The sequence below is a fragment of the Pseudorhizobium halotolerans genome, assembly GCF_902153235.2.
Lineage (GTDB): Bacteria > Pseudomonadota > Alphaproteobacteria > Rhizobiales > Rhizobiaceae > Neorhizobium > Neorhizobium flavum.
Genome location: NZ_CABFWE030000005.1, coordinates 1,111,443 through 1,224,437, shown reverse-complemented (window position 1 = coordinate 1,224,437; position 112,995 = coordinate 1,111,443). Strand labels below are relative to the sequence as shown.

Here is a 112,995-nt window from a genome sequence, read left to right as displayed (position 1 = left end):
GAAAACTGGATCGTCATGATCGGTTCCTGTACCCATCTCGGTTGCGTTCCGCTCGGTCAGGCCGGCGATTTCGGCGGTTGGTTCTGTCCCTGCCACGGTTCGCACTATGACACCGCAGGTCGTATCCGTAAGGGTCCGGCGCCGACCAACCTGCCGGTGCCGACTTTCACGTTTACGTCCGACACAGTGATCCAGATCGGGTGAGGGGTTCTAGATAATGAGCGGTCATTCCACATACCAGCCGGCCTCCGGCATCGAGAAATGGATCGACTCGCGGCTTCCATTGCCGCGCATGATCCATGACAGCTTCGTCTCCTACCCCGTTCCCCGCAACCTGAACTATGCCTACACCTTCGGCGCGATGCTGTCGGTCATGCTGATCGTCCAGATCCTGTCGGGCGTTGTTCTGGCCATGCATTACGCGGCCGAAACGACGGTTGCCTTTAACTCCGTCGAGAAGATCATGCGCGACGTAAACCACGGTTGGCTGCTGCGCTACATGCACGCCAACGGCGCGTCGTTCTTCTTCATCGCCGTTTACCTGCACATCGCCCGCGGTCTCTACTACGGCTCCTACAAGGCGCCCCGCGAAATCCTCTGGATCCTCGGCGTTGTGATCTATCTCCTGATGATGGCGACCGGCTTCATGGGCTACGTTCTGCCCTGGGGTCAGATGTCCTTCTGGGGCGCGACCGTCATCACCGGCTTCTTCTCCGCCTTCCCGCTGGTCGGCGAGTGGATCCAGCAGTTCCTGCTCGGTGGCTTCGCCGTCGACCAACCGACGCTGAACCGCTTCTTCTCGCTGCACTACCTGCTGCCGTTCATGATCGCAGGCGTCGTCGTCCTGCACGTCTGGGCGCTGCACGTAACCGGCCAGACGAACCCGACCGGTGTCGAGGTGAAGACCAAGACGGACACCGTTGCCTTCACGCCCTATGCGACGCTGAAGGATGCGCTCGGCGTGTCGGTCTTCCTGCTCGTCTTCGCCTGGTTCATCTTCTACATGCCGAACTATCTCGGCCACCCGGACAACTACATTCCGGCGGATGCCTTGAAGACCCCGGCTCACATCGTTCCGGAATGGTACTACCTGCCGTTCTACGCGATGCTGCGCGCCATCACCTTCAATGTCGGCCCGATCGACTCCAAGCTCGGTGGCGTGCTCGTGATGTTCGGCTCGATCATCGTGCTGTTCTTCCTGCCCTGGCTCGACACCTCGAAGGTCCGCTCGGCCGTCTACCGTCCGTGGTACAAGCTGTTCTTCTGGATCTTCGTTGCCGACTGCATTCTCCTCGGCTGGCTCGGCGCCATGCCTGCGGAAGGCGTCTACGTCATCCTGTCGCAGCTCGGCACGCTCTACTACTTCGGCTTCTTCCTGGTGATCATGCCGCTGCTCGGCCTGTTCGAGACGCCGCGCCGCATACCGAACTCGATCACCGAGGCGGTTCTCGCGAAGCAGAACAAGTCCGACATGGAAAAGCTTCCGCCTGCCGAAGCCAGCGTCCGATAGCCGAGACCGAGAGGGAATGAGAGTTATGAAAAAGCTTGTTACAAGCATCCTTTCGCTGGCCGTCGTGGCGGGCCTCGGCCTCGGTACCGCGCTCGCTCAGGACGAGCATGCAGCCGACGGCGAAGCCCATGCAGAGGGCGCAACACCGCACTATCCCATCAACAAGCCGCGGGAAGTCGACTGGAGCTTTGCCGGTCCCTTCGGCCACTACGACAAGGGCCAGCTGCAGCGGGGACTAAAGGTCTACACGGAAGTCTGTGCCGCCTGTCACTCCATGACTCTGGTCTCGTTCCGTACGCTCGAGGACCTTGGTTACTCGGAAGAGCAGGTGAAGGCTTTCGCCGCCAACTACCAGGTGACCGACGGCCCGAACGACGACGGTGACATGTTCGACCGCGCGGCGGTACCTTCCGACTACTTCCCGCCGCCGTTCCCCAACGCACAGGCCGCAGCCGCTTCCAACAATGGTGCTGCGCCGCCGGACTTCTCCCTGATCGCCAAGGCGCGCGGTGTCACCCGCGGCTTCCCGCAGTTCGTGTTCGACATCTTCACGCAATATCAGGAAGGTGGCCCGGACTACATCTACTCGCTGCTGACGGGCTACCAGGAGCCGCCGGAAGGCGTCGAGGTTCCGGAAGGCACCTACTACAACCCGTACTTCATCGCCTCGGCTTCGCTCGCCATGGCCCCGCCGCTCTCGGATGGCCAAGTCACCTATGACGATGGCGCTCCGGAAACGCTCGACCAGTACTCCAAGGACGTCTCCGCGTTCCTGATGTGGGCTGCAGAGCCGCATCTGGAGGATCGCAAGCGCACCGGCTTCATGGTCATGGTCTTCCTGCTGATCTTCACCGGGCTCATCTACCTGACGAAGAAGTCAGTCTACGCCAACAAGGAACACTGAGGCAAACCCTCGGCTACGACAAAAAAGGCGATCTCCGGGTCGCCTTTTTTTGTTGGGGGACCTCGGATAAATCGCTAGGTTTCCTGCGCCCGTTCCTTACGTTCCAGCAATTCGGACTTCCCATGACCAAGCCCATCGACCTCGCTGCCTCCGTCCGCTCGATCGTGGACTACCCGAAGCCCGGGATCATCTTCCGTGACATCACGACCTTGCTAGGCGACGCGGTGGTCTTCCGCCAGGCGGTGGACGAGCTTGTGCGGCCCTATACGGGGTTGGGGGTCGACAAGATCGCCGGCATCGAGGCGCGCGGCTTCATCCTCGGAGGGGCGTTGGCGCACCAACTCTCGGCCGGTTTCGTGCCGATCCGCAAGAAGGGCAAGCTGCCGCACGAGACCGTGCGTATCGCCTACAGCCTCGAATATGGCGTCGACGAGATGGAGATGCATGTGGATGCCGTGAAGCCCGGCGAAAAGGTCATCCTCACCGACGACCTGATCGCCACCGGTGGCACTGCGGAAGGCGCTGTAAAGCTATTGCGCCAGCAGGGGGCGGAGATCGTCTCGGCCTGCTTCGTCATCGACCTGCCGGAGCTGGGCGGGCGCCGCAAGCTCGAGGCACTCGGCGTCGAGGTGCGGACGCTGATGGAGTTCGAGGGACACTGACGTCTGTCGGAAAACTGCGGGCGCCTATTCGAACTCGAGCACGGTTCCGTCGTAGCGCATGACGACCTCGCCATGCTGGTTGACCCCGTCATTGGAGGTCAGGTTGAGCCATGTGCCGGGACGTGATGCCAGGGGTCGGCTGTCTACGACTTCCACCGAATAGGTGATGCTGTCGCCGGCATAGACGGGCTTCAGCCACTGGAGTTTCTTGAAGCCTGCGGAAGGGCCAAGTTTCGGCGCGACCAGCCCTTCGGCTTCGAGCCTTGCCACTTCGGCGTCCCAGTAGGCGATATAGGTCTTCATCCAGCCGGCGCAGGTGTGCCAACCGGATGCACAGAGGCCGCCGAAGACGGAGCCTTTGGCCGCTTCCGGATCAGTATGGAACGGTTGCGGATCATATTTTCGCGCGAAGCGGATGATGTCCTCCGAAGTGAACAGCATGGTGCCGGTAATCACCTTCCTGCCCGGTGGAGAAAGCTCGATCAGTCTCATTGCGGTTCTCTGACGGGAGTGCGCGATCGCATCATGATCGGGTTCTCCCCCTTCATCACGAGTTCGCCCCGCTGGTTCTCCACCTCATGGAGGAAGGTCACCAAGCCGATGCCGGGGCGCGAGCGGAGTTCGCGGGCCGACACGACCGTCGAGCGCCCGGAAAGCGTATCGCCGGCGAGAACCGGCCTCTTCCATTCCATAAAATCGATGCCGGGCGATCCTTCCGAAGACGATTGCGACAGCCATCCGTCATACATCATGCGCATGAACATACTGCCCGTGTGCCAGCCGGAAGCGGAAAGGCCTCCGAGGATGCTTGCCTTGCCCGCCGCCTCGTCGAGGTGCATGGGCTGCGGGTCGAACTCGGCAGCAAATTCGACGATCTTCTCTGCGCTGACCTGCCGCTCGGGCAGCGGAAAGACGCGTCCAGGCGTGAAGTCTTCAAAATGATAGTCCGGTTCCGCCATTCGGATTCCTCTTGCCGATTCCGCGTGGCACAATGGCGGGGCAGGGGTGCAAATTCAAGGAGTGTCCATGTCTAACTGGCTGGATCAGGCGGATTTCCTCAGAGCACTGGAAGCGCCGGCTGCCCGATAAAAAAGGTGCGCTGACCGCACGCGGGCATACATAGTAGAAGGCGCCGAAACAACGGCGCCTTTCTGCTTCTTCAGGTGTTGAAGCGGAAGTGGATGACGTCGCCGTCGTGGACGACGTACTCCTTGCCTTCGTCGCGGCCCTTGCCGGCTTCCTTCGCACCGACTTCGCCCTTGTAGGCGATATAGTCGTCATAGCCGATGGTGAAAGCGCGAATAAAGCCGCGCTCGAAATCCGTGTGGATGACGCCCGCCGCCTGCGGGGCCTTCGTGCCGCGCACGATCGTCCAGGCACGGGTCTCCTTGGGGCCGACGGTGAAATAGGTGATCAGGTCGAGGAGGTTGTAACCGGCACGAATAAGGCGATCCAGGCCAGCCTCCTCGAGGCCGAGAGCCGACAGGAACTCCGTCGCCTCGTCTTCCGGCAACTGCGCCACTTCAGCCTCGATCGCGGCGGAGATGATGACGCATTCGGCGCCCTGTTCGGCGGCCATCTTGGCGACCGCTTCCGTGTGCGCATTGCCGGTCACAGCATCGGCTTCCGCGACATTGCAGACGTAGAGCACCGGATGGGAGGTGAGGAGGTTCAGGCCCTTGAGGATGTCGATCTCCTCGGGGCTCATGGTCTTCAGGAGCAGGCGCGCCGGCTTGCCGTCCTGCAGCAGCTTGATGACCGCTTCCATGACAGGAAGCTGGGCAAGGGATTCCTTGTCCTTGCCGGTCGCCCGCTTGCGGGTCTGCTCGACCCGGCGCTCCAGGCTTTCGAGATCGGCGAGCATCAGCTCGGTCTCGATGGTCTCGGCATCACCGACCGGATCGATGCGGCCCTCCACATGGGTGATGTCGGTATCCTCGAAGCAGCGCAGGACATGAACGATCGCGTCGACCTCGCGGATATTGGCGAGGAACTTGTTGCCGAGGCCTTCCCCCTTCGATGCGCCCCGGACAAGCCCGGCGATGTCGACGAAGGAGATGCGGGTCGGGATGATCTCCTTCGAGCCGGCGATCTGGGCGAGCTTCTGCATGCGCGGATCCGGAACGGCCACTTCGCCGGTGTTCGGCTCAATGGTGCAGAAGGGATAATTGGCGGCCTGCGCTGCAGCCGTCTTCGTCAGAGCATTGAAAAGTGTCGACTTGCCGACATTCGGCAGGCCCACGATGCCGCACTTGAAACCCATCGGTAGAGATACCTGTTGCTGGAAACGATCGTTGGCTTGGCTATGGGATAAACGGCCCGAGGGGTCAAGGGTCGATCCCGGTTGCTGTTGAATGCGGCCCGGGCCGGTGCCATACTTTCCGCCGTTCATCCGATGTCACGGCGAGGTCAATATGCCGACGAAGGACGACACGATCCTCCTGCCCAGGACAAAGACCAAACCGAAGCACGAGCGGCCGAAGCTCTACAAGGTCATTCTGGTCAATGACGACTATACGCCGCGAGAATTCGTGGTGATGGTTCTGAAGGCTGTCTTTCGCATGCCCGAGGAGACGAGCTACCGCGTCATGCTGACCGCCCATCGAATGGGCACCGCCGTGGTGGTGGTCTGCGCCAGGGACATTGCAGAGACGAAGGCGAAGGAAGCCGTCGATCTTGCGAAGGAAGCTGGCTACCCGCTGATGTTCACTACCGAGCCGGAGGATTGATCACTGCGCCGGGCGGTAGAGGTAAAGCAGTCCGTGGCGGCTGGTTCCGGATTAGTCGACCTTGCCCCCGAACAGCTTCTTCAACATGTCGGCCATCGGTCCCGTCGCCGGCGCGGCGGGCTTCTGGTTCCGTGCCTGGCGGATGTGCGACTGCATTGCCGGCTTTTTCGGGTCGGGTGCCGCGGCTTGAGCGGCGGGCTTGTCGCCGACCGCCAGGGCCAGCTTGTTCAGGAACTGCGAGTCCTCGCCCTTCACCAGCATCGCCGCATTGTCGGCGATGGCATCCAGAAGTGGTTCGAGCCACGTGCGATCCGACTTGGCGAAGTCACCCAGGACATGATTGTGTACGAGCTCCTTGGAGCCCGGATGGCCGATCCCGAGGCGCAGCCGGCGGTATTCCTTGCCGCAATGGGCGTCGAGAGACTTGACGCCGTTGTGTCCGCCATGTCCGCCGCCGGTCTTGAGGCGCACCTTACCCGGAGCAAGGTCGAGTTCGTCATAGATGGCGAGAATGTCGGCCGGGGCGAGCTTGTAGAAGCGCATGGCTTCGCCGACCGCTTCGCCGGAGAGGTTCATGTAGGTCTGCGGCTTCATCAGCAGGACCTTCTCGCCGGCAAGTTCGCCTTCCGAGATCTCGGCCTTGAACTTCTTCGACCATGGCGCGAACCCCGGCAGGCGCTGAAGCGCGTCGGCGGCCATGAAACCGATATTGTGGCGGTTTCCGGAGTATTTGGGGCCAGGATTTCCCAGGCCAGCGATGATCTTCATATGCAAGAAACCCGTGTTCAGCGGTATCGCCTTCTCCACCTTGAACGCCCGCGGAAGTCAACCGGTTTCCTCGCCGCCAGCGCGCTCCGCCTTTCGGCCGGCAGATCGCCTCTAGGGTCCGAAAACAAAAAACCCGCCACGAGGGCGGGTTTCGTTCGGCAAATGCAGAAGCTTACTCGGAAGCTTCGCCCTCAGCCGGCTGCTCTTCTTCCTCGACGCCGGCCGCCGGGGCGACGATGGTCGCGATGGTGAAGTCGCGGTCGGTGATGACCGGCTTCACGCCCTTCGGCAGGGTAACGTGCGAGATGTGGATGCTGTCGCCGATCTTGAAGCCGGTCAGGTCCACGGTGATGGAGTCCGGAATGGCGTTGGCCGGGCAGTTGAATTCAACCGTATGGCGGACGATGTTCAGGACGCCGCCGATCTTAACGCCGGACTTCTGGTCGTTGATGAAGTGGACCGGCACGTCAACGGTAACGGCGGTGTCCTTCGAGACGCGCAGGAAATCGACATGCATGGTGAAGTCGCGCACCGGATCCAGCTGGTAGTCCTTCGGCAGAACCTGGTACTTCTTGCCGTCGACATCGATGGTCGCGATGGTGGTCATGAAACCACCGGCATGGATGCGCTTCGTCACTTCGTTGGTCGAAAGTGCGATGGAAATGGGGGGCTGCTTGTCACCATAGATGACGGCAGGGATGAAACCGTTGCGGCGAAGTTCACGGGCGGACCCCTTACCGACCCGTTCGCGCGCCTCGGCCTTGAGCTCGTAAGTTTCCTGGCTCATGGCATGTCCTTTCGAGGTTGTTTGGAGAGTCTGACCGTGCAACCGGTGCACGGAGGAGACTGGGAGGACACCTCGCGATGCTCTCCATCCGCGTTGCCTCCAAGGGTGTCTACGCGGACCGGCGGGCTATAATACAAAGGTTGCCGGATGGCAAGCCGACGCCGGAGGACCTGACATTCGTCAAGTCTTTACCATGTCAGCGAACGGATAGAACACACATGGGATGTTAGAACGGCGTCATATTCTCATGGATCGGCTCATCATGTCCCGCATTTTCTCCTGCCTTTTCATCGAACACGATCTCCGCTACGTCGCCGCGGCCGTTCTTGTTCTCGCAATGGGCGCGACGCTGACGATCCGGCTGTTTTCGCGGGTCACGCGGCGCCGGGGTCTGGAGAAGGGAATATGGCTGTTCCTCGCCGGGTTCATCGGCGGATCGACGACCTGGGCGACGCACTTCCTCGCCATGCTCGGATACACGACAGGCGGTATCGCAGGTTACGAGCCGGGCGGGACGCTCGCATCACTTGCCGTGTCGATCGGAGGTGTCACGGCGGGCCTCGCCATCTCGGCCTATGGCGGCCGGAGCATGCTGCTGGAGGCGGGAGGTGTGGTGCTGGGCCTCGGGCTCGGCGCCATGCACTATCTTGGCATGTCAGCCTATGAGGTGCAGGGGGAGATCGTCTGGCGTCTCGACTATGTCGCGATGTCGCTTCTGGCCGGTGCCTTCTTCTCTGCCGTTGCGATGAACCGGGCGGCTCGTCCGGTCACCCGTTTCTGCCGCTATGGGGCGGTCGCCGCATTGATCGTGGCGATCGCATCCGTGCATTTCATCGGCATGGCTGCCATTGACCTGGTGCCGGACACCACGCTGGAGGTCCCGCAATCGGTGATCTCGTCCGCGGTGCTCGGTCTCGGTGTGCTCGGCCTGATGATGGTGCTGCTGGCGCTCGCGGCGGCAAGCTACCTCATCGATGCCAGCACGATGCGCGAGGCCGTCGAGCGATACCGGCAGCTTTCCCTCCAGGACCCGCTCACGGGCCTGCCGAACCGCTCGGCCTTCCAGGAAGAGCTCTCGGAGGCTTCCGTCCACGCAGTGGGATTGGGAGCCAGGGTCGCGATCCTCTCCTTCGATCTCGACCGCTTCAAGGAAGTGAACGATGTGCATGGGCATTTGGCCGGAGACGCGGTGCTTCGCACCATCGGCGACCGCCTGGCAAGCGTCATCAGCGATGGCGAGTTCGTCGCGCGGATCGGCGGCGACGAATTCATCGCCATGACGCGCCGTTATTACGGACGCGCGGATGCCTCGCGGCTGGCGGCGCGGATGATCGCGGAGATCGTCAAGCCCATCGAATGGAACGGCAATAGCCTGAATGTCGGCACCAGTGTGGGTGTTGCCATTCTGGACGACGATGTGGAGGTCGAGGACCTCCTCGCACAGGCGGACGTCGCCATGTACCGCGCCAAGGAGACAGGCTCTAACGCCGTCTGTTTCTATGATGCCTCCATGGATCGGGCTGTGCGGGAGCGGAACGTGTTGGCGATGGACATGCGTTCGGGCTTGCTAAGGGGAGAGTTCCAGCTCAACTACCAGCGCCAGAACGACACATTCACCGGCGCTGTCGTCGGCTTCGAAGCGCTGCTGCGCTGGAACCATCCTTATCGCGGAAACGTGCCGCCGTCCGAGTTCATACCGATCGCCGAGCGCAGCGGCTTCATCGTGGAACTCGGCGAGTGGGTACTTCGCGAAGCCTGCCGAGAGGCAGCAAGCTGGCGCAATCCGCTATCGATCGCCGTCAATGTCGCGACACAGCAGCTTGCCGATCCGCGCTTTCCCGGTGTCGTCCAGGACATTCTGCAGGAAACCGGCCTAAATCCGGCGCGTCTGGAGCTGGAAATTACCGAGACCGGCATCATCGCCGATCATCAACGGGCTCTGCAGACCATACGCCACCTCAAGAGTCTCGGCGCTAAGATCGCGATGGACGATTACGGAACGGGCTATTCCTCGCTCTCCATGCTGCTCGCCTTTCCCTTCGACAAGATCAAGATCGACCGCCAGTTCGTCGATGGCGTCGCCACCAGCGCGCAATCTGCTGCTATCGTGCGGTCGACGCTCATTCTCGCCTCGAGTCTGGAAATCCCAGTCCTTGCCGAAGGGGTCGAGACGGATGAGCATGTCAACTTCCTCCGGGATGAGGGCTGCGTGCAGGTGCAGGGCTATTTCTATGGCAAGCCTGTGCCGCGCACAGAGATCGAGGCAATCGTAAATGCGGTCGTCGATCGCCGGCCTGATCAGGCGAAGGTCGCCTAGAGCCGGGCCTTCAGTATCGTTCCGGCTCCGCTAGCGCGGCTCGCCCCCCGGCGGATAGGCCGTCTTCTGCTCAAACCGGAACTTGTGGCCGCACTGGCAGCGGACCATGTATTTGCGGGGATCCTGGGACGGGAACTCCGCCAGGAACCCCGCCGGCATCTCGTCGATCCGGAAGTCCCTGTTTCCCCCGCGTCTCTCCTCGCTTTCAGACACTTCGGCAAAACCCGAGTGGCCGCATTGCGAACATTCCAGCTTCCTTGAATAGCGATCGCGCGCAGCCATGATTGCTCCTGGGGTGTTTCCGTCTTCGGCGGGTACACCTAGAGCCTTTGGGGCGGGATGCAAACGGGACCACTGCCAAGCCCACAAAAGAAAAGCGCCGGCTCCTGGTGGAGCCGGCGCTTTGAATGTCGAGACGGGGCGGGGTCAGGCAGCGCGACGATCGCCCTGAACTGCGCCGGCATTGCCGATGGAGAAGTGGCTGATCTGCTCGTTCAACACTTCCGCCTCGTTGGCCAGGGAATGGGCCGACGCTGAGGTCTCCTCGACCATGGCGGCATTCTGCTGCGTCACTTGGTCGAGACCGCTGACGGCGGAATTGATCTCTGTCAGGCGCGCCGACTGTTCACGCGACGAGCCGACGATCGCGCCGATATGCTCGTTGATCGACTGGATGTTGCCCTGGATGTGTTCCAGGCTTTCTCCGGTCTTGAGGACGAGCGCCACGCCGTTCTCGACATCTGAGGCCGATGCCGTGATCAGGGCGCCGATGTCGCGCGCCGCGGTCGCCGACTTCTGGGCGAGTTCCCGGACTTCCTGGGCGACGACGGCAAAGCCCTTGCCGGCTTCACCGGCACGTGCCGCCTCGACGCCGGCATTGAGGGCCAGCAGGTTGGTCTGGAAGGCGATCTGGTCGATGACGTCGATGATCTGACGGATCTTGGAGGAGGAGCTTTCGATCCGCTCCATCGCTCCGATCGCATCGCGCACCACGGCTGTGGAGGTGTGTGCGCCCTTCAACGTGTCGGCCGCGACGTCCACCGCCGTCTCGCAACGGTTCAGGGCGCCGTTGACGGCTCCAGTCATTTCGCCGAGAGCCGCGGCAGCCTCTTCCAGTGCCGCAGCCTGACGTTCGGTGCGCCGCGACAGATCATCTGAGGCCATCTTCAGTTCGCTCGAACCTGCCCGGATGGTGGTGACGCTGCTGCCGATCGCGGAGATCGTCTCTTCGAGGCCGGCCAGCGAGTTGTTGAAGTCGTGGCGCAGGTGATCGAGCGACGGGGCGAAAGCCTTGGTGATGCGCTGGTCGAGCTTGCCGCGGGAGAGGGCGGCGAGACCGGTTGCGAGCGCCGAGACGGCTTCTTCGATCTCACGGGCGCTGGCGGCCTTCTCGGCCTCCCGCTGCTGCCGCTCCTCGTCGATCTCCTCGCTCTTGCGGTGAGCCTCTTCCTCCATGCGTTCCTTGTCCAGGGCGCCCTGGCGGAAGGATTCGAGCGCGCGAGCCATGGTGCCGACCTCGTCGCCGCGCCCGGTATGCTCGACGACGATCGATTTGTCGCCGTCATTGAGACGGTTCATCAGCCTGGCGAGTTCCGTCAGCGGACGCGTGAGGCGGGCAGCGATGTACGTGCCGGCGAGGCCCATCACGACCAACACGGCAAGCGTGGCGAGGATCGCCCAATAGGCGAGTTCGCGGGCTGACGCCAATACCTGCGCTTCGTTCTGACCCACAGCCAGAAGGTGCTTCTCGCCGAAGAGGGAAACCGGCTGATAGGCGAAGAACAGCGGCTTGTCGGCCACGGTTGCGAAGGCCGAGCCGGTGGTCTGCCCTGTGGCCGCTTCGGCAAGATCGGCCGGGACGTCGTGGGATTGTCCGTCGACGAAGGAGCCGGTGCGGAAAGCACCCTTGCTGTCGAGCAGCAGCGCTTCGTCGATCGACGTGCCGTACTCCTTGGGGGTGACGGCGTTGACCAGTCGCTCTGCCGACACCCGGAAGATGACCGCACCCTTGACGACTGTGTCCCCCCAGGAGGAGACGGCCAGTTGCTTGCCGATCAATGCAGAAGGCTTGCCGCCATCGGCATCGAATGGAGCGAAGGTCGAGGTGTGGATCTGGTCGGAAGAGCCGCCGTTGATCCGGCCGAGGATCTCGTTGATGCCGGAGATCGCCGAGGCCTGTTCGAGGAGCTCCGGGCCCTTGGTGACGGAGTAGATCACCTGGCCCTTCGTATCGACGATATAGATTTCACTGACGCCGGCGTTCTTCCAGGCGCTCACGATCGTGCCGTGGATGGTCGCGTGCTGGATCGCGTACAGGAGCTTCAGCCCGGCGTCGCTCAATTCGGAGCGCTGCATGGGGGTGAGGTCCGACTTCTGGTAGGCGGCCCGGATCTGGTCTCCCTCGGCGGGGATGATGTTGGACATCGTATCGACCGCCTGACCGATCGCGCTGTTCTGACCGAGTTCGCTCAGCGCCTGTTGGATCCTGGCCTGGTATGTCGAGAGATCGTCGGACTGGTTGGCGGCGATCGACTCAAGCCGAAGCTGGCTGGCTTCGATGAGCCCGCTCTTGCCGATCTGATAGCTCAGCAGGCCGACGGAAAGGCAGGATACGAAGGTTGCACCAACGACGAGCCCGGCGAACTTGGCCTTCAGCGACCAAGATTTTCCGGCGCCGACACGCTTCAATGGCTGCGACATGACGATAAAAATCCCCCACACACGTAAAAATGGTGCGGAAGCTTTGTCAGTAATTCATTGCGGCTGCGTTAATGAACGACTCTCGTATACTGCCGTCCCGAACCGCCCGTCAGTCGAAGAGGCTGGAGACCGATTCCTCTGAAGCCGTCCGATTGATGGCTTCGCCGAGCAGGTTTGCGGTGGTGACGACGCGGATATTGTGGGCCGACTGCACGGCCGTGGTCGGCTGGATCGAGTCGGTGATCACGAGTTCGCGCAGCTTGGACGAGGTGATGCGGGCGACGGCGCCGCCCGACAGGACGCCGTGGGTGATATATGCGGTAACGCTGGTTGCGCCCTTATCCAGGAGGGCTTCCGCTGCATTGCATAGCGTTCCGCCGGAATCGACGATGTCGTCGACCAGCAGGCAGTCCTTGCCAGCGACTTCACCGATCACGTTCATCACCTCGGACTCACCGGCACGTTCGCGGCGCTTGTCGACGATGGCAAGCGGACAATCGATCCGCTTGGCGAGCGAGCGGGCGCGCACGACGCCGCCGACATCGGGTGAAACGACCATGACGTTCCTGACGTCGTAGTTGTCCTTCACGTCGCGGGCGAGGATCGGCACGGCGAAGAGATTGTCGGTCGGGATGTCGAAGAAGCCCTGGATCTGGCCTGCATGAAGATCGAGTGTCAGGACGCGGTCGGCGCCCGCCTCGGTGATCAGGTTGGCGACGAGCTTGGCGGAGATCGGCGTGCGGGGGCCGGCCTTGCGGTCCTGGCGGGCATAGCCGAAATAGGGGAGGACGGCGGTGATGCGCTTGGCAGAGGACCGACGGAAGGCGTCGATCATGATGAGGAGTTCCATCAGGTGGTCATTGGCAGGGAACGACGTGGACTGGATGACGAAGACATCCTCGCCTCGCACGTTCTCCTGTATCTCTACGAAGATTTCCTGGTCTGCAAAGCGTCTGACGCTGGCTTTTCCGACTGGTACATTGAGATAGCTGCAGATCGCATCGGCAAGCTGCCGGTTCGAATTGCCTGCGAAAACCTTCATTTCGGTCCGCCCGTTCTGACGCTGGATGGGCGCCTTTTACCGTTGCACTAGCCGAATGCAAGAGCGTTCGGTCCGGCTCCCCTAATTTTATGAATAAACCGTGACGTCCCTCAGCCGGGACGTGCACTCTTCCAGGCTACATATTCGTTGATCGTCTTGGTGGCGATCGTCTCCATGGTGGCAGTGGGAACGGCCGACCACGGATCGCCGCGCGGAGAGGCCGCGATCCGCTCCTGACCTTGTACGCGGTGCAGCCGGCCGCCGCTGTTGTCGAGGATGTCCCAGACATAGACGACGGTAATGGCTTCGCCGTCGGCGAAGGCGGAGAAATATCCCTTGAGGATGTGATCCGTCGTGCTGTCGCCTGAGGCTCGGATCGTCAGCCCGCTCGCACGTGCCTGTGTCCCGAGCTGGCGTGAAAGCGGTGTTACCGCCTGCAGGGGCGCGCCGATGATGGGGAGGAAGCGGATCGAACCTCGCGTGGCCACGTCCTGTGGGGCCGGCTGTGCCGGTGCCGCCGCTGGCTCTGCTTGCTGAGGCTGTTGGACGGGCTGCGAGCGAGCCGCTGAGGAAGCGCCCGATTGCAGAGCCTGAGCCTGTGCCTCGAGCGTGTTTTGCGGCGGGTACTGTCGGGGCTGTTGGCCGTAGGTGTCAGAGCGGTAGTCCTGCGGATCGGGCGTCCGCGCAAGCCGGTCGGCCTCGGCCTGCGTCACCGGTGTCGACGGCCGCAGCCCTCCACCAACATCGGCGGGCGGCGTCAGAGCGTCGGTCGTGCATCCAGCCAAAATTGCCGAAGACAATGCGACGACCAGTCCTGCTATCACCAACCGCATGCCGCCTCCGTCGCCCGGTTCGCCCGCGCCGAACTTAGAAGCTCGGTTTCCGGCCTGTCAAATCGGCCTGTGGATGCCTCATCTCAGGATGAGGTCGAGGCCGTGGCGCGACAGTGGTTCAGGAGCGTCCTCCGTGGTGAGATAGGTGTGGCCGAGGGTCATGGCCGTGCCGGTGTCGGAATCCATGATGATCATGTGCGTGAACAGCGTCATGTTCGGCAGGATTTCCTGCGGGTTGCCGACATGGAACATCTGGTGCTCCATCCATGAGGGGGAGAAGCGGGCGCCGAGAGAGTAGCCGCAGGCGTTGAGCCTATGGCGCGTCAGTCCGCGCTCGTCGAATATCTCCGCGTGGGTATCGAAGACGTCCCCGAACGTATTGCCCGGGCGAAGCACGTCTTCGATCCCTTTGATCGCTTCGTGGCACGCCTTGTAGAGCTCCCGGTGACGAGCGCTTGGCTCTCCAATCACCACGGTGCGCATCATGGCGGCGTGGTAGTGGGCACTGACGCCGGCCCATTCGAGCGTGAGCTGGTCGCTGACTTCGAGCGTCCGCCGGCCGGCCTTGTAGCGGCAGAGCAGGGCGTCTGGGCCCGAACCTATGATGAATTCGTTCGCCGGGTAGTCGCCGCCGCCGCTGAAGACGGCACCCTGCATGGCGGCGAGGATATCGGCCTCGCTTCCTCCCGCCTTGATGAGGGGAAGAGCCGCATCCAATGCATCATCTGCCAGTTCGGCCGCACGCCTGACATGGGCGACTTCGGCGGGACTTTTGACGAGGCGAAGCCCGCTGACCAGGTATGAGGCGTCGATGATCTGGCCGAACGAGGCGAGCTGATTGTCCAGGAGGCGCGCCACCCGTCCCGTCATGCCGTGCGTGTCGAATTCGATGCCGATGCGGGCGCCCAGCAGATCGAAGTCGCTCAGGAGGTTCTTCAGGTCGAGGGTGGGGTCGGCGTTCACACGGTCGACCCAGACGACCACATTCTCGATGATCGACGTGTGGCGGGCCTGCCGGAGGTCGGCCGAGCGGGTCAGGAGCGTCATCGTTCCGTCCGCCTTGACCACGAGGGTCTGGAAGAAGCAGTAGCCGAAGCTGTCGTAGCCGGTAAGCCAGTACATGCTTTCCTGGGCAAAGAGCAGCAGGGCTTCCAGCTTCTCCTCGCGCATCTTCTCGACAAGGCGCTCGAGCCGGGCGGCATATTCCTCGCGTTCGAAATGCAGCGCCATATTACTTCTCCGTCATCGCTATTGCGGAAATCTGGCGACCGTAATCCGGCTCGCCCCGGTGCGTGGTGCGGCGATAGGAATAGAACCTCGTTTCGTCGGCATAGGTGTCGATTCCCAGATGCGTGGCACGGATGCCAGCCGCTTTCAGCCGGTGCAGGGTCAGGGCCTGCAGGTCGAAATATGCGTGCCCCTGCTTCGGCGCCGGGGTGAAGAATGCGTCGTAGCCATCATTGAACTGAAGGAATCGTTCGATGAACTCGGGTCCGACTTCGTAGCTCTCCGGCCCGATCGAGGGGCCGAGGCATGCAATGATTGCGTCGCGATCGGCACCAATGCTGACCATCGCCTCGACGGTGTTTTCCAAGACGCCGCCCAATGCTCCCTTCCAGCCCGCATGGGCAGCTCCAATGACGCCGTTGTCTCCGTCGCAGAACAGGACAGGGCCGCAGTCCGCCGTCAAGACGCCCAGTATCACGCCCGGGGTTGCCGTCACCAGCGCGTCCGCCTTCGGCCGCTCTCCTCCGTATTGCGCGTCTACCACCACCACGTCCGGGGAGTGGACCTGATGCACGGTGGCAAGCCGGTCAAGTGGAAGTCCGAACCAGCCAGCCACCCGGTCGCGGTTCTCCCTGACCTTGTGCGTTTCGTCGTTCGAGCCCACGCCTACATTCAGCCCGGCATAGATTCCTTCGGAAACGCCGCCCTGGCGAGTGAAGTAGCCATGGCGCACGCGGCTGCCGCCGTTTTCCTTGAGGAGCGGGCTTTCGATGGGCGTCGGCGAAGACTTTTCCGTCATGGGCAGGCTGTCTCTCATGTCTGGAGGGGTAAGGCCAGGGGCCGATGCACAGGTTGTGCTGCTTCGTCGGCGGCGATGTTGGCGCGACCGTGGCTGGGCTGTCAATCTCCATGTTCGTCACGCCACCGGACGAAACGGTGCAAGATCAAGCGCCGGGGAGGATACTGCAATCACCTTGAAAAGCTCGCCCATCTTGCCCGCTCCCTCGCCAGCGAGCCTGTCGACGGCGGCGGCGATGAGCTTCTGATCGGCTGCGCTCTTGCCGCCGGCGAGTGCTGCGGCCCGCTCGGAGAGCCCGAGGCCACGAAGAAAGTCTCCTTGCCTCATGCCGCCATTGAGGTGGACACCACAACCAAGTGCTATCCGTGCCAGGTCCTCGAAATCCACGTGGCTCGTGAGATCGGCTTCACCCGGATGTGCCAGTGGCGGATCATAAGCGTGACCGCGAAGGGCCTGTAGCGTGTCGCCAAAGCCGGTGACCATGTGGCCGTAGTCGATGATCAGCGCGGTGCCGCCCATCGCCTTCAGCCGGTCGCACAAGGTCGACATCACCGACTGCCGGGCCGGGGCGACCTCGAATATGGTTCCATCCGGCACAGACTCGGCCGGCGAAGGGAGAAGCGCCGGATCAAGTCCGGCGACACCAAGCGAGAAGGACAACCGATCGTCGTCTTCGAGTGTCACGACGCGTTCGCGAAACCCCTGCGGCGTCTTGACGAACTGACGGATAGGAATCGCGTCGAAGAGCTCGTTCGCCACGATCAAAGCAGGGCCCGGCGGCACTTCCTGGAAATCGCGATGCCAAGCGATCCGGCGGGAATGCGATTCCAGCGTTATCCGTTGCAGGCCGCGCAGGCGCTCGCTTGTTTCCACCAGATGAATGCTCATGCCGTCGGACAGGCGTGGCGCGAGACGGCTGATGACCCGAAGCATGTCGGCCATCATGGTGCCTCGGCCCGGGCCTATTTCCACCAGCCGGACGTCGTTCGGAGATCCATGCTGCTGCCAGGCATGAACCATGAAGATCCCGAGCATCTCCCCGAAGAGCTGGCTGATCTCGGGCGCAGTTATGAAGTCTCCCGCGGTCCCGAACGGCTCCCTTGTACGGTAGTAGCCGTGCTCCGGATCGGAGAGGCACATGGCGAAGTAATCGCCCACACTCATCGGGCCGGTCGCCCGGATCAGCCTCTTGATCTTTGCGGCGAGCGGCGTGCTCATCGTACCCAAAGTCTCCGTTCAGGCGGCGCTCTTTCGAGCCCGCAGCATCAGCCAGACGCCCAGGGCGACCATTGGCAGCGACAGCACCATCCCCATCGTCAACCAGCCAAACGCAAGATAGCCGAGCTGAGCGTCCGGCTCGCGGAAGAATTCCACGAAAATCCGGGAGAGACCATAGCCACAGACAAAGGCGCCAGCCACGAAGCCCGGCCATTTCAGTGCCTTCAAGCGCAGAACAAGAAATGCGAGGACGGCCAGAAGGAGGAGGCCTTCAAGGCCCGCCTCGTACAGCTGGCTGGGATGACGAGAGAAAGGCCCGCCCGTCGGGAAGACGACCGCCCACGGGACATCGCTGATCCGTCCCCACAATTCGCCATTGATGAAGTTGGCGATGCGCCCGAATAACAAGCCGAAGGGAACGACTGCGGCAATCGTGTCGAACATGCTGAGGACCGGTATGCCGTTGCGGCGGGCAAAGAGGATCATCGCCAGCGTCGCGCCCAGAAAGCCGCCGTGGAAGGACATGCCGCCGTTCCAGATCTCGAACGCCCGCAGCGGATCCTGCGAGACGGCGGCCAAATCGTAGAAGAGCACATAGCCGATGCGGCCGCCCAGAACGATGCCGACCGCGACCCAGAGCAGGAAGTCATCCAGATGCGCCGCGGTCAGGGGAGAGCGGTTCTGCGGCCACAGTGAATCATTCGCTGCCAGACGTCGGGCATAGAGCCAGCCGCAGAGGATGCCGGCGACATAGGCCAGCCCATACCAGTGAACCGCGACGGGTCCGATCGCAAACGCAACAGGATCGATGTCCGGAAACGGCATGACGGCGAGCGTATTCAGAACTTCCAACAAGGCGTGCCTTCCCACGGATGCGACAGGGGCGGAACATGGCGGCAGCCCCGACAGCGGTCAAGGCCAATCTCCGGGCTCTCTATCGGCTTGCAAGAGAAGGCGCAAAACCCTACTTCACCAGCACGGCGCTGGCCGCAACCACGGGAGCTCATGACTATGTCCAACGGCACGAACCGAATTCTAGACGATTTCGCCAAGTTGATGACCGACGCAGCCGGGGCGGCCCAGGGACTGCGGCGAGAGGCGGAAACGGCCTTCCAGGCCCAGGCGGAGCGCTTCCTCAACAACATGGATGTGGTCAAGCGCGAGGAGTTCGAGGCGGTGCGGGAAATGGCGGCACGGGCGCGCGATGAGAACGAGGCGCTGAAGGCTCGCATCGAGGCACTCGAGGCAAAGCTCGCGACGCAGGGGTGACGCCTTCCGCGCAACTTAGGCGCCGTCGACGGCTCATGGTCGCGGGATCACGCCGCGGCCGCTAGATCGCTAAAAAACGAAGAAAATTTCGGTCCTGTGGACAGGTCCAAAAAAGACAATCCCCAGAGTCGCTTATGACTCCCGGCTGAAGCCGTGCAGCAACCGCTCCAGCACTCCGTCCACGTCAAAATCGCCCTCGGGGGCTGGCAGCCGGACTCGGCAACTATACACTGATTTTACATGATGATTCGAAACGGCCCGTAAGCTACGGGCAGGTTCGCGGCCCTATACTTGTCGGTGTCGGACGATCATCAGAATTGTTGTTTCCGGTGGTGTGTCCTTGCGTCTCGCGTCCTTCACGAACGTCAGATTCACTCCGGTCGAAAAGGTGCTGCATGAGCCTCATGGAATTTGAATTCGGTCGCCAGTCCAATCCCGTCGACATGATCGAGGTCGTCGCGGCATCGAACGACTGGGCGTTCGAGCGCTCGGGCGAAGACGAGATTGCCATGACGGTCGAGGGCCGCTGGGCAGATTATCATGTCTCCTTTTCGTGGATGGAGGAGTTCGAAGCCCTTCATCTCGCCTGCGCCTTCGACATCAGGATTCCCGACGCGAGGGTCAACGAGGTGATCCGCCTGCTGTCACACATCAACGGGCAGGTGTTGATGGGGCATTTCGACCTGTGGCGACAGGAGGATGTGGTCATCTTCCGTCAGTCGCTGTTGCTCGCTGGCGGGGCCGAGCCCACGAGCCAGCAGGTGGAGGTGCTGTTGTCCAGTGCGCTCGATGCCTGCGAGAGCTACTTCCAGGCCTTCCAGTTCGTCGTGTGGTCCGGAATGGACGCCAAGAATGCGATGGAGGTTGTGTTGTTCGAGACCGTGGGGGAAGCATGAGCGGCGCGGCTCCCGCGGGTTCGGTCGTTCTCCTCGGCGCCGGCAACATGGGCGGTGCCCTCCTTACCGGATGGGTGGACGCCGGAGTGCCCGGCCACGCGATTATCGTGATCGACCCGTCGCCGTCGCCGGAGATGCAGAAGCGGATTGCCGATGCCGGTGCCCGACATGCCGTTGCCCCGCCGGAAGGCATCATGCCGGAGATCATCTTTCTTGCGGTGAAGCCGCAGGTCATGGACGCGGTGCTGCCATCCCTCAAGACCATCGTCTCCGCCGACACGGTGATCGTATCGATTGCCGCGGGGAAGACGCTTGCCTCCCTCGAGGGACATCTTGGTGAGGGAGCGATGGTGCGCGCCATGCCCAATACCCCCGCCATGATCGGCCGTGGGGTGACGGGTGCCTATGCCAACGGTCGGGTGACCGGCACGCAGCGGGCGCAGGTGGACGCATTGCTCCGGGTCAGCGGACCTGTGGAGTGGGTGGCGAGCGAGCAGGATATCGATGCCGTCACCGCCGTATCCGGCAGTGGACCTGCCTACGTCTTCTATCTCGTCGAGTGCATGGCGGAGGCAGGCCGCAAGGCCGGCCTGTCGGCGGACCTCGCCATGCGCCTCGCACGGGAAACCGTCTCGGGAGCCGGTGAACTGTTGCACCGGTCTCCCGAGACTCCTTCGCGGCTTCGCGAGAACGTTACGTCTCCGGGTGGAACCACGGCTGCGGCGCTCGCCGTGCTGATGGCGGAAGAGGGCATGCAGCCGCTGTTCGACAAGGCAATCGCAGCCGCACGGCAGCGGGCGGAAGAACTCGGCAGCTAAGGCAGGGCAGATGGCAAGCGAAATTTCCTACGGCGACTTCGAGAAGGTCGATATCCGCGTGGGGACGGTGATCGAGGTTGCGCCGTTCCCGGAGGCGCGCAAGCCGGCCTGGAAGCTGAAGATCGACTTCGGCGACGAGATCGGCATCAAGAAGTCCTCGGCGCAGATCACGGTGCACTATGACGAGCAGGATCTGGTCGGGCGCCAGGTGCTCGCGGTGGTGAACTTTCCGCCGCGACAGATCGGTCCCTTCCGCTCCGAGGTGCTGACGCTGGGCTTCGAGGACGAGGCCGGGGCTATCGTGCTGGCGGCCGTGGAGCGGCCGGTGCCGAACGGTCGGAAGTTGATGTAACCGCCTCAGGCTATCAGGCTGGCACCCGGACTACTGCTCTCAGGCCACCTTGCGGACTGTCGGAAAGCGTGACGTTGCCGCCATGGGCGTGGGCGATGTCACGTACGATCGACAGGCCGAGACCGGTGCCGGACTTGTCGATGTTGCGCGCCTCGTCGAGCCGGAAGAACGGCTTGAAAACATCCTCGCGGGATGCCGCGGGAATTCCCGGGCCATCGTCGTCGAAGATCAGGGTCAGCCAGCGGGCCGTGTGCCGTGCCTCCACATGCAGCGCATCGCCATAGCGTTCGCTGTTGGCGGCAAGGTTGTTGACCAGGCGGCTGAACGCGTTCGGCCGGACGGCGATATCGTCGTCTCCGTCGATCTCGTAGGTCATCTTCTTGCCCTTGAGCCGGAAATCCTCGTTGATCTTTTCCAGGACCTCACTGAGGCGCAGGTGACCGACATCCTCCTCCGACTCACCCTTGGCGAAAGCCAGATATCCTTCGAGCATGTTCTGCATGTCATCGACATCCTGCGCCATGCCTTTCAGTTCCGGTTTGTCGCCGGCAAGCGCCAGCTGCAGCTTGAAACGGGTCAGGATGGTTCGAAGGTCGTGGCTGACGCCCGACAGCATGGCCGTCCGCTGCTCGAGCTGCCGTTCGATGCGTTCGCGCATGAGGATGAAGGCGGACCCCGCAAGCCGGATCTCGTCAGCGCCCCGCGGAGTGAAATCGGCGATCCGCTGGCCCTTGCCGAAGGCCTCTGCCGCCTGGGCGAGCATCAGGATCGGTCGGATCTGGCCGCGCAGGAACAGAACGGAAATGCCGATGAGGGCCAGCGCCGTGCCGGCCATCCAGACCAGGAAGATATGCGTGTTGGATGCGTATGTCTGACTGCGGCGCGTGAAGACTCGCAGGACCTCATCTTCGAGCTTGATGCGGATTTCGACAAGGCTGCTGTCGCCCACTGTGTCGATCCAGAAGGGGCGCTGGATACGATTGCTGATCTGGTCCGCCAGGATGCCGTCGAGAATGGAGAAGAAGGGCTTGGGGCGGGGAGGTGGCAGTTCCCCTCCGGGCTCGATTGCGACAGTCAGGTTCATTTCGTTTGCTATGCGGGAAATATAGCCCTGGCCGACGCCGTCCGGATCGGTTTCTATCATGGTGATCAAGGCTGCAATATCCCGCGTCACCCCTTCCGACAGACGCTCCGTCACCATTCGCCAGTGGCGCTCCATGAAGACCGCGGCGACGACGCTTTGCAGCAGCAGCATCGGTATGATGACGATCATCACCGAGCGGGTGTACAGCCGGGTCGGCAAAAGCCGCTTCACTCGGCGCTTGATCAGGCGCAACCCCGGAATCTGGATGGCGCGGAAGTCCCTCCGAAGGGTGTCGAACGCCGCCATGGCTCTCGTGCGTGCGTCCGCCATCGGGTTGCTCAATCGATGCTCAGGCGGTAGCCGATGCCTCGGACCGTCTGGAGATAAATGGGATTGGCGGGGTCGTCCTCGATCTTGCGGCGCAAGCGGTTGATCTGCACGTCAATGGTCCGTTCACCGACCTCGGCATCGTCGCCGATCAATTCATGGCGGGGGATGGTGTCGCCGGCGCGCAGGGCGAAGAGAAGCATGATCTCCTGCTCCCGATCGGTGAGGCGGATATGTTCGGAGGCCTTGCGGAGTTCCTTGCGAACAATCGAGAACGTGAAAGGGCCGAACATGATCTGTTCGATCTTCGGCGCATCGGGCGAGGCATTGCGCTTGATGATGTTGTTGATCCTCAGCACGAGTTCGCGGGGATCGAAGGGCTTGGAGAGATAATCGTCGGCACCGGCCTCCAATCCAGCGATCCGCGATTCCGCCTCGGCCTTGGCGGTGAGCAGGATCACCGGCGTGGTTCTGTTCTGGTAGAGCGACTGCGTCAGGGACAGTCCGGATTCGCCCGGCATCATGACGTCGAGGATGATGAGGTCGTACTTCAATCCGTCCAGCTTGCGTCTTGCCTCGGCGGCGTCGCCCGCTACCGTGATGCGAAAGCCTTGCTCGCTCAGGTATCGGCTGAGCAGATCCCTGATGCGGGTATCGTCATCGACGACAAGGAGGTGAGGGGCATCATCGGATAGAAGTACGGTCATCAATCCAGCTCGCTTTCAATCACCTGCAGGCTTGGGTCGCGCCCGCGCATCTTGCCGAGGAAGCTTATCACCGCATCGCGTCCCTCGGGAGAGAGGGACTTCAATGCATTGGTGATGCGACGCGACTGTGGCTCGGAGAGGGCAAGCGCCAGTTCGCGCCCGGCAAGCGTGGGGTAGAGCCGCCGTTGGCGGCGGTCTTTCGCGCCTGCCATCTGGCGGATGTAGCCCATCTCGATCAATTGCTTGAGGACCCGTGCAAGGCTCTGCTTGGTGATCTGCAGAATGTCGAGAAGGTCGGTGACCATCATGCCCGGATGACGCGAGACGAAATAGACGACGCGATGATGGGCACGCCCCATGCCGATCCTGGCAAGGATCGCATCCGGATCGGACACGAAATCGCGATAGGCAAAGAACAGAAGTTCGATGGTCTCGAAATCGATCTGGGCCTCGTTCACCGCCGGCAGTACCGGCCGCTCCTTCTTCACTGCTTTTGCTGCCGGTGCACGTGACACCCTGTCCTTCCCCGGCGTCTGCCGCAGCCATGCGCCGGACGCTCTTCTTCTTCGCCAAACCTGTCCCGATAAAGCGCGAACCGGCGGAACAATCAACCGCAATCATGAGAGCAGGGAGTGTGACGCGGCGCTGTTTGCCGGGATGCGCGTAGCGGCAATGGCGCTGCGGTCGATCTCACGCAGCAGAGGCGATGCCTTGGGCGCCATCGTGTCGTAACCACCTTGGATCCATCCTGTTCCCCCGAAAGAGCGAGCAGGAGCCGCGCGGCGGCGGCGAAGGAGCAAAGCATTATTTTTGAGGAACCGATGCTGGGGTAGCGCCGTTGCCGTGTCCATACAGATCGGAGAGAGACAATGCATACAGAAGATACTCCCAAGACGGCCGACGCTCCCGAAAAGCAGTCTCCGTCGAACTCGCTTCGGCCGCTGCTGATCACCGTCTTTACCGCAAAGGTTGCCGTTTCTGCCCTGTTGCTTGCCACTGCATCCTTCGCACCGCCGGTATCGGCAAACGGCGCCTACATGACGGCCTCCAACTAGTCCTGCCCGCACAAGCCTTGCCACCCTCGCCAAAGGCATTGTAGATCGGCCCGAGATTGTGGAGTTCCTCATGGGCAGATTGCAGGCCGGTATCGTCCCGGTGACCCCCTTCCAGCAGAATTGCACCATCCTCTTCGACGCTGACACGAAGGGGGGCGTGGTCATAGACCCAGGTGGCGATGTGGAGCGGATCATCGAGGCAATCGATGGCAACAAGCTGACCATCCGCGAAATCTGGCTCACGCATGGCCATATCGACCACGCCGGAGGTGCGGACGAATTGCGGGAGGCGCTGGGCGTCAAGGTTATCGGACCTCATCGCGATGACCTGCCGCTCTTGCAGGGGCTCGAAGCCCAGGCGCAGATGTTCGGTGTGCCGATGAAGGTTCGCAACCTGGAGCCCGACCAATTTCTGACTGATGGCGAGCAGGTTTCCTTCGACGGGCATGTCTTCGACGTCTACCATTGCCCCGGCCACGCGCCCGGCCATGTGATCTATTTCCACCGGGAGCAGCGGTTTGCGCACCTGGGGGACGTGCTGTTCAACGGCTCTATCGGGCGCACCGACCTGCCTGGTGGCGACCATGCCACCCTTCTCCGCACCATTCGGGACAAGGTTCTGCCGCTGGGCGATGATGTCGGTTTTCTCTGCGGCCACGGCCCTGGCGGTCGTATCGGCGAGGAGCGGCGAAGCAATCCGTTCCTGCAGGGGATAGAGGCATAAAAAAACCCGGCATGACTGCCGGGCCTCAACTCGAATGGAAAGCCTTCCAGGCTTAACCGGAGATCTGCAGGTTGACCGCCTTGGGTCCCTTGCCACGACGATCCGGTTCCGTGTCGAAGCTTACTTTCTGATTTTCCGAAAGACCGGACAGGCCGGAAGCCTGTACAGCAGAGATGTGAACGAAGATATCGGCGCCACCATTGTCTGGCTTAATGAAGCCGAAGCCCTTGTCGGTATTGAAGAATTTTACAGTGCCAGTCTCGGCCATGCATCAGGTCCTTTTCTTCCTGTCCGTGTTCAGCGGCGGACAGCATCACAGAAACGCCCCGAAGGGCGGGCGGCAGGCAGCTTTAAGAAAGGGTCCCTGTCGTTACCGCGGTTATCTGGCTGGTGAATTTGATTCCGTCCCCAGAAGTCCGCCCGAAGTTTTGACGCCTTCGGAGCGCATTATTATAGGTCTTCCCATGCTCGTAAATTGCCCGAACTTGCACAGAGTGCTGTGTTTCTTGGGAATTGGCAAGAAAAAGTTTTGCGTCACCGGCGGGGGCTGAGTCGGTGCGTTGTATACTCCGGACAATGCGAGATTTCGCAGTGAAACTGAAGTAGAGACCTGACCTGTTCTGCTGCGCTAAACAGTCCGCTTGGTGGTGCAGAGATTTGGTCAATGGCGGTTAGCTGCGAGGCAGTAGCGGGCGTTCAACTGGTGACGCTTCGGGATCTGCGACGGGTGAGCTCCGGGACCAGTTCCACCAGGAGCATGGCCATGAAGATGATGGCACAGCCGACATAGCCGATCGGCGGCAGTATCTCCCCCAGCAGGAGCGCCCCGAGGAAGCTGCCGAACAAGGCTTCGCTCGACAGGAAGATGGCGGCCTGCGGTGCGGTCGTATAGCGCTGGCCAATGACCTGCAGCACGAATGCCAGGCCGGACGAGATTAAGCCAACATAGAGGATTTCGGCAGCCGACGCCCGTATGACCTCCCAGCCGATGGTCTCGGTCGGGACTGCGAATGACAGCGCGAGCGCCGAGCAGGTGGCGAATTGCGCGAAGGAGAGCGCCAGCGGCCGCCCGGTGGAGGTGACGAAAAGCCCGGCAAGAATGATCTGCACGCCCCAGAAGAATGCGCAGACGATCGTCAGGTAGTCGCCTGGCGTGAGGTTCGTCAGCTGTCCGCCGCTCATCAGGAAGATGCCGGTGAGCGACATGGCTGCGGCAGGCCAGATGACCCAGTGCGGGTAGCGTCGCAGGACGATGACGGAGATCAGCGGGACGAAGACGACGTAGAGACCAGTGAGGAAGCTGGAATTGGTAACGGTCGTGGTGAGAAGCCCGATCTGCTGCGTGATCGCGCCGCCGAAGAGGGCGAGGCCAACCGCTGCGAAAGCGAGCCAGTCCCGGCGACCAAGCGGGGTGGTGGCCTTGCGGCTCTCGAACCAGGCAAAGGGCAGCACGGCGAGTGCGGCAATGGCGAAGCGCAGCCCGACAAACCAGAAGGGCTGGATATTGTCCATCGCAGTCGACTGCGCGACGAAACCGCCGCCCCAGATTGCGGCGGCGAGCAACAGAACAAGGTTCGCTTGGATGCGGGTCATGGAGCGTGGTCGGCTGGGTGAGGGGTGACGCTGGCGTGGACGCGATGCCTAGCAGCCGCTGCGTCGCGCATCAAGGGCAGGTGAGGGAGGTGGGCTCGGCTTTAGTCGCGTCCGCGCTCGTTCTCGGCCTTCAAGACGTCGCGGAAGCTGCGCCGCGAGAGGACGAAGCCTCCGCCTGCCATCAGCAGAAAGCCGCCGATGGTGACGATGAAGGCCAGGCTCGGGTCGAGCACGGCCGAGATCGGACGAAAGGCCTGAACGGCGGAGAATGCAACCGGCAGTTCGCTAGCGCCCATGGGGCCTTCAATGAGGACCAGCATCATGGCGACACAGGCTGCCAGCGCCGCGATGGCGATCGAAAACGGCGAACGCAAGAATGCGAACCTGCGGGCTACCCTCTTTTCGTCGATGAACATCGTCCGTCTCCATCGCGCTCCACACCTGACACAGGAGGCGATGGAAGAAGGGCGGATTTTGGGCAGACGAAGCGCAATTGTCGACGTTTGGCGAAAGCCGGATCGAAGCGGTCGAGCGACGCTCGCTTTCGGCTTGAAACCCGGTCCCACATTCGACATACAGCTTTCGGCGGTTCCGGCGCGCGGTCCGCAGTGTTCAACCGACTTTCCAGGACTTGATATCATGGCCTTTCTTGCCGACGCACTTTCTCGCGTAAAGCCATCCGCTACCATTGCCGTCTCCCAGAAAGCTCGCGAGTTGAAGGCAAAGGGCCGCGATGTCATCGGCCTGGGTGCCGGTGAGCCGGATTTCGATACCCCGGACAATGTCAAGAAAGCTGCGATCGACGCGATCAGCCGGGGCGAGACGAAGTACACCCCGGTCTCCGGTATTCCGGAATTGCGCAAGGCGATCGCCGAAAAGTTCAAGCGCGAGAACGGCCTGGACTACAAGCCGGAGCAGACGATCGTCGGAACTGGCGGAAAGCAGATTCTTTTCAACGCCTTCATGGCAACCCTTAATCCCGGCGATGAAGTGGTCATTCCGGCGCCTTACTGGGTTTCCTATCCGGAAATGGTCGCCCTGTGCGGCGGTACCCCGGTCTTCGTCACGACGAAGCAGGAGAACAACTTCAAGCTGACGGCGGAAGAACTCGAAAAGGTCATTACCCCGAAGACCAAGTGGTTCCTGTTCAACTCGCCTTCGAACCCGTCGGGCGCGGCCTACAGCGCGAGCGAGCTGAAGGCGCTGACCGACGTTCTCCTGAAGCATCCACAGGTCTGGGTCCTGACAGACGACATGTACGAGCACCTGACCTTCGGTGACTTCAAGTTCGCCACCCCGGTCGAAGTGGAGCCGAAGCTCTATGACCGGACGCTGACGATGAACGGTGTCTCGAAGGCCTATGCCATGACCGGCTGGCGCATCGGCTATGCCGCCGGACCGCTGGAGCTGATCAAGGCGATGGACATGATCCAGGGGCAGCAGACGTCCGGCGCCTGCTCGATCGCCCAATGGGCGGCCGTCGAAGCCCTGAACGGGCCGCAGGATTTCGTGGCGAAGAACAAGAAGATCTTCGAAGGCCGCCGTGATCTCGTCGTCTCGATGCTCAACCAGGCGACCGGTATCAAGTGCCCGACGCCGGAAGGTGCCTTCTACGTCTATCCGTCCTGTGCTGGCCTGATCGGCAAGACCGCTCCGTCCGGCAAGGTGATCGAGACCGACGAGGATTTCGTTTCCGAGCTTTTGGAAGCTGAGGGCGTGGCCGTCGTGCATGGTACGGCATTCGGCCTTGGCCCCAACTTCCGCATCTCCTACGCGACGTCGGAGGAGGAACTGGAGGAAGCCTGCAAGCGGATCCAGCGCTTCTGCGCGGCGTGCCGCTAAGCCAGACGCGACTTCCTGAAAGGGGCCTGCCGGCATGCCGGTAGGCCCCTTTTTTCATCAGCCTGCCTTGGTGATCTTGACGATCGTCGAGCCGCCGCCGCCGCGTTGCTCGGTGACCGCATAGACCGCACCGTCCGGTCCCACTTTGACGTCCCGGATGCGGGCATCGAGTGGAACTCGCGCCTCGTACTGCACGCGGTCACCGTCCATATGGACCACGACGATACCCTGTGACACCAAGCCGCCTACCAGGAACGCGCCCTGCCATTCCGGAATGGCGTCGCCATCGTAGTAGGCCATGCCGGAAGGGGCGATGACCGGATCCCAGTAATAAACCGGCTGTTCGGTCTCTGCCTGCTGGGTAATGCCTTCGCCGACGGGATCGCCGCTGTATTCGACACCGTAGGTCACTTCCGGCCAGCCGTAGTTCTTGCCGGGCTCGGGCCTATTCAGCTCGTCACCCCCACGGGGACCATGCTCGACGGTCCAGAGACGACCCTGCCCATCCAATGCCGCGGATTGAAGATTGCGGTGGCCGAGGCTCCAGATCTGGGGCTGGGCATTTTCCTGGTCCACGAAGGGATTGTCGGGCAGCGCTTCTCCGTTCCGGTCGATTCGGAAGATCTTGCCGAGGCCGCTGGAGAGATCCTGAGCCTGAACCCGCGGCTCGGGGTCGGACCGCTCGCCGACGGTGACATAGAGCTCGTCGTTCGGGCCGAACACCAGCCGCGATCCGAAGTGCTTGTTGCCGTCATAGCTCGGCATTTGCCGGAAGATCACCTGCACGTCCTCAAGCGTTCCGCCGCCCTGATCGTCCGTGACCAGCTTGGCCGAGGCGACCGATGTCCCGTTGCCGTCGTCCCGCTGTTCGGAGAAGGAAAAGAAGATCATGCCGGACGACTCGAAGTCAGGCGCGAGCGCGACATCCAGAAGGCCCCCCTGCCCATCGGAGAGGACCTCAGGGACGCCTTCCAGTGCAGGCCCGGCTTCGCCTTCGGCGGAGACGATGTGCATGGCGCCTTGCTTCGCGTTGACGAGCATTCGTCCGTCCGGAAGGAATTCCATTGCCCAGAGATGAGGCAAGTCCTGGGCGACGACCTCCGTCTCGATCTCGACAGTCTCGGCCGGCTGTGGCGCCCGCGTCTGACCGGCGAATGCGGGCTGCTGGTCGGGTGCGTTGGCGGGCTTCGTCTCGACCGGTTCTCCGCTTTGCGTGTTCTCGTTCCCGGTGGCTGGCGCTGCACCTTCTTGTGCCAAGGCTGGCATCGACAACAATGCCGCAGTGAGCATGGTTCCGGACAGAAGCACGAGCAGACGGTTCATGATTGATCTCCCTTCTATGACAGGTTCCCGGAATGCGAGGCTTCCGGTTGTGGACCTCATCTAGGGCGCCATGGCCAAGCCGTTGAACACGCGGCCATCAAGTTATGTTTATCCATGAGAAAGGCCCGCCGGTGAGGGCGGGCCTGAAACATCGATTGTCGCTGTCAGTCGGTCAACTCGGCAGGGACCTTGCCACCGTTATCGGCAAGTTTCTTCATCAGCGCCTTGTGAAGCCACATGTTCATGGTAGCGGAATCATTCATGTCGCCCGTGTAATTCAGCTCGGCCGCCAGTTCCTTCCTGGCCGACAGGCTGGAGTCTAGGTCGAGCGCCTTCATCAGGTCTACGATCGAGCGCCGCCAGTCGAGCTTCTGACCGCTTTTCTTCACGGCGGCGTCGAGGATCGGTGCTACGTCGACCGGAGCCGAACCTGTGTCCGTGGAGGCGTTAGTGGATGGTGCCAGGGCTGCCGGCGCGGAGGGTGCCGGCGTGGAGGGTGTCGGAGCGGACGGTGCCGCCGGTGTGGCTACGCCGCCGGGCGCGGGTGCCGATGCTGAAGGCGTTGCACCCGCGGATGATGTCGGAGCGGGAGCCGCCTTTGCCTCTCCCCAGATCGCGTTCTTGATCTTGTCGAATATACCCATTTCGCAGACCTCCTGTTGCTTCGGTGGAAGCTAGGGCGGCTATTGCAGTTTGCAACAGACCTACAGGTTCGATGGGATCGCGCGCAGCACTGCAACGTCCGTACATTACAGTCCCAGGATGGTCAACATCACGAAGGTTGCGAAGAGGACGAAATGCGTCATGCCCTCGATGGCATTGGTCTGGCCGTCGTTCAGGTTGATGGCCACCGCGATCAGGGTGATGGCGACCATGACGGTCTGGACCGGGGTCATCGCCATCAGGAAGGGCTGGCCGGTATAGAGGGCGATCGCCTCCATCACCGGGACCGTCAGGATGACGGTGGAGAGCGACGCTCCGAGTGCTATGTTGACCACCGCCTGCATCTGGTTTCGAAGCGCAGCGCGTAGCGCGGTCAGTATTTCCGGCGCTGCCGAGATCGTCGCCACGACCACCGCCATCATTGCGGGCGGGGCGCCGGTACCCTCCAGTCCGGCGTTGAGGAGGGTGGACATGAATTCCGCAAGCACGCCGATGATGATGACGCCGACGAGGATCACGCCGATGGAGATGGCAGCGGATTCCTCGGCCGGATCGTGCTCTGGCTCCTCGGCCGCCCCCTGAGCGGCTGCGCTCGCAGCGGCCCGTCGATGGGTTGTCGGGTAGCTGTAGCTGAAGAAATAGCTGTGGGTGCCAACCTGCATGCGCAGGAAGAGGGCGTAAAGAGCCACCATGGCGCCAATGGTGAAGGCTGAGTACAGATGCCAGCGATCCCGCGGAACGAACTCCGGTACCACCATGGAGATGCCCATCGCGGTGAGGATCATCACGCTATAGGTGCGACTGGAATCGTCATTATAGGACTGCTCGCCGTGCCGCAGCCCTCCCAGCAGCGCAGCGAGCCCGAGGATGCCGTTGATGTCCAGCATCACCGCTGCGTAGATCGTGTCGCGGACGAGGGTCGGCGACGACGCGCTACGCATCATGATTGCGAGGATCAGGACCTCGACGGCTACGGCCGATAGCGTCAGGATCATCGTGCCATAGGGGTCGCCTACCTTGCGGGCCAGGACCTCGGCGTGGTGGGCGACGCGAGTCGACGCAAGGACGATGACGGCGATCAGCGCGGCTGAGGCAATGAGTACGGCCGTCTGCCCCATCTCCAGCAGCGAATGTTCGGTGAAGAAGAAAAGGACCGCAATCGCTGCCGCGACCGGCAGAAGCCTTTCCTGTTTCAGAATGGATGCGGGCGCCACTGGCTGTTCCTCAGTCTGTGCAGCTATCTATGGTGCCGGAGCGACGCATCAAGTCTGACCGGGGGGTGGTTTGCGGCCTTGCCGGTTTGATGTCATATTTCTCCCTGCACTGGAACCTCGCGGCGCCAACGACACTTTCTCAGAACCTGATGCGCCGGGGCGTTCCCCGCGCGACGGGCGAAAGAAAGGACGTGAGAAGCATGACCAAGGTTGTCTACAAGGTCGTCCAGCATGATGGTGGCTGGGCCTATCGTCTCGGTGACGTCTATTCCGAGACGTTCGCCACGCATTCCGATGCCCTGCAGGCGGCCCGCATCGTGGCAGCGGAGCAGCAGGTCGGTGGCGAGCCGGAAGAAATCAGCTGGCAGGACGAGAACGGCGTTTGGCACACCGAGTACAGCGACGGCGGCGATCGTCCTGAGGCAGAGGTGGTCGACGGCGAGGACGAACAGCGTCAGGCTTGATCGCGGACTTTTCAGACGGACATTCTGTCCGGAACCGAGTGGCACCGATCATGCAGGCTATTGAGGGACGATGGGTTGCCCGGGGAAGAGGGGCGCCGAAGGCACCCCTCTCAAGATCAGGCCGCTTCGAGCGAGGGGTAGTCGGTGTAGCCCTTCGCGCCTCCACCGTAGAAGGTATCGCGGTCGGGCGTGTTGAGCGCGGTACCGGACCGGAAGCGTTCCACCAGGTCGGGATTGGCGATGAACAGACGCCCGAAGGAGACGAGGTCGGCGCGGCCGCTGGCGACAGCCTCCGTTGCCGCATCCCGATCATAGCCATTATTCACCATCCAGCCTGCCTTGCCGCCGGCATTGCGATAGGCGTTGCGGAAGGTGTCGTAGTCGAACGCAGTTCCTTCGTACTGGAAGCCGCGCTCACCACCGGTCGCTCCTTCGATAACATGGATGAAGGACAGGTTGCGCTTGGCCAGTTGCTCGGCGACATAGTTGAACAGCGGCTGGGGGTTCTTGTCCGAAATCCCGTTGGCGGGCGTCGTCGGAGAAAGACGAATGCCGGTGCGGCCGGCGCCGATTTCCGCAGCCACGGCGTCGACGACTTCCAGCAGGAAGCGGGAGCGGTTTTCGATAGATCCACCGTAGTCATCGGTGCGCTCGTTCGCGCCGGTCTTGAGGAACTGGTCGACCAGGTAGCCGTTAGCGCCGTGGATCTCGACACCATCGAAGCCGGCCTCGATCGCGGCACGAGCCGCCTTGCGGAAATCATCGACGATGCCGGGGATTTCGGTGGCTTCCAGGGCCCGCGGTTCCGACGTCTCGACGAAGGCGCCGGTGCCGTCCTCGTTGATGACATAGGTCTTGGACTTGGCGGGGACAGCAGACGGTGCGACAGGCAGGCTGCCGTTCGGCTGCAGGGAGACATGCGAGACACGGCCGACGTGCCAAAGCTGGGCGACAATCTTGCCGTCCTTTTGATGGACGCCCTCAGTGACCTTCTTCCAGCCTTCGACCGCCTGCGGGAGGTAGAGACCGGGCACGTCTGCGTAGCCTTGGCCCTGCTGGCTGACGGGCGTGCCTTCGCTGATGATCAAACCGGCGGTGGCGCGCTGTTCGTAATACGTGGCATTCAGGTCGTTGGGGATCGCCTGTGGGGAGCGGTTCCGGGTGAGCGGTGCCATGGCGATACGATTGGCGACATCGATGTCACCGATCCTGATCGGGTCGAAGAGACTGGTCATGGAAGTCCTTTCCTTGGGAGGATGCTGTGAGGTAATCAGAGCCTGTCTTTCAGCTCAGAGAGGAAAGCCTGGATCGCTGGCTCGTTGCGGCGATAGAAGGACCATTGGCCGACACGGCTGATCTCCACCAGACCGGCCCGGTCGAGGGCGGCCAGATGGGCCGAGACTGTCGATTGTGAAAGACCACAGCGCTTCTCGAACTGCTGCGAACAGATGCCCATCTCCAGTGGATGAAACTGGGAGGTGAAATGCTTCTCCGGCTCCCGCATCCAGTTGAGGAATTCCAGCCGCGTGGGATGGGCCAAGGCCTTCAGGATATCGACGTGATCAATCGAGGTTATATCGTCCATAGGCGATATATAGATCGAACTTTTCCGATTTTAAGAGACAAAAAAGAGGGCCGGGAGAAAACTCCAGGCCCGAGGTGTGAAGGTCAAACCTCCAGAGGGGAACAGCTGAAGCGGCAACTGCAGGTTGCCAAGTCCAGCCAACCCGACGCAATATGGGAGGCTCGTTTTAATCGGCAAGAGCCGGGCCAGCATCGGGGCAAAAAAAAGGGCCACCGGATCGCTCCAGGGCCCTATAAGTGTGAAGGTCAAAAAACCTCCAGAGGGGAACAGCTGCTGCGGTGGAACTGGGAGGAAAGCCACCATGTGCATCAGCTGTGTGCGATATGGTGGTTTTTTGTGCACTGAACAATGGTCAAAACTGCAGGCCAGCCATGCAGCATGCGCAGGACTTGGGCATCTGCCCAGTACAACCTCTCAGAAGTTCCAGTTCCTCGCCTTGGCGACGATGAAGTCGCGGAAGACCTTCAGCTTGGCGGCGTTCTTCATCTCGTCAGGATAGCAGAAATAGGTATCGAAGGATGGAATGTCGGCGGCGAGCGGCAACTGGATGAGCCCGGGATCGCGGCCGACGATATAGTCTGGCAGGACGGCGATGCCGATCCCCAGGAGGCAGGCTCTCTTGATCGATGTCTGACTGTTGATCTGCAGGTGAGGTGCCCGCGGGTTATCGGAAGACCGCCCCGCGTTTTCCAGCCAGTTCACGTCGAGGAGGTAGTTCGGAGCAGGCTCACCGAAAGTGATGATGCGGTGATTGTCGAGGTCTTCGATCGTGTGGGGCTCGCCGAAGCGATTGATGTAGGAGGGCGCGGCATAGACATGCATGTGCACCGTGAACAGCTTGCGCTGAATGAGGTCGGACTGCTGCGGCTGGCGCAAGCGAATGGCGCAGTCGGCATGGCGCATGTTGACGTCGAGTTCCTCGTTGTCGAGGAGGAGCTGAATCGACATCTCCGGATAGAGCTGCAGGAACTCCTGGACCTTGTCCGTCAGCCAGCCTTGTCCCAGACCGACGGTGGTGGTGACGCGGAGTTTGCCCGACGGCTTTTCCGTCGTCTCCGTCAGTTGCATCTTGACCGTCTCGAGCTTCAGCAGAACGTCGTGGGCCGTCCTGTAGAGGAGCTCGCCCTGCTCGGTCAGGATGAGACCGCGCGCATGGCGGTGGAAGAGTTTCACGCCGACATCCTGCTCCAGCGCGCTGACCTGGCGGCTGATGGCCGACTGGGACAGATGCAGCTTGTCGGCGGCATGGGTGAAGGAGCCTGCTTCAGCCGCTGCGTGAAATATCCTCAGCTTGTCCCAGTCGAGAGGTACCCCCATGCTATCCGGTCACTCCGCGGCCTGAACGATCGGCTGGATGCCGGCAAGATAGCGTTCCGCCTCGAGCGCGGCCATGCATCCCAGGCCCGCGGCCGTGATGGCCTGCCGGAACGTATCGTCGGTGACGTCGCCCGCTGCAAAGACGCCTGGAACGCTGGTGGCGGTCGAGTCCGGCGCCGTCCAGAGATAGCCGTTCGGCTTCATCCGGAGCGTGTCCTTGAACAGTTCTGTCGCCGGCGCGTGGCCGATTGCGATGAAGACACCGTCGATTGCGTGTTCGCTCACTTCGCCGGTCCGCGTGTCGCGCAGCCTTACGCCATTGACCGAAGGCGGCATCGGAGGCTTGGCCGGCTCGCCGGTAATCTCGGCGATTTCCGTGTTCCACAGGACCTTCACGTTCGGTCGCTGGGACAGGCGTTCCGCCAGGATCTTCTCGGAGCGGAAGCTGTCGCGGCGATGGACGACGGTCACCGTCCTTGCAATGTTGGAGAGGTAGAGGGCTTCCTCGACCGCGGAATTGCCGCCGCCGACGACGATGACGTCCTTGTTGCGGTAGAAGAAGCCGTCGCAGGTCGCACAGGCGGAAACGCCGAAGCCCTGGAAGCGCTGCTCGCTTTCGATGCCCAGCCACTTCGCCTTCGCGCCCGTTGCAATGATCAGCGTGTCGGCGCTCCAGACGGCGCCGGAATCGGTCCTGACGGTAAAGGGACGGCGAGTCAGTTCAACTTCGGTAACGAGGTCGTTGACGATCTCGGCGCCGACATGGACTGCCTGGTTGAGCATCTGCTCCATCAACCAAGGTCCCTGGATCGGGTCAGCAAAGCCGGGATAGTTCTCGACATCGGTCGTGATCATCAGCTGGCCGCCCTGTTCCATCCCGGCGATCAGGACCGGTTTCAGCATGGCGCGTGCCGCGTAGATAGCGGCGGTATAGCCGGCAGGGCCGGAGCCGATGATGAGTACTTCGGTATGGCGGGCAGACATCGAGTTTCCTTTCAGCGGGCCGATCGTCGCGCGGTCGCGCTTCCTCATATAAGGAGGCCGATGCCAATCTGCCGCTCTTACTGCCATTTAAGGGTGATCCATGCGCTACATCAAGGGCAGCCTTGCGTTAACAACAGATCAGTTGCCACGACGGAGCGGATATGCCTGCGCACATTCTTGCGTTCAAGCGGCTTTCGGCTAAAAGCTTCGGGAAAACGAAGGGGATGACCGTGCTTCGCGCCGACCTGGACGCCATCGACATCAAGATATTGCGCGAACTTCAACGCGACGGACGGATGACCAATGTGGAACTGGCGGAGCGGGTTGGGATCTCGGCTCCCCCATGCCTGCGTCGCGTGCGCAAGCTTGAAGAGGCAGGCATCATCGAGGGCTACCACGCGCTGCTCAACGGTCCTAAGCTCGGTTTCGATCTCGTTGCCTTCTGCATGGTCGGCCTGAAGCGCCAGTCCGATGCCGACCTCAAATCCTTCGCGAAACGCGTCGAGGCCTGGCCGATCGTGCGCGAGGCTTGGATGGTGTCCGGCGACAGCGATTTCCTGCTGCGCTGCACGGCCGAAAACCTTACCGTCTTCCAGAACTTCGTGATCGAGCAGCTGACGGCGGATGAGCACGTCGATACCGTGCGCACCATGCTGACGATCCGCCAGGTGAAGCAGTTGGGGCTGGTGGAAGTCTAGACCAAGACGACCTTCAGGCCTGCTGCAGGCCTCGCCAGGCATCGCGTAGCCAATCAACGTTGCCGATGCGGCGGTACCACTTCTGGCCGCCGCCCCCCAGCACCTCGCTCATTTTCGGCGATCCGGCAAAGACGACGATCTTCGCACCGGCCGGAGGTCTCGGGTCCTGCAGGTAGCTCCTGAGGTAGCGCGGCACGCAGGCGTTCTTGAAGCTCACGCACCATTCCTTCGGCCAGTATTGAAGCTGGCCGTGCAGGGCGAGCTGGGCGCTCTGAAACTGCTGCGAGATCTCGTAATTCGCGTGCGCCGATCGGGGATCGGCGACGTAAGCATCGTAGATGTAGGACGCTGCGCCGATCTCGTAACGGAAGACCGAGCTGTTGCCGACGGAATGAAGGAACCGATCGCGCTTCGGGTTCACGCGCCGGAGCGGCTTGCTTCGGAAGAGGTCGTCATCGCGGATGATCAGAAATTCGCCGGGCAGCTGGAAGAAGGGCTCGAGGTCGTCGATGACCACGAGGTCCAGGTCGAGGAACAGCGTCGTGCCCTTCAGGTCGGCAAGTTCCTTGCGGAACAACGAAAGCTTGCGCCAGCGCCGATCACCCGTGCCTTCAGGGAGCTCGAATTCCGGCAGTGGAAGGGCCTCGACCGATGCATCGAGACCAGAGGTGTCGTCGGTGAAGCAGACGAACCGGTGAGGGCGGTGCAAGTGTCTCGCCACGCCGCGACGGAGGTTGTTGACATATTCCGGCCCGTAGAGGGTCCCCCACTTCATGCAGACGATGTTGACCAGGTCGTCGGATCGGGGAGAGTCCATAGGTGCCGTTACCCGCAAAACAGAGGTGCGTTCGAAGATCGCGATCAATCTGCCGCTGGGTTAGAGATTGATCATTGCGCTGTAAACCCTCTCAAGCGCCTCGGCTTCTCCGCGAAGTGCAAAACTCGCGCGGACATGCTCCAGTCCCTTGCGCCCATGCTCTTCGGCACGGCCTGGATCGAACAGATAGGGTTTTATTGCATCTCGGAGAGCGTCGTAGTTTCCGGCAGGCACAACGGCTCCCGTCTCGCCAGCGAGAATCTGTTCCGCATAGGCACCGGCATCGCTCGCCACGACGGCGGTCTGCGAAGCCATGGCCTCCAGCGGGGTAAGCCCGAAGCCTTCGTTGCGGGAGGGGGCGACATAGAGCGTCAGGCGGCGGTACCATGGCTTGATGTCGTCGACTTCGCCCAGGAAACGGATGCGGTCCGAGAGGCCGGCTTCAGCGACGGCCCGCTTCAAATCGTCTCCGAACGCCTGGTGCTCGGCCGTCACTCGCCCGCAGACGACGGCTGTCCAGTCGGGGTGCTGCGGCAGGAGTTCGATCATCGCGCGGACGAAGAGATCCGTTCCCTTCTGGTGGCGAACGCGGCCGAAGCAACCAACGAGGAACCGGCCTGGCAAGCCGGTTGCAGCGATCGTGTCATCCTCTGATCGGGGAGGATGGAAAACGTCGAGGTCGATGCCATGCCGGATGACGGTATGGGGCACTTCCAGGAAGGAGCCGGAGCGGGCGCTGGTCGCAACCACCGCATCCATCCGGCGGATCAGCCACTTCGTATAGCGGGAGTGATGGCGTTGTGCCGCGGAGGTGAAGAGGAGCTTCAGCGGCATGCGCAGCACGGATCGCATCAGGATGCCGGGCAGCATTTCGCTGTTGCGCCGGGCGTGCCAGACCCGGAAACGCGCGCCCGCGGGGCGTTTCCAGAGCTCCGGCAGCTGCGTCCATCGCATCTTCGGCAGGCTGTCGGGAAGTCCAGGCCCCAGCGTGACAATGCCGCGGCCGAGCCGCACCTGTTCGGGCACGAGCTGGACAACGGTCGATGTCACGCCGGACAGGCGCCGCTTGAAGTGCGGCGCGATCACGGTGATGTCTCTCAGCGAGGACAAGGGGGCGTCAGCCCCAGCTGACGGAGAGGATCTCGTAGCCCTTGGAGCCACCCGGCGCATTGACCTCGATCGAGTCGCCGGCTTCCTTGCCGATCATGGCACGGGCGATCGGCGAGGAAACGGAAATCCGTCCCGCCTTCACGTCGGCTTCCTGGTCGCCGACGATCTGGTAGGTCTTTTCCTCCTCAGTATCCTCGTCAACCAGCTTGACGGTAGCGCCGAACTTGATCTTCGAGCCGGACATCTTTGAGAGATCGATGACCTCGGCGCGCGCGATCAGATCCTCGAGTTCGCTGACGCGGCCCTCGTTATGGCTCTGGGCTTCCTTGGCCGCATGGTACTCCGCATTCTCCGAGAGGTCGCCATGGGCGCGTGCCTCTGCGATCGCCTCGATGATGCGGGGACGCTCTTCCTGCTGACGCCAGCGCAGTTCTTCCTGCAACTGGGTGAAGCCATTCTGCGTCATCGGTACCTTTTCGACCATTTCCTTGCCCTTCACGATGCGACCGCGCTCGCCGCGGCCACAAAAAGAAACAGGTTCCGGAGTGAAACTTCGGAACCATCCACACATCAGAATTTCTGGAACTATAACAGAGATCATCGCGAAAGTTCCAGCAATTTCGAGATGGGGCAGGTTGTGCCGGTTTCAAGGTCCCGGCGGACTTGTCACCAGGACCTTGACCCCACGCAAAAGAACATATAGTGAACGCGCTAATGAAGAAGTCGCTAAAAGAACGATTGGCCATTCTCTCCGACGCCGCCAAATATGACGCATCCTGCGCCTCCAGCGGTACCGGCAAGCGCAGCTCGGAGGCTTCCGGCGGATTGGGGTCCACGGAAGGATCGGGTATCTGCCATGCCTATGCACCGGACGGTCGCTGCATCTCGCTCCTGAAGATCCTGCTCACGAACTTCTGCATCTATGACTGCGCCTATTGCATCAATCGCTCGTCCAGCAACGTCGAGCGGGCACGTTTTTCCGTGGAGGAGGTGATCTGGCTGACGCTGGAGTTTTACCGGCGCAACTACATTGAGGGCTTGTTCCTGTCCTCCGGCATCATTCGCTCCTCCGACCACACGATGGAGGAGATGGTGCGGATCGCTCGGGAACTGAGAACGACCCACAACTTCCGCGGCTATATTCATCTCAAGTCCATTCCCGAAGCGTCGCCGCATCTGATTGAGGAGGCGGGACTCTACGCAGATCGGCTGTCGCTCAACATCGAACTGCCGACCGATGCCGGAATCACTCGGTATGCGCCGGAAAAGCAGCCGGATGGAATTCGTCGCTCCATGGGCGAACTGCGGCTCAAGATCGAGGAAATGAGCGAGCCGACGCTGCAGACGAAGCGAAAGCGCCGTTTTGCTCCTGCCGGACAGAGCACACAGATGATCGTCGGCGCGGACGGCGCCAACGACGCAACGATCCTTGGGACGAGCGCGCGGCTCTATGGAAGCTATGGCCTGAAGCGCGTCTACTATTCCGCCTTCAGCCCAATCCCAGACTCGTCGAAGAACCTGCCGCTGATCAAGCCGCCGCTGATGCGCGAGCATCGGCTCTACCAGGCGGACTGGCTCTACCGGTTCTATGGGTTCGACATCGGCGAGATCACCTCGGCGCGCGCAGACGGTATGCTCGATCTGGATCTCGATCCCAAGCTCGCCTGGGCGCTGGGGCATCGCGACCGGTTCCCGGTGGATATCAATCGTGCCGACCGGGAAATGCTTCTGCGAGTGCCGGGGCTCGGCACCAAGACCGTTAAGGCAATCCTCTCGGCGCGCCGGTTTTCGCGGCTGCGGCTGGACGATCTGAAGCGGCTCGGCGTGTCGCTGAAGAAGGTGCAGCCCTTCATCACCGTCGACGGCTGGACGCCGCACCGCCTCGTCGATCGGCCGGATCTGCGGGCGATGTTCGAGCCGAAGCCGGAACAGTTGTCGCTGCTCTGATGTATACGGTCACGCTGGAGGGCAGGGGCGATCTTGACGAGTGGCGGGAGGCTGCGCGCTTACTACTCCAGGCGGGGGTCTCGCCGGAAGAGGTGATCTGGCAGACGCCGGAGACGGCCGGGGGTCTTTTTGCCGACCAACGCCAAGACTTGCCTGCGCCGAAACCGGAGGCGGGCGTTGTTTCTGTACCGCCCGACTTCATCAAGCTGGCGGGCGGCGTTATCTGCCACAGTGATCCGCGACGTTTCGCGCTGCTCTACAGGCTCCTCGTCCGGCTGGCGCGCGACCGATACACACTGGCAATGGCGGCCGATGTCGATGTGGTGGAAGCACGGCAGATGGCGAAGTCCGTCGGGCGTGACTATCACAAGATGACGGCTTTCGTGCGTTTCAAGGAATTGCCGCTGCCACCGGGAACGGCGGGACGGCGGCGCTTCGTCGCCTGGTTCGAGCCGGATCACTTCATCGTCGAGCGGGTCGCTCCGTTCTTCCAGCGCCGGTTCAACGACATGGACTGGCTGATCGCGACGCCCAAGGGATCGGCGTCCTGGGATGGCGAGACATTGCGCACGACAACCGAGCCTGCGGAGAAGTCGGATCTGAAGGACGAGACGGATGATCTGTGGCGTACCTATTACGCATCCATCTTCAATCCCGCCCGCCTGAAGGTGAAGGCGATGACGGCGGAGATGCCGAAAAAATATTGGAAAAACCTGCCTGAGGCGGAGCTCATTCCGGGACTGATCGCCAATGCCGAACGCAGCGTGCTGGAGATGGCAGCAAAGGCTGCCAGCGAGCCCCTGCCGTTTCACCATCGGCTGCAGGCTGCCGCGGCAAGCGTGCCGCCGGTTGCAACGGCTCCTGCGGGAACACTGGAGGCGGTCAGGCAAGAGGCGCGACACTGCACCCGTTGCCCGCTCCACTGCATGGCAACGCAAACTGTCTTCGGGCAGGGGCCGGAGCAGGCGAAGGTGATGGTGGTCGGGGAGCAGCCCGGCGACCAGGAGGATCTTGCCGGCAAGCCCTTCGTCGGGCCGGCGGGGCAGGTGTTCAATGACGTCCTGCGAGAGGTGGGGCTTGATCGGCGTTCTCTGTACGTCACCAACGCGGTGAAGCACTTTAAGTACGAGGCGCGTGGCAAGCGGCGCATCCACCAGAAGCCGAACCAGGGCGAGATCCAGCAATGCCGCTGGTGGCTGAAGCAGGAGCTTGATCTCGTGCAGCCGAACCTGATCGTCGCCATGGGAGCGACGGCCTTTTTTGCCCTGACGGACGAGAAGCAGAAGCTTGCGGATATCCGAAGCACGCCGCTGACCATGGAAGATGGACAGATCCTCTTCGTGACCGTCCACCCGTCCTATCTGCTGCGCATCCCGGATCCGGATCTGAAGGCGGAGGAGATGATCCGCTTCCGCCAGGATATGGAGTCCGTTCAAAGGCTTGCTGCAGGCTTTGCATGAACCGGTTGATCTGCGCCCGGTTCAGTGGGATGCCAAAGCGCTCTCGTCGATCCGGGCGGCGGCATAGACGCGGCGGGCAAGCAAGGCGAGGAGAAGCAAGGTGGCGGTGGCGACGATGCAACAGAGCGAAAAGCCCAGCGCGAAGCCGCTCTTTGCCGCCGGGAGCCAGATGGCCGAGGCCGAGATTGGAAGCTGCTGGGCAGTCTCCACTGCACCGGCGAGGGTCTCCGACACTGCTTCCGCCTGCTGGGCGTTGAGCCCCCTAAGATCTGTGCCGTTCATCGCCGTCCGGTAGACGAGCGTTGCCAGGCTACCGAGGAGGGCGACGCCGAGCGCTCCACCAAACTCGGCGCTTGTCTCCGAGATCGCCGAGGCTGAACCCGCCCGCTCCGGCGGCGCCGTGCCAACGATCAGACCGGTGGTCGTCAGGATGACGGGAACGAAGCCGAGGCCGATGATCATGCTGGCGCCGAGGATGCCGAGCAGGCTCTCTGAGTAAGCCGCGACGGCCATGGCCGCCGTGCCGACCGCGTTCACCACCAGCCCGCCGAGGACGGTCCTAATCGGGCCGAAGTGGTTTGTGAAGCGGTAGGCCTGCAAGGACATGATCGTGAACACGAAGGCTGACGGTGCGGACCAGAGGGCGGCCTTCAGGGGTGAGAGCCCGAGCACGAGCTGAAGGAAGAGGTTCTGGAACAGGAAGACGCCGAAGACGAAGAAGATGCCCGCGAGATTGACCAGCAGTGAGGCGTTGAAGGCGGGATTCCGGAACAGGGCGAGGTCGATCAGGGGATCGGAAAGCCGCGTCTGGCGCCGAATGAAGACGGTGCCGAAGAAAAGCCCGACGGCAAGATACAGCAGCTGGATGAGCTCGAACCCGTCGGCGGCCATGTGCTTGATGCCGTAGATCACGGGCAGAACCGTCGCCAGTGACAGCACCACGCTTACGAGATCGAGGCGGCCGGCGTCGTCGCTCTTGTACTCCGGCAGCAGGAACGGCGCCACCGCCAGGAGCACCAGCATGACCGGAATGTTGATGAGGAAGACCGCACCCCAGTGGAAGTACTGAAGCAGCAATCCACCGATCAGCGGGCCGACGAGACCTCCCAATGCGAACGCCGTGCCCCAGATGCCGATGGCCCTGTTTCGCTCCGCTTCATTGCGGAAGAGGTTGACGATCAGCGAGAGGGTCGAGGGAGCGATCGTCGCTCCGGCGATACCCAACAGCGCTCGTGAGGCGATCAGTTGTCCGGCTGTCTGCGAAAAGGCGGCGAGGGCCGACGCGACGCCGAAGGCGAACGCTCCGATCAACAGGACCCGCCGCCGGCCGATACGGTCGCCGAGGGTTCCCATGGTCATCAGGAAGCCTGCGACCATGAAGCCGTAGATGTCATTGATCCACAGGAGTTGCGCCGCCGACGGATCAAGATCGGCGACGATTGCAGGCACCGCCAGAAACAGCACCGACAGATCCATGGAGTAAATCAGGCAGGCGATCGAAAGGACGGACAGGCCAATCCATTCGCGCCTGCCTGCATGTTCAGGCGTTTCAACAGGTGCCGCCATCGTTGTTCTCCCGAAAAAACCGGCGGAGATTTCATCGAAACGGGCTGCTTGACAAGTGTCAGATTTGACAAGCGTCGACCATCGCTCAGGCCTGAGTCAGCGGCGCCGTGACATAGGCGTCGAGCCGCGCCAATGTCTGCCTGCCGCCTTCGACGGCGCCGAACTTGATGGATTCTTCGCGTGCTTCCGGCGTGGGGAAGATGATGGTGATCGTGATGCGGGTTCCTTCGCCTTCGGACGTAAGAGTAATGGTGCCCTCGAACCACGCGGGCTCTCCGATCTCGGCTCCATGGTCATAGGCAATCCGGCCGGGCGGGGTGATCTCCTTGTAGCGGATCCAGTTCGGCCAGTCCTTGTCCGGACCATGCATCGTGTAGCGCCAGAGGCCACCGACGGAGAAGTCCATCTCGTGCGTTTCAGTCCTGAAGCCATCGGGGCCCCACCATTTATCGAGGTGTCTTGCCTCCGTCAGCATCTTGAAGACGAGTTCCGGCGGGGCGGAGATGAGTCGGTCGACCTCAATGATCCTGTTGCTGTCTCGTACTGTCGTCATGTCAGCGTCCTTCGTTCAGCTGTTGGAGGAGGGCTTCGAGGCGATCGAAATTCTGCTCGTTCGCGGCGGCAATGAACTTCTTGAGCTGCAGGGTTTCTTCGGTCGGCTCGAAGAGCATGCGCCAATGGAGCCGGGTGCCGCCGCTTTCGCCGACGAACTGCATCTCCATGGTGTAGACGTGCATGGGGAGGTGATGCAGGAAGACGATCCGCTCGGTGGGCACGACTTCTTGGAATGTCGAGTGGTTGTCGAAGTCGGTGCCGTTCGAAGCCGTCATCGTGATGCGCCAGTCGCCGCCGGGGCGGAAGTCGAACTCATCGATCCGGTTGGTGAAGCCGTGCGGCCCCCACCATCGCGTCAGCTTCTCCGGGTCGGCGAAAGCGTCGAAGAGGGTAGGCGGGTCGACCTCGAACAGGCGGTCGTTGAGGATCTCCATCTTCTCCGTCATTTTTGCTCTTCCTTCTCTTCCGTGTTCAATGTCGCGAGATAACCCTCGAGCCGATCCAGCCTGTGTTCCCAGAGGGAGCGGTAGTCGCCGAGCCAGCCATCGACGGTCTTCAGCGTCTCGGGCTCCAGCCGGCAAGGGCGCCACTGCGCCGTGCGGCTGCGGGAGATCAGCTTTGCTCTCTCCAGAACCTTCAGGTGTTTGGACACGGCGGGCAGGCTCATGTCGAAGGGGCCGGCCAGCTCGTTAACGGTCGCCTCTCCCCTTGCCAGCCGCGCGAGGATGGCGCGGCGCGTGGGGTCGGCAAGGGCGGCGAATGTCTGCGAAAGGGCATCGGCCATGGTTAGCCATCCAGTTAATTAACTGAAAGGCTAAATACAGCAGAAAAAGGAACCGGTCAACATCGGCTGACCGGTTCCTGAATGCTGGTTAGAAGTAGCTCTGCAGCGGGCGAACCTCGAGGTTGCCGGCCTTCAGCGCCCGGATGGCCATGGCGGCCGCCTCGGCGCCGGCCATGGTGGTGTAATAGGGCACCTTCTGCATCAGCGTCGCGCGGCGCAGCGACTTGGAATCCGAGATCGCCTTGTTGCCGTCGGTCGTGTTGATGACGAGCTGGACCTGACGGTTGCGGATAGCGTCCTCGATATGCGGGCGACCTTCGAGCACCTTGTTGATCTTGGTCGCGGCAATGCCCTGTTCGGCCAGGAAGCGCTGGGTGCCGCCAGTCGCGAGAACCTTGAAGCCGATCTCCGTCAGGATGCGGATCGCCGGCAGGACGCGCTGCTTATCCTCGTCACGGACCGATACGAAGACCGTGCCGTCGCGCGGCAGTTCGACGCCGGCGCCGAGCTGGCTCTTGGCGAAGGCCAGCGCAAAATCGGTATCGAGGCCGATGACCTCGCCGGTGGAGCGCATCTCCGGCCCGAGAAGCGTGTCGACGCCGGGGAAGCGGGCAAACGGGAAGACGGCTTCTTTAACGGCGATGTGCTTCAGGTTGCGCGGGTCCGGCCTTTTGCCATAGGCGCCGATCGCTGCGTCCAGCTTCTCGCCAGCCATGATGCGGGCGGCAATCTTGGCGATTGGCGCGCCGATGGTCTTGGCCACGAAAGGCACGGTACGCGATGCGCGTGGGTTGACCTCCAAGACGTAGATCGTGCCGTCCTTGATGGCGTACTGCACGTTCATCAGGCCGCCGACATTGAGCGCCTTGGCAAGCGCCGTCGTCTGGCGTTCCAGTTCGTCCACCGTCTCCTTCGAGAGCGAGCGGACCGGCAGCGAGCAGGCCGAGTCGCCGGAGTGGATGCCAGCTTCCTCGATATGCTCCATGATGCCGGAGACGAAGACGCTCTCGCCGTCGCACAGCGCATCGACGTCCACTTCCACGGCATTGGTCAGGTAGCTGTCGAACAGCAGCGGGTTCTTGCCAAGCAGGGTGTTGATCTGCCCGGTCTTGTCGTTCGGGTAACGCTGCTTGATGTCTTCGGGGACAAGGCCCGGAACCGTGTCGAGCAGATAGGTCTGCAGCATGGATTCAGAATGAATGATCTGCATCGCCCGGCCGCCGAGGACATATGACGGGCGCACGACCAGTGGGAAGCCGATCTCGGCGGCAACGAGGCGCGCCTGCTCCACCGAATAGGCGATGCCGTTGTTCGGCTGCATGAGGTCGAGCTTCATCAGGAGCTTCTGGAAGCGGTCGCGATCTTCGGCGAGGTCGATCATGTCGGGCGCCGTGCCGAGGATCGGGATACCGTTCTTTTCCAGCGCTTCCGCAAGCTTCAGCGGGGTCTGGCCGCCGAACTGGACGATGACGCCGACGACTTCGCCCTTCTCCTGCTCGGCGCGCAGGATTTCGATCACGTCTTCTGCCGTCAGCGGCTCGAAATAGAGACGGTCGGAGGTGTCGTAGTCGGTGGAGACTGTTTCCGGATTGCAGTTGATCATGATCGCTTCGAAACCGGCATCCTTCAGGGCGAAGGCGGCGTGGCAGCAGCAGTAGTCGAACTCGATCCCCTGGCCGATGCGGTTGGGGCCACCGCCGAGGATGACGACCTTCTTGCGGTCGGAAACCTGAGCTTCGGAGCGGAGCGCGCCGACGAACGGCGTCTCGTAGGTGGAGTACATGTAGGCGGTCGGCGAGGCGAACTCGGCGGCGCAGGTGTCGATGCGCTTGAAGACCGGGCGCACGTTCAGACCGTTCCGCAGTTCGGCAACTTCCTTCGGACGCTTGCCGGAGAGAGAGGCAAGGCGGGCGTCGGAGAAGCCCATGGCCTTCAGCATGCGCAGGTTCTCGGCGTCGGTCGGCAGGCCGTGCTCGCGCACGCGCGCTTCCATGTCGACGATCGCCTTGAACTGGCTGATGAACCACGGGTCGATCTTGCAGCCTTCGTGGACGTCGGCTTCGGACATGCCCATGCGCAAAGCCTGGACAACCATGCGCAGGCGATCCGGCGTCGGGGTGCCGATGGCGGCGCGGATGGCGTTGTTGGCGTTCTCGCCATCTTCCAGGCCGGGAATCTCGATCTCGTCGAGGCCCGTGAGGCCGGTCTCCAGGCCGCGAAGCGCCTTCTGCAGCGACTCAGCGAACGTCCGGCCGATCGCCATGACCTCGCCGACCGACTTCATGGCAGTGGTTAGCGTCGGCTCGGCGCCGGGGAACTTCTCGAAGGCAAAGCGCGGGATCTTGGTGACGACGTAGTCGATCGACGGCTCAAAGGAGGCAGGCGTGGCGCCGCCGGTGATGTCGTTTTCCAGCTCGTCCAGCGTGTAGCCGATGGCGAGCTTTGCCGCGACCTTGGCGATGGGGAAGCCGGTGGCCTTGGAGGCAAGTGCCGAGGAGCGCGAGACGCGCGGGTTCATCTCGATGACGACGAGGCGACCGTCCTTCGGGTTGACGGCGAACTGCACGTTGGAGCCGCCAGTTTCCACGCCGATCTCGCGCAGCACCGCAATCGAGGCGTTGCGCATGATCTGGTATTCCTTGTCCGTCAGCGTCAGTGCCGGCGCGACCGTGATGGAATCGCCCGTGTGGACGCCCATCGGGTCGATATTCTCGATCGAGCAGATGATGATGCAGTTGTCCGCCTTGTCGCGGATCACCTCCATCTCATACTCCTTCCAGCCGAGCACCGACTCCTCGATCAGGACCTCGGTCGTGGGCGAGGCGTCGAGGCCCGATCCGACGATCTCGAAGAATTCGGAGCGGTTGTAGGCGATGCCACCGCCCGTGCCGCCGAGCGTGAAGGAGGGACGAATGATAGCCGGCAGGCCGACAACGTCGATTGCCTGGGCGGCGATCGCCATGGCATGGCTCATGTAGCGCTGCTTGCGATCGGTCTCGCCGAGGTTCCACTGGTTCTCGAGTTCGTCGAGTGCCTTGTCCAGCGCGTCACCGGAAAGGCTTGAACGCAGTTTCGCGCGTTCCGCTTCGTGCGCGTTACGATCCTTTTCCTTGATCTCCGTCGCATTGGCGAGCATCGACTTCGGCGTCTCGAGCCCGATCTTCGCCATCGCCTCGCGGAAGAGGGCACGGTCCTCGGCCTTGTCGATGGCTTCCGGCTTGGCGCCGATCATCTCCACGTTGTAGCGGTCGAGTACGCCCATGCGCTTCAGCGAGAGCGCCGTGTTGAGGGCCGTTTGGCCGCCCATGGTCGGCAGGAGTGCGTCGGGACGCTCCTTGGCGATGATCTTGGCCACGACTTCCGGGGTGATCGGCTCGACATAGGTCGCGTCGGCGAGACCCGGATCGGTCATGATGGTCGCCGGGTTGGAGTTGACCAGGATCACCCGGTAGCCTTCCTCGCGCAGCGCCTTGCAGGCCTGGGTGCCGGAATAGTCGAACTCGCATGCCTGGCCGATGACGATCGGACCCGCGCCGATGATGAGGATCGATTTGATGTCTTGGCGCTTGGGCATAGCTTCTTTCCGTTTCCTGGCTGCGCGAAAAACCGGCCAAGGTGGAAGGTTCACCGGCCGGGCGCATGAGCTTGGTCTTTTGAGGCTAGACGCGGCTTATAGGCAAATGTCGAGGCGAACGGAACCCCATAATTTGCCAAATCGACAGGAATTGATGGCGCCCAATATGGGCAAGGAAAGAGGAATTGCAGACAGCCGTACTGCGAGCCGGTTCATTGGCATGGACAGGACGAATCCGCAGGAATAGACCTGCAGTTTTCCGCGGCATGGCGACGCAGCCGCGTAGTGCATGGAGAAGACTTCATGGTCGATGCCACCTCCCAGCCGATCGGCACGCCAGCGACCGCCGTGGCCGAGAAGACCGTTCTGCCGATCATCCTGGCGACAAGCTTCTGCCACATGCTCAACGACATCATGCAGTCGATGATCTCGGCGATCTACCCGATGCTGAAGGCCGATTTCAATCTGGACTTCTGGCAGATCGGCCTGCTGACGCTTGCCTTCCAGTGCACCGCATCGCTGCTGCAACCGATCATCGGGACGATCACCGACAAGAAGCCGTACCCCTACTCGTTGCCCATCGGTATGGGCTCGACCTTTCTCGGCCTGCTGCTGCTGGCCGGATCCCATACCTACGTGATCCTCGTGCTTGCCGCGGCCATGGTGGGGATCGGCTCCGCCGTCTTCCACCCTGAGGCATCCCGCGTCGCCCGTCTCGCCGCCGGCGGCCGCTATGGCTTTGCCCAGGCGACCTTCCAGGTGGGCGGCAATTTCGGCCAGTCGATCGGGCCCCTGCTTGCGGCCTTTTTGATCGTCCCGAACGGGCAGGGCAGTGTCGCCTGGTTTTCCGGCATCGCACTGCTCGGCATCATCGTACTCACCTGGATCGCACGCTGGTACAAGGCGCACATGCTCGCCAGCAAGGCACGCAAGAAGGCGCTTCACGCTCACAGTCTTCCCAGACGTGCGGTGGTGGTCGCGCTCGTAGTGCTGACGATCCTGACCTTCTCCAAGAATGCGTACATGGCCTCGATCAGCAGTTACTACACCTTCTTCGTGATCGAACGCTTCGGGGTCACCGTGCAGCAGTCGCAGATCATGCTCTTCGTGTTCCTGGGCTCGATTGCGCTGGGCACCGTCGTAGGCGGGCAGGTCGGCGACCGGTTCGGGTCGAAGGTGGTAATCTGGATCTCGATCCTCGGCGTGCTGCCCTTTACCCTCGCGATGCCCTTCGCCAACCTGCCGATGACGATCCTTCTGTCGGCAATCATCGGCTTTCTCATGGCCTCCTCCTTCCCCGCCATTGTCGTAATGGCGCAGGAACTCGTTCCGGGGCGGGTGGGCATGATCGCCGGCATCTTCTTCGGCATCGCCTTCGGCGTCGGCGGCATCGCCGCAGCACTTCTCGGCGTGCTCGCGGACAGCTATGGCCTTTCCACGGTCTATACCATTTGCGCCCTCCTGCCGGCGCTGGGGCTTCTGACGATCTTCCTGCCGGGAAAGAGCGCCCTGCGGGTCGCCTAGAACGTTAGGTGATGTGGGACTGGATCGTCTTTGCCTTCGCCGCGTTGTATGGTCCACAAGAGCCTGAGGAGAGCGTGAGATGGAATGGAGAGGTCGCCGCCAGTCGAGCAATGTCGAGGATCGGCGCGGGGCCGGAGGACGTAGTCCGTTCGGGCGTGGCGGCATGCGGATCCCCGTCGGACGTGGTGGCGTTCGCCGGGCCGGTGGCGGCATCGGCATCGGCGGCATCGTCCTGATCCTGATCATCTCGTGGATTCTCGGCATCAACCCGCTGACATTGCTGTCGGGAGGCGATATCGGCCTCGATGGTGGCGGCTACGAGCAGCAAACCAGCAGCGCTCCGGCAGACGACGAGGCCGCGGCTTTCATCCGGACGGTGCTTGCCGAGACCGAGGATACCTGGAACGGCATCTTCCAGGCGAGCGGCGAGAATTACCGCGAACCGACACTCGTGCTTTTCTCGGGCCAGGTGCAGTCTGCCTGTGGCTTTGCTTCCGCCGCCACGGGGCCCTTTTACTGCCCCGGCGACCAGAAGGTCTATCTCGACACCTCCTTCTTTCAAGAGCTCAAGCAGAAGTTCGGTGCAGCAGGCGATTTCGCGGAAGCCTACGTGATCGCCCATGAAGTCGGTCACCACGTTCAGAACCTCATAGGTGTGTTGCCGCGCTTCAACCAGGCGCGGCAGCGGATGAGCGAAGTCGAGGCCAATCGCATGTCGGTTCGCGTGGAATTGCAGGCTGACTGCTTTGCCGGCGTCTGGGCCAAGTTCACCGACCAGCGGGGCCTGCTCGAACAGGGTGACCTCGAGGAGGCCCTCATTGCCGCGCAGCAGATCGGCGACGATACGCTGCAGAAGCGCAGCCAGGGGTATGTGGTGCCGGAAAGCTTCAACCACGGCACTTCGGCGCAGCGGATGGAATGGTTCCGCCGCGGTTTCGAGAGCGGTGATGTCAACGCCTGCGACACCTTCTCCGCCGATCTGTAAGCCTCGGCAACCTGCGAGTGTTTCCGTTCCGCATCCGTGCGGCATTGGTTCCCGTCTGCCATCAACATTCTTGGCGGTCGCATCAATAACATTGACTGTTGGTGGATTGTTGCGGCTTGCGCCCGCCGGTAGGTATGGCATCGACGCCGCGCCGCCGCTTGCCAGGTCTGGAGGCGGCGTTTTTGCGCCTGGAGACGCCGCATGTCCAGCCACACCATCTCATCCAACCCGCCAAACGGTGTGAATGCCTGGGGGCACCATATCCGTTCGACCATCGGCCTCGGCATCCCTTTTGTGGGGGCGCAACTGGCGCAGATGGCGATCAACACCACCGACGTCATCATGGTTGGCTGGTTGGGGACGGTAGAACTGGCGGCTGTCGTGCTCGGAAGTCAGGCCTTCTTCATCGTCTTTATCTTCGGCTCAGGGTTCGCAGCGGCGGTCGTTCCCATGGTGGCTCATGCCGTCGGGCAGGGTGATGTGACCTCCGTGCGACGTGCGGTGCGGATGGGGATCTGGGTCGTGCTGGCCTATGGGCTTCTCACGTTCCCGATCCTGTTCTTCTCCAAGCCGATCCTGATGCTGCTGGGGCAGGAGGAGCAGGTCGCGACGCTTGCGCAGGATTATCTGCGCGTGGCGCAATGGGGCGTCTTTCCGGCCCTGACGCTCATGGTTCTTCGCAGCTTCCTGAGCGGCCTGGAGCGCGGGAGCATCATTCTCTATGTCACGATCGGCATGTTCCTGACGAATGCGCTCCTCAACTATGCCCTGATCTTCGGGAACTTCGGTGCACCCGCCTGGGGTCTGGTCGGGGCGGCCGTTGCCTCGGTCTGTGCCAGCACGATCGGCTGTGTCGCGATGATCGTCTACATCGAGAGCCGCGCGCAGACCCACCTCTACGAGCTGTTCGTCCGCTTCTGGCGCGCCGACTGGGGCGCCATCCGCGAAAACCTCGTGCTCGGCCTGCCGATCAGCTTCACGATCCTTGCCGAGACGAGCCTCTTTGCAGCCGCGTCGCTGATGATCGGCACGATCGGAACCAGAGAACTCGCGGCCCATGGTATCGCGCTGCAACTGGCGTCCATCGCCTTCATGATACCCCTCGGGCTGGCGCAGGTTGCGACGGTGCGGGTCGGGCTCGCCTACGGCCGGCGTGACATGCAGGGGGTAAGGCGTGCGGCGGTCGCAATACTGCTGGTCAGTCTCGTCTTCTCGATCTGCGGAAGCACGCTGTTTGCCCTTCTGCCGCGGGTGCTCGGTGGGCTCTTTCTCGACACGACGCGGGAGGACGCGCAGGCGGTGCTGGACTATGCGGCAACGCTGATCGTGATTGCGGGCGTGTTCCAGCTGGCGGACGGATTGCAGGCGGTGGGGGCGGGACTTCTGCGGGGGCTCAAGGACACCACGATCCCGATGGTTCTCGCGCTAATCGCTTACTGGCCGATCGGCTTTGCCTGTGCCTGGATCTTCGCCTTCCCGCTGGGCTATGGCGGCCCGGGCGTCTGGTTCGGCTTCGTCACCGGTCTTGCCGCCGCGGCCGCGATGCTCTGCGGTCGCTTCTACCTCCTCGTGCGATCCAAATGAAAAAGGCCCGCTTGCGCGGGCCTTGAACGTTCGGGATCAGCGCTCGGCGAGCGCCGGCTCGCCCTTGCGTTCGCGCACCATGTTGATGAAGCGCCGGAACAGGTAGTGGCTGTCCTGCGGCCCCGGCGAGGCTTCCGGGTGATGCTGGACCGAAAAGATCGGCTTGCCGCTGACGCGTAGTCCGCAGTTGGAGCCGTCGAAGAGAGAAATGTGAGTCTCTTCAACGCCTTCCGGAAGCGTGTTCGCATCGACCGCGAAGCCGTGGTTCATCGAGACGATCTCAACCTTGCCGGTCGTGTGGTCCTTCACGGGATGGTTTCCGCCGTGATGTCCCTGATGCATCTTGACGGTCGTTGCGCCTAGAGCGAGGCCGAGCATCTGGTGGCCAAGGCAGATGCCGAAGGTCGGGATGTCCTTGTCGAGGACCTGCTGAATCATCGGCACTGCATAGTCGCCGGTGGCGGCCGGGTCGCCCGGTCCGTTCGAGAGGAAGACGCCATCCGGGTTCAGCGCCATGATGTCTTCCGCCGAGGTCTGGGCGGGGACGATGGTCACCTTACAGTCGAGACCCGCGAACAGCCGCAGGATGTTGCGCTTCACGCCGTAGTCCACGCAGACGATGTGGTACTTGGCCTCGTCTGGGTTCGACTCGCCATATCCCTCGTTCCAGACCCAGGGCGTCTGTGTCCACTGCGACGACTGGCCTGAGGTGGCTTCCCGGGCAAGGTCGAGGCCTTCGATGCCGCTCCAGGCGCGTGCCTCCGCCTTCAATGCCTCAATGTCGAAGACGCCGTTCGGATCATGCGCGATGACTGCGTTGGGGGCGCCATTCTCGCGGATCCAGGCGGTGAGGGCGCGCGTGTCAATGCCTGAGAGGCCGATGATGCCGCGCGACTTCAGCCACTCGTCGAGATGCTTGGCAGCACGATAGTTCGACGGCTCGGTGATGTCGGCCTTGAAGATCACGCCGACGGCGCCGTGCCGGGCGGCAGGCGTCAGATCCTCGATGTCTTCCTCGTTGGTGCCGATATTGCCGATATGGGGAAAGGTGAAGGTGAGTATCTGGCCGATATAGGAGGGATCCGTCAGGATTTCCTGGTAGCCCGTGAGCGAGGTGTTGAAGCAGACTTCCGCCGTCGCCTTGCCGGTTGCTCCGACGCCGATGCCTTCGATCACCGTGCCATCCGCGAGAACGAGAATGGCGGTGGGTTTCTTGCTTGTCCAGGGAGCAGTCGCGGTCATCTCTATCCTTCTGCCCGCAGGCCCCGCCACTTGAAGTCGCAGGGTGCGTGGGCCATCTATGGTCGCAGAAAAAAGGCGCGCAGGACGACCCGCGTAGCCTTGAATACCTAAATCTCGTGCAGGTGCCGGAAAATAGACAAAGCGCGCGGAGCGGTCAATCTAGGCCGAGTTCTTTCTACGTGGAATTCGCATCCATGGAAATCAAGGGCTTGGCGGATTTGATTTGATCGAAGCCGAATGCTTGTCTATGAGGGCCGCCCGAATGACAAGGAAAAGCCGCAATTCCATCCATGCGCCGGCTTTCCGAAGGAGCAGAGACAATGATGCGAGATAAGCTCGCCAGTGCAATGAAGGACGCGATGAAGGCCAAGGACAACCGGCGCCTTTCGACCGTACGTCTCATACAGACGGCGATTAAGGATCGCGACATCGCCAATCGTGGCGTCGGCAAGGATCCCGTCAGCGATGACGAGATCATGCAGATCCTGCAGAAGATGGTGAAGCAGCGCGAAGAGTCCGCGAAAATCTACGAGGAAGCCGGACGCGCCGAGCTTGCGACGCAGGAGCGCGAGGAAATCGGCGTCATCAAGAGCTTCATGCCGGAGCAACTGCCGGAGGAGAAGGTCCGTCAGCTCTGCCAGTCCGTCATCAGCGAGACAGGTGCCCAAGGCCTGCGGGACATGGGCAAGTGCATGAACGCACTGAAGGAGAAGTACCCCGGCCAGATGGACTTCGCCAAGGCGTCCGGCATGGTCAAGGACATGCTGAAGTAATGCAGCCGCCGATAATTGTCGGGAGGGGCGGGGTCTCGAAGACTCCGCCCTTTCTGTTTCCGCACGCCGGGACTGTGGATAGCGTGTATGTTTCCTTCGACGATGGATAGATGAAGCCGCAGGCATTATAGGAACAGTCTGCCTTGAGGTAATGATGCGCTTCTCCAACAGTTTTCTCGACGAAATCCGCGACCGAGTGCCGATCTCGGCAGTCGTCGGGCGTCGCGTCACGTGGGATCGCAAGAAAACCAATATCTCGCGCGGCGACTACTGGGCCTGCTGCCCCTTCCACGGTGAAAAGAGCCCGAGCTTTCACTGCGAGGATCGCAAGGGCCGCTACCATTGCTTCGGCTGCGGCGTTTCCGGCGACCATTTCCGCTTCCTGACCGAACTTGAGGGGATGAGCTTTCCGGAGGCCGTCCAGCAGATTGCCGACATGGCGGGAATCGCCCTGCCTCAGCCCGATCCGCAGGCAGAGCGGCGGGAAAAGGAGCGTATGTCGCTCCTCGACGTCATGGAGATGGCGACGCGCTTCTTCCAGGACCAGTTGCAGACTGCGGCCGGCGCAAAGGCGCGAGCCTATCTGCGCGACCGCGGGCTGACCGGCAGGACGATCGAGACATTCCGTCTGGGCTACGCTCCCGAGAGCCGGAACGCGCTGAAGGAGCATCTTGCCGGCAAGGGTGTGTCGAAGGAGCAGATCGAGGCTTGCGGGCTCGTCGTGCACGGGGAGGGGATTGCAGTCTCCTACGACCGGTTCCGCGACCGCATCATGTTTCCGATCCTGTCGGCGCGCGAGAAGGTGATCGCCTTCGGAGGCCGCGCCATGGCGCCCGATGCGCCGGCGAAATATCTCAACTCCAACGAGACGGAGCTCTTCCACAAGGGCCAAGTGCTCTACAATTTCGCTCGGGCCCGGCGCGCTGCGCAGGGACGGGCGGGGGAGCGCGACAGCACGACGATCATCGCCGTGGAAGGATATATGGACGTCATCGCGCTCCACCAGACGGGCGTGGAAAACGCGGTGGCGCCCCTCGGCACAGCGCTGACCGAAAACCAGCTCGACCTGCTGTGGCGGATGTCGCCGGAGCCGGTGCTGTGCTTCGACGGCGACGGCGCCGGTGTGCGGGCAGCAAATCGCGCCGCCGACCTCGCGCTGCCCTTCCTCAAGCCAGGGCGTTCCGTCCGCTTCGCGCTTCTGCCGGAAGGCAAGGATCCGGACGATCTCGTCCGCCATGAGGGGCGGGCACCTTTCGATCGGGTGCTCGCGGAGGCTCGGCCGCTGGCCGAAATGATCTGGATGCGTGAAACGGCAGGTGCCAATTTCGACACGCCAGAAAAGCGCGCCGAGCTTGAGGCACGGCTAAAGCAGGTCGTGTCGGTGATCGCGGACGAGAATGTGCGTCGCCATTACCAGCAGGACGTCCGCGAGCGGTTGAACGCTTTTTTCCAGTCGGCAGGACGGGGAGGCGACCGGCGCCAGAACTTCCAGCCGAGGAGTGGCAGACAGGGTCAGGATCGCGGACAGGCACCGCAAGGCCCAAGGGCTGCGGGACGCGGTGTCGCCGTGTCAGACCGGTTGGCGCGATCCGGACTCGTCCGCGGTCACCGGGACCTGCCGGCATTGCGCGAAAGCGTGCTGGCGCTGACCGTCGTCAACCATCCGGAGCTCCTGCTGCAGGACTATGACGAAATTGCCGGCATCGAGTTCGAGAACCGCGACCTGCAACGCTTCTGGTCCTGCCTCCTGACGGTGGTGGCGAAGGCCGGAGCGCCGCTGGAGCGTGAGAATCTGAAGGAACAGTTGGAGGAGAACGGCTTCGAGGCGCTTCTGAAGGTGATGAACCAGCAGATTCGCAATGCACGCCTTTGGACGGCGACCGAGGAGGCTGACCTGCATGATGTTGTGCAGGCCTACCGCCAAGCCTTTGCCCTACATTCCCGCAACAAGGAGCTGCGGTGGCAGAAGATCGAACTGGAGCGCGAACTGGCGGAAGCCGGTTCGGACGAGGTCGAGCGAGGGTCGGCGCTGATCAGGGCTCTTTCGGAGGTCCAACTGGAAATTGCGCGGCTGGAAAACCAGGAGGCGATCATCGACGGGTTCGGCGTCATGTCGGGACGGGTAAAGGGACCTGCCGTCAGTCATGGCTGAAGCGAATCAGGAGTTCGAGGAAGGCCTGTGGGTGTAGCAGTGGCCGTTGAGGGCTAGAGGGCGGTGGATGCCCTTGTCATTCTACGACCACTGACTACATATCGGGCGAAACGTGTGCGCGTAGACCTCGAAGCCCAAGAGACAGACGGTTTTTCCACTTTTCACAGGCTGATCGCCTTAGAAAAGCTTGACGGAGCGTTAATTTGTGGGAATCACCACAGCAGGCAGAAAAGGTGGAGTGGGTCAAGCACACCGGGCCACGAGCGGCGATGCGTGGACCAGCGGTCTCGGCAGTTGACGTCCGCCTCGGTGGTAATCCGGAATTAAAGATCATTCCGTACGTGTTGAACAGTGATTCGCGGTTGAGGACTTGATCCCAGCCGGCGGCCACCGCGGCGAGGTGGCGTTCAGGGAAAGCGAAAATTCATGGCAACCAAAGTCAAAGAGAACGAAGAAGCGGAAACCGAGCGCGAAGGTACGCAGGATGGACCGCTTCTCGATCTTTCGGATGACGCGGTCAAGAAGATGATCAAGGCCGCCAAGAAGCGCGGCTATGTGACGATGGACGAGCTGAATTCGGTCCTGCCCTCCGAAGAGGTCACGTCCGAACAGATCGAGGATACCATGTCCATGTTGTCGGACATGGGGATCAATGTCGTCGAGGATGACGAGGCCGAAGAGGCCACCGCCGACGACGACGACAGCTCCGACGATGGTGAGAGCGAGGGTGGCGAAATCGCCCCGACCTCCGGCACCGCGCTCGCGACTGCAAAGAAGAAGGAGCCCACCGATCGTACCGACGATCCGGTGCGCATGTACCTGCGCGAGATGGGCTCGGTGGAGCTTCTTTCTCGCGAGGGTGAGATCGCCATCGCCAAGCGCATTGAGGCCGGCCGCGAGACGATGATCGCGGGCCTGTGCGAAAGCCCGCTGACGTTCCAGGCGCTGATCATCTGGCGCGATGAACTCAACGAAGGCACGACGCTCCTGCGCGAGATCATCGATCTCGAAACCACCTATTCCGGTCCCGAGGCAAAGGCTGCCCCGCAGTTCCAGAGCCCTGAGAAGATCGAAGCCGACCGCAAGGCGGCCGAAGAGAAGGAAAAGGCCCGCAAGACGCGGACTGCCGCAAACGACGACGACATCACGGCCGTCGGCGGTGAAGGCCTGCCTGCGGAAGAGGAAGAAGAGGACGACGACGAGTCGAGCCTGTCTCTTGCCGCCATGGAAGCGGAACTGCGTCCGCAGGTCATGGAAACCCTCGACGTCATCGCCGACACCTACAAGAAGCTGCGCAAGCTTCAGGACCAGCAGGTCGAGGCGCGCCTCTCCTGCACCGGCACGCTGTCGTCCGGCCAGGAGCGTCGCTACAAGGAGCTCAAGGATCAGCTGATCACGGCAGTGAAGTCGCTGTCGCTCAACCAGAACCGCATCGAGAGCCTCGTCGAGCAGCTCTACGACATCTCCAAGCGCTTGATGCAGAATGAAGGCCGCTTGCTTCGGCTGGCCGAATCCTATGGCGTCAAGCGCGATTCGTTCCTGGAGCAGTATCAGGGTGCCGAACTCGACCCGAACTGGATGAAGTCGATCGCCAACCTCTCCGCACGCGGCTGGAAGGATTTCGCCCGCGAGGAGAACCAGACGATCCGCGAGATCCGCCAGGAGATCCAGAACCTTGCGACCGAGACCGGCATTTCGATTGCCGAGTTCCGCCGCATCGTGTCGATGGTCCAGAAGGGCGAACGGGAAGCCCGCATCGCCAAGAAGGAAATGGTCGAGGCCAACCTGCGTCTCGTGATCTCGATCGCCAAGAAGTACACGAACCGCGGCCTGCAGTTCCTGGATCTCATCCAGGAAGGCAATATCGGCCTGATGAAAGCGGTCGACAAGTTCGAGTATCGCCGCGGCTACAAGTTCTCGACCTATGCCACCTGGTGGATCCGACAGGCGATCACCCGTTCAATCGCCGACCAGGCCCGCACGATCCGCATTCCGGTGCATATGATCGAGACAATCAACAAGATCGTCCGCACCTCACGCCAGATGCTGCACGAGATCGGCCGCGAGCCGACGCCGGAAGAACTGGCGGAAAAGCTCGCCATGCCGCTCGAAAAGGTCCGCAAGGTCCTGAAGATCGCCAAGGAGCCGATCTCGCTCGAAACCCCCGTAGGTGACGAAGAAGACAGCCACCTCGGTGATTTCATCGAGGACAAGAACGCGCTGCTGCCGATCGATGCGGCCATCCAGGCAAACCTGCGCGAGACGACGACCCGTGTCCTCGCTTCGCTCACGCCGCGCGAAGAGCGCGTGCTGCGCATGCGCTTCGGCATCGGCATGAACACCGACCATACGCTCGAAGAAGTCGGCCAGCAGTTCTCGGTGACGCGCGAGCGTATCCGCCAGATCGAGGCGAAGGCGCTACGCAAGCTGAAGCATCCGAGCCGGTCACGGAAGCTCCGGAGCTTCCTGGACAGCTAAGCAGCCCTTGATACCAGACATGGACCCGGCCTTGCGGCCGGGTTTCTTTTTGCGCCGAATATGGCCGCGGCTATCGATCTTGTCTGGCAGGAGCCTTACATCGACGACCATGCAGGATGATCAGTACAAGCCGCGCAGCGATTTTCGATGGGGCATTCCGGTCTCCGTCGTTGCGCATCTTCTTGTCGCTGCGATCCTGATTGTCGGCCTGCCGCTGGAGTTGCCGACACCGCCGGAAGAGGAGACGGTGACGGTGGAGATCGTCGAACCTCCTCCCGAACCCGAGCCGGAACCGGAACCCGAGTCCGAGCCGGCGGAGCAGGAACCTGCCGGGGAACCGCCCCCACCGCCACCCGTCGAGGAGGATCAGGCGCCGGAGCCGCCTGCCGAGGAAGAGGCCGCCGCGGCACCGCCCATCCCGACGCTCCGGCCCGTCTTCGAGTTCGGTGAGGAAACCACGGGACCGCGTGTCTCGCCCGAGGGCAATTCGTCCGAGGAAGGGGCCGAAGGACCGCAAGAGCAGGAACAAGAGGACCAAGCTTCGCAGACACCCCCGCCTGAAGCGCCGGAGGAACTGGCTGCCGAACCGCAGGACGATGCCGAAGTCGCCGGCCTGACAACTGCGCCACCGGAGGCCAGCGCGGAGGCTGCCGAGACACCGGAGCAGCCGGCCGAGGAGCCTGCCGAGACGCTGGCCGAGGCGAGAACGCTGTTTTCCCCGGACATCACGGAAGACCCCGTTGCGCGCACGGCGATGGAGGGCATGCCCCGCGCCATGCGGGCGACCCAGCTGTGCGAGACGGAACTGACCGAGCAATTGCGCAATGCCTCGCCCCCGCAGGATCCCGACTTCATCCCGCGATCCCCGCTTTCGGAAGGCACCGTGCTCGAGCTTCGTCGAACCGCATTTCGCGCCGAAGGGGCATGGTACGATCTGAGCTTCCGCTGCCAGATCGACGATGACGCCACCAAGGTGTTGAGCTTCGCCTTCCGCATCGGCGCTCCTGTCCCACGCAGCGAATGGCGGCGGCGCGGCTTTCCAGGTTCCTGAGGTTAAACTTCTGTCGGGTTTCGCCGATTGACCGACCGTTCCCGCGAGCTATGCTCCGGGCAAACGAGGGACCCTATGAAAGCCATGCTCTACGACGCCTTCGAGAAGGCGCCGCAAATCCTGACACTTCCCGATCCTACTCCAGGCCAAGACGGCGTCGTCATCAAGGTCGGCGCCACCGGTCTTTGCCGCAGCGACTGGCATGGCTGGATGGGGCACGACCCGGATATCCGCCTGCCGCATGTACCGGGCCACGAGCTCGCCGGAGAGGTGGTGGCGACGGGCAGGGGCGTGATGCGTTTCAAGGTCGGCGACCGGGTGACGGTCCCCTTCGTCTCCGGTTGCGGTCACTGCGGCGAATGCCATTCTGGCAATCAGCAGGTTTGCCCGAACCAGTTCCAGCCCGGATTTACCCACTGGGGCTCGTTCGCGGAATATGTTGCGATCGGCTATGCCGACACCAATCTCGTGCATCTGCCGGAAGAGATCGATGACGCGACCGCCGCCAGCCTCGGCTGCCGGTTCGCCACTTCGTTCCGCGCCGTGGCTGACCAGGCCCGAACTGCACCCGGCGAGTGGATCGCGGTGCATGGCTGCGGCGGCGTCGGCCTCTCGGCCATCATGATCGCCACGGCGCTCGGGGCAAACGCAATCGGCATCGATCTCTCCGAAGAGAAGCTGGCGCTGGCTCGCGCCTGCGGCGCTGTCGCGACCATCAACGCTAGCGAGATCGATGATCCCGTCGAGGCGGTGCGGGAGATCACCAGGGGCGGGGCGCATGTTTCGATCGATGCGCTCGGGCATCCGGTGACCTGTTTCAACTCAATCAAGAATCTCCGACGGCGGGGTCGGCACGTCCAGGTCGGGCTGATGCTCGGCGAGCACTCGACGCCGCAGATTCCCATGGCGCAGGTGATCGGCCACGAGCTCGAGATCTATGGCAGCCATGGCATGCAGGCCTGGCGCTATGATGTTATGCTATCGATGATCGCAGCCGGCCGGATGGAGCCATCGAAGCTGATCTCCTCGCGCATCAGCCTGGAGGAGGCGGTGCCGGCATTGATGGCGATGGACCGCGCGTCGACGCCGGGAATCAGCGTCATCACCCGCTTCTGACGCGGACATCGGCAAAAATTACCATCGGGTGTCGGATCGCCGTCCGGTCATTCGTCCTTGCTGCATCCGAGCAACAGGAGGAGGAAGACAATGGTGTATGTCGACGGGTTCATCGTACCGGTTCCGAAGGCGAAGCTCGACGCCTACAGGGAAATGGCGCGCACGGCCGGGGAGGTGTGGATGGAGCATCGCGCGCTTTCCTACGTGGAGTGCATCGGCGACGACATCCCCTATGGGGAGGTGACGTCCTTTCCGCGTGCCGTGCAGGCGACGGAACAGGAGACGGTGGTCTTTTCCTGGATCACCTACAAGGACCGTGCGAGCCGCGACGCGATCCTCGCCAAGGTGATGGCCGACCCGCGGCTCGCCGGGGAAGACTGGAAACAGGTCTTTGACGGAAAGCGGATGATCTATGGCGGCTTTCAGGCGTTTCTGACACTGTGAGCGGGCGCCCTCGGGCGCTCATCTCAGGGTGAAGGACACTCCATGCCGCAGACGCAACTGACGATCCAGACCCGGGGCCAGGGCCTCTACGAGTTCACGGACGAGGTTGCGGAGTTCGTGAGGCGGCAAGGGGTAGAGGAGGCGCTGCTGACGGTTTTCGTGCGGCACACGTCCTGCTCGCTGCTGGTTCAGGAAAATGCCGATCCCGATGTGCAGCGCGACCTCAAGACCTTCTTCTCGCGCCTCGTGCCGCCGTCCGACGCGCCGTCGATGGCATGGGTGACGCATACCATGGAGGGACCGGACGACATGCCGGCCCACATCAAGGCGGCGCTGATGGCCGTGTCGCTTGCGATCCCGGTGACTGCGGGCCGACTGGCGCTCGGCACGTGGCAAGGCATCTATCTCTTCGAGCATCGCGACCGCCCGCATAGCCGCAACGTCGTGCTGCATCTTTCCCCCTGATGCTGATGAACCTCCGCTGAACGGCGGATTCGGACAGCGTTCAGCGGCCCGGATTTAGGGTGCCTTCAATCCCGGCGGACGGGAGAGTTCAACGGCGCCAGGTTCTGGCCCTTTTCGGGAGAGACTTCCATGACCAACATCCTCGTCAAGACCGGACTTGCCGCCCTCGTCGCGCTTTCCGGCCTCACCGCCACCGCGTCGACGGCAGCCGCCGGAGGGCCCGAATTCCGCGTCTTCGTCCAGCACGGATGGGATCACCGCGATCGCGATCATCGCCGCGACCGGTGGGAGCGTCCGCGCCGTGACCGTGGCGGTCGCTGCGACCCATGGCTCGCGGAGGAAAAGGCCAGCCGCATGGGGCTGCGCCGTGCGCGCGTGGTCGATGTCGATCGCCGCACCGTCACCGTCGTCGGCCGTGACCGGCATGGCCGCGACCGCATCGTTTTCGCGAATGATCGCGGTTGCCCGGTCATCCGCCGATAATAGCTGCCATCAAAATATTGACGGTAGATAGAGAAGGCCCCCGCAAGATCACGTCGTGCGGGGGCCTTTCGTGTCCGTCCTACTGTTCCAGGGCGAAGGTCAGGTCAACCCGGACGGTGTAGGTGTTCTCGCCGGCCGCGACCGGAACCGCATCGGAGGCGGCCTCCTTGGCCATGGTCATCCGGTACATGGGCTGCGGCGGCATCGGGGCCTCAGCCCGTTCGCCGATCTCGATCACGCGGCCAAGCCTGACGCCTGCCGCTTCCGTGAGAACGCGTGCCTTGGCGACCGCCCGTTCGACCGCCTGCTTGCGGGCCTGCGTCAGCGCTTCCTCCGGGTCGTCGTTTGTGAAGCTGATCTGCCCGCCCTGGTTGACGCCGAGCTTCACGACGCGGTCGAGGATTGTGCCGACCTTCGCGACGTCGCGGATCTTCACCATCAGCGTGTTGGTGACCTCGTAGCCGACGACCTCTGGCGGATCGATCGTACCGTCCTCCTTGGGCTGGGAGTGCCGATACTGCGGCTGGATCGAGAAATTGGCGGTCTGGATGTCCTTCGGCTCCACCCCTTGCGACTTCAAGGCCGCCATGACGGCGTTCATCGCCTGGCTGTTCTGGTCCATCGCGACCTGCGCCGTATCGGAATTGCGCACGACCGAGAAGCTGACGATGGCAACATCCGGCGCAATCGAGGCCTCGCCTTGCGCCGAGACGCGGACCACGGGCTCGCGCTGTGGCGAGGGCTCTTGCGCAGTGGCCGGCGCGACGGCTGCCAGAACGAGAAGGCCGCTGAGCGATAGGCGGGACAGGAGCGACGGCAGGGCACTGGTCGGATGGAAAACGGGGAGGGACGGATGCATCGTGATTCCTCTCGGGGTGGGCAATCCGTCATTGGTGGTCTGCGATTGTGAAGCGAATGCGGCGGTGGCTTGAGGCGGCGACGGAATTGCGTTAGAGCGGGGCCACGGGCCGGCGAACCATTGCGCCACCCGATGCCAGTCTGGCAGGGCCTGTAGCTCAATGGTTAGAGCCGGCGGCTCATAACCGCTTGGTTGGGGGTTCGAGTCCCTCCGGGCCCACCATTTCCGTCTTCTGACGCTGTTTTTCCATCGTTTTTTCCTCGATTTGTCTCACCGGAATTCCGGTTCGATGAAAGTGGGACATTTTTGCGGGCCACGTAGGTTTTCCGGCGCTCGAAACCGGCATCAATAATCCGCTTGGATTGGGCGGCTTTGGTGTAGTGCTGCGCCATCTTGGAATCAGACCATCCGAAGATCGCCATCAACTGATGTTCGGTCGCTCCGGCCTCGGCGAGGATCGTTGCGGACGCCTTTCTGAGGCCGTGCAACGAGCATTCCGGCAAATCGGCATCGTTACACCACTGGCGCATCTTGTTGCCGAAGCCGTTTCCGCTGAACGCCTTCCCGTATTCGGTGGCAAGGAAGGTCGGCTGATCATGCGTGATTGCGTCCAGCGCCTCGCGAAGCTCGGCTGTGACGGGCAGACTGAGTGACTGCGCATATTTGCCCGAGCCCTTCTCTGGCATGAATTCAATGCGGTCACCCACCAGGTTCCGCCAGCCGAGCTTGACCAAGTCCGAGCGTCTGACGCCCAAATTCAGCATCAGCTCCATTGCAAGCCGGGCCATGGAGCCGAGCGGATAGGCTGCACGATAGCGCGCCAGCTCCGCTTCGCTCCAGGTATGGAAACCGGGCGACTTATGAATTTTGGTGACGCCATTCGCGGGGTTGAAGGTCGCCAACTCGGCGCTGATGGCCCAATTGAAGAGCGCTTTCAGGTACTTCACCAGCTTGTCGGCTGCGCCGGGCGTGCCGCTACGCTTCATCTGGCTAGCTTCAATGTCCGATTTGCGGATCTTCTTGAAGGGCAGTTCGCCCACATTGCTGCAATAGCGATTGAGAACGCTCTTCTTGTCCTTCTGCGTGGTCGGCGACTGGCTCTGAAACGCCTTGGACCGATAATAGGTCTCGACAAGCCAGCGAACCGAGCCGGGCTCCAGCCTAGAAATCGGGACCGTCTTTTCACCACGATCGCCAGCCAATACGCGATGATATTCCTCGGTAAACGCCTGGGTGACGCTGCCGGCCTCGTCCAGATATGCGGACGTCATCCGGTACTTCGGCATGCCAGGCAGGCGGAGATAGAACCGCTCGTTGCCGTGCCGATCGATATCCCGCGAGCAATATTTGAAGGGGACGCGCTGATTACCCGACCGCATAATCAAACGGGTTTTCGCCATCGTCTTCGTCTCCGCTCAAGCCCTGTTCTTTGATGTCGTACCAGGAAGCCCGGATTTCCTCGGCATCCCAACGGCGCAACGCTCCGATCTTCACGCCTTTCGGCATAAGGCCACGGCGAACCCAGTCGTCAAAGGTGCCCGTCGAGACGTCGAGAAGTTCCGCCGCACGGACGCGGCTGACCGCGACCTTGTAAATGGGCCGTGGGGCCAGCGCTTCAGCTTGCTGCTTCATGTGCCGCTCCTCACGCTCTGGAGGCGCTGTCAACAAGTGCCAAAGCCTTCTGCTTGGGCTCGACCATATTCGCCGCAAGATACTCATCCACGGCGTTTTCCGGCAGGAACAAACTTCCTCCGATCCGGACATGCCGGATTTCCTGCTTGGCGATCAGGTTTCGGATACGAGCAACCGGCCATCCGGAGCGATCTGCGAGCTGTTTGGGGGACAAGAGTTGCGCCTGCATTGGAAATTCACCTCCAACTGATGATAGACTGATATGAACGCAAAAGAATCACATCGACCCTCAAAATGCAACGCGATTATCAGAAAAATAATAACTCGACGCAAGACACGCTGCTCATCCAGATGGGCAAACGTTTGGCGATGATCCGGGAAAGTTCGGGACTGAAACAGATCCCCTTTGCGGAAGCGCTTGAGGTCTCCCAGGGCGGCTACAATACCTATGAGCGCGGCCAACGCGAGATCCCCGTTCGCGTACTGCGCGCGCTCTACACGAAGTTCAACGTCAATCCAGTCTGGATGATGACCGGCGAAGGCAGCCCCTACAATCGAGACACCGTCGATCTGTATCACGAGGTCACGAACCAAGTTGATGCCTTTATCGTGCGGGAAAACTGTCAGGTGGAACCGGACAAGCGCTTGAAGCTCATCCGGTTCCTGATCGACTACGCCGAACAACACGGCGAATTCACAGAGGAAATTGCAGAGAAATATCTGAGGTCAGCGATATGAGTAAGTCGAGCTTTGAACAGAAAATCGAACAGGGTTTTTACACTATCGGCCGCCAGCGCGATCAACTGGCCTCCGATAAGCGAAGGTTGGCGAGGCAATTGCGCTATGCCCAACATTCGGCCCGGCTTGCGAGCCTTTCAAAGCAATACGATTTCGGAATGGCCTTCTTCGCTGCAATGGGAACTGTCTCGCTGATTGTGTTTGATGGGAGAAGCGGCTCCGATGCTTGGTTGACGCCCGCGCTGAGCCTGTCCCTCATGCTGTTCGCCTGCGGTAGTGCGTTGCGTGGCCGGAAGATGGTCAGCCGGATAAGAACCTTTAACGACCGTTTCGGTAGCTGGCAGTTTTGACGGCAAATTATTCAACCCACTTTGATGGATTGAATAATTTCGAAAAATGCATTATTTGAACCATTGAAGGGGTCAATTAATGCGCCTAACGCTCCAAACCCATTTTAATGGTGAGTGGCATCACGCCGCGACGCTAGAAATCAAGGACGACGCGGCCGGCTTCCAGGGCGCGTCCATCGTCGATTACGATCTCGACTATTTCGTCACCGTGGCGTCGGCGGAATTCGCGTCCGGAAAAACGGTCCGCGACCATCGCGCCTTGTCAGTCCGTTATCCCGTCGATCTCGAAAATCGATATAGCCGCAGCTGGCCGCCCTTCCTATTGGATCTTATGCCCCAAGGGCATGCGAGGCGAAAGCTTGCCGAGCATCTCAGCCTTGCTGAAGGCTCGCGCGCTTCTGATCTGCCGCTGCTTCTGCGATCGGCAACAGGTGGCATAGGCAATATCCGGATCAAAGAAGCGGCAGACGCCGAAACGGAGCGGCTGCGCGGTGTTGAGCGCCAAGGGGTGACAGAAGCGGAAATCCTTGAGCGGTCAGATCGCTTCATGGAAGTCGCTGACCGTTTTGGAATGCTCGCCTCCGGCTCAAGCGGCCTGCAAGGCGAATGGCCAAAGGTTTCGATGACGCAGGCGACCGACGGGCTCTATTATCCCGACAGCTTCGTGACCGACGAAGAGGCTGTGCGCCACGTCATCGTCAAGCTGGTACGCAGCAACGAGCCTGTAGACCGCCTGATTCTCGAAGGCGAAGCCCTCTATTCGCGGATCGCTCAAGAGATCGGTCTGAATGTCCGCAAACCATCAACCTATGCCGAAGGCGTCCTGATCATTCCCCGTTTCGACCGGAAGAAGAGAGAAGGCGTCGGAACCATCCGGTTGGGGCAAGAAAGCCTGGTGTCAGCGATCGGCGTTGCTGACTTTGGCCATGTCGGCACGCATGAGGCCTATATCGATGTCCTGCGCCAATATTCGGCCGATCCCTTCGCAGACATTGTCGAATACCTGAAGCGAGATATCGCCAACCTCGCGCTTGGCAATCCCGACAATCATGGTCGGAATTCCGCTCTCAGCAAGCACCAGGACGGCACGATCCGGCTGTCTCCGTTGTTTGACTTCGCACCCATGCGGCTCGCCAAGGAGGGGATCGTTCGCTCTACCCGATGGGCGATGATGCGTGACGGAGGTCGCGACCATCTTCCCGATTGGAAGCACATCTCCGGCGAACTGATGCCTGATCCTGCTGACCAGAGAGCGCTCGCAGCTACGCTTGCCATGTTTGCCGAACACCTGCGCCAGGCTCCGGCCATGGCGAAAGAAATGGGAGCGTCTGCGGATATTCTGGATCGTGCAATGGGGCGCTGTATCGCGATAGCGGACAGCGTTCTGGCCGCGTGTCAATGATGGCAAAGGACCGCTAAATGGCTCGATGGAAGAAGCCGACGAAAGGGGAGATACTTGAGAACCGGCGAACACTGGCGGAACGTGCTCGAACGGGCGACTTGAGGTTACCTGATGCGGTTGTTGAAATCCGAAGAGGGCTTGGTTTAACGCAGGACGAATTCGCCAAGACGCTGTCGCTCACCAGGCGCCAAGTTGCTGAGATCGAAGCTGGGACGGCGAATCCAACGCTCGAAACTTTAGGGAAGATTGGCCGATTGTTCGGATTTACTGTGGGGTTTATTCCGAAGGCGCAATGATGGCTGAATTTTCAGTTTGTCGCATCGATCAAAAGTTGTGCTTTAACGTGTGAATAGCGATTCACTGCTGAATTCTGCCGGGGGATGGGCATTGTCATTACGTAAGGAAGCAACGGCCAGGATTAAGATCAATCGGCTGCTGGAGGCGGCAGGCTGGCGCTTTTTCGATGACAAGAACGGTCCCGCGAATGTTGTTCTGGAACCGAACGTCAAGCTGAAACCTGAGCACATCGAAAGCCTTGGCGAGGACTTCGAAAAGAGCGCGAAGGGCTTTATCGACTTCCTGTTGCTGGACAAGGACGGCAAGCCACTCATTGTCCTCGAGGCGAAATCGGAAGACAAAGATCCTCGCATCGGCAAGGAGCAGGCGCGCAAATACGCCCGGGCTCAGAATGCTCGCTTTGTGATCCTCAGCAACGGAAACATCCATTACCTGTGGGACCTTGAGCAAGGCAATCCGACGGTCATCTCCGCTTTCCCTGGCCCTGACGAAATCAAGAACCACTACGCCTTTGAGCCAAATGCCGAGCGTCTCTTCGCCGAAAAGGTCGAGCGCGACTTTATCGTTCTCACCCAGATGCCGGGTTACGCAAACGAGGCGGCGTGGAAGAACGAGGCAGAGCGGGATGCTTTCGTCGAAAAGCAAAAGCTCCGCTTCCTTCGCCCCTATCAGGAACGCGCGATCCAGGAGATCCAAAAGAGCGCAAAGAAGGGCGCGACGCGGTTTCTGTTCGAGATGGCAACCGGCACCGGCAAGACGCTGACGTCCGCAGCGGTCATCAAGCTCTTCCTGAAGACCCGCAATGCAAAGCGAGTTCTTTTTCTGGTCGATCGGCTGGAATTGGAAACCCAGGCGGACAAGGCTTTTAAAGAATATCTGAGGAACGATTTCACCTCAATCATCTATAAGGAACAGCGTGACGACTGGCGGAAAGCCGACATCGTGGTCACGACGGTGCAAAGCCTGCTGTTCAATGACAAATACCGCCGACTGTTTTCGCCTACGGATTTCGATCTCGTCATCTCGGACGAAGCGCATCGCTCGATCGGTGGAAACGCTCGCGCCGTGTTCGAATACTTCATCGGCTATAAGCTCGGCCTGACGGCCACGCCTAAGGACTATCTGAAGCAGTCGAAGAAGGACAAACCGACTGAGCGCCATCCGCGAGAAGCCGAGCGGCGCATGATGCTCGACACCTACCGAACGTTTGGCTGCGAGTCGGGCGATCCGACTTTCCGCTATTCTCTCCTTGACGGAGTACGGGAAGGGTTTCTGATCAATCCCTACGTCATCGACGCGCGGACGGGTGTGACAACCAAGCTTTTGTCCGATGAAGGCTTTACGATCGAGACCACCGCCGAAGATGGCAGCGAGATCAAGGAGGCCTTCGGTGGTCGCGACTTTGAAAAGCGCTTCTTGGCCGAAGCGACCAACCGGGCCTTCTGTCGAGCGCTTCTGGAAAATGGCATGCGAGACCCAATTTCCGGCGAATTCGGCAAGACAATTGCGTTCGCTGTCAGCCAGAACCATGCCCTCAAAATCACGGAAATCCTGAACGAACTGGCCGATCAGTTGTGGCCGGGGCGCTACCAGTCTGATTTCGCGATGCAGGTGACAAGCGACGTGCCGGCCTCGCAGCAAATGACCATCAACTTCGCAAACAACAATCTCGGTGGGCGCAGCGGATTTGTCGAAGATTACCGCACCAGCAAGGCCCGAGTTTGCGTCACAGTCGGTATGATGACGACAGGCTACGACTGCCCCGACATTTTGAACATTGCCCTGATGCGGCCGATCTTCTCGCCATCAGATTTCGTCCAGATGAAGGGGCGCGGAACACGAAAGCACAATTTCGCGGAAGAGCTCTTCGATCCCGCCAGAAAGGCAGCGCTTGGAGATGTCCAAAAGGCTTCCTACCGCCTGTTCGACTTCTTCGCCAACTGCGAATTCTTCGAAGAGAAGTTCGACTATGACCAGGCATTGGCTTTGCCAAAGCCTGCCGCCATGCCGTTGTCAAATGGCGGTGACGATGGTTCGACGATCGCCTCGAAACCCGCCATCTATGAGTTTCTAGAACCCGATCAGGTCGTCTATCAGGCGGAAGAGCAGATCGGCTTGGAGGGCATGCGGATCGACCGTGAGCTATTCCAGAAATTCGAGGAAACAGCGCGCTCTGATCCCAAACTTGCTGAACTCGTTGAGCAGCGGGATTGGGATGCGGCCACACGCCACGTCGTCGAAGAGCTATTCGACAAGCCGAGCGAGTTTTTCAGCCTAGAGAAGCTGCGCCGCGCCGCAGGCGTCGATCGCCGTATCTCTGTGCGAGAACTGGTGGAAAAAGCCTTCGGCTTCATTCCGAAGTTCAAGAACAAGGGGGAGTTGATCGACGACGAATTCCAGAAATTCCTGCTCGACCAAAAGCCCGAAGAAGCCGACCGTATCCGCGAAATGCGGTACTTTTTCGAGGCCTACATCCGCGACGCAAAGGTTCGGGCGCTGATCGACGCTGGTCATTTCGCAGACCTCAACGTAAACCCGTCCTTCACGACCCGTGACCTCAAGGAAGTGCCCGCTTCGTGGCGCAAGCGCATCCCGGAATACATCAAGGACTACGTGTCCCTGAATCCCTTTATGTGATGAAAGCCTGAAATGCTCGATACAGATACAAAGCGCCGCATCGACACTTGCCGTGACATTCTTGTTGGTAAGGTGCCTGATCCGAAAAGCCAAGTGGAGCAGATTACCATCGCGCTGATCTACAAGTTCATGGACGACATGGATCTTGAGGCCGAGGAGTTGGGCGGTGAGCGTCGCTTCTTCACCAAGGACTATGAGCGGTATCGCTGGGCGAAGCTGGTGACCCCCGGCGTGTCTGGGCAGGACATGCTCAACACCTATTCGGAAGCGCTGACAAACATGGTGCAGAACGAGGTGCTGCCCAAGCTCTTTCGTGACATTTTCCGCAACGCCTATCTGCCCTATCGCGATCCGGAAACGCTGCGAGCATTCCTCCGTGAGATAAACAGCTTCACCTACGACCATAGCGAGAAGCTGGGCGATGCTTTCGAGTACCTGTTGTCCGTTCTGGGCAGCCAGGGGGATGCGGGCCAGTTTCGCACACCCCGTCATATCATCGATTTCATGGTCGAGATCATCAACCCGCAGAAGAACGAGGTCATCATGGACCCGGCCTGCGGCACGGCGGGTTTTCTGATTTCGGCTTACAAGCATATCCTAAAGCAGAACTCGACCGGCGTGGTGAACGGCAATGGCACCAGCACCGAAGGCGACGCTGCAGAGCAGGCGCTGGAAAGCCCGATGCGCTATCCCGGCGACCTGTTGCAGCCTGATGATCGCGCCCGCCTTGCCCGCAACATACGGGGCTATGACATCTCGCCCGATATGGTGCGTTTGTCGCTGGTAAATCTCTACCTACATGGTTTTGCTGACCCGAAGGTCGAGGAATACGATACGCTCACCAGCGAAGACAAATGGACCGAGACGGCCGACGTCATTCTCGTCAACCCGCCCTTCATGTCGCCAAAGGACGGGATCAAGCCGCACACCCGCTTTCAGGTGCAATCCAAGCGCAGCGAAGTGCTGTTTGTCGATTACATCGCCGAACACCTGACGCCGAACGGTCGCGCCGCCATCGTTGTGCCTGAGGGTATCATCTTCCAAAGCCAAAGCGCATATGTGGCCCTGCGTAGGATGCTGGTCGAGAATCACCTTGCCGCTGTCATCTCGCTGCCCGCAGGCGTATTCAACCCCTATTCCGGCGTGAAGACTTCTATCCTGATCCTTGATCGCGCGGTGGCCAAGGCGAGCAAGCACGTTGCCTTTTTCAAGATTGAGAATGACGGTTTCGCCCTTGGCGCGCAGCGTAAGGCGGTAAAGGGATCCCAGTTGGCACAGGTTAAGGCTGAGTTGGGCGCTTGGTTGCAGGTCGCGAGGGTGGGCGACGGCGAGCAATTGGAGAGTAATCTCGGCTTTGCGGTGCCTCGATCCGAGTTTGCTGCGGCAGGTGACTACAACCTGAGCAGTGAGCGATATAGGCAGGAGGTGGCTGCTGCATCCAAATAGCAGCGTATCAAGATTGGCGATGTATGCAAAACAGGTGCTGGCGGGACACCAGCGACGGATCGACCGGAGTTTTACAAAGACGGTGTAGTGCCTTGGCTCAAAAGTGGCGAGATTTCACAAGGTGAAATTTTCAGTGCCGAAACCTATATCACGGAGGAGGCTCTAAATAGTTCTTCTGCAAAGATCTTTCCACCTAATGCCGTTCTGGTGGCCATGTACGGCGCGACTGCCGGTGAGGTCGGGATTCTTCGCATGGCTGCATCAACCAATCAGGCCGTTTGTGCTTTAGTGCCAGATGCGCGGCTAGACCCTAACTTCCTCTATCGTCTGCTGCGGCATAATAAGGCAACGCTGATTAGATTTGCGGGTGGCGGGGCGCAGCCCAACATTTCCCAGAAAATCGTCCGCGACATTGAAATTCCCCTCCCGCCACTTGAGATTCAGCGCGAGATTGTGGCCGAGGTCGAGGGCTACCAGCGCATCATCGACGGTGCCCGCGCCGTCCTCGATAACTACCGCCCCCACATCCCGGTTGATCCCGAGTGGCCGTCGGTGGAACTCGGGGAGATCTTTGAAGCGCTAGAGGCGGGCGTAAGCGTAAACTCCGAGAACCGCACGAAGCTACCGGGCGAGATAGGGATTCTTAAAACCAGCGCAGTTACGTCAGGGATATTCAACCCGGACGAACACAAGGCTGTATTACCCGAAGAAGTGGACCGAGTGAAATGCAGCCCACGCAAAGGCTCGATCATCATCAGCCGCATGAATACCGAAGCACTGGTTGGAGCAAGCGCCTATGTCGAAGACGATTTCCCCGACTTGTTTCTGCCTGATCGACTTTGGCAAACTGTGATCACTCGACCGGATGTCAGCGCAAAATACATTCACACCGTCATCGCGTCCGATGAATATCGGGCGCGGATATCCTCAATCTGCGGCGGAACCAGCGGGAGCATGAAAAACGTTGCAAAATCGCAGCTTTTGAAGGTCGAGGTTCCGCTTCCCGATATCGAAATTCAGGAAGCTATCGTCGCTGACATCGAAGCGGAGCAGGCCCTCGTCAACGGTAACCGCGACCTGATCGCGCGCTTCGAGAAAAAGATTGAAGCCGCAATGGCGTGTGTTTGGGGTGAAGCCAAGGCGGGGGTCGCAGCATGATCGAAGAGGCCGTCCAGCTCGAAACCTATCTGCCACTGTCCTACCGCACGCCCAAGGAACGCGACTATATCCGCTTCCTCTGGGAGACCTTCAACAGCAATGTCGAGCATGGCAAATACCAGTTTGCCTTTCTCGCTTACCACATGCTGGTGATGAGCTTTGTCTATTTCAACATTTGGCAGATCAGACTGATCCGCCCTGGCCCCTTCGAGACTGCCATGATAGGGTTTAATAAGGACGTTGAAAAGGACCTGATGAATGCGACTTCGCCCTTCGTGTTCAGCGCCGTCAACGAGCGGTCGGTGCTGCGGTTCCTGAAACTGATCCAGTGCGACAACGCCAAGATCGGCACCTATGCCAAGCTGGTGGACGAACGCAATGACACTGCCCACGCCAACGGGAACATCTTCTTCAACTCGGAAGACGAACTCGCCCGCAAGGTTCGTGATGTGCTTCGTACCGTCGAGGAGATCCAGCGTCACAGCGCACCGGCTATTGGAGAAGGCTACAAGGCCTTTCTGATTGCCTCGCAGGACCCCGAGGAGCGGGAGTACACAGACGACGCCCAGCAGATTAAAGAGGTCTTGGTGAAGGAGTTCTACATGTCAGCCAGTGACATAGCTTTTTGCCGCGACTACGACATAAGGAGGCTGGCTGATGAACCCGGTTTCGCCGCGATCCAGACGCTACACCAGAAGCTCGGCGAGCTGTACCCGTCAGAAGAGGAGGCTGAGGCCGCATGAGCTCGCTCTACTCCATCGTTGACGGCAAATTGAAGCCAGCAACGCGCCGGGCTTTGATGAAGGAAAGTATGATCGAGGAATGGGTTGCGGCCGATCCGTCGCTGCTCGGCCTGGACGCCATGGTCATTGGTCGGCAGGTGCCAACGGACCACGGCAAATTCATCGATCTGCTGGCGTTAGATGCCTCAGGAGCTCTCATCATCATCGAACTCAAGAAGGACCGCACGCCGCGGGAAATCGTGGCACAGGTGCTTGATTACGCCTCCTGGGTTCGAACTTTGACGACGCCTCAGATTTACGAACGAGCCGAACGATATCTCCAGACCCGCCTAGTGAGCGCATTCCGTGAAAAGTTCGGCGAAGCCATTCCCGAACAGCTCAATGGCAGCCACTCGATGTTGATTGTCGCCAGCGAGCTCGACCCGGCGTCTCGGCGGATCGTCGAATATCTGTCGGAAGAGCATAGCGTCGCCATCAACACCGTCTTCTTCAACGTCTTCGAGGCCAACGGCCAAGAATGGCTGACGACGGATTTTCTGCTCGATCAGGAAGAAGTGGAAGAACGCTCCGAACGCAAGGTCCGCCCGCCGTGGTCCGGCTACTACTTTGTCAATGCCGGCCTCGGCGAACACCGCTCCTGGACCGATATGAAGCGTCACGGTTTCGTGAGTGCTGGCGGCGGTGAATTTTACACCAAGCGCCTGGAGCAGCTTGCCGTCGGCGACGAGATTTTCGTGTATGACAAGGGCAAGGGCTATATCGGCTACGGGACGGTCACTAGCCAGGCAAAGCTTGCCTCTGAGTTTTTGACAGCAGACGGGCTACTCTTCGAGCAACCGCTTGCCGAACCTCCAATGAAGCGGATCAGCGAACCCGTTGACCGGGCGGAATATGTCGTTGGCGTCGAATGGCGCAAGACGGTAGAGCCGTCCCAAGCCAAATGGTTCAGGGGTGCCTTTGCGAACCAGAACATAGTCTGCAAGCTGCGCGACCAGGCGACCGTGGATTTTCTTATCGCGGAATTTGGGTTGGCGGCCAATGTGTGAATCGAGCCTCAGCTGCGCCGGGACTTTTTGCTCTTTGGCGGCAGCCTAATTTTTTTCCACTCCATTTCGTTGAACGCAATGAAATTCTTGTAGGCGAGTCTATCGCGAATACGGGGCGGCTCAATACGTAGATCCGTCGCTATCTTTTCGGCCAAAGCAACTTCCTGCGGCCACGGCGGATGCTCTTCACTCAGGTCGCGATCCTGCCGAATAGAAATAAGATCCTTTACGTGACTTTCCCCCTCGAGGTTCACGACGATTGGGTGGACGAAAACCGAGGAGATATGTCTGGCTGCTCCAAAGTCGAGGAGAAACTTGCCGTAACCATCTACAACAAAATCGAAAGATGGTTCTTCTGATGCCGTTATTTTATCGACAGCCAATGTAATTGGCCATTCGTCAAAAATTTCCATAGGCTCTTGATCGTCGATGCCAAAGTATCTTCTCTCTTCAGAGATGAAGATGGGTGAGTAAGCATCGTATATGGCATCTATCCGATACATATAGGATAATTGACTTTTTGGACTTTGCATCGAAATCCAAACAGGAATATTTGAAATTCGCTGAAACTCACGCAATCGCTTGACTTCTTCCCATACGAGACGAACGAACGCCACCTCGATATAGTCAGGAGGATCATATGTACCGCCGGTTGTGACAAACCTAGTTTGAATCTCATATGTTTTAACATCAACAGCGATTGATCCGAAGCCGTCGATTAGCACTAAAAAATCGGGTCTATGGAAAGCTTTTTTCGGTGCACGTTTAGCACCGTCAGCGGTTAAGCCAGGCTTCTGATCGATAAATATCCAAGGGCAGCCCTGCCGGGTAAGCCAAGTAGAAAACCGAATTTCCCCTGCGTTTAATTTTGTTTCAATTAGCATTTATTCTCCAGTGGCTACGCAAGTTTTTGAAATTTTCTTCTCAGTGTTTCAGCGGCGTCAACCCCTCCTGACTAAGCTGAAACTACGGTAAATACGGCGGTGAGAGAGATGGTGAAGTCGACCAATTGCTTATCGCGTCTGATTGTCATGCCATCATCTTCTACGGTCGCCAGGGGCTAAAATTTCCACAGAGCAGCCGAGCGTCTGCAGAACGTGCAACACCTTTCCGATTTGTGCTGTCGGCTTACCTGCTTCGAGATCGACAATAAAACGGACCCCAACGCCGGAGACGCCAGCAAGCTCGTCCTGTCGTAGGTTTTGCTCCTTACGCACGCTCCGCACCAGGGCACCGATATCGTTTGAAGTTCTGACTTGCCTTGCCATCATGATCTTCCCGCTCGGGAAATTATTAAAGATATTCGCCTGTTGTCGAGCACAAATTTCCCGAGCGGGAAGATCATTCGAATCTCGACTGGCGAAGCGACCTTCGGCAGATTGGGAGTTGTAGCCCCGCTAATTGGAAGTCGCAACGATACCGATCAAGCGCCTTGCATACCAACTACACCATCGGATTCCGATCTAGCTTCCCCCGATACGCGGGATGCCTGTGCGAAACTATCGCGTCAACCAGCGCTGGCGGCTTCGACCCCGTTAGCAGCAGCATCTTGCCGGTCTTCATTTCCAGGATCTGATCGGCGGTCATGAGCTTCTGGCGCTGCTCGGCTGTCGAGGTCTTGCGGCTCTCCCCGAACTTCGCAGACGATTGCTTCGTGCGGGTGAGCACCGTCTGATCGCCAAGTGCATTCGCGGCCCAATTAGCGGTTTCAAATTCGGCGCGGCCGAGGCCGAAAATGCGGGTGGTGACGCATGAGCCGAGAATGCTGGCGGTGTCGCCCTTGCCATAGACGCTTTCGATCTGGCCCTTGTCCTGGGTAATGAACAGCGCCTCGATGCCGCAGCCGGCGGCAACGTTGGCAATGTTGATCAGCTTTTCCATACTGCCGAGACGGACAAACTCGTCCAGCACCAGAAGCACGTTCCTTTTCGGCTTCCTGGCACCCTCAAGGCGAACGGCCATGCCGAGAATGATGTTTGTCAGCAATCGGAGAAAGACGGCTTGGGCGTCCACCTGGTCGAGCGGCACCACCATGAAGAGGTCGGCGCGGCCCTCGAACAGGTTTTCGAGCGAGCATGTAGAGGCGTTGAGGAAACTGCGCAGTTCGTCGGAACGCGCCCAATCAAACGCCTTCTTGATCGTCGTCTTGATGGCGCCGCGCTCGTTCTCGCCGGCTGCAAGGAAGGTGGCGGCGGCGGCGGCCGGGCGGGTGCCGAATGTCTCTGGCGCACCGGCCCATTCCGACAGCGTCTTCTCAAAGCCTGCGGAAAACAGCAGGTCCATGACGGTGATAAGGTTGCGATCGGCTTCCACGCGCCTGGTCATGACGACCTCGATCACGGCGGCGATCATGGATTTCGCCATTTCGGCGAAGTGCGAGCCGTTTCCACTTTCCGGCCGAACAAGGCCTTCGGCAATGACCTCGATATCGCGGACCAGGTGCGCTTGCCGGATATAGTCAAGCGGATTGAAGCGATCCCTCGACGGCTCGATGACACCGAAGGGATTGAGAACCACGACCTGGCGCCCGAGCGATCGCCGATAGCGGCGGGTGACGGCGAAGTTTTCACCCTTGATGTCGAGGACGGCGACCGGTCCGTCATGGTCTATGATGGCGGGAATGACGACGGACACGCCTTTCCCGGCGCGGGTGCCGGCGATGGCGACATGATGGCCGGCGCGCCATCCCGTTTTGGGATTGGGGCGATAACGGAGCATTGCTCCGCTGGAGAGACCGAGCGGCAAGCCGGTATCGTTGTGCCTGAGCTGGCGCAGTTCGCTCCGGTTCATCCACCGGGCGCGCCATGGTCCTTGTTTGGAAATCCGGTTGGACGATGCCGGCGCGTTGATCATGATCGCCCGCAGAATGAGGAACAGCGGCACAGGCAGGCCGATGGCGAAGCTGGTTTGCACGCCAAGCTTTTGCGCCTCGGTGAAGCGATCCCATGTCGAAACTATGCCTCGGATGCTCTCGATTCCGGAATAGCCGGCATTTCGCCAAGCCTTGAAGCTGTCGAGCAGGACGCCGGCCGCAATGGCCGGGTCGGTAAGGGCGAGAGCAGACGCGGCAAGGAGGGCAGCCCCTACAGCTAAGCCCGACGCGCTGCGGATGCGGCCCTGGGTGTCTCCTGCCAAGGTCAGCAGCGCAAACCCGCAAAACATGACCAGGATCGCGGCGCGCGCGTTCTGGTAGATGGGTGGCCAGAACAACGGCGTGGTCTCCATCAGCAGGAAACCGGCGGCCACGACGGCAATGGAAAGGGCATAGCGATAGGGCTGAATAATCAAATTCATGGCTCGAAACTCCGGACGGAAATGAGGATCAGTTGCGGCCGCGACTTGGCGCAGGCGGTCGGGCTGTCACGTCGGCGGCGCGACCGCCTCCAGCATCGCTTCGGCTTGCTCCAGCAGGGCGAACGCTTCCGCCAGCTCGGTCGAGGCCGTGCCGCTGGAAGGTGTGCCGGAGCCGAGCCAGACGTTCATGAAGGTAGCCTGTGACGCGATGAGCGATTTCAGCGATCCTTCCAAAGCCGCTTGCCGGTTTTCGATCATGTCGGTCGAGCGTTTCTCCAGCGCCTCGAACTGCGCGGTTCCGCTCTGCAAGGTGTTCATCAACGTCTCGACGTAACCCAGCAATTCGCGCTCCAGCGGCGAAAGGCTCTCGGGCATCGGTGGTCTGGTGGTTTCGGTCATCGGTCAATCTCCCTGGACGATCTTCAGGCATGGCGTTTTGTCGGTCCCGGCCTGGCAGGTGATCAGCTGAAGGCGGTTGACGTCCCAGGTCAGGACTTTGCCGTTGCTGGTCTGGTTGATCTGCAAGCCCATCTGCCAGAGGCTGGCGCTCTGGGCGCGGTCGATCATCAGGCCCGCCCAAAACCAGCTCGCGGTGAAGCTCAACAGGACGATCAGCAATGCCACCGCGCTCATGGTCAGGAAGTACGGCTGCACCATCGACCGGAGCCGGTTCACGTCCACCTCGGTCATCGCCAGTGCCTCGCTCAAGTGCTGGCGGTTCGCGTCCGTGAAGCTGCGGATATCGGTCTCGATTGTAGCTTGCGCGCGCTTCAAGGCTTCGCTCCAATCGGTCGCGAAGCTCGTCGAGGGCGATGGCGTTGAGTCGGCTTCCGGATCGGCTGGGCTCGCCAGCCGATCTTTCAAGCGCTCGCTCAAGGGTATTCTCTCGGGTCCAGTCTTCACGGAACAGGTCTCCTTTCAGGCGCCAGCGCTCGTCCGTCTCCGGATCGCGCACGGTGATGTAGTTTTTGCCGGCGCGCGGCAGGTCGAAACCCGCCGCCGTCAAGGCTTCGGTCATGCTCGGACGGTCATGGATTTGGCCGGTCTCGATGCGCTGGACGATCCAGTCATGGATCAACTCACGGGCATCGCCGCGCCTGACACTCTCGATGAGGCTGACGGTCTCGCGGGCACGCTCCGGCGCCATCGGATCGTTCCAGCCGTGTTCCTTGTTCAGAACATCGCGCAGGGCGTCGTAGTGCTTCTGGTAGCCGGGTGGCGCGATATTGAGGCTGCGCCCGCTCGCAAGCTCCATGCGTGGCGTCACGAAATGCAGCTCGACGCGGCCCTCGTGGGTATGGCGGACCCAAAGCATATCGTGCTGGTCGGGTTCGAGGCCGGCAAAGGCAAGGCTCTCGAAGGCGTCCATCACCTGTCGTTGCTGGGCAGGGTTCGGCCCGTCTTCAGCCGTGAAGGCGATGACGCCGGCCCGATAGGTCCACTGGTGTGGACAGGCGTCGATCAGCGCGCGCATGCGGTCGGCATCGCCGCGCAGCACTTCAGGCAGGGGCTCGCGGGCAAACAGCATGATCTCGCCGCGCTCGTCGCGGATCGCGTTGCGGTTCTGGTCGTAAGCGACGACGTCGCGCTCGACCAGGTAGTCAACCGGTCCCGATCCGCCGCCCTGGCCGTTTCGGAAGAACTTGATCAGCACGGCGCGCCATCCTTGGCCGTGAACTGCTCAAGCGTTTCCGATAACGCCCGCTCGATGGCGACCAGGCGCGCGGCAACCGTGATTGCGTCGATGGCGGGAACCTGGCCCTGCGCCTGGGCCGTGTTCAGCCATCGCGCAATCTGGTTGAGGTTGCCGCCGATCCGCGCGACGGCGAGCACCAGCCCCGGGTCCACCTTGGGAACCGGGCGGCGGCGGCGCGCCTCGGTGAGGCCAAGCGCTTCCCGCATCAGCGTGGCGAAGGGCAGACCGGCCCGCGCTGCGCGTGCGGTCAGCGCCTGCTTTTCCGATGCCGTGCAGCGGAAAACCACGACGGCATTGAGTTCGCCTCTGGGCGATCGCCGCGTGCTCTTGGTGGGGTTTGAAGGGGAGGCCTGCCTCCCCTCACAAGGCTCCCTGTCAGAAGGCTCGCCGTATGACAGGGGTCGCCTTGCTCCCTTCAAATCGCCGTCCGTCATGAGGCCCTCCGAAGGTCGGTTTGTCGGGCGGTTTCTTGGGCGATATGGTCACGGCGACGGCTGAAGAAAGCGATCCAATCAAGCGCATTCGGGCTTGTCTCGTCCGGTGGCCAATAGCTGGGCAAGGCATAGCCGGGCTTTCCGGTTTTCATCGTCCGCATGCCCAAGGCGTCGATCGAAGGAAAGCCGTGACGTCGCAACCAGGAGCCCCATTGCTCGACCTGATCCGCCTTATTCTCGGCCACGAAAACGAGCGGGACGGCTCGCCGCGTCTCGACGCGCGGCGGGGCGTCCTCGCGCGGGTTAGGTTTATTTATTTTTTCTTTCTCTGGGTTTGGTGGACATATTTGTCCCCCTTCGCTGGACAAATCTGACCGCCTTTCCGGACGATTTTGACCGCCTTTGTCAGGGTAAAGGGTGACAACTTTGTCCGTCTTTTCGCGGGCGTCCGATGCGCGTAAAATCGACGCCGCTGAGGGACGATATTCTGTGTTGTGCCCGACGCCATTTCCGCGCTGGACCTCGAACCATCTTTTGACCTCAAGTTCACGGACGGCGCGCTGAATGGTCTTGACGCTCTTGCCGGTCGCGTCGGCAATCGTTTGATAGGACGGCCACGCCTTTTCGGTGTGGCCGTTCAAATGCGTGGTGATGATGTAGAGCGCCACAGACCGCGCGCTGTCGCTCAAATCCTTGTCGCAGCTCAACTGCTGAAGCCATTGCAGCTTCACATCCCGGAATGGCAGTGCCCCGCTCATGCGCGCCTCCCTGGCCGCAATACGACCGGGAAAGGAGGGGCAGAAACGGCCGGAAAAAGTGGGACGGCGGCTTTACTAAGCCATTGATTTTTATGAAGCGGTGTTTTCGTCCCACAAGGGGTTAAGCTGCTGATTTTCTTGGAATTCGGCAGGCCCTCCGGGCCCACCATTTCCGCTCATATCAGATTATATCTCACCATCCAGGGCCTACTGACACTGGCGACGGGGGCCGCCGCCGTAGGGTTGGTAGGTATTGTCCTCGGGGCGATAGGAGCGGTAGCGCGAGAAGCAGGATTTTGCGTGCTCCCAGGTGCCATAGCTGGTGGGCATTTCATCTGCCGCTGCCTGTTCCACGTTTTGGTTCGCGGGCTCCGTCGTCTCCTCTGCAAAACTGTCTTCTGCCGTGGGGGGCGGCGAGATCGTGTCTTCCTCGGACAAAGCGGCCTGGTTCTGCGGCGTCGTCGAGAAGGGCGACTTGCACTCCCGCCGGCCGCCGCTGTAGGGCGTGTAGCTGTTGTCCCTGGGGCGGTATGACCGGTACCGGGAAGAACACCACTCAAGATGCGCTTCGCTCAACTGCGGCTCTTCGGATGTGCCGGTGTATGTTTCCATCGGGTCAGGCGATATGGAACCGGTCATCGTGGTGTCGATCGCCACGTCTTCCATGCCATCAGCGGTGTCGCCTACGGCGGCCATTGCCGTCCCTGTACTTGTCGGCAGCCGGGATCGATCCTGGCTGGCCGCCAATGCCGGCTCTGGTGCCGCCGCCCGGCTCGGGAGGCGCTCGAAGTTGTTGCTCGCGGCGTCGATCCGCACAGGATGGTTGGTCCATAGATCGGTCGTATCCGCCAGCTGTTTCTTTTCATCGCCAGAGGAGAAATACAGGGTTGCTGCAACGAGACCAGCGACGAACGTGATGACGGAAAAGCAAAGCCCGCCCAGGATCGACAAGACCACCTTCATGATGCGCTCCAGAATTAGCCGAAGGCAAAATGTTCACAGATGGTGCGGGTTCCCTGAAAAAAGCATCTGGGACTAAAGTCCGGCAGTCGTTGGGCGCTATCGGCCCTCCGCGTGATTCAGCTCATCAAGGTGCCGAAGTCGACCTCCTGCCGCACGCCGCGCTCGTAAAGCTGGACAAGATCGGCCGCGATGTTCTCGGCTTCCACGCTGGTCTTCTCGAGCCCCCGCCGCTGACAGACAAGGTTCAAAACGCATTCCAGAAGCTGCAGTTCAGCGGGCTCCAGGGGCCTGAGGTTCGGTTGATAATCAGTCATGTCGCCAGTGTGGCCCTGCCAGTATGAACGGCAGGTGAACCAGGGATAGGGACTGAAGTCCTATGTGATTCTGAGTGGGAGTCAGAAAAAGTCTTTCTTTTGTCAATTTTTAGCATTCTCCTCAATCCCGCTGTAACGGGTGGGTGCCACGCTTTCCTCTGAAGCGGCGTGAGGAACTGCAGATATGCACCAACTGAGCGGGAAGGCAGGGGGTAGAAAGACCAGGAGGGCGCTCCGACGGCAAACCTTCGCGGAGGTCACGATCATCTACATGGGCCTGGAAACGCCGGGTCTTTTGCGGGACCTATCGACGAGCGGCGCGGCAATCGAACTCAAGGGAGGCTTTCGAGGCATGTTGGGGAGTTCGGTCAAGCTCACCTGCGATGGCCTGTGCACGGTGGAGGCGCACATACGCTGGTTCCGCAATGGCCGGATCGGCGTCGAGTTCGACGGCTGCTCCAACACCGCGGCGAAGGTGCATGCCTATTTCAAGTACTATCATCGGGAGATGATGTTTCAGGTGGCGTGATCGGGTGCAAAGCCGCCGTCACGCCGACATTACCGATGTCGGCTGCTCAGCTGAATGGCGACATGCATTGCCGCCGGGGCCCGCCATAGGGTTGATAGCTGTTGTCTTCCCGACGGTAGGATCTGTAGCGCTGCAGGCACCATTCCACATGCGCATCCATAGGCGCTTCCATGTTGGCAGCACGGGTCGCGCCGGTGAAACTAGCCGGTTCCGCAACGGGAAGGCCTGATTGGGCAATATCCTCGTAGACGGCTTCGTCCGGCAGATCTGCATTCCGTGATGCGATGACCTCAAGATCAGCCATATGGGGCGACTCGCATTCCCGGCGCGGGCCGTTATAGGGCTGATAACTGTTATCCTCCACGCGATAGGAGCGATACTGGCCTGAGCACCAGTGTGCATGCGCGGTGGAGGCGAGGTCCATGGGATCCACGGCGCCGGTTGCAAACTGGTCTAGGCCCGGATCTTCTTCCTGTCGGGCCCTTGACGCCAGCCGCATCTCCTCTTCCATCTCGTCGGGAACATCCACGGCCATCGCCGCGAAGACGGGTGGCACCGGTGCCGCCGCGATCCTTTCGTAGCTTTGGGTCTCGCGGTTCACCGGGACGGGATCATTCGTCCACAGTGGCGTCCCGTCGAGATTGGCGAAGCGGTGCGGCTCGTCCTCGGAGATCAGCCAGCTGAAGCCCATGAACCCGCCGATGAACAGGAGTACTGCGAGGCCTACTCCGAGGACCAGCGAGACGAGGGGTTTCATGGCATTCTCCGCATTCGACATTTCAGGTCTAGAATGCAGGTCGGACCGAGGAGTTCCCGGCCATGTTCCGGGGTGGGTGGTTCAGGTCCTGGTAAGAATCTTCGCCTAATCTGAACAGCGTAGAATACTGGAGACCGCCGTGAGAATTCTTGCCCTGATCGCCGTCCTGATGCTTACCGCCTGCACGACGACTGCACCGTCCGACTACCAGCCGCCCGAGACAATGCCGGTCTACAAGTAGGGATTGCGAGGCTTAAGAATCATCCTGCCGCCAGGCATTCTCGATGAGCCAGCCGAAAAGCCAGGCCTCCGCCTTTGAGCGCCATTCTTCCGCAGGTTCGCCGGTGGCCTGCGGCAGGAGTTCGCGTGCAAGGAACGGGTTGCTGTCGTGTCCGAGGCCGCGCAGCCTTGCGGCTATGCCTTCCTGCTGATGACTGACGAGCGTTTCGAGCGACACGGTTAACCTGCTGGCGTAAATGCAATATCAGTTGATTCTAATTTCCGCGACCATGTCAGAGTCGACGAAGCAGCGCAACGATCCGAATTGACCTTCGTCAGGTGAGGCCGACTTGGAGGATCGATGGCGTGACTGGTGCGTTTGCTGCCGCATGATCTATTTCACGAGCGACACGCATTTCTCCGACCCTCGGGTCCTGGCGATCGATCGTCGGCCGTTTTCTAGCAGGGCCGAACACGACGAGGCTCTGATCGACCTGTGGAACGCAACGGTTCTCCCGGATGATGAACTCTGGCACCTGGGTGACTTCATGTGGGCCCGGCAGGGTGAGCCGGACATGTTGCTCCGGCGACTGAACGGTAGAAAACACCTTATCATCGGCAACAATGATCCGGATACGGTCATCAGGGCGACTGGCTGGGTGAGCGTGCAGCATTATGCGGAAATACGGATCGGCGGGCAGATGCTCGTGCTCTGCCACTACCCCTTCCGAACCTGGAACCAGATGGGCAGGAAGTCGATGAACCTGCATGGCCACTCGCATGGGCGGCTGAAGCCGATGCGGCGGCAGTTCGATGTCGGGGTGGATGCTCGGGAGTTTCGGCCGGTCACTCTCGAAGACCTGACCGCCGGACGCCGCGGGACGTCAGGAGGCGGAGGCGACGGGCAGGGGGGCTGACGGTTCGTCCGGCTTCGTTGGGGAGGATGGTGCGATCGAAGCGCGAATGCGGCTCTTGCCCACCTCGATCACGTGCCGCATGGCCTGCACCGCCTTCTCCGGATCGCGCGAGGCAATCGCATGGGCGATGCGAAGATGATTGCTTGCAACTTCGGCGATCTTTTCCGGGGAGGCAGCGGGCGAAGAGAGCTGGAAGGAAATCGCCAGCGCCGCTTCGACGATGGCGCTTGCCGATCGCATAAAGGGATTGCCGGACATGCGCGCGATCGCCTGGTGGAATTCCAGGTCCACCTGGGCGATGGTTTCCGGCGTGTGGCTCTGATCATCAAACCTTGCCGCGATGGCATAGAGTTGGACAATATCGTCATTGGAGGCGCGCCGGGCCGCTGCGGCTGCCGCTGCCGGTTCGAGGGCCATCCGCATCTCGGCGAGATGCTCGATGAAGTCGAAATCCAGCCCGGACTGGCAGCGCCAGCCGAGCACGTCCGCATCGAAGAAGTTCCACTTCGAACGATCGAGGACACGGGTGCCGACCTTGGCCTTGGGTTCTATGAGTCGCTTGGCAGCGAGCGTCTTCATCGCTTCGCGCAGCACCGTGCGCGAGACGCCGAACCGGGCCGAGAGTTCGGCGTCACCGGGAAGCAGGGAGCCTTCGGCAATCCTGCCGGCGACGATTGCGCTGCCGAGTTCCGCGACCACATGCGCATGACTGCTGCGACCCTTGCGGCCGGTGATCGTCGATTCAAGCAGTCCCAATCATGCCTCCTTCAGGCGTCCCTCTGCCAAGCGCCCCTCTGCAAGCTTACGATCTGAATACCACACAATGCCGCGCTGCAGGACAATGAAGGTGAACAGCAGGATGCCGATCACGATCTTCGTCCACCAGGAGGATAACGTGCCGTCGAACACGATATAGGTCTGGATGAGCCCCTGTATCAGTATGCCGACAAATGTTCCCGCCACAAGGCCGGCGCCGCCAGTCAAAAGCGTGCCGCCGATCACCACGGCGGCGATGGCATCCAGTTCCACGCCGACGGTCGCCAGCGAATAGCCGGATGAGGTGTATAGGGTGTAGGCGATGCCGGCGAGGCCAGAGAGGAAGCCGGAGAGTGCGTAGATGCCGACGGTCGTGCGCGTGATGGGAACTCCCATGAGTTCGGCGGACTGTGGATTGCCGCCGATCGCATAGACATTGGCGCCGAAGCGTGTGCGGCCGGCGATGAAGGCTCCAATCACGAAGACGAGCAGCATCAGCATGGCCATCGCGGTGAGGCGCCCGCCGCCCGGGAAGCGGAAGTAGAAGCCCTGGATGGCGTCGATCACGGGATGGGAGATCGGGACGGATTGCGTCGAGATAAGATAGGCGACGCCGCGGGCAAGGAACATGCCGGCCAGCGTCACCACGAAGGGCGGGATGCCGAGGAAGCGGATCATCAGCCCCATGGCCGCCCCGAAGGCGGTGGAGATGGCGAGTACGGCGCAGAAGGCGATGATCGGATTGACGCCGAGGCTTCCGACCATGACCGCGACGAAGACGCTGGTGAAAGCAATCACCGAGCCGATCGAGAGGTCGATGCCGCCCGACAGGATCACGAAAGTCATGCCCACCGCCGCAATGCCGAGGAAGGCGTTGTCGGTCAGCAGGTTGCCGATCACGCGGGTCGACAGCATGTTGGGAAACTGCAGGATGCAGGCGAGGTAGGCGAGCAGGAAGATCGCCAAGGCCGCGACGAAGGGCAGGTTGCGGGCGTGGATCATGGCGCTGTCCTTTCCGCCTTGACCGGCTCGGCCGTCCGCCTGCTCGGCTTCAGGAAGCCGAGCAGGGTCACGATCGCCGGGGACTGCAGCGTCAGCACAAGGATGATGATGCCGGCCTTGATGACCAGGTTGAACTCGGGAGGAAAGCCTGAGACGAGAATGCCGGTGTTGATCGACTGGATGATCAGGGCGCCGATGAGCGCTGCAAGGATCGAGAAACGACCACCGTTCAGGGAGTTGCCGCCGATTACCACCGCGAGGATGGCGTCGAGTTCAAGCCAGAGCCCGGCATTGTTGGCATCGGCGCCACGAATGTCGGCGGTGACGATCAGGCCGGCGACCGCCGCCATGAGGCCGGATACCGCATAGACGAAGAAGAGCAGGAAGCGGGCGCGAATGCCGGCGAGCATGGCGGCACGCCGGTTGATGCCGGTCGCCTCGATGAGAAAGCCGAGTGCCGAGCGGCGGACCAGAAGGCCCACCAGAAGCGCTGCGCCGACCCACATCAGGATCGGGATCGGAATGCCGAGGAGAGTACCGGAGCCGAAGGCCGCAAAGCTCTCGTTGTTGAAGGTAAGGATGACACCCTCGGTGATGAGCTGTGCGATGCCGCGGCCGGCAACCATCAGGATCAGCGTGGCGATGATCGGCTGGATGTCGAGGACGGCCACGAGAAAGCCGTTCCACAAGCCGCAGAGCAAGCCTACACCGAGTGACACGACAATCACGGTCACCAAGGGCTGACCATCGCTGATCAGGGTCGCGGCAACCGCGCCGCAGATGGCGATGACGGCACCGATCGAGAGGTCGATACCGCGGGTCGCGATAACGAGCGTCATGCCGATCGTCAGCAGCGCGACGGGTGCGGCGCGGACCAGCACATCCACGAGACTGCCGTAGAGGCGGCCATTCTGGAAGGTGATGTCAAGGAAGCCGGGCGACAGCAGGCTGATCAGTGCTATGATGATTGCCAGTGCGGCGAGCTGCGGCGCGATGCGGCGCAGGCGTCGGGTCAGCGCGTTCATCAGGCGGCCTCCGTCTGCGACGGCGCTGCGATCGCCTTCATGATGTTGTCGGCGGTGATGGCCTCACCGGTAAGTTCGGCCACGTGTCGACGATCGGCAAGCACGATCACCCGGTGGGCGACGGCGGTCAGTTCCTCCAGTTCGGAGGAGATGACGACGAGCGACATGCCGTCGGCGCACAGCTTCTCGATCATCTTGAGGATTTCGGCATGGGCGCCGATGTCGATGCCTCGGGTCGGCTCGTCGAGGATCAGCAGACGCGGATGGGTAGCGAGCCAGCGCGCCAGGATCGCCTTCTGCTGGTTGCCGCCGGAGAGGAACTTGATGGGGCGATCCGGATCCGGTGGCCGGATGTCGAGGGACTTGATGTATTCGTCGGCAAGGCTGCGCTTGTCGCGGGAAGAGATCGGTCTTGCCCATCCTTGTCTCGCCTGCAGGGCGAGCGCGATGTTTTCGCTCACGGAGAAATCGCCGATGATCCCGTCGCTCTTTCGCTCCTCCGGGCAGAAGCCGAAGCCGTGGCGGATGGCGCTCTCTGGCGAAGTTATCCGGACTTCCCCGCCATCGATGCTGGCCGTGCCGCTGTCGGGTGTCTCCACGCCGAAGAGCAGGAAGGCGGTTTCCGTGCGGCCGGAGCCGAGGAGGCCGGCGATGCCGACAACTTCACCAGGTCGGACGTCGAGATCAAAGGGCGCAACGGTTCCCCGCTTTCCGTAGCCGGAAAAGCGGATCGGTGCTTCGCCTGCCTCCACCGTGGTCTCCGCGGCGTGGTGATCCCGGGTGATGTGCTGGAGTTCCCGGCCGAGCATCATCGAGATCAGGTCCATGCGCGGCAGCTCGCCAATCGGCCGGCTACCGACCAGACGGCCGTTGCGCAGCACGGTGACGCGATCTGAAATGGCGTAAACCTGGTTGAGGAAGTGGGTGATGATGATGATCCCGAGCCCCTGGTCGCGCAGGCGACGCAGCACGGCGAACACCATCTCGACCTCATGGGAATCGAGGCTCGCCGTCGGTTCGTCCAGCACCAGGACCTTCCCTGACAGGTCGACTGCCCGGGCGATCGCGATAATCTGGCGAATGGCGACGGAGTAGGAAGAGAGAAGGGCATCGACATCGATGTCGAGGCCATAGCCTTCCAGCAGGTTTCGCGCCTTCCTTCGCATCTCCCGCTTGTCTACCAGGCCGAACCGTCGCGGCTGGCGACCGAGAAACAGGTTCTCCGCAACGGTCAGGTTCTCCAGCAGGTTCACCTCCTGGTAGACCGTGCCAATGCCAAGCGCCTGCGCTTCCGCCACGTTGCCGGGCTCGATCTTCGCCCCGTCCAGCATGACGCTGCCTCTGTCGCGGGTGTAAACGCCGGTCAGAATCTTGATGAGCGTCGACTTGCCGGCGCCGTTTTCGCCGAGCAGCGCGTGGATCTCTCCGCGGTTGAGCGTGAAGTCTACGTTGTCGAGCGCGGTGATGCCGAGAAAGCTCTTGCCGATGGCGCGCGCTTCCAGAAGGGGAGTGGGTTCCATGTGCGGGATGTCCTGCGGCCGGCGGCCGGAACCGCGTGCGACGGTTCCGGCCGTTGGTTTAGGGAGGAGACGCCGAAGCGCCCCCTCCGGCTCGATCAGTAGCCGAGGTCCTTCTTGGACTCATAGACCTTCATCGGATCATCAGCGGCCGTGTAGAGCTTGGACTCGGTCTGGATCCACTTCGGCGGCTCTGTCTTGTCCTTCAGATAGGCTTCGAGAACGTCGAAGGCCGGTCCGGCCATGTTCGGCGTCAGTTCCACCGTCGCATTGGCTTCACCGTCCGCCATGGCCTTGAAGATGTCCGGCACGGCGTCGATCGAGACGATCTTGATGTCGGAGCCCGGCTTCAATCCCGCTTCCTTGATCGCCTGGATTGCGCCGACAGCCATGTCGTCGTTGTGGGCATAGACAGCGCAGATATCCTGGCCGCCGCCTTCCGCCTTGATGAAGCTCTCCATGACCTCCTTGCCCTTGGTGCGGGTGAAGTCCCCGGTCTGCGAACGGGCGATGGTAATGTTGGAGTGACCTGCGATGGCTTCCTCGAAGCCCTTCTTGCGGTTGATGGCAGGTGAGGAACCGGTGGTGCCCTGGAGTTCGACGACCTTGCACTCCTTGTCGCCCACCTCCTTCACGAGCCAGTCTCCGGCGACCTTGCCTTCGTGAACCTGATCGGACGTGACGGCGGTGAGGTAGAGATCGTCAGGCGCCTCGATCTGGCGATCGAGCAGGATGACGGGGATCTCCTCTTCCTTGGCTTCCTTCAACACTGCTTCCCAGCCGGTGGCGACAACGGGAGCCACGAGGATTGCGTCGACCCCCTGAGCGATGAAGCCACGAATGGCCTTGATCTGGTTCTCCTGCTTCTGCTGTGCGTAGGCGAATTTGAGGTCGATTCCCCGCTTTTCAGCTTCCTGCTTTGTCACGGTCGTTTCGGCAGCACGCCAGCCGGACTCGGAGCCGATCTGCGAGAAGCCGACGGTCAATGATTGCGCGGAAACGGTGGATGCGAGGCATGCGGTAAAGGCGACGGTAACCGCCGCAAGAGCCTTCTTCATCTTAAATCCTCCCAGAAGATGATTGGCATATGGACGCTACACAGTTTGCATATTGTCATACTTTTGCAAGACGTTTTTGACCGGTGTCAGTTGGGAATTTGTGGAAGGGATACCTCGACACGGTATTAACATATTGAAATGTGGAGGGAAAATGTCACTTTCATTTTATAGTTGTCAGACAGCCTGATAATCTATCCTCGCCTTGACAAGCCTGCTTCGCGTCCAATAGTGCTATTAATGTTCCATTGCCTCGAGGTGATGGGAGGAGGGTGCCGCGTCGGCATCATGGCAAATGCTCAGGTTGAGGATCCATGCTTCGAATTCTTCAGGTGCGTGACGGCGACAGCCAGGTGGTTGTCGCATGGGATGGTGTCGGATCGGCTCGGGTTGTCCGTGGCGTGACTTCTACCTACGAGTTGGCCAAGGGCGCCATCGAGGCGGGCCAGTCGCTTGCCGAAAGGGTCGATGCGCTTGGCTACGGAGTGGAGGTGGACCTGGAGCTTGCAGGCCGCGAGGGGCGTCTCGGCCTTCCTGTCGCGCACCCCGATCCCGCGCATTTCTTCGTCGCCGGAACCGGCCTCACGCATCTCGGTTCTGCCGACGGACGCGACAAGATGCACAAGGCGGCGCAGGCGGCGGAGAAGCCGACCGATTCCATGCGTATGTTCCAGATGGGCGTGGAGGGCGGCAAGCCGGCCGATGGGCAGGAGGGCGTGCAGCCCGAATGGTTTTACAAGGGCGACGGTTCGCAGCTGCGCGCCACAGGCGAGGATCTCGTGTCGCCAGCCTTTGCACTCGACGGCGGCGAGGAGCCGGAACTGGCCGCCATCTATCTGGTCGGCCCCGATGGCACGCCCTATCGTCTCGGCTTCTGTCTCGCCAACGAGTTCTCGGATCACGTGACGGAGAAAGGCAATTATCTCTGGCTCGCCCATTCAAAGCTCCGCCAGGCAGCACTCGGCCCGGAACTTCTCGTTGGCGACCTGCCGCAGAGCGTGGAGGGGACCTCGCGTATCCGGCGCGGCGACGATGTGATCTTCGACAAACCCTTCGTCTCCGGCGAGGCGAACATGTCCCATTCACTCGCCAACCTCGAGCACCACAATTTCAAGTATGATCTCTTCCGCCGACCGGGAGACCTGCATGTCCACTTCTTCGGCACGGCAACGCTTTCCTTCTCGGAGGGCGTGAAGACCGAGCCGGGCGACGTCTTCGAAATCTCGGCCGAGCCCTTCAAGCTCCCGCTCGTGAACAGGCTGACCGTCGCCGCGGCGACACCGGTCTCCGTCCGCAAGCTCTGAGATCGCCATGACCATCCGCCTCGCCATTGTCGGGCTCGGGAAGATCGCCAGGGATCAGCATCTCGGGGCGATCGCCGCGACTGCGGGAATCGAGCTCGTCGCCGTTGCGAGCCGCAATGCTGCATTGGACGGCATTGCCTCGTTCAACGACATCGACGAGCTCCTCGCCTCGAACATAGAAGCGGATGCCGTATCCCTTTGCACGCCGCCGCAAGGTAGGTTCGCGCAGGCAAGGGCGGCCCTCTTGGCAGGCAAGCATGTCATGCTGGAAAAGCCGCCCGGTGCGACGCTGGCGGAGGTCTATGCTCTGGAGGCGCTGGCGAGGGAGGAACATGTCAGCCTGTTCTCCACATGGCATTCGCGGGAAGCCGCCGCCGTCGAGCCGGCACGCGCCCTGCTCGCCGGCCGCACCATCCGCAGCGTTGCGGTTGAGTGGAAGGAGGACGTGCGCCATTGGCATCCGGGCCAGGCCTGGATCTGGGAGCCTGGCGGCCTTGGTGTGTTCGACCCCGGAATCAACGCGCTGTCGATCGTGACCCGCATCCTGCCGGAGGCGTTCCACCTCGTGCGCTCCGACCTCTTCTTCCCGGAAAACCGCGCCGCGCCGATCGCCGCGAAGCTGTCTTTCGAGACCGCTTCAGGGGTTCCCGTCGAAGCCGAACTCGACTGGCGACAGACGGGGCCGCAGACCTGGGACATCCGGATCGACACGGCCGAGGGGCCGGTGGTGCTGACCCATGGCGGCAGCCGGTTGACTGTCGACGGCGAACCACGGATCGTCGAGGAGGACCAGGAATACCGCAACCTGTACCGTCACTTCGTTTCGCTGGTCGGTGACAGTCGCATCGATGCCGATTTCACGCCGCTGGTGCATGTCGCTGACGCCTTCATGCTGGGACGACGCACGGCCGTAGAGGCTTTCGAGGACGGACGGCATCCACGCCGTCCGTCCCCATTCAACGCTTGAGAAGAAGAACATGAGCAATTCCGAGAACCTGCCCTCCACCGAGATCGCCGAGACCGACCACCGTCGTGGCGAAGCGCGCAAGCTTCGCTCCCGCGCCTGGTTCGACAATCCGGCCAATGCCGACATGACGGCGCTCTACCTGGAGCGCTACATGAATTTCGGCCTCAGCCAGGCCGAGCTGCAGTCGGATCGGCCGATCATCGGCATCGCCCAGACCGGTTCCGACCTTTCGCCTTGCAACCGCCATCATCTGGAACTGGCCAAGCGACTGCGCGAAGGCATCCGCGAAGCAGGCGGTATTGCCATCGAGTTCCCGGTTCATCCGATCCAGGAGACCGGCAAGCGGCCGACCGCCGGGCTCGACCGCAACCTTGCCTATCTGGGCCTCGTAGAGGTCCTCTACGGCTATCCGCTTGACGGCGTGGTGCTGACGATCGGATGCGACAAGACCACGCCGGCCTGTCTCATGGCTGCCGCGACGGTCAACATCCCCTCGATCGCGCTGTCCGTAGGACCGATGCTGAACGGCTGGTTCCGCGGCGAGCGGACCGGTTCGGGCACGATTGTCTGGAAGGCGCGTGAACTTCTGGCGAAGGGCGAGATCGACTATGCGGGCTTCGTCAAGCTCGTTGCTTCCTCGGCGCCATCCACCGGCTACTGCAACACCATGGGCACGGCGACGACGATGAACTCGCTCGCCGAGGCGCTAGGCATGCAGTTGCCGGGCTCTGCCGCAATCCCGGCGCCCTACCGCGACCGCCAGGAGGTTTCCTACCTGACGGGGCTCAGGATCGTCGAGATGGTGAAGGAGGATCTGAAGCCCTCCGACATCATGACCCGCGAAGCCTTCATCAACGCCATCCGCGTCAACTCCGCGATCGGCGGCTCCACCAATGCGCCGATCCACCTGAACGGCCTTGCCCGCCACATGGGCGTGGACCTGTCGGTCGATGACTGGCAGACCTATGGGGAAGACGTCCCGCTGCTCGTCAACCTGCAGCCGGCCGGTGAGTACCTTGGGGAAGATTACTACCATGCCGGTGGGGTTCCGGCGGTCGTCAACCAGCTCATGAGCCAAGGCCTCATCCACGAGGACGCCATGACGGTGAACGGCAAGACGATCGGCGAGAACTGCCGCGGCGCGATCATCGAGGACGAGAAGGTCATCCGCCCCTTCGACCAGCCGCTCAAGGAGCGCGCCGGCTTCCGCGTGCTGCGGGGCAACCTGTTCTCCTCGGCGATCATGAAGACCAGTGTCATCTCGCCCGAGTTCCGCGACCGCTACCTGTCCAATCCGGACGACCCTGACGCGTTCGAAGGTCGTGCGGTGGTCTTTGATGGGCCGGAGGACTACCACAAGCGGATCGACGACCCGTCGCTGGAAATCGACGCCAATACGGTGCTGTTCATGCGCGGTGCGGGGCCGATTGGCTATCCCGGTGCGGCTGAAGTCGTCAACATGCGTGCGCCCGACTACCTGCTCAAGCAGGGCGTTACCTCGTTGCCCTGCATCGGTGACGGTCGTCAGTCCGGCACGTCCGGAAGTCCCTCCATCCTCAACGCTTCGCCTGAAGCCGCTGCTGGCGGGGGTCTGGCGCTGTTGAAGACGGGCGACCGCGTGCGCATCGATGTCGGTCGCGGCAAGGCAGACATCCTGATCTCCGATGAGGAACTGGCGACGCGCCGCCGCGAGCTCGACGCCCAGGGGGGCTATCACTATCCGAAGCACCAGACGCCCTGGCAAGAAATCCAGCGCGGCATTGTCGGGCAGATGGAATCGGGTGCGGTTCTCGAGCCCGCCGTGAAATACCAGCGGATCGCGCAGACGGAAGGCATTCCGCGCGACAACCACTGAGTTGACGGAGGGGGCGGGGGCAGGGGGTCTCCGTCCCATTTTACCTGCGGGTCGTGGAGCCCGTTCATTTGGAGGAGCAGTCATGAAGTTTATGAAGTATCTGACGACAGCCGCAATGCTGGCGTCCATGGCATTTGCCGCACCGGCGTCTGCGCAGGAGAAGGGCCTCGTCGGCGTCGCCATGCCGACCAAGTCCTCGGCGCGCTGGATTGCCGATGGCGACAACATGGTGAAGGTGCTGCAGGAGCGCGGCTACGAGACGGATCTGCAGTATGCGGAAGACGACGTTCCGAACCAGCTTTCGCAGATCGAGAACATGATCGTGAAGGGCGCCAAGGTGCTGGTGATCGCCTCGATCGACGGCACGACGCTTTCCGACGTCCTGCAGCAGGCCGCCGATCAGGGCATCAAGGTCATCGCCTATGACCGCCTGATCCGTGACAGCGCTAATGTCGACTACTACGCCACGTTCGACAACTTCCAGGTGGGCGTCCTGCAGGCGCAGTCCATCGTCGACGGCCTGAAGGCCAGCGGCAGGGAAGGCCCCTGGCACATCGAGCTCTTCGGCGGCTCACCGGACGATAACAATGCCTACTTCTTCTATGACGGCGCGATGAGCGTTCTGCAGCCGATGATCGACAGCGGCGAGCTCGTCGTCGGCAGCGGCCAGACCGGCATGGACAAGGTGGCGACGCTTCGCTGGGACGGTGCGACTGCACAGGCGCGCATGGATGCGCTTCTGAGCTCGACCTATGCCGACAAGCGCGTCGATGCGGTACTGTCGCCCTATGACGGCATCTCGATCGGCATCCTGTCGTCGCTGAAGGGCGTCGGCTATGGTTCCGGCGACATGCCGATGCCGATCGTGTCCGGTCAGGATGCGGAAGTGCCTTCGGTCAAGTCCATCCTTGCCGGCGAGCAGTACTCGACGATCTTCAAGGATACCCGCGAGCTTGCCAAGGTGACGGTCGACATGGTCGACGCCGTGATGGGCGGCAAGGAGCCAGAAGTCAACGACACCAAGACCTATGACAACGGCGTCAAGGTCGTGCCGTCCTACCTCCTGAAGCCGGTGGTCGTGAACAAGGACAACTGGGAAGAAGTGCTTGTCGGCAGCGGCTACTACACCGCCGACCAGATCAAGTAAGGCATGGGAAGGCGCCCGACGAGGGCGCCTTCATCTCACACGGAGTTCCGGATGCTTGCACCCGTGGTTTCGGCGGATCAACCGCCCATTCTCGAGATGCGTGGCATCTCGAAATCATTTGGCGCCGTCAAGGCGCTTTCCGACGTCAGCTTCACCGTGCGCGAGGGAGAGATTCACGCGTTGGTCGGGGAGAACGGTGCGGGAAAATCGACCCTGATGAAGGTCCTCTCCGGCGTCTATCCGCATGGCAGCTACGAAGGTTCGATCCTCTTCGACGGTCAGGAGCGGCAGTTCCGCGACATCAACGATTCCGAAGCACTCGGCATCATCATCATCCATCAGGAACTGGCACTCATTCCGCTGATGTCGATCGCGGAGAACATTTTCCTGTCGAACCCGCCGTCGCGCTTCGGCATCATCGACAGGTCGGCCGTCCACGAGCGCACAAAGGCGCTGCTTGCGAAAGTCGGTCTCAGCGAAGCGCCGGACACGTTAATCACCAATCTGGGGGTCGGTAAGCAGCAGCTAGTCGAAATCGCAAAGGCGCTGTCGAAGGACGTGCGACTGCTGATCCTCGATGAACCGACCGCCAGCCTCAACGAGAGGGACAGCGCGGCGCTGCTGGAGCTCCTGAAAGAATTTCGGGCCCAAGGGATCACCTCGATCCTGATCTCCCACAAGCTGAACGAGATTTCCGCCGTCGCGGACCGTATCACGGTGCTTCGGGACGGCCGCACGGTCGGTACCCTCGACTGCCACGAAGGCGTGGTGGAGGAGGACGAGATCATCCGCAGGATGGTCGATCGCGACATGGAAAGCCGCTATCCGAAGCGCGAACCCAAGATCGGCGACGTGATCTTCGAGGTGAAGGACTGGTCGGTCTACCATCCGCAGCATTCCGAGCGCCACGTCGTCAAGAACGTCTCCATGCATGTCAGAGCCGGTGAAGTTGTCGGCATTGCGGGCTTGATGGGAGCCGGCCGCACCGAGTTTGCCATGAGTCTCTTCGGCCGCTCCTGGGGACGCGATATCTCGGGAACGGTGCGCCTTCGCGGCAAGGACATCGATGTGTCCGACGTCCACAGGGCCATCAAGGCGGGATTGGCCTATGTCACCGAGGACCGGAAGCAGCTCGGACTGATCCTGCCGGAAGACATCCGCAAGAACGTCTCCCTGGCGCATCTCGGTGGCGTCTCGTCGCGCGGCGTCATCGACGACATCCGCGAAATGAAGGTGGCCCAGGAGTTCCGCAACCGCATGCGCATCCGCAGCCACAACGTCTACCAGGAGACGGGCAAACTCTCCGGCGGCAACCAGCAGAAGGTGGTGCTGTCGAAGTGGCTCTTCACCAACCCGGATCTGCTGATCCTCGATGAGCCCACCCGCGGCATCGACGTCGGTGCCAAATACGAGATCTATTCGATTATCAACGAACTGGCGGACGCCGGTAAGGCTGTCATCGTGATATCGTCTGAAATGCCGGAACTCATCGGCATCTGCGACAGGATCATGGTGATGCACGAGGGCGATTTCGTCGGTGAAGTGGCCGGAGAGGAGGCCACACAAGAGAACATCATGCGTGCCATCATGCGCCGCAAAGAGAGGGAAGAATGAGTAACCCGCCCAACACCATGGCCTCGCCTCAGCGGGGCACCGGCTTCTGGAAGGAGAACCTGCGCGAGTACGGGATGATGATCTCGCTGCTGGCGATCGTGATCTTCTTCTACTTCGCGACCGACGGCGTTGTCCTCAAGCCCCTCAACCTGACCAATATCATCCTGCAGAACAGCTACATCGTCATCATGGCGCTTGGCATGCTGATGGTGATCGTGACCGGACACATTGACCTCTCCGTCGGATCCGTCGCCGGTTTCATCGGCGCAGTCGCAGCCATGTTGATGGTGCAGTACGACGTACATTTCGTTGTTGCCGCCATCCTCTGCCTGGTGCTCGGCGGATTGATCGGGGCGGTTCAAGGATTCTGGGTCGCCTATTTCAAGATCCCGTCCTTCATCGTGACCCTGGCAGGGATGCTGGTCTTCCGTGGCCTCATGATCGCCGTGCTGAGCGGTCGTTCGATTGGCCCGTTCGATCCGACATTCCAGAAGCTGTCGTCGGGCTACATCCCGGAACTCATCACCTCGGCAAACGGCCTCTATGTCACCTCGCTCATCCTTGGGCTGGCCCTGGCCGCGCTGCTTGTCTGGCAGAATTTCCAGAGCCGGGCGCGTCGTGTTTCGCATGATGTGGAAACGGAGCCCTTCGGCTTCTTCGTAGCCAAGAACATCGTCATCTTCGCGATTGTAAGCTATATCGCCTACCTGATCGCTTCGCACCGGGGCATGCCGAACGTTCTGATCATCATGGCGCTGCTGATCGCGGCCTATGCCTTCTTCACCAACCGAACCATCCTCGGGCGGCAGATCTACGCGGTGGGCGGCAACGAGAAAGCTGCGGCGCTATCCGGCATCAAGACCGCGCGGCTGACCTTCTTCACCTTCGTCAACATGGGTGTCCTGGCTGCTCTTGCGGGCCTTGTCTTCGCTGCCCGCCTAAATACGGCGACGCCCAAGGCCGGCCTCGGCTTCGAGCTCGACGTCATCGCGGCCTGCTTCATCGGCGGGGCTTCGGCCTATGGCGGCGTGGGCAAGGTGACCGGTGCGGTTATCGGAGCCTTCATCATGGGCGTGATGAACAACGGTATGTCGATCCTCGGGATCGGGATCGACTACCAGCAGGTGATCAAGGGGCTCGTGCTGCTCGGCGCAGTCTGCGTCGACGTCTATAACCAGCGACGCTGACCCTGCGCCATCCTGTCATGAAGGCGCGCCCCGACGCGCCTTCACCTTTTCTGTCTGGCACATGCCGGAACCGGCCGCGGGGCTGCGCGTTCGCCTGTCTTTACGGGAGAGTGCGAATGGATCGACTGAGTTCCGAATGGCTGGCGCGTTCGGGCTACGCCGCCCGCGGCATCGTCTACATCCTGGTCGGAGGCATGGCTCTGCTTTCGACTGTTGGCGGCGGGGAAGCGGATTCGAAATCAGCGATGCAGATGGTCCTCGAGCAGCCGCTTGGCGCGGTCTGGCTCGGACTGATCGGTGTCGGCTTGGTTGGCTTCATCGTCTGGCGGCTGGCGCAGGCAGTCCTGAATGCCGACCAACACGACAACAACATGAAGGGCTACATTATTCGAGCAGCTATGTTCGTGAGTGCCGCCACCTATACGGGTCTCGCGTCTTACGCCATCGGGCATGCTTTGAAGATTTCGTTCGGCAGTGGCTCCGGTAACAGCCGGGAAAGTTGGACCGCCTGGCTGATGCAGCAACCATTCGGGCCATATCTGGTTGCAGCTCTCGGCCTCGTGGTGATCGGGGCCGGTGCGGTGCAGGTGCACAAGGGTGTGACGCAGCGATACGAAAAGTTCGTCCGCATCAGCGGCGGGCATAAGCGGCTTCTCGACCTTCTGTGCATCTATGGCTTGGCCGCACGCGGAGCGATCTTTGTCATTATCGGCGTTTTCTTCCTGTATGCGGCCTGGGCTGTTGACCCGCAGCAGGGGGGGAGCACGGCGGATGCGTTGGCCTGGGTGCGGAGCCTGCCCTTTGGTGGCGTTCTCTACGGGTTGGCGGCGCTTGGGCTATTCGCCTTTGGTGCCTATGGTGTGATCGAGGCCAGGTATCGCATTATCCGGGAACCCTCCCTAAGTGAGGCACGGCATGCGCTACGAACGTGAGCGACGGCAGAGATCTTCAGGAGTGAGGAATGGTGTTTGATCAGAGGGTTGGCCGCAAGATCATCGACCGGATCTTAACGTTCGAGCCGATGAGCCTTATTCTTATTGCCGTCGCAGCCGGCGGTCTGTTTCTCTTCCTGCAGCTTACAGGAGAGGTTATCGAAGGGGATACGCACGCTTTCGATGAGCAATTCCTCCTGCTGCTTCGCTCGGCTGCAGACCCGGTCAATCCAATCGGGCCGAACTGGCTGCCGCATGCCATGGATGATATCACCGCGCTTGGCGGCGTGACCGTGCTATCGCTGATGACGGCGATGGTGGTCGGTTACCTGCTACTCGCTCGCAGAGGGAGGATCGCGCTTTTCACGCTCGTGTCGGTGGCTGGTGGATGGGCTCTGAGCGCCGCGTTGAAGGTTGGCGTGGCGCGCCCGCGTCCCGATATCGTACCGCATCTGGTCGAGGTCCATGACCTGAGCTTTCCGAGTGGTCATGCCATGGTGTCAGCCGCGACTTATTTAACGTTGGGAGCGCTTCTCTCAGGGGCCGAACCGACGCGCACGACGCGCCTTTACACGATCGGCGTTGCGGTTTTCCTCACCTTCATCATCGGTTTGAGCCGCGTCTATCTTGGTGTACATTATCCGACGGACGTGCTCGGCGGCTGGTGTGCCGGTGCGACCTGGGCCTTGATCTGCTGGCTGATCGCCCGCCGTTATATCGCCCAAACCCCGGGTTAAGTGCGTCGCTCGCCGATGGGGAAAACGAGGTTCTTGCTTGAGCAAAGCGGCATCAACCTCTAGACCTTGAGCGGCTGGAGCATGGCCGAAAATCAGGTGGGACACGTTGATCGATCCATACGAGACCCTCGGCGTCGCGCGCGACGCCGACGCCGCACAGGTCAAGACCGCTTATCGCAAGCGCGCAAAGAACGCCCATCCGGACACCGGCGGCGACATCGACGCCTTTGCCAAGCTGAAGACGTCCTACGAGCTGCTCTCCGACCCGGTGCGGCGCAAGGTTTTCGACGAAACCGGCTATGATCCGACCTTGGCCGATACCAAGGACCTCGAGGGCCTGCTGGTCTTGGAAGGCCTGATCAACGACTTCATCCTGGACGAGCGGGAACCGGGTAGTTTCGATCCGGTGGCTGCAATGCGGCGCAAGCTGACGGACAAGATCGTCAACGTCCGCTTCCATATTCTCGAACTGGAGAGACATCGGGCGAGGATCCGCAACCACCTGGATCGGATAGGCAAGCGGCCGGAAACCGATTTTCTCGGCAGCATGATGCGGGCCCGGAGTGAATCGATAACCGAGGCGATCGGCAAGGCCGAAGCGCAGATCGCGACCATCGAACAGGCCTATCAGATGCTCGATGGCTATTCCTACGAAATCGAGGTTGAGGCGAAATCGGCTGCCGAGTAGCTGTCGCCTCTGGCCATGTGCCCATTGTCGCCTAGCTTAGCATTGCGAGACGGCATGGAGGCGGCAGATGGTGATCGATCACTTCTTTCTTTCGGAAAACGACTGGGTTCCCAACAATCCGCATCTGCCGGTGATCGTCTGCCACGGAATTGCGGCGGCGGAGGGCGATCTGGCAACGACCTTCGAGAAGACCTATGCCCGCAACGGCTGGCAGGGGATCTGGCGAAACGGCATCTTCGACTATCATCACTACCACACGATGGCGCATGAAGTGCTGGGGATTGCTCGCGGCCAGGGCGTCGTCATGCTTGGGGGGCCGGCAAGCCGGGAAGTGAAGGTGGCTGCGGGCGATTGCCTGATCCTGCCGGCCGGTACCGGGCATTGCCGCTTGTCGGCCAGCGACGATTTCCTCGTCATTGGGGGCTATCCGCCCGGACAGGACCCCGACCTTCGGCGGGACGCGCCGGGCGAAGCGGGGCTCCACATCATTGCTACACTGCCGGTTCCGCAGAGCGATCCGCTTGGAGGCGAAGCCATCGCTACGCTCTGGCACAGCGACGACTGATATCGGCCGTCAGCCTTTCCAGCGCAGGTAGATGGTCGAGAGAGGTGGAAGCACCAGTTGCACCGATTGCTCCTTGCCATGCGAGGGAACCCCGTCCGTCCACGCATCGACATTCCCGAGGTTGGAGCCACCGTAGCAGGAGGCGTCAGAGTTCAGCACCTCTACCCATCGACCCGGACGTGGTACGCCCAGCCGGTAATCGTGGCGGGGCACGGGGGTCATGTTCGACAGGGCAAGAATGCAGGATGAGCGATCCTGCGACCACCGAATGATGCCGAAGATCGAGTTTTCGGCATCGTCTCCAACGGCCCATTCGAAGCCCTCTGGATGAAGGTCGCCGTACTGAAGCGCAGGTTCGGCTGCATAAAGATGGTTGAGGTCACGGATCAGTCGCTGCACACCGGCGTGCATCGGATCGTCCAGCAGGTCCCAATGCACCGAGCTGTCATGGTTCCACTCGGTTCCTTGCGCGATCTCGCCGCCCATGAAGAGCAGCTTCTTGCCCGGATGGGCCCACATGAAGCCGAAATAAGCTCGCAGGTTCGCGTGTTTCTGCCAGATGTCGCCGGGCATCTTGCCGAGGAGGGAGCCCTTGCCGTGGACCACCTCGTCGTGTGACAGAGGCAGCATGAATCGCTCGGAATAGGCGTAGACCATTCCGAACGTCATCATGCCATGATGATATTTCCGATAGACCGGATCCTCCTGCATGTAATGCAGGCTGTCATGCATCCACCCCATGTTCCATTTGAAGTCGAAGCCGAGCCCGCCTTCCTCCGGCGGACGCGTGACGCCCGGCCACGCAGTGGATTCCTCGGCCACCGTGAAGGCATGCGGACAGCGCTGGTGGATGATGCTGTTCAAGTGCTTGAAGAATTCGACCGACTCCAGGTTTTCCCGACCACCATACTGGTTCGGTATCCACTCGCCGGCATTGCGGCTGTAATCGCGGTAGAGCATGGAGGCGACCGCATCGACGCGGAGCGCATCCACATGGTAGTGCTCAAGCCATTCCAACGCGCTGGCAATGAGGAAGCCTTTCACCTCGTTGCGCCCGAGGTTGTAGATCAGCGTGTTCCAATCCTTGTGGAAGCCTTCGCGCGGATCCTCGTGCTCATAAAGGGCGGTGCCGTCGAAACGAGCGAGACCCCAGACGTCGGTCGGAAAGTGCGCCGGTACCCAGTCGAGAATGACGCCAATGCCTGCTGCATGGCATCGGTCCACGAAATAGGCGAAATCTTCCGGGGTCCCATAGCGACCGGTCGGCGCGAACAGGCCGAGCGGCTGGTAGCCCCAGGACCCCCCGAACGGATGTTCCATGATCGGCAGGAGTTCGATATGGGTGAAGCCGAGGTCGGCGACGTAAGGGATCAGACGCTGGCTGAGTTCGATCCAGTCGAGGTTGCGATTGCCATCCTCCGGGATGCGCAGCCACGATTCCAGATGCACCTCATAGACGGACATTGCGCCTTCGCCTTCGCGTACGTCATGCCGACGCATCCATTCGTCGTCACTCCAGCGGAAGGGTGCATTAGACGCGACGATCGAGGCAGTGGAGGGTGCCGCCTCGCTGGCGCGGGCTACAGGGTCGGCCTTCTGCGGCAGCGTGTGGCCGTTGCGATCGATGATCTCGAACTTGTAGCGTTCGCCCGGACCGAGCCTCGGGACGAATAGCTCCCAGATGCCAGCGGATGCGCGAAGCCGCATGGGATGGCGCCGTCCGTCCCAGGCGTTGAAGTCGCCGACCACCGAGACCCGGCGCGCATTCGGCGCCCAGACGGCAAAGCGGACGCCGGAGACATCCTCCACTTCGATCGGCTGGGCACCCAGCGCCCGCGCCAGATCATAATGCGTTCCCTGAGCGATCAGATGGAGGTCCAATTCGCCGAGGAGCAGACCGAAAGAATAGGGATCCTCCGTTTCCTGGACCGCATCGGGCCAGTGGATCTGGAACCGGTAGGTGCCGTGGCTGCCGATATCGGCGGCAAAGAGACCGCCTTGGAATACCTGCTCCATCCTCGCAATCACAGCGTCGCTGTCGGCATCGACCACGTCAACTGCCGTTGCGCCCGGGAGGAGCGCCCTGACGACATGAGTGTCACCAACCGGATGGCGACCAAGGATCGAGAATGGATCGCCATGGCGTCCCTCCACGAGAGCGTGAAGGGCACCGTAATCGAGATTGGCGAGGAGTTCAGCGCGCTCAAGGTTCATTCAGAATTCTCCAGGAGCCTCGTTGAAATTTGGGCGAAGCCTTCGAGCGGTATGGGAAGCCACTTGGGCCTGTTCCGGGCTTCGTAGGCGATCTCGTAGGCCGCCTTCTCGAGCAGGAACAAGTCCAGCACCGCATTGCGCTTCGCAGGGTCCATGTTAAGGGCGGGTGCTGCCGCGAGCGCGTCGAAATAGCGTTCGCGGAAGGCCTGTTCCGCTTCCCTGCCGAAGAAGTCCACGATCTGGTGACGTCGCGTCTGATCGGCATCCACCACGACATCCTGCTCGAGATCGGCGGTTGCCGCCAGATAGCTCAAGGAACGGAGCAGGCCGGCCACGTCGCGAAGTGGGCTCGACTTGGCGCGCCGGTCGGCGAGGTCGCGGGCAGGCTCGCCCTCAAAGTCGATCAGGTAGGCATCGCTTTCCGCCACGAGGATCTGGCCAAGGTGGAAGTCTCCGTGATGGCGCGTCATGAGGGCGCCCTCCGCCGCATCCGCGAGGCGCGCGGCAGCCGCGAGAAGCTCCTCCCGCCGCGCGAGAAGGGGCTGGACGCGCTGTGCGACGGAGGCCTCGAGGTCTGCAGTCTCGCTTGTCAGAATGTCCAGAGCGGTTTCGATCCGCGACGTGACCGACTGTCGCCAGGTCACCACGTCGTCCTGTGTCGCCTTGACCGGCTTGAAGTCCGGATCGTCCGTCTCCCGGGCGAGCGCGACATGGAGTTCTCCCAGTCTCTGGCCGATCGTGCCGGCAAAGTCCACCAGCGGCCGGAACTGGTCGTGGATGACCTCGTCCTCCCCGCCAGTAAGCAGGATTTCGTCCATGCCGCGGCGTAGATTGCCGAGCATCCACGTCCACGCATCGCCCTGGTTTCGAAGGGCGCCCTGGACGATGATGAGGGTGAAGCGGCTGCCGTCGGGGGCGATACGCGCCACTTCGCCCAGCAGGGGGGCCGTGTTCGCAAAACCGACCTTGGTGAGGTAGCGCGTCATCTCCACTTCCGGATGAATGCCCGGGAAGATGTGGCGGATCAGCTTGATCATCGCCATGTCGCCGACGATCAGCGAGCTGTTGGACTGTTCGGCGGAGAGCCAATGCACCTGCATCTCGTCGGTGATGCCCATGCAGTCCAGGTTTTCGGTGCCGATGAATTCGAGTGTCCCGGCCCGCCCGGATACCCGTGACCTCTCGCACAGGGCGCGGATGATGCCCCGGGCCATGCTTTCCATTGCGAAGCCGTCGGTCAGGAAGCCGACGCGTCGTCCCTGGCGGATACGGCCGAGCGCAAGCTGTTGGGCTAGAGCGGATGGATGCGTCTCGTCCCAGGCTGCGGCAAGCGGGAGGAGGTAGGTTTCGGTGTGACCTTCCAGATTGGCTTCCAGTTCGCCGAGCAGGATGTTGCCGACGAAGGGGAGAGGCGTCGCCGACACGAGGCTCACCCCATCCAGCCGCTCGCCCTTAGACCCGAACCAGCGGCGCTTGGAAACGTAGGCGGGCAAGATTTCGCGGGACAGGGTGCCGGCAACCCGTGCCTCCTCCAGAAGCTCGTGAAGGTCGCGGCGGATGACCATGGTCACGAGGTCCGGCAGTTGCTCCGGTGGCTCGTAGCGCCAAGCCGGTCCGTCGGCTTCCGCAACCAGCTGGAACCAGAAGAAGCCGTAGGGCGGCATGGTCATCAGGTAGGTCAGCTGGCCAATCGGCGGGAAGGGCGACATGCCCGTGAGTTCGATCGGCACACGCCCTTCGAATTCGGATAGGTCGAGTTCCACGGCCTGCGGCAGGCGCGATAGGTTTGCGACGCAGAGGATCGTCTCCCCCTGATGCTCGCGCAAATAGGCGAGGATCTTCCTGTTCCCCGGCGCGAGGAAGCGCAGGCTGCCGCGACCGAAGGCGGAGTGCTTGCCGCGCAGCGCCAGCATCCGGCGGGTCCAGTTGAGGAGGGAGTGGGCGTCTGCGACCTGTGCTTCGACATTGACCGCCTCGTAACCGTAAAGCGGGTCCATGATGGGAGGCAGGACGAGGCGTGCAGGGTCGGCCTTGGAAAAGCCGCCGTTGCGGTCTGGCGACCATTGCATTGGCGTGCGGACACCGTCACGGTCGCCCAGATAGATGTTGTCGCCCATGCCGATTTCATCGCCGTAGTAGAGGACGGGCGTCCCGGGCATGGAGAGGAGGAGCGCATTCATCAGCTCGATGCGGCGGCGGTCGCGTTCCATAAGAGGCGCGAGCCGGCGGCGGATGCCCAGGTTGATGCGGGCGCGCCGGTCAGCGGCATAGGTATTCCAGAGATAGTCCCGCTCCTCGTCGGTGACCATTTCGAGCGTCAGCTCGTCGTGATTGCGAAGGAATATCGCCCATTGGCAGTTTTCCGGGATTTCCGGTGTCTGCCGCATGATATCGGTGATCGGGAAGCGATCCTCCTTGGCGATTGCCATGTACATGCGCGGCATCAGCGGGAAGTGGAATGCCATGTTGCATTCGTCGCCATCGCCGAAATACTCGCGGGTATCCTCCGGCCACTGGTTGGCCTCGGCGAGCAGCATCTTGCCCGGATGGGTGGCATCGAGTGCCGCGCGGATCTTCTTCAGGATGTCGTGGGTCTCGGGCAGGTTCTCGTTGATGGTGCCTTCCCGCTCGATCAGATAGGGGATGGCGTCGAGGCGGAAGCCGTCAATCCCGGTTTCGAGCCAGAACCGCATGACCTCAAGGAGTTCATCAAGCACTGCTGGATTGTCGAAGTTGAGGTCCGGCTGGTGAGAATAGAAGCGATGCCAGTAGTAAGCGCCGGCGACCGGGTCCCAGGTCCAGTTGGACTTCTCCGTGTCCAGGAAGATGATACGCGTCTCGGGGAACTTCTGGTCGGTATCCGACCAAACATAGAAGTCGCGCTCCGGCGATCCGGGCGGTGCGTGCCGTGCCCGCTGGAACCAGGGATGCTGGTCCGACGTGTGGTTGATGACAAGTTCGATGATGACCCTGATGCCGCGCTCGTGAGCCGCATCGACGAAAGCCCTGAAGTCATCCATTGTTCCGTAGTCGGGGCTTACGTCACCGTAATCGGCGATGTCGTAACCATCGTCCCGGCGAGGCGAGGGGAAGAACGGCAAAAGCCAGATCGCAGTCGCACCAAGCGAGGCAATGTGGTCCAGCTTCTCGTGCAGACCCTTGAAGTCGCCGATCCCGTCGCCATTGGCGTCGAAGAAGGACTTGATGTGAAGCTGGTAGATTATCGCATCCTTGTACCACAGAGGGTCAGCAATAACCTGAGCCTGCGACTGCAGGGTATCCATTCGTAACCTCCCTTATCTCACGCGCCAGATGGCGAACGGCATTCCGGCCTCCAGCCGCAGCCGCTGCATTTTCCCGGTCCAGGTGAACTTCTGACCCGAGATCAGGTCCTCCATGGAAAGTGATCCGTGGTCCGGCAGGTTCCATGACCAGAGCGGGATTTCGACGTCCGCTTCCTGGGCATTGTAGGGATCGAGGCTGATCGCGATCAGCAGCACGTTTTCCCGGCCGGCGCTCGCCTTCTCGAAGAACATGACATTGTCGTTCCAGGCGGTGAGAAGCGTGAGGCCCAGATGCGAGTGGAGTGCCGGGTTCTCCTTGCGGATGCGGTTCAGGAGGCCGATCTCGTGCTTGATGTTGCCCGGCCGGTCCCAGTCCCAGGCCCGGATCTCGTACTTCTCGCTGTCGGCATATTCCTTGCGCTTGGCATCTGGTCGACCTTCGCAAAGCTCGAAACCGTTATAGACGCCCCAGAGCCCGGAAAGGGTCGCCGCGAGAGCTGCCCGGATCAGGTAAGCCGGGCGGGGCGCGTTCTGGAGGAAGTCGGGATTGATGTCGTGCGTGTTGACGAAGAAGTGCGGGCGGAAGAAGTCCTTCGGAGCTTCGGTGGTGATCTCGCGCATATATTGCTCGAGTTCCCACTTGGCATTGCGCCAGGTGAAATAGGTGTAGGATTGCGAAAATCCGATCTTCGCCAGCCGGTACATGACCTTGGGCTTCGTGAAGGCTTCCGACAGGAAGATCACGTCCGGGTGGCGGGAGCGGATGTCGGCGATCAGCCATTCCCAAAACGGGAAGGGCTTGGTGTGCGGGTTGTCGACCCGGAAAAGCTTCACGCCCTGGTCCACCCACATTTGCACGAGGTCACGAAGCTCCTGCCATAGCGCAGGAACGGCGTCCTTGGCATAGAAGTCGACATTGACGATGTCTTCGTACTTCTTGGGCGGGTTCTCAGCGTAACGGATCGTCCCGTCCGGCCGCCAGTCGAACCAGCCTGGGTGCTCCGTCAACCACGGGTGGTCGGGGGACGCCTGGATCGCCAGATCGAGGGCGATCTCGAGGCCATGCTCGTGCGCTGCGGCGACGAGGCGGCGGAAGTCCTCGAAGGTTCCAAGCTCGGGGTGGATTGCGTCGTGGCCACCTTCCTCCGAGCCGATCGCATAAGGGCTTCCGGGATCGCCCGGCAGCGCCTTCAGGCTGTTGTTGCGTCCCTTGCGGTTGGTCGAGCCGATCGGGTGGATCGGTGGGAAATAGAGGACGTCGAAGCCCATCTCCCGGATAGCTGGCAGGCGATTGATGACGTCATCAAAGGTCCCATGCCGGTTGGGATCACCGCTCTGCGACCGGGGGAAGATCTGGTACCAGCTGGCGAATGAGGCTCCGAGCCGCTCGGCGTCGAGGGGGATGATCTGCGATCGGAGCCGGAAAGGTCGGCGATCTGCCTTGGCCATGAGTTCGGACGTCTCGTGTGCAAGCAGGAGCTCGATCCGTTGCGCGTCCGAGGCCTCGTCCAGATCATCGACAAGTCTCTGCAGCCGGGTCTTTAATGCTGCTTCCGCCGAAGCAACGGCGTCCTTGATCAGGTTGATCCCTTCCTGGATCTCCAGCTTAAGGTCCAGCCGCGCGTCGTGCTTCTTGGTGAACTCGTAGCGGAAGATGGCGAAGGGATTTCGCCAGGCTTCGATCGCGAACTCGTGGCGGCCCATGCGCCGTGGCGTGAATTCCGCCCGCCAGCGATCGTTCTCGAACAGCTGCATGCGGACTTCCTGCCAGTCGTCCTCGTCAGCCGGCCGCCACAGGAGCACGGCCGCCAGCGGATCGTGGCCGTCGCCGAATATGTCTGCCTCGACCCGGACGGTCTCGCCGACCACCCGCTTCACTACGAAGCGGCCTTCATCCACGGAGGGCGTGATCTTCTCGATCGCCAGGCGTGGTGCGGCCGCCGCCACTGCCAGATTCGGAAGCGAAGACGCGGAGAGGATTGGCTTGGAGACGCGACCTTCCAGGACGCGCACTTCCGCCGGCTTCAACCTTGGGCCGGAGGAGCCTTCGATCTCTTTCAGTGGCAGGAATGACGACGCGAGCTGGTGGATAGCATTGAGGGGAGGGGCTGCCGTCTGCCTCAGGTCGCGGTTGACGAGGACCACCCGCAGCCTGTCGGAGCTCCGTAGATCTTCACGGTTCGACTGCACGATAGCGACGACCTGTGTGTTCGCTGCAGAGATCAGGGTGAAAGGACGTTGCTGGAACTGCCCCTGCTCCTGTCGAAGTGTATCGTTGACAGAGCGAATCTCACCGCCGATGTCATAGGTCGACTGATCCCTCAGACCTGCGAGCCCCAAGCCATCACCGAACATCTGGTCCAGCGGTGTGGAAACGCCGAATTCAAAGCCCATGGGCATCATGAGGCCGCCGCCGAAGTGGCTAGCAAGCTTCAACGACCGCAACGCCTTTCGCTGCAGGACCTCGCAGCCCTCCGACCCGTGGGCGAGCCGCTTGCCGTAGGGGGCTTCTGGAAAAGCGATCTGGACGCCCAGTCCACGCTGGACGTCATGTTCTTCGGAAAGCCAGCCGTCCTGCAGGTTCCACCATGCGAAGGAGGAAAAGCAGCCGTCCATCCCTGTGTGGCTAAGGCCGCGTCTCCGCTCAAAACCGGTGCCGGGGGTCCAAGCGAAAAACGAAACCTCTTGTCGATGGTTCCGCGCCGCCTTGATCAGTGACGACCATGCTTCCTCCGGAACCCTCTCGATGCCGAGGCAGCGGAAGCCGGAGATCCCGCACTCCACGAGCGTGCCGATCCGTTTCCGCCATTCCTCGAGATAGTTGTAGGTCGTCTCGCTCGGGAAAAGGTCGACGGACTGGCTGCAGCTGGCATCGGGACCGATCCGAGGATCAGCCGCTATATCGCCGGTCCCGCGATCTTCGCGCGCAAACCGGTCGATGACGAGGTCGAGCATGAGCCGGAGGCCTTGGTCTGCCGCCATCTTCGACAGACGGGACAGGCCGTCATCGACTTCCTCGCCGAGACCAAGGTCGGCGTCCAGTTGATCGAAGGTCCTTGAGACGAAGATGCTCGTCCTGCTTCCGCGCTGGAACAAGGGAGCGGTCAGGACGCTATCGAAACCCAAGGCCTTCGCATGAGCGAAAACCTCATCCCAAGCTTCGTATCCCTTCAGTAGAAGAGGGTGGACGTAGTAGATGCGAGGGGGCTGTGTAAGGCGGGAGACCGGAGCATTGAATGTGGGAACAGAATTCATCGCAGGGGCCTTGGCGTTTGCTTCGAGAGCTTAACGACAAGGCCGCGGGCTTGTTCCCTTCGAATACGTCCTAGTTCAGGTGCGCCTCGGCAACGGCATCCTTGAAGGTTTCGCGCGCAACTTCCGCGGATTCGCGGCCATCCAGGGCGGCAAGGCAGGCATACCGCGCCTTGACGAAGCGGGGGCCTTTGATGTTGGGCCAGTGATGATCCAAGAGATCGAGCGCCTCAAACGCGCTGGAGACGGCGGTGACGCTGGTTGTCACAGGTTTTTGCCAAGGAACATTCTGCATATCATCCTCCCATGATGTCAGGTCTTCCGGCCGGATGGCCAAGACGTCCAGTGAACGTCCAGGAGTTGCAGCAGTTGCACTGCCCGTGAAGTGTAACACGACCCCAACTCAATCCCACTATCTTTTTGACGCACCGCGCCCCGGTGGAATTGTAGCGTGTCCTTAAATTAGTTCTTCACCCTGAAACCAGTCATCGCTCGACAGGTGTCTGCGAGAGTCTAGCCTACGGCCTCCAAACCTGGGGGACTGCATGCGTTTACCGAAACTCTTCACACTTCTTGGCCTTTCGCTCGTGATCGCGGCATCGCCGCTCGCCTTTGGCGCGGCCGACTTCTCATCCTTTGCGTTGGCCAAGGGAGGCGACGGTGGCGGCGGAGGAGGAGGTAACGGCGGCGGCGGCGGCGGCGGCAACGGTGGAGGCGGCGGCAACGGCGGCGGCAACGGTGGAGGCGGCGGCAACGGTGGAGGCGGCGGCAACGGCGGCGGAGGAGGGAACGGCGGCGGTGGCGGCAACGGCGGTGGCGGCAATGGCGGCGGGAATGGCGGCGGTGGCGGCAACGGTGGCGGAGGTGGCAGGAGCGGCGGCAACAGTTCTACCTCCCATGGCGGGAATGGTGGCGGTTGGAGCAGCCTCTTTGGAGGCATCTTCGACGGCGGTAAAAGCAGCGACCGTCGCGGCGGCAAATCCGGAAATTCATCGAAGGGGGGCGGCAAGTCTGCGAAGTCGGGGTCTTCCGCCAAATCCGGAAAGACAACCAAGTCGACGAAGGAAACCAAGGCGCGATCAGCTCAAACTACGAAGGCCGGCAAGGCTGCCGTGACGCGGGTGGAGAAGACCCGCAGCAAGCCTGCCCTAGTGGCGGTTCCAACCAAGAAGCCGGCGGCACAGCTCGCGGGCCTGAATTCCCTGAACCGCAACTACAAGGCGCTGATGAACTCGGCCGATCCGCGCATCAGCGCAATCTCGGCATTCGCGATCGCCTATGCGCAGTATGAGATCGCCAACGGTGCGCCCCCGGCCATTGATGATCCAGAGTTGGGCGACGCAGCACTGGAGGCAGCACTTGCTGCGGCTACGAAAGGCGGGACCCTGAGCCCGGAAGCCCTGTCATGGTCCAAGGAGGTGTTGGGCGTTGGCACGACGGTCGGCAAGATCGACGAGGTGCGTCAAGCTCTCGAGCTTCAGGCGGCCATCGCAGCCAATCCCCCTCACGAGGACGAGGCTGCTCTAGAGGAGGGCGAGCCCGTCGAGACGGCAGAGGGCGAGGACGTGGCCACTGATGGTACAGGGGAGGAAGCCGTCGTCGAAGAGGCGGAGGATCTCAGCAGTGATGAGGACCCCGACGTCGCTGCGGATGCCAGCACGGACAGTGGCACGGCTCCTTCGACGGAGGCGGTCGCCCTGCCGCTCTGAGAGAAGCCTGCGAGATCTAGATGGAGAGCAGCCCGGCCCTTGCGAGGCCGGGCTGTCCTGTAGACTGACTAGAAGTCCATGCCTCCGGCAGGCACTGCGGGAGCGGCTTCCTTCTTCGGCTTTTCGGCGATCATTGCCTCCGTCGTCACCAGAAGGCCAGCAACCGAGGCTGCGTCCTGGAGCGCGGTCCGGACGACTTTGGCCGGATCGATTACGCCCATGGCGTAAAGGTCACCGTACTCGTTGGTCTGGGCGTTCCAGCCGAAGGAGAACTCGGTCTTCTCGCGCAGCTTGCCAACAATGATGGAACCTTCGGCACCGGCATTCTCGGCAATCTGGCGTACCGGAGCCTCGATGGCGCGGCGGACGATTTCAATGCCGACCTTCTGGTCGGGGTTGGCCGTCTTCACGTCACCGAGAGCCTTGACTGCACGTAGCAGGGCTACGCCGCCACCCGGGAGGATGCCTTCCTCGACGGCCGCGCGCGTAGCATGCAGCGCGTCGTCAACGCGATCCTTCTTCTCCTTCACTTCGACTTCCGTCGAGCCGCCGACGCGGATCACGGCAACGCCGCCAGCGAGCTTTGCAAGGCGTTCCTGCAGCTTCTCGCGGTCGTAGTCCGAAGTGGTCTCCTCAATCTGCGCCCGAATCTGATTGGCACGACCCTCGATTTCCGCCTTGGAGCCGGCGCCGTCGATGATCGTCGTATTCTCCTTCTCGATCGACACCTTCTTCGCGCGGCCCAGCATGTTGAGCGTGACGTTCTCCAGCTTGATGCCGAGATCTTCGGAGATGACTGTGCCGCCCGTCAGGATAGCAATATCCTCGAGCATCGCCTTGCGACGGTCGCCGAAGCCGGGAGCCTTGACGGCGGCAACCTTGAGGCCACCGCGCAGCTTGTTGACGACGAGCGTTGCGAGGGCTTCGCCTTCGACGTCTTCAGCGATGATGAGGAGCGGCTTGCCCGACTGAACGACGGCTTCCAGGACCGGCAGCATGGCCTGCAGGTTGGAGAGCTTCTTCTCGTGGATCAGGATATAGGGATCCTCGAGCTCGACGCGCATCTTGTCCTGATTGGTGACGAAGTAAGGAGAAAGATAGCCGCGGTCGAACTGCATGCCTTCGACGACTTCGAGTTCGGTTTCAGCGGTCTTGGCTTCTTCAACCGTGATGACGCCTTCATTGCCGACCTTCTGCATGGCTTCAGCCAGATAGCGGCCGATCTCGGTGTCTCCGTTCGCAGAGATCGTGCCAACCTGGGCGATTTCGGAATTGTTGGAGATCTTGCGGGCATTGTTCTTCAGTTCGGAAACCACCGCATCCACGGCGAGATCGATGCCGCGCTTCAGGTCCATCGGGTTCATGCCGGAGGCAACGGCCTTGGCGCCTTCCTTGACGATGGCCTGGGCGAGAACGGTTGCAGTCGTGGTGCCGTCGCCGGCCAGGTCATTGGTCTTGGACGCGACCTCGCGCAG

107 protein-coding genes, 1 tRNA gene and 2 pseudogenes (1 of these 110 cut by a window edge) are annotated in these 112,995 nt (G+C 61.4%); 50 read left to right on the top strand and 60 right to left on the bottom strand.

The genetic code is table 11. The features are described 5' to 3' along the window. The 4 genes from petA to FN060_RS10925 all read left to right on the top strand — a co-directional run. A protein-coding gene (gene petA, locus FN060_RS10940; RefSeq protein WP_077546742.1) for a ubiquinol-cytochrome c reductase iron-sulfur subunit crosses the window boundary here: on the top strand, window positions 1-204 show its end. 375 nt of this gene lie to the left of the window's left edge; 204 of the gene's 579 nt are visible here — the last part of the coding sequence; its start codon lies beyond the left edge, outside the window; its stop codon occupies window positions 202-204. 10 nt (window positions 205-214) lie between these two features. Beyond that, entirely contained in the window at window positions 215-1,510 is a 1,296-nt protein-coding gene (locus FN060_RS10935; RefSeq protein ID WP_142588052.1) for a cytochrome b, read from the top strand. A gap of 25 nt (window positions 1,511-1,535) precedes the next feature. Then, window positions 1,536-2,414 carry a cytochrome c1 gene (locus FN060_RS10930; RefSeq protein ID WP_142588051.1) on the top strand — a complete coding sequence of 293 codons (879 nt, stop codon included), beginning with the start codon at window positions 1,536-1,538 and terminating at the stop codon, window positions 2,412-2,414. Window positions 2,415-2,536: 122 nt separating this feature from the next. Further along, window positions 2,537-3,076, top strand: coding sequence for an adenine phosphoribosyltransferase (locus tag FN060_RS10925; protein WP_142588050.1), 540 nt, complete (start codon window positions 2,537-2,539; stop codon window positions 3,074-3,076). Between the two features lie 24 nt (window positions 3,077-3,100). Here FN060_RS10925 and FN060_RS10920 read toward each other — a convergent pair whose 3' ends face one another. The 3 genes from FN060_RS10920 to ychF all read right to left on the bottom strand — a co-directional run bounded on the left by FN060_RS10920 (window position 3,101) and on the right by ychF (window position 5,339). Beyond that, window positions 3,101-3,568 carry a MaoC family dehydratase gene (locus tag FN060_RS10920; RefSeq protein ID WP_142588049.1) on the bottom strand — a complete coding sequence of 156 codons (468 nt, stop codon included), beginning with the start codon at window positions 3,566-3,568 and terminating at the stop codon, window positions 3,101-3,103. Further along, window positions 3,565-4,035 carry a MaoC family dehydratase gene (locus tag FN060_RS10915; RefSeq protein WP_142588048.1) on the bottom strand — a complete coding sequence of 157 codons (471 nt, stop codon included), beginning with the start codon at window positions 4,033-4,035 and terminating at the stop codon, window positions 3,565-3,567. Before FN060_RS10915 ends, FN060_RS10920 begins: the two co-directional genes overlap by 4 nt. A gap of 200 nt (window positions 4,036-4,235) precedes the next feature. Next, the gene (ychF, locus tag FN060_RS10910) at window positions 4,236-5,339 is read right to left on the bottom strand and encodes a redox-regulated ATPase YchF (protein WP_142588047.1); all 1,104 of its coding nucleotides are present in this window, start codon (window positions 5,337-5,339) and stop codon (window positions 4,236-4,238) included. A gap of 151 nt (window positions 5,340-5,490) precedes the next feature. Here ychF and clpS point away from each other — a divergent pair, with 151 nt between their 5' ends. Further along, entirely contained in the window at window positions 5,491-5,805 is a 315-nt protein-coding gene (gene clpS, locus FN060_RS10905; protein ID WP_142588046.1) for an ATP-dependent Clp protease adapter ClpS, read from the top strand. A gap of 51 nt (window positions 5,806-5,856) precedes the next feature. Here clpS and pth read toward each other — a convergent pair whose 3' ends face one another. Continuing rightward, a complete protein-coding gene (pth, locus tag FN060_RS10900; RefSeq protein WP_142588045.1) occupies window positions 5,857-6,573 on the bottom strand; it encodes an aminoacyl-tRNA hydrolase in 717 nt (238 codons plus the stop codon). A 172-nt stretch (window positions 6,574-6,745) separates the two neighbouring features. Further along, window positions 6,746-7,360 carry a 50S ribosomal protein L25/general stress protein Ctc gene (locus FN060_RS10895; protein WP_142588044.1) on the bottom strand — a complete coding sequence of 205 codons (615 nt, stop codon included), beginning with the start codon at window positions 7,358-7,360 and terminating at the stop codon, window positions 6,746-6,748. Between the two features lie 262 nt (window positions 7,361-7,622). Between FN060_RS10895 and FN060_RS10890 the strand changes: the two genes are divergently transcribed. Next, on the top strand, window positions 7,623-9,677 hold the full coding sequence (locus FN060_RS10890) for a putative bifunctional diguanylate cyclase/phosphodiesterase (RefSeq protein ID WP_077546906.1): 2,055 nt from the start codon (window positions 7,623-7,625) through the stop codon (window positions 9,675-9,677). A 30-nt stretch (window positions 9,678-9,707) separates the two neighbouring features. On the opposite strand, the gene FN060_RS10885 is transcribed toward FN060_RS10890, so the two are convergent. From FN060_RS10885 to lgt, 8 genes are all read right to left on the bottom strand, one after another. Then, window positions 9,708-9,959 (bottom strand): hypothetical protein, encoded by a 252-nt coding sequence (locus tag FN060_RS10885; RefSeq protein ID WP_077546732.1) that lies wholly within the window; start codon window positions 9,957-9,959, stop codon window positions 9,708-9,710. A 144-nt stretch (window positions 9,960-10,103) separates the two neighbouring features. Next, window positions 10,104-12,377 carry a methyl-accepting chemotaxis protein gene (locus tag FN060_RS10880; protein ID WP_142588043.1) on the bottom strand — a complete coding sequence of 758 codons (2,274 nt, stop codon included), beginning with the start codon at window positions 12,375-12,377 and terminating at the stop codon, window positions 10,104-10,106. 109 nt (window positions 12,378-12,486) lie between these two features. Next, window positions 12,487-13,419 carry a ribose-phosphate pyrophosphokinase gene (locus FN060_RS10875; protein ID WP_052638886.1) on the bottom strand — a complete coding sequence of 311 codons (933 nt, stop codon included), beginning with the start codon at window positions 13,417-13,419 and terminating at the stop codon, window positions 12,487-12,489. Between the two features lie 110 nt (window positions 13,420-13,529). Continuing rightward, entirely contained in the window at window positions 13,530-14,252 is a 723-nt protein-coding gene (locus FN060_RS10870; protein WP_142588042.1) for a hypothetical protein, read from the bottom strand. Between the two features lie 78 nt (window positions 14,253-14,330). Continuing rightward, window positions 14,331-15,482 (bottom strand): M24 family metallopeptidase, encoded by a 1,152-nt coding sequence (locus FN060_RS10865; protein ID WP_142588041.1) that lies wholly within the window; start codon window positions 15,480-15,482, stop codon window positions 14,331-14,333. A 1-nt stretch (window position 15,483) separates the two neighbouring features. After that, window positions 15,484-16,278, bottom strand: a complete 795-nt coding sequence (gene pgeF, locus FN060_RS10860; RefSeq protein WP_142588040.1) for a peptidoglycan editing factor PgeF — start codon at window positions 16,276-16,278, stop codon at window positions 15,484-15,486. A 117-nt stretch (window positions 16,279-16,395) separates the two neighbouring features. Next, on the bottom strand, window positions 16,396-17,496 hold the full coding sequence (locus tag FN060_RS10855) for a class I SAM-dependent methyltransferase (RefSeq protein ID WP_142588039.1): 1,101 nt from the start codon (window positions 17,494-17,496) through the stop codon (window positions 16,396-16,398). 18 nt (window positions 17,497-17,514) lie between these two features. Beyond that, window positions 17,515-18,321: a prolipoprotein diacylglyceryl transferase gene (gene lgt / locus FN060_RS10850; RefSeq protein ID WP_142588471.1), complete on the bottom strand. Its 807-nt coding sequence runs from the start codon at window positions 18,319-18,321 to the stop codon at window positions 17,515-17,517. 186 nt (window positions 18,322-18,507) lie between these two features. On the opposite strand from lgt, the gene FN060_RS10845 reads away from it, so the two are divergent. From FN060_RS10845 to FN060_RS10830, 4 genes are all read left to right on the top strand, one after another. Then, window positions 18,508-18,765 carry an accessory factor UbiK family protein gene (locus tag FN060_RS10845; protein ID WP_052638881.1) on the top strand — a complete coding sequence of 86 codons (258 nt, stop codon included), beginning with the start codon at window positions 18,508-18,510 and terminating at the stop codon, window positions 18,763-18,765. A gap of 395 nt (window positions 18,766-19,160) precedes the next feature. Further along, complete coding sequence (locus FN060_RS10840; RefSeq protein ID WP_052638880.1) at window positions 19,161-19,661, top strand: type III secretion system chaperone family protein; 501 nt, start codon at window positions 19,161-19,163, stop codon at window positions 19,659-19,661. After that, complete coding sequence (gene proC, locus FN060_RS10835) at window positions 19,658-20,479, top strand: pyrroline-5-carboxylate reductase (protein WP_142588038.1); 822 nt, start codon at window positions 19,658-19,660, stop codon at window positions 20,477-20,479. Before FN060_RS10840 ends, proC begins: the two co-directional genes overlap by 4 nt. Before the next feature lie 10 nt (window positions 20,480-20,489). Continuing rightward, complete coding sequence (locus tag FN060_RS10830; protein ID WP_142588037.1) at window positions 20,490-20,831, top strand: tRNA-binding protein; 342 nt, start codon at window positions 20,490-20,492, stop codon at window positions 20,829-20,831. Between the two features lie 13 nt (window positions 20,832-20,844). Here FN060_RS10830 and FN060_RS10825 read toward each other — a convergent pair whose 3' ends face one another. The 3 genes from FN060_RS10825 to FN060_RS10815 are packed head-to-tail and all read right to left on the bottom strand — an operon-like array spanning window position 20,845 to window position 23,464. Next, complete coding sequence (locus FN060_RS10825; RefSeq protein WP_142588470.1) at window positions 20,845-22,221, bottom strand: ATP-binding protein; 1,377 nt, start codon at window positions 22,219-22,221, stop codon at window positions 20,845-20,847. Between the two features lie 32 nt (window positions 22,222-22,253). Then, on the bottom strand, window positions 22,254-22,949 hold the full coding sequence (locus tag FN060_RS10820) for a response regulator (RefSeq protein WP_142588036.1): 696 nt from the start codon (window positions 22,947-22,949) through the stop codon (window positions 22,254-22,256). Further along, a complete protein-coding gene (locus tag FN060_RS10815; RefSeq protein WP_142588035.1) occupies window positions 22,949-23,464 on the bottom strand; it encodes a MarR family winged helix-turn-helix transcriptional regulator in 516 nt (171 codons plus the stop codon). The genes FN060_RS10820 and FN060_RS10815 overlap by 1 nt, the downstream gene beginning before the upstream one ends. Window positions 23,465-23,818: 354 nt before the next feature. Between FN060_RS10815 and FN060_RS10810 the strand changes: the two genes are divergently transcribed. Both FN060_RS10810 and FN060_RS10805 read left to right on the top strand, forming a co-directional pair. Further along, window positions 23,819-24,004 (top strand): hypothetical protein, encoded by a 186-nt coding sequence (locus FN060_RS10810; protein ID WP_142588034.1) that lies wholly within the window; start codon window positions 23,819-23,821, stop codon window positions 24,002-24,004. Window positions 24,005-24,074: 70 nt separating this feature from the next. After that, on the top strand, window positions 24,075-24,728 hold the full coding sequence (locus FN060_RS10805; protein WP_142588033.1) for an MBL fold metallo-hydrolase: 654 nt from the start codon (window positions 24,075-24,077) through the stop codon (window positions 24,726-24,728). A gap of 52 nt (window positions 24,729-24,780) precedes the next feature. On the opposite strand, the gene FN060_RS10800 is transcribed toward FN060_RS10805, so the two are convergent. The 3 genes from FN060_RS10800 to FN060_RS10790 form a co-directional block, all read right to left on the bottom strand. Then, complete coding sequence (locus FN060_RS10800; RefSeq protein ID WP_046633016.1) at window positions 24,781-24,996, bottom strand: cold-shock protein; 216 nt, start codon at window positions 24,994-24,996, stop codon at window positions 24,781-24,783. Window positions 24,997-25,424: 428 nt separating this feature from the next. Further along, complete coding sequence (locus FN060_RS10795; protein WP_142588032.1) at window positions 25,425-26,321, bottom strand: DMT family transporter; 897 nt, start codon at window positions 26,319-26,321, stop codon at window positions 25,425-25,427. A 101-nt stretch (window positions 26,322-26,422) separates the two neighbouring features. Then, entirely contained in the window at window positions 26,423-26,737 is a 315-nt protein-coding gene (locus tag FN060_RS10790) for a hypothetical protein (RefSeq protein ID WP_142588031.1), read from the bottom strand. Window positions 26,738-26,960: 223 nt separating this feature from the next. On the opposite strand from FN060_RS10790, the gene FN060_RS10785 reads away from it, so the two are divergent. Then, the gene (locus FN060_RS10785) at window positions 26,961-28,163 is read left to right on the top strand and encodes a pyridoxal phosphate-dependent aminotransferase (protein ID WP_142588030.1); all 1,203 of its coding nucleotides are present in this window, start codon (window positions 26,961-26,963) and stop codon (window positions 28,161-28,163) included. 57 nt (window positions 28,164-28,220) lie between these two features. On the opposite strand, the gene FN060_RS10780 is transcribed toward FN060_RS10785, so the two are convergent. The 3 genes from FN060_RS10780 to FN060_RS10770 all read right to left on the bottom strand — a co-directional run bounded on the left by FN060_RS10780 (window position 28,221) and on the right by FN060_RS10770 (window position 31,363). Then, on the bottom strand, window positions 28,221-29,486 hold the full coding sequence (locus FN060_RS10780; RefSeq protein ID WP_142588029.1) for a PQQ-dependent sugar dehydrogenase: 1,266 nt from the start codon (window positions 29,484-29,486) through the stop codon (window positions 28,221-28,223). A gap of 164 nt (window positions 29,487-29,650) precedes the next feature. Beyond that, on the bottom strand, window positions 29,651-30,130 hold the full coding sequence (locus FN060_RS10775) for a DUF3597 domain-containing protein (RefSeq protein WP_142588028.1): 480 nt from the start codon (window positions 30,128-30,130) through the stop codon (window positions 29,651-29,653). A gap of 105 nt (window positions 30,131-30,235) precedes the next feature. After that, on the bottom strand, window positions 30,236-31,363 hold the full coding sequence (locus FN060_RS10770) for a calcium:cation antiporter (protein WP_142588027.1): 1,128 nt from the start codon (window positions 31,361-31,363) through the stop codon (window positions 30,236-30,238). A gap of 200 nt (window positions 31,364-31,563) precedes the next feature. Here FN060_RS10770 and FN060_RS10765 point away from each other — a divergent pair, with 200 nt between their 5' ends. After that, window positions 31,564-31,827 (top strand): DUF2188 domain-containing protein, encoded by a 264-nt coding sequence (locus FN060_RS10765; protein ID WP_052642066.1) that lies wholly within the window; start codon window positions 31,564-31,566, stop codon window positions 31,825-31,827. A 116-nt stretch (window positions 31,828-31,943) separates the two neighbouring features. On the opposite strand, the gene FN060_RS10760 is transcribed toward FN060_RS10765, so the two are convergent. The 4 genes from FN060_RS10760 to trxB form a co-directional block, all read right to left on the bottom strand. Further along, the gene (locus FN060_RS10760) at window positions 31,944-33,062 is read right to left on the bottom strand and encodes an alkene reductase (RefSeq protein WP_142588026.1); all 1,119 of its coding nucleotides are present in this window, start codon (window positions 33,060-33,062) and stop codon (window positions 31,944-31,946) included. A gap of 35 nt (window positions 33,063-33,097) precedes the next feature. Then, window positions 33,098-33,412, bottom strand: coding sequence for an ArsR/SmtB family transcription factor (locus FN060_RS10755; RefSeq protein ID WP_210310625.1), 315 nt, complete (start codon window positions 33,410-33,412; stop codon window positions 33,098-33,100). Between the two features lie 414 nt (window positions 33,413-33,826). Further along, window positions 33,827-34,729 (bottom strand): LysR family transcriptional regulator VtlR, encoded by a 903-nt coding sequence (locus FN060_RS10750; protein ID WP_077546711.1) that lies wholly within the window; start codon window positions 34,727-34,729, stop codon window positions 33,827-33,829. Between the two features lie 9 nt (window positions 34,730-34,738). Continuing rightward, entirely contained in the window at window positions 34,739-35,713 is a 975-nt protein-coding gene (trxB, locus tag FN060_RS10745) for a thioredoxin-disulfide reductase (protein ID WP_142588024.1), read from the bottom strand. A 230-nt stretch (window positions 35,714-35,943) separates the two neighbouring features. On the opposite strand from trxB, the gene FN060_RS10740 reads away from it, so the two are divergent. Next, entirely contained in the window at window positions 35,944-36,411 is a 468-nt protein-coding gene (locus FN060_RS10740; RefSeq protein WP_142588468.1) for an Lrp/AsnC family transcriptional regulator, read from the top strand. A 13-nt stretch (window positions 36,412-36,424) separates the two neighbouring features. Here the strand turns inward: FN060_RS10740 and FN060_RS10735 are convergent, their stop codons facing one another. From FN060_RS10735 to greA, 3 genes are read right to left on the bottom strand one after another with little or no spacing between them, the layout of a single operon-like run. Beyond that, window positions 36,425-37,228 carry a hypothetical protein gene (locus FN060_RS10735; protein ID WP_142588023.1) on the bottom strand — a complete coding sequence of 268 codons (804 nt, stop codon included), beginning with the start codon at window positions 37,226-37,228 and terminating at the stop codon, window positions 36,425-36,427. Between the two features lie 60 nt (window positions 37,229-37,288). After that, a complete protein-coding gene (locus tag FN060_RS10730; RefSeq protein ID WP_425312164.1) occupies window positions 37,289-38,329 on the bottom strand; it encodes a glycosyltransferase family 4 protein in 1,041 nt (346 codons plus the stop codon). A 16-nt stretch (window positions 38,330-38,345) separates the two neighbouring features. After that, window positions 38,346-38,822 carry a transcription elongation factor GreA gene (gene greA, locus FN060_RS10725; RefSeq protein WP_210310626.1) on the bottom strand — a complete coding sequence of 159 codons (477 nt, stop codon included), beginning with the start codon at window positions 38,820-38,822 and terminating at the stop codon, window positions 38,346-38,348. A 230-nt stretch (window positions 38,823-39,052) separates the two neighbouring features. Between greA and FN060_RS10720 the strand changes: the two genes are divergently transcribed. Next, entirely contained in the window at window positions 39,053-40,285 is a 1,233-nt protein-coding gene (locus FN060_RS10720; RefSeq protein WP_142588020.1) for a putative DNA modification/repair radical SAM protein, read from the top strand. Further along, window positions 40,285-41,745: a UdgX family uracil-DNA binding protein gene (locus tag FN060_RS10715; protein ID WP_142588019.1), complete on the top strand. Its 1,461-nt coding sequence runs from the start codon at window positions 40,285-40,287 to the stop codon at window positions 41,743-41,745. Before FN060_RS10720 ends, FN060_RS10715 begins: the two co-directional genes overlap by 1 nt. 21 nt (window positions 41,746-41,766) lie before the next feature. Here the strand turns inward: FN060_RS10715 and FN060_RS10710 are convergent, their stop codons facing one another. The 5 genes from FN060_RS10710 to carB all read right to left on the bottom strand — a co-directional run bounded on the left by FN060_RS10710 (window position 41,767) and on the right by carB (window position 48,224). Beyond that, window positions 41,767-43,311: an MFS transporter gene (locus FN060_RS10710; RefSeq protein ID WP_077546704.1), complete on the bottom strand. Its 1,545-nt coding sequence runs from the start codon at window positions 43,309-43,311 to the stop codon at window positions 41,767-41,769. Between the two features lie 85 nt (window positions 43,312-43,396). Then, a complete protein-coding gene (locus FN060_RS10705) occupies window positions 43,397-43,864 on the bottom strand; it encodes an SRPBCC domain-containing protein (protein ID WP_142588018.1) in 468 nt (155 codons plus the stop codon). A gap of 1 nt (window position 43,865) precedes the next feature. Next, on the bottom strand, window positions 43,866-44,312 hold the full coding sequence (locus FN060_RS10700; protein ID WP_077546702.1) for an SRPBCC domain-containing protein: 447 nt from the start codon (window positions 44,310-44,312) through the stop codon (window positions 43,866-43,868). Then, the gene (locus tag FN060_RS10695; RefSeq protein ID WP_077546701.1) at window positions 44,309-44,650 is read right to left on the bottom strand and encodes an ArsR/SmtB family transcription factor; all 342 of its coding nucleotides are present in this window, start codon (window positions 44,648-44,650) and stop codon (window positions 44,309-44,311) included. Before FN060_RS10695 ends, FN060_RS10700 begins: the two co-directional genes overlap by 4 nt. A gap of 88 nt (window positions 44,651-44,738) precedes the next feature. Further along, window positions 44,739-48,224 carry a carbamoyl-phosphate synthase large subunit gene (gene carB / locus FN060_RS10690; RefSeq protein ID WP_142588017.1) on the bottom strand — a complete coding sequence of 1,162 codons (3,486 nt, stop codon included), beginning with the start codon at window positions 48,222-48,224 and terminating at the stop codon, window positions 44,739-44,741. A 303-nt stretch (window positions 48,225-48,527) separates the two neighbouring features. Between carB and FN060_RS10685 the strand changes: the two genes are divergently transcribed. The 3 genes from FN060_RS10685 (at window position 48,528) to FN060_RS10675 (ending at window position 52,317) form a co-directional block, all read left to right on the top strand. Then, a complete protein-coding gene (locus FN060_RS10685) occupies window positions 48,528-49,748 on the top strand; it encodes an MFS transporter (RefSeq protein ID WP_142588016.1) in 1,221 nt (406 codons plus the stop codon). A gap of 79 nt (window positions 49,749-49,827) precedes the next feature. Beyond that, a complete protein-coding gene (ypfJ, locus tag FN060_RS10680) occupies window positions 49,828-50,733 on the top strand; it encodes a KPN_02809 family neutral zinc metallopeptidase (RefSeq protein WP_142588015.1) in 906 nt (301 codons plus the stop codon). Between the two features lie 201 nt (window positions 50,734-50,934). Further along, window positions 50,935-52,317, top strand: coding sequence for an MATE family efflux transporter (locus tag FN060_RS10675; protein ID WP_142588014.1), 1,383 nt, complete (start codon window positions 50,935-50,937; stop codon window positions 52,315-52,317). 36 nt (window positions 52,318-52,353) lie between these two features. On the opposite strand, the gene carA is transcribed toward FN060_RS10675, so the two are convergent. Next, complete coding sequence (carA, locus tag FN060_RS10670; RefSeq protein ID WP_142588013.1) at window positions 52,354-53,559, bottom strand: glutamine-hydrolyzing carbamoyl-phosphate synthase small subunit; 1,206 nt, start codon at window positions 53,557-53,559, stop codon at window positions 52,354-52,356. Between the two features lie 323 nt (window positions 53,560-53,882). On the opposite strand from carA, the gene FN060_RS10665 reads away from it, so the two are divergent. The 8 genes from FN060_RS10665 (at window position 53,883) to FN060_RS10630 (ending at window position 62,521) form a co-directional block, all read left to right on the top strand. Continuing rightward, window positions 53,883-54,332 (top strand): GatB/YqeY domain-containing protein, encoded by a 450-nt coding sequence (locus FN060_RS10665; protein ID WP_172973690.1) that lies wholly within the window; start codon window positions 53,883-53,885, stop codon window positions 54,330-54,332. Window positions 54,333-54,486: 154 nt separating this feature from the next. Then, window positions 54,487-56,484 (top strand): DNA primase, encoded by a 1,998-nt coding sequence (gene dnaG, locus FN060_RS10660; protein ID WP_142588011.1) that lies wholly within the window; start codon window positions 54,487-54,489, stop codon window positions 56,482-56,484. Between the two features lie 426 nt (window positions 56,485-56,910). Beyond that, window positions 56,911-58,962, top strand: a complete 2,052-nt coding sequence (rpoD, locus tag FN060_RS10655) for an RNA polymerase sigma factor RpoD (RefSeq protein WP_142588010.1) — start codon at window positions 56,911-56,913, stop codon at window positions 58,960-58,962. Window positions 58,963-59,041: 79 nt separating this feature from the next. Further along, the gene (locus FN060_RS10650) at window positions 59,042-60,013 is read left to right on the top strand and encodes a DUF930 domain-containing protein (RefSeq protein ID WP_244665745.1); all 972 of its coding nucleotides are present in this window, start codon (window positions 59,042-59,044) and stop codon (window positions 60,011-60,013) included. Window positions 60,014-60,088: 75 nt separating this feature from the next. Next, window positions 60,089-61,129: a zinc-dependent alcohol dehydrogenase family protein gene (locus FN060_RS10645; RefSeq protein ID WP_142588009.1), complete on the top strand. Its 1,041-nt coding sequence runs from the start codon at window positions 60,089-60,091 to the stop codon at window positions 61,127-61,129. 90 nt (window positions 61,130-61,219) lie between these two features. Continuing rightward, the gene (locus tag FN060_RS10640) at window positions 61,220-61,573 is read left to right on the top strand and encodes a DUF1428 domain-containing protein (protein WP_142588008.1); all 354 of its coding nucleotides are present in this window, start codon (window positions 61,220-61,222) and stop codon (window positions 61,571-61,573) included. Between the two features lie 42 nt (window positions 61,574-61,615). Continuing rightward, window positions 61,616-62,038: a secondary thiamine-phosphate synthase enzyme YjbQ gene (locus FN060_RS10635; protein WP_142588007.1), complete on the top strand. Its 423-nt coding sequence runs from the start codon at window positions 61,616-61,618 to the stop codon at window positions 62,036-62,038. A gap of 129 nt (window positions 62,039-62,167) precedes the next feature. Then, a complete protein-coding gene (locus tag FN060_RS10630) occupies window positions 62,168-62,521 on the top strand; it encodes a hypothetical protein (RefSeq protein WP_142588006.1) in 354 nt (117 codons plus the stop codon). Between the two features lie 79 nt (window positions 62,522-62,600). On the opposite strand, the gene FN060_RS10625 is transcribed toward FN060_RS10630, so the two are convergent. After that, window positions 62,601-63,380, bottom strand: coding sequence for an SIMPL domain-containing protein (locus tag FN060_RS10625; protein ID WP_142588005.1), 780 nt, complete (start codon window positions 63,378-63,380; stop codon window positions 62,601-62,603). Between the two features lie 146 nt (window positions 63,381-63,526). Here FN060_RS10625 and FN060_RS10620 point away from each other — a divergent pair. Continuing rightward, window positions 63,527-63,602 (top strand) — tRNA-Ile (locus tag FN060_RS10620). Between the two features lie 200 nt (window positions 63,603-63,802). On the opposite strand, the pseudogene FN060_RS23540 reads toward FN060_RS10620, so the two are convergent. The 3 genes and pseudogenes from FN060_RS23540 to FN060_RS10605 all read right to left on the bottom strand — a co-directional run. Then, window positions 63,803-64,144 (bottom strand): annotated as a pseudogene (locus FN060_RS23540) (tyrosine-type recombinase/integrase); the annotation flags it as partial. Window positions 64,145-64,745: 601 nt separating this feature from the next. Beyond that, complete coding sequence (locus FN060_RS10610) at window positions 64,746-65,012, bottom strand: helix-turn-helix transcriptional regulator (protein WP_027487993.1); 267 nt, start codon at window positions 65,010-65,012, stop codon at window positions 64,746-64,748. A 10-nt stretch (window positions 65,013-65,022) separates the two neighbouring features. Next, a complete protein-coding gene (locus FN060_RS10605; protein ID WP_142588004.1) occupies window positions 65,023-65,241 on the bottom strand; it encodes a helix-turn-helix domain-containing protein in 219 nt (72 codons plus the stop codon). A 65-nt stretch (window positions 65,242-65,306) separates the two neighbouring features. Between FN060_RS10605 and FN060_RS10600 the strand changes: the two genes are divergently transcribed. The 8 genes and pseudogenes from FN060_RS10600 to FN060_RS10565 all read left to right on the top strand — a co-directional run bounded on the left by FN060_RS10600 (window position 65,307) and on the right by FN060_RS10565 (window position 74,829). After that, on the top strand, window positions 65,307-65,750 hold the full coding sequence (locus tag FN060_RS10600) for a helix-turn-helix domain-containing protein (protein ID WP_244665742.1): 444 nt from the start codon (window positions 65,307-65,309) through the stop codon (window positions 65,748-65,750). Next, complete coding sequence (locus FN060_RS10595; protein ID WP_142588003.1) at window positions 65,747-66,100, top strand: hypothetical protein; 354 nt, start codon at window positions 65,747-65,749, stop codon at window positions 66,098-66,100. Before FN060_RS10600 ends, FN060_RS10595 begins: the two co-directional genes overlap by 4 nt. Before the next feature lie 79 nt (window positions 66,101-66,179). After that, window positions 66,180-67,502, top strand: coding sequence for a type II toxin-antitoxin system HipA family toxin (locus FN060_RS10590; RefSeq protein WP_142588002.1), 1,323 nt, complete (start codon window positions 66,180-66,182; stop codon window positions 67,500-67,502). Window positions 67,503-67,519: 17 nt separating this feature from the next. Then, the gene (locus FN060_RS10585; RefSeq protein ID WP_142588001.1) at window positions 67,520-67,798 is read left to right on the top strand and encodes a helix-turn-helix transcriptional regulator; all 279 of its coding nucleotides are present in this window, start codon (window positions 67,520-67,522) and stop codon (window positions 67,796-67,798) included. Window positions 67,799-67,847: 49 nt separating this feature from the next. Next, window positions 67,848-70,436 carry a DEAD/DEAH box helicase family protein gene (locus FN060_RS10580; RefSeq protein ID WP_244665740.1) on the top strand — a complete coding sequence of 863 codons (2,589 nt, stop codon included), beginning with the start codon at window positions 67,848-67,850 and terminating at the stop codon, window positions 70,434-70,436. Window positions 70,437-70,448: 12 nt separating this feature from the next. After that, window positions 70,449-73,040: pseudogene (locus FN060_RS23535) on the top strand (N-6 DNA methylase). Continuing rightward, window positions 73,037-73,783 carry a hypothetical protein gene (locus FN060_RS10570; RefSeq protein WP_142587999.1) on the top strand — a complete coding sequence of 249 codons (747 nt, stop codon included), beginning with the start codon at window positions 73,037-73,039 and terminating at the stop codon, window positions 73,781-73,783. Before FN060_RS23535 ends, FN060_RS10570 begins: the two are co-directional and overlap by 4 nt. Further along, the gene (locus FN060_RS10565) at window positions 73,780-74,829 is read left to right on the top strand and encodes a PDDEXK family nuclease (RefSeq protein WP_142587998.1); all 1,050 of its coding nucleotides are present in this window, start codon (window positions 73,780-73,782) and stop codon (window positions 74,827-74,829) included. The genes FN060_RS10570 and FN060_RS10565 overlap by 4 nt, the downstream gene beginning before the upstream one ends. An 8-nt stretch (window positions 74,830-74,837) precedes the next feature. Here FN060_RS10565 and FN060_RS10560 read toward each other — a convergent pair whose 3' ends face one another. From FN060_RS10560 to FN060_RS10525, 9 genes are all read right to left on the bottom strand, one after another. Continuing rightward, complete coding sequence (locus tag FN060_RS10560) at window positions 74,838-75,713, bottom strand: hypothetical protein (protein ID WP_142587997.1); 876 nt, start codon at window positions 75,711-75,713, stop codon at window positions 74,838-74,840. A 153-nt stretch (window positions 75,714-75,866) separates the two neighbouring features. Continuing rightward, window positions 75,867-76,097, bottom strand: a complete 231-nt coding sequence (locus tag FN060_RS10555) for a type II toxin-antitoxin system Y4mF family antitoxin (RefSeq protein WP_142587996.1) — start codon at window positions 76,095-76,097, stop codon at window positions 75,867-75,869. A gap of 175 nt (window positions 76,098-76,272) precedes the next feature. Continuing rightward, the gene (locus FN060_RS10550; RefSeq protein WP_142587995.1) at window positions 76,273-78,123 is read right to left on the bottom strand and encodes a type IV secretory system conjugative DNA transfer family protein; all 1,851 of its coding nucleotides are present in this window, start codon (window positions 78,121-78,123) and stop codon (window positions 76,273-76,275) included. A gap of 66 nt (window positions 78,124-78,189) precedes the next feature. Beyond that, window positions 78,190-78,522 carry a hypothetical protein gene (locus FN060_RS23105; RefSeq protein ID WP_244665806.1) on the bottom strand — a complete coding sequence of 111 codons (333 nt, stop codon included), beginning with the start codon at window positions 78,520-78,522 and terminating at the stop codon, window positions 78,190-78,192. Window positions 78,523-78,525: 3 nt separating this feature from the next. Then, window positions 78,526-79,026: a hypothetical protein gene (locus tag FN060_RS23100; RefSeq protein WP_244665805.1), complete on the bottom strand. Its 501-nt coding sequence runs from the start codon at window positions 79,024-79,026 to the stop codon at window positions 78,526-78,528. Window positions 79,027-79,770: 744 nt separating this feature from the next. Further along, window positions 79,771-80,253: a MobC family plasmid mobilization relaxosome protein gene (locus FN060_RS10540; protein ID WP_210310627.1), complete on the bottom strand. Its 483-nt coding sequence runs from the start codon at window positions 80,251-80,253 to the stop codon at window positions 79,771-79,773. Beyond that, on the bottom strand, window positions 80,250-81,011 hold the full coding sequence (locus tag FN060_RS10535) for a helix-turn-helix domain-containing protein (RefSeq protein WP_142587993.1): 762 nt from the start codon (window positions 81,009-81,011) through the stop codon (window positions 80,250-80,252). Before FN060_RS10535 ends, FN060_RS10540 begins: the two co-directional genes overlap by 4 nt. Window positions 81,012-81,218: 207 nt before the next feature. Then, window positions 81,219-81,974: a BA14K family protein gene (locus FN060_RS10530; protein ID WP_142587992.1), complete on the bottom strand. Its 756-nt coding sequence runs from the start codon at window positions 81,972-81,974 to the stop codon at window positions 81,219-81,221. 116 nt (window positions 81,975-82,090) lie between these two features. Then, entirely contained in the window at window positions 82,091-82,288 is a 198-nt protein-coding gene (locus FN060_RS10525) for a hypothetical protein (RefSeq protein ID WP_142587991.1), read from the bottom strand. 184 nt (window positions 82,289-82,472) lie between these two features. On the opposite strand from FN060_RS10525, the gene FN060_RS10520 reads away from it, so the two are divergent. After that, window positions 82,473-82,817: a PilZ domain-containing protein gene (locus FN060_RS10520; protein ID WP_142587990.1), complete on the top strand. Its 345-nt coding sequence runs from the start codon at window positions 82,473-82,475 to the stop codon at window positions 82,815-82,817. A gap of 46 nt (window positions 82,818-82,863) precedes the next feature. On the opposite strand, the gene FN060_RS10515 is transcribed toward FN060_RS10520, so the two are convergent. Together FN060_RS10515 and FN060_RS10510 are read right to left on the bottom strand one after the other, a co-directional pair. Continuing rightward, window positions 82,864-83,574, bottom strand: coding sequence for a BA14K family protein (locus FN060_RS10515; RefSeq protein ID WP_183949627.1), 711 nt, complete (start codon window positions 83,572-83,574; stop codon window positions 82,864-82,866). A 253-nt stretch (window positions 83,575-83,827) separates the two neighbouring features. Further along, window positions 83,828-84,031, bottom strand: coding sequence for a CrpP-related protein (locus FN060_RS10510; RefSeq protein WP_142587988.1), 204 nt, complete (start codon window positions 84,029-84,031; stop codon window positions 83,828-83,830). Window positions 84,032-84,182: 151 nt separating this feature from the next. On the opposite strand from FN060_RS10510, the gene FN060_RS10505 reads away from it, so the two are divergent. Continuing rightward, the gene (locus FN060_RS10505) at window positions 84,183-84,710 is read left to right on the top strand and encodes a hydrolase (RefSeq protein ID WP_142587987.1); all 528 of its coding nucleotides are present in this window, start codon (window positions 84,183-84,185) and stop codon (window positions 84,708-84,710) included. Here FN060_RS10505 and FN060_RS10500 read toward each other — a convergent pair. The 5 genes from FN060_RS10500 to ytfQ form a co-directional block, all read right to left on the bottom strand. Further along, window positions 84,678-85,466 (bottom strand): FadR/GntR family transcriptional regulator, encoded by a 789-nt coding sequence (locus FN060_RS10500; RefSeq protein WP_142587986.1) that lies wholly within the window; start codon window positions 85,464-85,466, stop codon window positions 84,678-84,680. The genes FN060_RS10505 and FN060_RS10500 overlap by 33 nt on opposite strands. Further along, entirely contained in the window at window positions 85,467-86,468 is a 1,002-nt protein-coding gene (yjfF, locus tag FN060_RS10495; protein ID WP_142587985.1) for a galactofuranose ABC transporter, permease protein YjfF, read from the bottom strand. Then, window positions 86,465-87,493: an ABC transporter permease gene (locus tag FN060_RS10490; protein ID WP_183949628.1), complete on the bottom strand. Its 1,029-nt coding sequence runs from the start codon at window positions 87,491-87,493 to the stop codon at window positions 86,465-86,467. Before FN060_RS10490 ends, yjfF begins: the two co-directional genes overlap by 4 nt. After that, complete coding sequence (gene ytfR / locus FN060_RS10485; protein WP_142587983.1) at window positions 87,493-89,013, bottom strand: galactofuranose ABC transporter, ATP-binding protein YtfR; 1,521 nt, start codon at window positions 89,011-89,013, stop codon at window positions 87,493-87,495. The genes FN060_RS10490 and ytfR overlap by 1 nt, the downstream gene beginning before the upstream one ends. A gap of 95 nt (window positions 89,014-89,108) precedes the next feature. Then, entirely contained in the window at window positions 89,109-90,068 is a 960-nt protein-coding gene (ytfQ, locus tag FN060_RS10480; RefSeq protein ID WP_142587982.1) for a galactofuranose ABC transporter, galactofuranose-binding protein YtfQ, read from the bottom strand. 311 nt (window positions 90,069-90,379) lie between these two features. Between ytfQ and araD1 the strand changes: the two genes are divergently transcribed. The 10 genes from araD1 (at window position 90,380) to FN060_RS10430 (ending at window position 101,061) form a co-directional block, all read left to right on the top strand. Next, a complete protein-coding gene (araD1, locus tag FN060_RS10475) occupies window positions 90,380-91,369 on the top strand; it encodes an AraD1 family protein (RefSeq protein ID WP_142587981.1) in 990 nt (329 codons plus the stop codon). A 7-nt stretch (window positions 91,370-91,376) separates the two neighbouring features. Further along, window positions 91,377-92,336 carry a Gfo/Idh/MocA family protein gene (locus FN060_RS10470; protein WP_142587980.1) on the top strand — a complete coding sequence of 320 codons (960 nt, stop codon included), beginning with the start codon at window positions 91,377-91,379 and terminating at the stop codon, window positions 92,334-92,336. 10 nt (window positions 92,337-92,346) lie between these two features. Then, entirely contained in the window at window positions 92,347-94,191 is a 1,845-nt protein-coding gene (locus FN060_RS10465) for an IlvD/Edd family dehydratase (RefSeq protein WP_077546676.1), read from the top strand. 82 nt (window positions 94,192-94,273) lie between these two features. Continuing rightward, window positions 94,274-95,338, top strand: a complete 1,065-nt coding sequence (gene chvE, locus FN060_RS10460) for a multiple monosaccharide ABC transporter substrate-binding protein (RefSeq protein ID WP_142587979.1) — start codon at window positions 94,274-94,276, stop codon at window positions 95,336-95,338. Window positions 95,339-95,389: 51 nt separating this feature from the next. Next, window positions 95,390-96,952 (top strand): multiple monosaccharide ABC transporter ATP-binding protein, encoded by a 1,563-nt coding sequence (gene mmsA, locus FN060_RS10455; RefSeq protein WP_142587978.1) that lies wholly within the window; start codon window positions 95,390-95,392, stop codon window positions 96,950-96,952. Continuing rightward, window positions 96,949-98,139 (top strand): multiple monosaccharide ABC transporter permease, encoded by a 1,191-nt coding sequence (gene mmsB, locus FN060_RS10450; protein WP_142587977.1) that lies wholly within the window; start codon window positions 96,949-96,951, stop codon window positions 98,137-98,139. The genes mmsA and mmsB overlap by 4 nt, the downstream gene beginning before the upstream one ends. A 116-nt stretch (window positions 98,140-98,255) precedes the next feature. Continuing rightward, entirely contained in the window at window positions 98,256-99,071 is an 816-nt protein-coding gene (locus FN060_RS10445) for a DUF1206 domain-containing protein (RefSeq protein WP_142587976.1), read from the top strand. Window positions 99,072-99,100: 29 nt separating this feature from the next. After that, window positions 99,101-99,808: a phosphatase PAP2 family protein gene (locus FN060_RS10440; RefSeq protein ID WP_142587975.1), complete on the top strand. Its 708-nt coding sequence runs from the start codon at window positions 99,101-99,103 to the stop codon at window positions 99,806-99,808. Between the two features lie 106 nt (window positions 99,809-99,914). Beyond that, a complete protein-coding gene (locus FN060_RS10435) occupies window positions 99,915-100,496 on the top strand; it encodes a J domain-containing protein (protein WP_077546671.1) in 582 nt (193 codons plus the stop codon). Window positions 100,497-100,563: 67 nt separating this feature from the next. Further along, on the top strand, window positions 100,564-101,061 hold the full coding sequence (locus FN060_RS10430) for a cupin domain-containing protein (RefSeq protein WP_142587974.1): 498 nt from the start codon (window positions 100,564-100,566) through the stop codon (window positions 101,059-101,061). A gap of 9 nt (window positions 101,062-101,070) precedes the next feature. Here the strand turns inward: FN060_RS10430 and glgB are convergent, their stop codons facing one another. From glgB to FN060_RS10410, 4 genes are all read right to left on the bottom strand, one after another. Beyond that, a complete protein-coding gene (gene glgB, locus FN060_RS10425; protein WP_142587973.1) occupies window positions 101,071-103,275 on the bottom strand; it encodes a 1,4-alpha-glucan branching protein GlgB in 2,205 nt (734 codons plus the stop codon). Next, window positions 103,272-106,559, bottom strand: a complete 3,288-nt coding sequence (gene treS, locus FN060_RS10420; protein WP_142587972.1) for a maltose alpha-D-glucosyltransferase — start codon at window positions 106,557-106,559, stop codon at window positions 103,272-103,274. Before treS ends, glgB begins: the two co-directional genes overlap by 4 nt. A gap of 12 nt (window positions 106,560-106,571) precedes the next feature. Then, window positions 106,572-109,814: an alpha-1,4-glucan--maltose-1-phosphate maltosyltransferase gene (locus FN060_RS10415; protein ID WP_142587971.1), complete on the bottom strand. Its 3,243-nt coding sequence runs from the start codon at window positions 109,812-109,814 to the stop codon at window positions 106,572-106,574. A gap of 70 nt (window positions 109,815-109,884) precedes the next feature. Continuing rightward, window positions 109,885-110,148, bottom strand: coding sequence for a DUF982 domain-containing protein (locus tag FN060_RS10410; RefSeq protein ID WP_244665738.1), 264 nt, complete (start codon window positions 110,146-110,148; stop codon window positions 109,885-109,887). Window positions 110,149-110,356: 208 nt separating this feature from the next. Between FN060_RS10410 and FN060_RS10405 the strand changes: the two genes are divergently transcribed. After that, complete coding sequence (locus FN060_RS10405) at window positions 110,357-111,520, top strand: hypothetical protein (RefSeq protein WP_210310628.1); 1,164 nt, start codon at window positions 110,357-110,359, stop codon at window positions 111,518-111,520. Between the two features lie 68 nt (window positions 111,521-111,588). Here the strand turns inward: FN060_RS10405 and groL are convergent. Then, window positions 111,589-112,995, bottom strand: a 1,407-nt coding sequence (gene groL / locus FN060_RS10400; RefSeq protein ID WP_244665736.1) for a chaperonin GroEL, incomplete at its 5' end; no start/stop codon positions are given.

What these genes read in the sequence shown, in the direction of transcription:
- yjfF (WP_142587985.1), bottom strand. Translation starts at nt 86,468, where the DNA reads ATGATCCACGCCCGCAACCTGCCCTTCGTCGCGGCCTTGGCGATCTTC.
- FN060_RS10780 (WP_142588029.1), bottom strand. Translation starts at nt 29,486, where the DNA reads ATGAACCGTCTGCTCGTGCTTCTGTCCGGAACCATGCTCACTGCGGCA.
- ypfJ (WP_142588015.1), top strand. Translation starts at nt 49,828, where the DNA reads ATGGAATGGAGAGGTCGCCGCCAGTCGAGCAATGTCGAGGATCGGCGC.
- FN060_RS10640 (WP_142588008.1), top strand. Translation starts at nt 61,220, where the DNA reads ATGGTGTATGTCGACGGGTTCATCGTACCGGTTCCGAAGGCGAAGCTC.
- FN060_RS10720 (WP_142588020.1), top strand. Translation starts at nt 39,053, where the DNA reads ATGAAGAAGTCGCTAAAAGAACGATTGGCCATTCTCTCCGACGCCGCC.
- dnaG (WP_142588011.1), top strand. Translation starts at nt 54,487, where the DNA reads ATGCGCTTCTCCAACAGTTTTCTCGACGAAATCCGCGACCGAGTGCCG.
- treS (WP_142587972.1), bottom strand. Translation starts at nt 106,559, where the DNA reads ATGGATACCCTGCAGTCGCAGGCTCAGGTTATTGCTGACCCTCTGTGG.
- FN060_RS10885 (WP_077546732.1), bottom strand. Translation starts at nt 9,959, where the DNA reads ATGGCTGCGCGCGATCGCTATTCAAGGAAGCTGGAATGTTCGCAATGC.
- FN060_RS10465 (WP_077546676.1), top strand. Translation starts at nt 92,347, where the DNA reads ATGAGCAATTCCGAGAACCTGCCCTCCACCGAGATCGCCGAGACCGAC.
- FN060_RS10715 (WP_142588019.1), top strand. Translation starts at nt 40,285, where the DNA reads ATGTATACGGTCACGCTGGAGGGCAGGGGCGATCTTGACGAGTGGCGG.
- FN060_RS10830 (WP_142588037.1), top strand. Translation starts at nt 20,490, where the DNA reads ATGGCAAGCGAAATTTCCTACGGCGACTTCGAGAAGGTCGATATCCGC.
- glgB (WP_142587973.1), bottom strand. Translation starts at nt 103,275, where the DNA reads ATGAACCTTGAGCGCGCTGAACTCCTCGCCAATCTCGATTACGGTGCC.
- rpoD (WP_142588010.1), top strand. Translation starts at nt 56,911, where the DNA reads ATGGCAACCAAAGTCAAAGAGAACGAAGAAGCGGAAACCGAGCGCGAA.
- FN060_RS10915 (WP_142588048.1), bottom strand. Translation starts at nt 4,035, where the DNA reads ATGGCGGAACCGGACTATCATTTTGAAGACTTCACGCCTGGACGCGTC.
- FN060_RS10635 (WP_142588007.1), top strand. Translation starts at nt 61,616, where the DNA reads ATGCCGCAGACGCAACTGACGATCCAGACCCGGGGCCAGGGCCTCTAC.
- FN060_RS10535 (WP_142587993.1), bottom strand. Translation starts at nt 81,011, where the DNA reads ATGAGCGGGGCACTGCCATTCCGGGATGTGAAGCTGCAATGGCTTCAG.
- FN060_RS10470 (WP_142587980.1), top strand. Translation starts at nt 91,377, where the DNA reads ATGACCATCCGCCTCGCCATTGTCGGGCTCGGGAAGATCGCCAGGGAT.
- FN060_RS10520 (WP_142587990.1), top strand. Translation starts at nt 82,473, where the DNA reads ATGCACCAACTGAGCGGGAAGGCAGGGGGTAGAAAGACCAGGAGGGCG.
- mmsB (WP_142587977.1), top strand. Translation starts at nt 96,949, where the DNA reads ATGAGTAACCCGCCCAACACCATGGCCTCGCCTCAGCGGGGCACCGGC.
- FN060_RS10925 (WP_142588050.1), top strand. Translation starts at nt 2,537, where the DNA reads ATGACCAAGCCCATCGACCTCGCTGCCTCCGTCCGCTCGATCGTGGAC.
- FN060_RS10750 (WP_077546711.1), bottom strand. Translation starts at nt 34,729, where the DNA reads ATGGGGGTACCTCTCGACTGGGACAAGCTGAGGATATTTCACGCAGCG.
- FN060_RS10735 (WP_142588023.1), bottom strand. Translation starts at nt 37,228, where the DNA reads ATGGACTCTCCCCGATCCGACGACCTGGTCAACATCGTCTGCATGAAG.
- FN060_RS10710 (WP_077546704.1), bottom strand. Translation starts at nt 43,311, where the DNA reads ATGGCGGCACCTGTTGAAACGCCTGAACATGCAGGCAGGCGCGAATGG.
- pgeF (WP_142588040.1), bottom strand. Translation starts at nt 16,278, where the DNA reads ATGACGGAAAAGTCTTCGCCGACGCCCATCGAAAGCCCGCTCCTCAAG.
- FN060_RS10705 (WP_142588018.1), bottom strand. Translation starts at nt 43,864, where the DNA reads ATGACGACAGTACGAGACAGCAACAGGATCATTGAGGTCGACCGACTC.
- FN060_RS10890 (WP_077546906.1), top strand. Translation starts at nt 7,623, where the DNA reads ATGTCCCGCATTTTCTCCTGCCTTTTCATCGAACACGATCTCCGCTAC.
- FN060_RS10490 (WP_183949628.1), bottom strand. Translation starts at nt 87,493, where the DNA reads ATGAACGCGCTGACCCGACGCCTGCGCCGCATCGCGCCGCAGCTCGCC.
- FN060_RS10855 (WP_142588039.1), bottom strand. Translation starts at nt 17,496, where the DNA reads ATGAGCACGCCGCTCGCCGCAAAGATCAAGAGGCTGATCCGGGCGACC.
- carA (WP_142588013.1), bottom strand. Translation starts at nt 53,559, where the DNA reads ATGACCGCGACTGCTCCCTGGACAAGCAAGAAACCCACCGCCATTCTC.
- FN060_RS10875 (WP_052638886.1), bottom strand. Translation starts at nt 13,419, where the DNA reads ATGAAGGTTTTCGCAGGCAATTCGAACCGGCAGCTTGCCGATGCGATC.
- FN060_RS10870 (WP_142588042.1), bottom strand. Translation starts at nt 14,252, where the DNA reads ATGCGGTTGGTGATAGCAGGACTGGTCGTCGCATTGTCTTCGGCAATT.
- FN060_RS10895 (WP_142588044.1), bottom strand. Translation starts at nt 7,360, where the DNA reads ATGAGCCAGGAAACTTACGAGCTCAAGGCCGAGGCGCGCGAACGGGTC.
- FN060_RS10685 (WP_142588016.1), top strand. Translation starts at nt 48,528, where the DNA reads ATGGTCGATGCCACCTCCCAGCCGATCGGCACGCCAGCGACCGCCGTG.
- FN060_RS10805 (WP_142588033.1), top strand. Translation starts at nt 24,075, where the DNA reads ATGGGCAGATTGCAGGCCGGTATCGTCCCGGTGACCCCCTTCCAGCAG.
- FN060_RS10585 (WP_142588001.1), top strand. Translation starts at nt 67,520, where the DNA reads ATGGCTCGATGGAAGAAGCCGACGAAAGGGGAGATACTTGAGAACCGG.
- FN060_RS23105 (WP_244665806.1), bottom strand. Translation starts at nt 78,522, where the DNA reads ATGACCGAAACCACCAGACCACCGATGCCCGAGAGCCTTTCGCCGCTG.
- proC (WP_142588038.1), top strand. Translation starts at nt 19,658, where the DNA reads ATGAGCGGCGCGGCTCCCGCGGGTTCGGTCGTTCTCCTCGGCGCCGGC.
- FN060_RS10430 (WP_142587974.1), top strand. Translation starts at nt 100,564, where the DNA reads ATGGTGATCGATCACTTCTTTCTTTCGGAAAACGACTGGGTTCCCAAC.
- FN060_RS10800 (WP_046633016.1), bottom strand. Translation starts at nt 24,996, where the DNA reads ATGGCCGAGACTGGCACTGTAAAATTCTTCAATACCGACAAGGGCTTC.
- FN060_RS10540 (WP_210310627.1), bottom strand. Translation starts at nt 80,253, where the DNA reads ATGACGGACGGCGATTTGAAGGGAGCAAGGCGACCCCTGTCATACGGC.
- FN060_RS10610 (WP_027487993.1), bottom strand. Translation starts at nt 65,012, where the DNA reads ATGAAGCAGCAAGCTGAAGCGCTGGCCCCACGGCCCATTTACAAGGTC.
- ytfQ (WP_142587982.1), bottom strand. Translation starts at nt 90,068, where the DNA reads ATGAAGAAGGCTCTTGCGGCGGTTACCGTCGCCTTTACCGCATGCCTC.
- FN060_RS10645 (WP_142588009.1), top strand. Translation starts at nt 60,089, where the DNA reads ATGAAAGCCATGCTCTACGACGCCTTCGAGAAGGCGCCGCAAATCCTG.
- FN060_RS10795 (WP_142588032.1), bottom strand. Translation starts at nt 26,321, where the DNA reads ATGACCCGCATCCAAGCGAACCTTGTTCTGTTGCTCGCCGCCGCAATC.
- FN060_RS10595 (WP_142588003.1), top strand. Translation starts at nt 65,747, where the DNA reads ATGAGTAAGTCGAGCTTTGAACAGAAAATCGAACAGGGTTTTTACACT.
- FN060_RS10840 (WP_052638880.1), top strand. Translation starts at nt 19,161, where the DNA reads ATGAGCCTCATGGAATTTGAATTCGGTCGCCAGTCCAATCCCGTCGAC.
- FN060_RS10760 (WP_142588026.1), bottom strand. Translation starts at nt 33,062, where the DNA reads ATGACCAGTCTCTTCGACCCGATCAGGATCGGTGACATCGATGTCGCC.
- FN060_RS10665 (WP_172973690.1), top strand. Translation starts at nt 53,883, where the DNA reads ATGCGAGATAAGCTCGCCAGTGCAATGAAGGACGCGATGAAGGCCAAG.
- FN060_RS10845 (WP_052638881.1), top strand. Translation starts at nt 18,508, where the DNA reads ATGTCCAACGGCACGAACCGAATTCTAGACGATTTCGCCAAGTTGATG.
- clpS (WP_142588046.1), top strand. Translation starts at nt 5,491, where the DNA reads ATGCCGACGAAGGACGACACGATCCTCCTGCCCAGGACAAAGACCAAA.
- FN060_RS10530 (WP_142587992.1), bottom strand. Translation starts at nt 81,974, where the DNA reads ATGAAGGTGGTCTTGTCGATCCTGGGCGGGCTTTGCTTTTCCGTCATC.
- FN060_RS10785 (WP_142588030.1), top strand. Translation starts at nt 26,961, where the DNA reads ATGGCCTTTCTTGCCGACGCACTTTCTCGCGTAAAGCCATCCGCTACC.
- FN060_RS10695 (WP_077546701.1), bottom strand. Translation starts at nt 44,650, where the DNA reads ATGGCCGATGCCCTTTCGCAGACATTCGCCGCCCTTGCCGACCCCACG.
- FN060_RS10630 (WP_142588006.1), top strand. Translation starts at nt 62,168, where the DNA reads ATGACCAACATCCTCGTCAAGACCGGACTTGCCGCCCTCGTCGCGCTT.
- FN060_RS10755 (WP_210310625.1), bottom strand. Translation starts at nt 33,412, where the DNA reads ATGGACGATATAACCTCGATTGATCACGTCGATATCCTGAAGGCCTTG.
- chvE (WP_142587979.1), top strand. Translation starts at nt 94,274, where the DNA reads ATGAAGTTTATGAAGTATCTGACGACAGCCGCAATGCTGGCGTCCATG.
- FN060_RS10700 (WP_077546702.1), bottom strand. Translation starts at nt 44,312, where the DNA reads ATGACGGAGAAGATGGAGATCCTCAACGACCGCCTGTTCGAGGTCGAC.
- FN060_RS10590 (WP_142588002.1), top strand. Translation starts at nt 66,180, where the DNA reads ATGCGCCTAACGCTCCAAACCCATTTTAATGGTGAGTGGCATCACGCC.
- FN060_RS10675 (WP_142588014.1), top strand. Translation starts at nt 50,935, where the DNA reads ATGTCCAGCCACACCATCTCATCCAACCCGCCAAACGGTGTGAATGCC.
- greA (WP_210310626.1), bottom strand. Translation starts at nt 38,822, where the DNA reads ATGGTCGAAAAGGTACCGATGACGCAGAATGGCTTCACCCAGTTGCAG.
- FN060_RS10515 (WP_183949627.1), bottom strand. Translation starts at nt 83,574, where the DNA reads ATGAAACCCCTCGTCTCGCTGGTCCTCGGAGTAGGCCTCGCAGTACTC.
- FN060_RS10550 (WP_142587995.1), bottom strand. Translation starts at nt 78,123, where the DNA reads ATGAATTTGATTATTCAGCCCTATCGCTATGCCCTTTCCATTGCCGTC.
- ychF (WP_142588047.1), bottom strand. Translation starts at nt 5,339, where the DNA reads ATGGGTTTCAAGTGCGGCATCGTGGGCCTGCCGAATGTCGGCAAGTCG.
- FN060_RS10555 (WP_142587996.1), bottom strand. Translation starts at nt 76,097, where the DNA reads ATGGCAAGGCAAGTCAGAACTTCAAACGATATCGGTGCCCTGGTGCGG.
- FN060_RS10570 (WP_142587999.1), top strand. Translation starts at nt 73,037, where the DNA reads ATGATCGAAGAGGCCGTCCAGCTCGAAACCTATCTGCCACTGTCCTAC.
- FN060_RS10505 (WP_142587987.1), top strand. Translation starts at nt 84,183, where the DNA reads ATGATCTATTTCACGAGCGACACGCATTTCTCCGACCCTCGGGTCCTG.
- trxB (WP_142588024.1), bottom strand. Translation starts at nt 35,713, where the DNA reads ATGTCTGCCCGCCATACCGAAGTACTCATCATCGGCTCCGGCCCTGCC.
- araD1 (WP_142587981.1), top strand. Translation starts at nt 90,380, where the DNA reads ATGCTTCGAATTCTTCAGGTGCGTGACGGCGACAGCCAGGTGGTTGTC.
- FN060_RS10625 (WP_142588005.1), bottom strand. Translation starts at nt 63,380, where the DNA reads ATGCATCCGTCCCTCCCCGTTTTCCATCCGACCAGTGCCCTGCCGTCG.
- carB (WP_142588017.1), bottom strand. Translation starts at nt 48,224, where the DNA reads ATGCCCAAGCGCCAAGACATCAAATCGATCCTCATCATCGGCGCGGGT.
- FN060_RS10525 (WP_142587991.1), bottom strand. Translation starts at nt 82,288, where the DNA reads ATGACTGATTATCAACCGAACCTCAGGCCCCTGGAGCCCGCTGAACTG.
- ytfR (WP_142587983.1), bottom strand. Translation starts at nt 89,013, where the DNA reads ATGGAACCCACTCCCCTTCTGGAAGCGCGCGCCATCGGCAAGAGCTTT.
- FN060_RS10825 (WP_142588470.1), bottom strand. Translation starts at nt 22,221, where the DNA reads ATGGCGGCGTTCGACACCCTTCGGAGGGACTTCCGCGCCATCCAGATT.
- FN060_RS10810 (WP_142588034.1), top strand. Translation starts at nt 23,819, where the DNA reads ATGCATACAGAAGATACTCCCAAGACGGCCGACGCTCCCGAAAAGCAG.
- FN060_RS10445 (WP_142587976.1), top strand. Translation starts at nt 98,256, where the DNA reads ATGGATCGACTGAGTTCCGAATGGCTGGCGCGTTCGGGCTACGCCGCC.
- mmsA (WP_142587978.1), top strand. Translation starts at nt 95,390, where the DNA reads ATGCTTGCACCCGTGGTTTCGGCGGATCAACCGCCCATTCTCGAGATG.
- FN060_RS10920 (WP_142588049.1), bottom strand. Translation starts at nt 3,568, where the DNA reads ATGAGACTGATCGAGCTTTCTCCACCGGGCAGGAAGGTGATTACCGGC.
- FN060_RS10565 (WP_142587998.1), top strand. Translation starts at nt 73,780, where the DNA reads ATGAGCTCGCTCTACTCCATCGTTGACGGCAAATTGAAGCCAGCAACG.
- FN060_RS10405 (WP_210310628.1), top strand. Translation starts at nt 110,357, where the DNA reads ATGCGTTTACCGAAACTCTTCACACTTCTTGGCCTTTCGCTCGTGATC.
- FN060_RS10880 (WP_142588043.1), bottom strand. Translation starts at nt 12,377, where the DNA reads ATGTCGCAGCCATTGAAGCGTGTCGGCGCCGGAAAATCTTGGTCGCTG.
- FN060_RS10600 (WP_244665742.1), top strand. Translation starts at nt 65,307, where the DNA reads ATGCAACGCGATTATCAGAAAAATAATAACTCGACGCAAGACACGCTG.
- FN060_RS10415 (WP_142587971.1), bottom strand. Translation starts at nt 109,814, where the DNA reads ATGAATTCTGTTCCCACATTCAATGCTCCGGTCTCCCGCCTTACACAG.
- FN060_RS10765 (WP_052642066.1), top strand. Translation starts at nt 31,564, where the DNA reads ATGACCAAGGTTGTCTACAAGGTCGTCCAGCATGATGGTGGCTGGGCC.
- FN060_RS10775 (WP_142588028.1), bottom strand. Translation starts at nt 30,130, where the DNA reads ATGGGTATATTCGACAAGATCAAGAACGCGATCTGGGGAGAGGCAAAG.
- lgt (WP_142588471.1), bottom strand. Translation starts at nt 18,321, where the DNA reads ATGCCGTTTCCGGACATCGATCCTGTTGCGTTTGCGATCGGACCCGTC.
- FN060_RS10930 (WP_142588051.1), top strand. Translation starts at nt 1,536, where the DNA reads ATGAAAAAGCTTGTTACAAGCATCCTTTCGCTGGCCGTCGTGGCGGGC.
- FN060_RS10790 (WP_142588031.1), bottom strand. Translation starts at nt 26,737, where the DNA reads ATGTTCATCGACGAAAAGAGGGTAGCCCGCAGGTTCGCATTCTTGCGT.
- FN060_RS10865 (WP_142588041.1), bottom strand. Translation starts at nt 15,482, where the DNA reads ATGGCGCTGCATTTCGAACGCGAGGAATATGCCGCCCGGCTCGAGCGC.
- FN060_RS10605 (WP_142588004.1), bottom strand. Translation starts at nt 65,241, where the DNA reads ATGCAGGCGCAACTCTTGTCCCCCAAACAGCTCGCAGATCGCTCCGGA.
- FN060_RS10820 (WP_142588036.1), bottom strand. Translation starts at nt 22,949, where the DNA reads ATGACCGTACTTCTATCCGATGATGCCCCTCACCTCCTTGTCGTCGAT.
- pth (WP_142588045.1), bottom strand. Translation starts at nt 6,573, where the DNA reads ATGAAGATCATCGCTGGCCTGGGAAATCCTGGCCCCAAATACTCCGGA.
- FN060_RS10440 (WP_142587975.1), top strand. Translation starts at nt 99,101, where the DNA reads ATGGTGTTTGATCAGAGGGTTGGCCGCAAGATCATCGACCGGATCTTA.
- FN060_RS10560 (WP_142587997.1), bottom strand. Translation starts at nt 75,713, where the DNA reads ATGCTAATTGAAACAAAATTAAACGCAGGGGAAATTCGGTTTTCTACT.